Source organism: Bartonella sp. B12(2025) (assembly GCF_053795135.1).
This window is the reverse complement of record NZ_CP200031.1, coordinates 461,371-576,713: the sequence shown is the minus strand read 5'-3', so window position 1 is coordinate 576,713 and position 115,343 is coordinate 461,371. Positions and strand designations below refer to the sequence as shown.

Sequence of the window (115,343 nt, the reverse complement as noted above, 5' to 3'; positions counted from 1 at the left end):
GTTTATGCTGGGAGCCAGCACCCGCATGTTGCACAACAGCCGGAAGCTCTTGACGTTGGTGCTTTAAACCGCAAAAACAAAAGGACTGCTTGATTATGGCTGAAGTTAATTCTCTTTCTGAGCTTAGCATAGTAACAAATGTTGCAGAAGCTAATGAAAATGTCGCCCCTATCCATGTGCAAAAGCTTGATTCACAAGGACGTGCCTATGCAACAGGAAAACGTAAAGATGCTGTTGCTCGTGTATGGATCAAACCAGGCTCTGGAAAAATCACCATTAATAATAAGGAATTCGACAAATATTTTGCTCGTCCTGTTCTTAGAATGATCCTGCGTCAACCAATCGTTGCAACAAATAGGGATACCCAATTTGATGTTATTGCAACTGTTGCAGGTGGCGGTCTTTCCGGACAAGCCGGTGCAGTACGCCATGGCATTTCCAAAGCTTTAACCTATTACGAGCCAGAGCTTCGTACAATCTTGAAAAAGGAGGGCTTTCTTACTCGCGATAGCCGTGTTGTTGAACGTAAAAAATACGGTAAAGCAAAAGCACGTCGTTCTTTTCAATTTTCAAAGCGTTAATTTTAACTTTTGTGCAGTGCATAGAGCCCCATTTTCGGTGGGGCTTTTTTATAATATAACTGCAATTATTTCATTAGCTTTTCAGTGTCTTATTCTACCATCATTTAGAAAATATTCAGTTTCAAAAATTCTTTACTCCAAAAAGTTTTTGACCATTGTGATAAAATGAGGGACAGAAATAGGTTTTGACATATATTCTTCACATCCACTTGCACGAATGCGTTCTTCATCCCCTTTCATAGCAAAGGCCGTTACAGCAACAACAGGGATAGATCTAAGTATTTCATCCTTTTTTAATTGTTTAATAACATCGATCCCCGATACCTCTGGCAACTGTATATCTACAAGGATGAGAGAAGGCATTGATGAACGAGCTAAGTCTAATGCCATAAGACCATTACGTGTTTCAACTGTTTCATAGCCACTCGCCTCTACAAGATCACGGAATAACTTCATATTAAGTTCGTTATCTTCCACGATCATGACTTTTTTTGACATTTAAATAACTCCATCCTTAGCCTTAATAAAATAGATAAATAGAAATTAATACGTATTACCTCTTGGCCAAGATAAAATGATAAAAAAAATTGTAAACAACAAATAAACTCAATCACTCCTGATAAAAGAAATTCTTCGCAACCATTCGTAACGCTAAGTTATGTTTTCATTTTATAAGAATGGAATCCGCAATAACCGTAAAGTTGTACCGTCACATATTTTAAAATTTATTATGCAAAGTTTACGGATACCCAATTTAACTTATACACCTTTTGTCGTATAAAAGATATACAACATAAAATTAGCTCAAATGCCAACTTTTGAATACGAAAAAAAGTAATTCAACAGCTTCCATAAATTATGCGCAGATTGTTTGAGAAACAATAACAATCAGCGCTTTGTATTTCTGTTCTATGTATACATAGATTTTCTATAAAAAAACGCATGTTTAAAGCAGATATTAAAGAATATTTTCTAATATGGATTTCCAAAAACTAAATGTAACTTGTTGGTTATATTTAGTTTTTTATAATTTTTATTATGGGAATATAATATAAAAACTGATACAGTTTTTATAATTCTCAAAAAAACTAATCTGAGAAGAATCTTTGAGGTTAATCGTAGCAATCAACTCTTTGATCTTTTCCTCAATAAAATGAATTTTTGTAGATTCAACTTTTTTCTAAATTAACTTTAAAAACGATAATGCAACCCACCAGAGAAACGAACTCCAGAAAAACCTGCCTTAGTAAGCTTATGTTGATAGATTAGATCACTGTGAAGTGTAATTTTTGACGACAATTGCGAATTGATACCCAAGCCAGCTTCTAAGGCAGAACCAAAGGAACCCAACCGGAAAGAATCTTTAAAATGCACAAATTGTTTTCCTCTAAAACGACTAGCAAGGTGAACCTTACCATAAAAGGAAACAACACGATCCTTTTCAGATGCTGTAAATGTTTTGGTTAAACGCCCACCAACGCGCACCAACCATTGATCAATTTTTTTCATCTCAATATCAAATCCGTCAATATCATAGGCCTTATGAAACTGAAGATGTTGATAAATAAACTGAACTTGTGGATCAAAAACAAGACCTTCATACCTCGTCATAAACAACTTACCAGCAGAAATTGAAATATTTAAGGGATTTCCTTTTAATGTTGCCGTCTTGCCCCGTGCAACAGTGATAACATCACCTTTTAACAGATCATAGGATAAAAGACCATCTACATAAAAACCAGTATTATCCTCCATACTACCATACGCTGTAACTGACCATTTATGGAATGTACTTTTTTGACTTTGTTCAACATCCCGAGGATGCAAAGAAATTTTTCCATAACTTCCCATGACTTCAAAAGACGTTGTGCTGCGCGCGCCCTCAATTCTTTTCAACAAAATACCTGCCTCTATGGCATTATAATCAAGGCTGCCTCCATAACCATATTCAAGTGCAGAAAGATCTGAAATATAACTATATCCTCCACCATAACCGTGAACAAATAAATCAGAGGCTTCATCGTTTTTTAACAATATACCAGAGTTAGTTCGCATAGCTTTTAACTTCTTGTTTTGACTGCTTATATCCATCAATCCAACATGAAACAAAGCATTTGGCAAAAGAAGATAGGTGGGAACTTGCGGAACAACATCCTTCATCCTTAGCTCAAAATTAGGTATAACAGATGTAATCAGAGCAGGCTGAACGTATTTACTCTCGAGGCGAAAATCCCAAAAATCTCCATCGCCTTTTGCCAGTCTTTGAGCAGTACGCGCATTTCCAAGAGAAGAACCTGGACTATACGCATGGAGGTAATATTGATAGGGCAAACCTTCCAATGCAATATAAGAACTACTCAACTGAAAAGAATTTTCAGCCGCTTTTCCAAAAACTTGAATAATCGAAATACTGTGATCATTTTCACCGTTTGCGAGCTCCTCTTGTTTCCCTCCAATAAACTGCACATAGACTGTAGTTTTTCCAGAAACATCACCATGAATCAACAACCGATCAGTCCTTTGATTATTGAATGAACCATCAGCATTGAGATACGTATTGAGATAAAGACGTGCACCATCTTGTGCACTATCAACTTCTTCCCTCCCCTTTCCAATATGAAGTGTCTGATACTTTTGGAACATTGGAGGTTCGAAAGCAATAACACTATCAGAAAGTTTTACGAATGAAATGAACGAAACTGCACGGTCCGAAAATTGCGGATTTATTTCTTTCCTTTTTGTCAAAATCCATTTTGATCCTCCCGTTAAATAAAGTTCAGCAATAGAATTATCAGTAACACGAGTTCCCCCTATAAGTGCAGAAGAATCAGCTAAAATTGTCACAGAGGCCTCATTTTCCGCTGTTAATAATAAATCACCAGAGATTTCTGTGCCTGCTGTTACTGCAATATAACTGGTACTATTATTACTATGAATAGCTGTACCATCTGGAACCTCAAAAGCTGTCTTTTTCAAAAAAACAATTCCTTGTTTGTGTTCACTATTTCCTTTCTCCGTATCAAAGTGCATGCCATATTTGTTACCTGTCAGCATAACTTTCGAATCTTCAATATTAATTCGCGAAACTAAGGTATTTTCTTTTTGGCTCACACTTGACTGTGCGTTAGCATCCAACCCGATCCAAAAACCGCTAACATCTGCGGCAATAACATTGGTACCCTTTAAATCAATAGAAGCGTTCTGGTTCACATTTAAAACTGCATGAACAATATCATCTTCTCTATTTGTATTTTTTTATCCTTCGTTTTTTCACTTTTTGAAATAACGGTAACACCATCTAAAGCTGCACTCCCCCTCCACGTAAACTGCAGCCGCATTCTTAACATCAATGGATCCACCAGTCATCTTAATATCCGCATCAACTCCACTGAAAAGAGCTGCTTCTTTGCTAATACCCTCACCTTCTACTTTAATTTTTGTATTAGTTAAAACAACAGATGTTTTTTGCTTCTCTGCATATACCCGAGCAGCTTCAACTATTCCACGATTTACCTCAATCATTCCACTGTCAGCTCTAAGACCTGTTGACACATCCTTAAAGGTTGAATCGCTCAAAACAATTTTTCCACCTCGCGATGCAACTACACCATAACCGCCTTCTACACCATCAGTGCCTTTAACTTGGACACGCATTACCTGGACAACTGTACCTAGCTCCTGTGCCACTATAACAGCAGACGGTATGAAAGAATTGTCTCTCCCACTTTCTTCTTCAGGGGATTTAAAGAGCTGATATACTTTATCAGTAATTGTATGTTTTGCACCATCACTGCATCTATAAGGTAATTTGCTTTCATCACACAAAACTGACACGGACGAACGAGAACGTGCCTCAACATCTATGCTGGATAAAAAAGGGAAAATAGCTGCTGTTAAAACACATAAATGTAAGTGACTTCTAGATACTCTAATCATCATTTCTCTTCAAACTTTCTTTTTCTCAACAAAAGAAAAAAATGTAGGCATAAAATAAATATAGAGAATCTACCATTTATGTAACTAATCGCATAGCGATTTAATCCGTTTCGGATTTTATGTAAAGCGGGAATACAAAATATGAAAAAGATAAAATGTACAAAAATGGAATAACGTGCGTCTCTCTAATAGCAGCAAAAGTCCAGAAAAAAGCTCCCCAATATACAACAGCCATTATATCAAATTTTGATATAATGGCTGTCAATGCTTAAAGTAAAGGCTTGGATAAACAAACAGAATTTTGAATCAAAGCAAAGACCCTTTTAAGCCCTATCATCAATACTTTACATTAAGGTAATAAAGCACTTCAAAAAATACTCTTTAACGCTGTGATCTTTTCCTCATAAAAAGATGAAAATGTTACACCTAAACAGAACGTAAGATAAAAAACTGTCCAAATAAAAATTATTTGCGTAATAGTGTGGATCTTCAGCTAGAAAGCAAGATACAGTGTGGCATTCACCATCCTGAAATTGAGAATAAGCAAACAAATATCTTACAAAAATTAGTTCTGTTAAAAATAAGCGTCTATGGTAGTAGTAGATATTTGAGAAAAACCATTTTTATATCGAGTAAGTTTCAATAAATAATAACTAACAGTTATACCCACACAGTTCAGAGCGACAATAATATGTCGATTGTTCCTGATAAGCTTCGCCCGTATTTTAGTTAAGTAAACTATTATTTTTTGGCTCCCTTTTCCATTAGCGCTTTTCACTTGGTTACTTCTCTAAGGATATGCGTGCCACTGATGCTATCTTTTCATTCTCAATACGCTTTATAAGTCGTGCTCATCCTTAGCCACATTGGTCACACCAAAGTTATCATTATCCATAAACTGCTGATATCTCGCTATCGTAAGATTTTCTAAAAACGAGTCGCGTCATAATTCTGCTGAAAAATAGATCCCTTTTAAATCCTGTAATTTGTACCTGTAGCTTGCTTTGGTCGACGCAATCATCAATTGATACAAATTCCTTATAAGGGAGGCAATATTGTCAACAAAAGAATAGATTGGTCGCTGATCACATTTTGAGAGTGCTTGTCCAAAAGGGCTACACCGGGCATCCTTCTATCCTGAAATCAACCGCCTTTTATTTTTGGCTTAATCTTTATTTCTACCCTGTATATCATCTTCTTTTTTGAAGAATAGAGTTTAAGTGCATAGAAGCAAATAACAAGTCCTATAATCCAACTCACACCTACGATTAATACCGGTCGCGTATCATCAAAAGACCATAACAAAATAAAAATAAATCCCATAAATAATATAGAGAAAATTGACCCTATTGGCCAAAAAAGAACAGGAAATTTTAAACTACACTGCACTTCTTTAGGAATTTTAAGACGCATACAAACTTGCGAAAATAAAATCATCATCCAAACAAAGACTGTTGCAAATGTTGCCATTGCTGCAATGAGAAAAAAAAGCCGTTCATGATAAAAATAATTGAGAACAACGCCAAGAAGAAAAATACAAAAGATCAATAAAATAACAAAAATTGGTATACCGTTTTTTGATAAATATTGAAACTTTTTCAACGCATAACCTTCTTGCGATAACCCATGTATCATGCGAGCAGCACCATACATTGCACTGTTCATTGCTGAAATAGCTGCTGTAACAATAACAATATTTAGAATATTAGCTGCTGATGAGATCCCAAGACTTTCAAAAATTGAAACGAAAGGACTATCCATAAGGCCAATTTTATTCCAAGGATAAAGTGACATTAAAATGGCTAAGGTCATAATATAAAAGAGCAAAATACGAATCGGAACAGAATTAATTGCCTTTGAAATAGTTTTATGAGGATCTTGTACCTCCATCACTGCCATCCCGATAATTTCTATGCCACCAAAAGCAAAGACAACAACACTAAAGCAGGCTAAAAAACCAAACCAACCATTGGGAAAAACACCACCATTTTTCCACAAATTATGAATACCAATAGCAGAGGAAACTGTATCTGTCCCCCAACTATACAAAATAATTGCTATTCCTAAAACAATCATAGCAATAATAGCAATAACTTTGATAGAGGATAACCAAAACTCTAGCTCACCATATACTTTTACTGCTGCCAAATTAATACCAGTAATAATCAGTGTAATGCTGAGTGCCCATATCCAAGGAGCAACATCAGGATACCAAAAACCCATATAAGTCGCAAAAGCCGTGATATCAGCTAAACCAACAAGAACCATTTCAAAGACATATGTCCATCCTGTTAAAAAACCAGCCAACGGAGATATGTAATTTGCAGCATAACGAGCAAAAGAACCTGGCAGTGGATTATAAATAATCATCTCACCGAGAGCCCGCATAACTATAAAAATAGCTAAACCAGCAATACAATAAGCAATCAAAACACTTGGACCAGCAAGCTTAATCGCTTGAGCAGATCCGTAAAAAAAACCCGTTCCAATAGCAGAGCCAATGGCCAAAAAGATAACCTGGCGCTTGTTCATACCTTGTTTAAGTTCATTTGTTACCATTTCTTTCCTTCTTCAATACAATGTCGACTAAAAACCGTAGCACACACGACGCCGGCTTCATAATGAATAAAACCTCACGTTTTCTCCTGAAGATATATTTTAAAAAGCACAGAACAATAGCCAGTCAGAAACTCTATCCTAGGCAATAAAAAAATACTTTTTGTGATTTATTCAGCTTCTTCACAGTTTGCAACTTTTTTATCATTTTATTTAAGTCAAATGGTAACGTAATTTTTTATAATTGTCATTTAAATCATTTTGACATTCTCTGCTTTTTTGCAGAAAAAATATTGAATTTAATGTAATATGAACATAATGTTTTTTCCACTTGCAAAAGTATAAGCTCAAAATTTTTACAGTGATATTTGAGATAAAATACGTTAAATTTCCTATTGGAGCTCTGAGAAAACCTATATTGCTTTTAACAAATTGTAAAAGGCATCTCACAAATAAACTTTTAACAAGCATGAAGCTAATTGAATGGTTTAAAATCAATGATAAAATGAAGCTCACCAAATTTCAAAGACCTGAGAAAGCGCAGATCCAGTCAACTTTTTAAAGAATCTTTCCACTCTCAATGCGAATTTTCCAAGAAACAGCTTTTGTGTTGGCAATAATAGCCTCTTTAAGTGTTTTCCCAATAATAGATCTATTTTTTAACGCTTTGATCTAAAATGTGAATGACAGCCATCCCTTTCCTTGTTTTTGCACCACTGTTGTAACAACAACAGTATCTTAGGATTTACTTCTCCAAAGATTATAATGAACCTTCACAGTTTGCTAAAAACAAAAAATAGTTATTGTAAAAATAAAGGAAATAAATTTTTAAAATCGCAAAGTGCCTTAAAAACAAGAAAAACACGCGACAAAATTGTCAATTTTACTGGATGCGATACACATAATCCACTGTTAATAAAGATACAATCATACAAAATATATACAAGATCACAAGCTATAATTTATAACTTTATAGAGGATAGGTTAAAATCGATGGTCTAAAGCATCCCTGAAAACAGTTCAAAAATACTATTTTTCATAATCTTGTACTGATAAATCAAACAATCATGAGATATGGTATTAGGAGATAACCGAGAAAGAACATCTAACACATATCATCCTAATAAATTGAGCAATGTTTATTAAATTGCTCAAACACACCATCGAGATCAAAATTCCGTATGAGGTATCTCAAGAATTAAGTGCTTCCTCTTTCTACTTGGTTTCAAAATAAATATCACTTTGAGTTTAGTTGAGGAAAAGTTTTTTCTGGTAAAATAGATAACAAATGCCCTTCACTGATAAGTATATGTCCCTTATGAAGATCTGGAGCCAAATAGCGATCTTCTTTAAGACTATCAATATCTTTGCGTAGATGCTCTATAACAGACTGCAATAAAGGGCTTGTTTTCAAAGGAGCACGATATTCAATTCCTTGTGCTGCAATAAGCGTCTCAATACCAATAATAGTAGAAAGGTTTTCACTCATTACCAATAACCGACGAGCACCATGGCAAGCCATCGAAACATGATCTTCCTGATTTGCTGAAGTTGGTGTTGAATCAACTGAAGCAGGATATGCCATTTGTTTATTTTCAGACATTAAAGCAGCTGCGGTTACTTCAGCAATCATAAAACCCGAATTAAGACCTGCATTTTTTGCTAAAAAAGCTGGAAGTCCATAAGAAGCTGCTGGATCAACCATAAGAGCAATGCGCCTTTGAGAAATCGATCCTATTTCACATAAAGCAAGAGCGATCTGATCAGCAGCAAATGCCACAGGTTCAGCATGAAAATTTCCACCCGATACAACCTCACCATTACTTAAAATCAATGGATTATCTGTGACTGCATTTGCTTCAATAATGAGTGTTTTTGCTGCCGCTGCTAAAATATCAAAACATGCGCCCATAACCTGTGGTTGGCAACGTATACAGTAAGGATCCTGTACACGGACATCATCACGCAAATGTGCAACCCGAATTTTTGAACCTTCTATAAGCTTTTCTAATGTCTTCGATACAACAATCTGCCCATAATGTCCGCGTAAAATATGGATATCAGGATGAAATGGCGCTGTTGAACCCATAACAGCATCCGTTGTCAACGCCCCTGCAAGAAGTCCACCACACAATACCCGATAACTACGGAAAAGACCTGCAAGAGCAAGTGCTGTTGATGTTTGGGTACCATTAATAAGAGCCAGACCTTCTTTGGCCTCTAAAGCAATAGGAGACAACCCAGCTTTCTCTAAAGCATCTGCCCCACTCATGCGAATGTTTTGAAAAAATGCTTCTCCCTCTCCCATCATAACAGCAGCCATATGAGCAAGCGGCGCAAGATCACCTGATGCACCAACAGAGCCTTTTTCAGGAATGACAGGAATAACTCCATTTGCAAGCATATTTTCTAGCAAATGCACCAACTCTAAACGAACACCAGAAGCCCCTTGCCCTAAAGAAAGGAGCTTTAAGGTCATTATCAAACGCACAATATTTTCAGCTAAAGGTTCTCCCACACCACAACAATGTGACAAGATAAGATTTCTTTGTAAAGTGGCTACATCGTTTGCATCAATTTTAATCGAGGCCAATTTACCAAAACCGGTATTGATACCATAAACCGGTTCACTTCCAGCAGCAATTTCAGCAATGCGCTCTGCTCCCTTCCTGATAGCTAGATGCGTATCACTATGAAGTTTACTCACTTCACCATTGAAATAAACAGCTTCAAGTTCGTTAAGTGTTACTTCACCCGGTTTTAGTATAATAGTCATAACTTTCTTTCTTACTTATTTTAAAGTATAATACTTAGCATTGTTGACTTTTCTATAAAATAAAAAGATATGCCTACTTTATAGAAGGATTAAAACTTATCAGACAAATAAATTCTGCTCATTCTTTAACTTATAAACAGCAAGATTGACCATTTGCCTTTTTAAGCGTCGTTTTATGAAAGAGCTCTTTTACACGTCCTTTTCCTCAGCTCGAGGTAGAGTTGGCTTTTTGTCGTTTGAAATATACATAATACAAATAGTACTTCAAGTGTATTAAATATGCTTTGAAATACATCAACAATAAGTATTAAAATCATATTTTCTTTAAATACAAGGTTAAGATGATGAAACTATCGCCTGTGATACTTAGAGCGTTTATAGCTTCTTCTCTGTACCAATGTTATTAAGGTGCACTAGAGTAGATAACTTAGAGCAATACAAAACCTTTATCAAAACTATGAAAATAAAAATTTCTAAGATTCAGAATAACGCCCAAATTTTAAAATAGCAAAGAACTTATAGAATACTTTAAGAAAAAATATACAACCTTTCATCACACATACAGAATATGATAATAGTTAGTTTCGGAGTTATTTAACAACGTTGCGAATAAATTCTCCAGAATTGATATTTTAAAGCATTATAACATATTGCTTATATCTTGTGGAAACTTTGCTGATTTGTGCAAGATAATAAAAGTGTGCTAACGTCAGTGTTTAACAACTTTAAAACTGAACTTAAGAATTTTAAGGCTCATGCAACGCAATATGATACTCCTAATTGGTTTTTTATAGCAAACCTTGAAACAAGCTTTAATGATCCAATTTTTGAGTAAGCAGAAAAGTTTTTGGGTACTCCAACTGACATATTAGCCGAAAAGAGCAAATTACTCATACCGATGAAATGATAGTACGCAATTAAATCACTCATTTTAGCAATACAGCTAGGATTTTCTCTCCCACTACAGATGTATACCGTACGATAATATCTAAAGAAAACATAAGACCACCACGGGATATAGCTATTTTGAAAATGGAAGCAATATTTAAAAAACGCAATACATGTCTTTAACCAATGAAAAAAGCACCCACTGCCCTGTCAATATAAAATCTATACATTGTGTTTTTTGATTCTTATTGTGTACCAAAGGAGACTTTTAGCTAATAAACAATTACATGTTTTCTTAAAAATGTTTCTGGAGAGCATAAAGAAAAACCCGCAAAATGATAAGATATGATAATTTTGATCTTCTATAACCAAATACTATAAAACAGCATAAGGATTTACTATTTATAGAGACGTTATGTTTCTTTTATCTCTTGATAGTGCTCAATTACTGTTTTGAATTCACTGTTTAAAACCGTTTGGATCTGTATTTGTAAGAGCACCATCATAAATAGCACTTGCTAAGCCTTTTACATATAAATAGTCACTTTTTACTGTAATACTGTTGGAGAGCATCATATTGCTCTTGAGCGTGATTACCTTGCAAACAAAGCCATCTGGTATAAGTGCCAAAAAGCCGTTTTTGCCTCTTATACGTTAAAAAAACGCTTTGCACGCCATTTCTATTGTCAACGAACTATTTAATGAGCTTACAAAAATAACAATACGAAGAGTATAGATTTATACCACTTTACAAATAATTTGTATGAAACATTCCCTTAAGCAAATAATAAAAAAATTCTTCACTCTGTTTACAAAGAGAACTGAAGACATTGAGAATAGGCTTTTTAAATTTAAATCCATTACCGAAACAACAAGATAAATTGGTTTTACGTAATAAATTCTTCCATTACGTATCCCTCTCCTTTATCTAAATACTAAAAATACTTAACAGAAAAAATTACATAACCAGCAATAAACTTTACTTCTCTAAAATAATTTAGTTATTCTGTGCATAACTTAACAAGCACCCCCAATAACCATCTTAATAAAAATAGCTTCGTCTCTTCTAGGTAGAATTTTCATAAATGATGCGATATAAAATTAAGAAGTTTGGTGCACCCGACAGAATTCGAATCTGTGACCTCTGCCTTCGGAGGGCAGTGCTCTATCCCGCTGAGCTACGGGTGCTTGCAACTGAACAGTGATCTTTTAACTGATAATACCCTCAGCTTCAATAATGAATTATCATTCTTTAAAAAATACTCGCTTATGATTTATATTTCTATACACTTTTTTTATCCCATTCTGCTATTACACACTATCTTAAACAGATCACTTTTCTTACAAAAACAACTTTCATATACAGCTTCAAAATTTTCAAGAAGTACGCTAAAAAATGAGTTGTGAATATCAGGATAACTCTTAATGATTACATTGCCAAACCGCTTTCATTTTATTTCCGCAGAGACTGAAGAAGCCGTTAAAGCTACCAGTAAACTAATTTCCATTTATGGACATTCTTCTCTTGAAGAAACCGATGTTGTTGTCGCAATTGGTGGCGATGGAACAATGTTACAAGCAGTGCGCGATGTGATGAATACAGGAAAACCTATTTATGGTATGAATCAAGGTTCTATAGGTTTTTTTATGAATGAATTTCATGAACAAAAATTGCCAAACCGTATTGCTATCGCACATAAAAAGGAAATTCATCCTTTGCGCATGATTGCAAAAGTAGAATGTCAAGGGCATATTGAAGCACTTGCAATCAACGAAGTATCTCTATTTCGTCAATCTTATCAAGCAGCTAAGATTCGCATCAGTATTGATGGTGACGTGCGCATGGAACAATTAATTTGCGATGGTATTCTCGTCGCCACACCAGCGGGATCCACTGCATATAATTTGTCAGCACAAGGACCTATTTTGCCTCTCATGGCTCCCCTTATGGCACTCACTCCTGTTAGTCCCTTTCGTCCTCGACGCTGGCATGGAGCATTGCTTCCTAATACAGCAACAGTATGCTTTGATATGCTCGAATCTGAAAAACGTCCTGTAAACGTCGCAGCCGACAATGTTGAAGTTAAATCTGTTCATTCTGTTGCTATTTCAACAGCAACAGAAGCAACAGCCACAATCCTTTTTGACTCTAACCATTCGTGGGATGAACGTATTTTATCAGAACAATTTCGCTATTAATTATTGTATTATACTTTCTATGCGTATATGGTTGTTATAGTTGACTTTTTTGTGAAGGCGCCTTAATCCTCTAGAATAGTATAAAATATTTAATCTCATAAATGATTTGGATAGCGAAATTAAAATCGCAAAGCAATTGATAGAATGATACCACCTTTAAACAGTTTTGATGATCTAGGTCTTTCTGCAAAGGTTATGAAAGCAGTTAAGTCAGCGGGATATACAGTTCCAACGCCTATTCAAAGTGGGACGATTCCGCATGTGCTTCAAAGAAAAGACGTTTTAGGAATCGCTCAAACGGGAACGGGGAAAACAGCCTCTTTCGTTTTGCCTATGCTCACACTGCTTGAAAAAGGCCGTGCAAGAGCACGAATGCCTCGTACTCTCATATTAGAACCAACACGAGAACTTGCAGCCCAAGTTGAAGAAAATTTCGATAAATACGGAATAAATCATCGTTTAAATGTCGCACTCTTGATTGGTGGCGTTTCTTTTGAACACCAAGATCGTAAACTTGAACGGGGAGCTGATGTTCTTATCGCGACGCCAGGACGTCTTCTTGATCATTTCGAACGTGGTAAATTACTCCTAATGGGAGTTGAAATTCTTGTTATTGATGAAGCTGACCGCATGTTAGATATGGGGTTTATTCCTGATATTGAACGTATCTGTAAACTAACCCCCTTTACGCGTCAGACCTTGTTCTTTTCTGCAACAATGGCGCCAGAAATCACAAAACTAACAAAGCAGTTTTTACACTCACCTGTGTCTGTGGAAGTTACAAAAGCATCCTCAACAGCCACTACAATTACACAGCGGCTCGTCAAATCTGGAAATAAATCATGGGATAAAAGGGCTGTTTTGCGAGAACTTATCTACAATGAAGGCAACGAGCTTAAAAATGCTATTATTTTTTGTAATAGAAAAAGAGACATCTCTGAACTTTTTAGATCGCTCGTCAGACATAACTTTAGTGTAGGCGCACTTCATGGAGATATGGATCAATATTCGCGTATGAGCACGCTATCTGACTTTAAAAATAATAAACTCAAACTTCTTGTCGCTTCTGATGTTGCAGCCCGTGGACTCGATATCCCAGATGTAAGCCATGTTTTCAACTATGATGTTCCTACACATGCTGAAGATTATATTCATCGCATTGGTCGTACAGGACGTGCAAATCGTAGCGGAAAAGCTTTTACGATCGTTACAAAAGCGGACAAAAAATACATTAGCGCTATTGAAGAAATCAGCAATGAAAAAATTGCGTGGCTCAATGGGGATCTCTCTACTTTAACGACCGATAATCATGAAGATGACATCGCTTTAAAGAGAAAATCTCCAAAACAGTTAAAGAAAACAGCTCAAAAAGAGCGTATTGTTCAAACCAAAAATAATAAAGCAAAACCATCTGAACGACATCACCCTCAAAAAAATAAGAATTCCACTTCCCCTGGATTTGGCGATGATATCCCAGCGTTTATGCTCATAAAAATCCGTAATTAAAGCAATTAACTAGAATCTTACTATCTTTGATAGTGCAAAAAAATAAACAAAGTGCTCTGAAAATGCTGCTCTTACTCCCCTTGAGTCAACAATCTTTCTATGACTTTCTCTCGCCCTAAGAGCTGCAAAAGTTTCCCCATTTCAGGTCCATGATCCATTCCAGTAAGTGCCTGACGTAACGGCATGAACAAAGCTCTCCCGCTACGACCTGTTTTTTCTTTCAATGTTGTCGTCCAAATTTTCCAACTTTCATCATTCAATACACCTTCAGGCAAAAAGTTGATAGACTGATGCACGAATGCACGATCTTCAAGCGCCACTGTATCAAAGCTCTGTTCATCATAAATAATTTTCCACCACAAGACAGCATCATTCACTTTGTCAATATTGCTTCTTATCGCGTTCCAAAAACACTCCGCCTTTTCTCCATCAATAGAAAAATTTTTAAGCCGCGTTTTAACTTCCGCATAGGTTAACTCATGAACAAGATGACTATTCAAAATAAAAAGATCAGCAGTGTCAAATTTTGCAACTGATTTTGACGTACCTTGCAGACTAAAGTGCTCTAAAAGCGCTGCTTGATTAGGATAGGGATGTACATTTTGCGATGTTCCGATCAAAACAGCAAGGCATTGAACAGCTATAGATTCCAATCCCTCCTCCCGTAAAGAACGAATAGAAAGATCATTGTTACGTTTTGAAAGCCCTTTTCCTAAAGCTGTAGTCAATAAATTTATATGGCCAAAAACTGGTAATTCTGCGCTGAGAGCTTTAAAAAGAGCGATCTGAGCGCCTGTATTTGTAATGTGATCATCCCCACGAATAATATGTGTAATAGCCATATCTATATCATCAACTACAGAAGGCAACGTATAAAGGTAGCTTCCATCTTCACGAATTAGAATAGGATCTGAAAGAGAGGATAAATCAATCGCCTGTTTTCCCTTTACTGCATCATTCCAGCAAATCTCCGTTCGCTTTGTTTGCAAAGGATCATTTTCAAAATTAGGAAGAAGAAAACGCCAATAAGGTTTACGACCTTGCTCTTCAAATGCCTTTTTATTTTCTTGGGTCAATTTCAATGCAGCACGATCATAAATAGGAGGCAATTTGCGAGAAAGTTGGATTTTACGACGCCGTTCTAATTCTTCCACGGTCTCATAACAGGGATAAAGAAGACCACGTTGTTTGAGAATTTCCGCAGCTTCATCATATCGACTAAACCGTTTAGATTGATAATAAATCTCATTCGGTTGAATACCAAGCCACTCAAGATCAATCGCAATAGCATCAATATATTCCTGCTTAGAACGTTCAACGTCTGTATCATCATAGCGCAAAATAAATGCTCCATTATGCGCTTGCGCATAAAGCCAGTTGAACAGAGCAATACGAATATTGCCAATGTGAATATAACCTGTTGGAGAAGGCGCAAAACGAACTTTTACCATAAAAATAATACTCAATTTTTATCGCGAAAATAATTGACAATGGGATAACGACGATCGCGTCCGAAATTTTTACAACTGATTTTTACACCGGGTGCAGATTGTCGTCTTTTGTATTCTGCTACGTAAAGAAGGTGCTCAACTTTTTCAACCGTTTCCCGTAAATACCCACGTTTAACAATATCACAAATACTCATGTCATTTTCGACAAGAAATTGCAAGATATCATCTAGAACAGGATAAGGAGGTAAAGAATCTTCATCTTTTTGATTTTCCCGAAGCTCTGCAGAAGGTGCTTTTTTTATAATGTTGGGTGGGATCACAACTCCTTCTGGCCCCATAAAATTTTGCAAATGGTTTTTATTGCGCCACTCCGCTAATGCATAAACCTGCATTTTATAAATATCTTTAAGAGGGTTAAACCCTCCATTCATATCACCATAAAGTGTTGCATATCCCACAGCCATTTCCGACTTATTCCCTGTTGTTACCACCATTGAGCCAAATTTATTCGAAAGAGCCATTAAAATAGCCCCACGTATACGGCTTTGAAGATTTTCTTCTGTAATATCAGATGGCAGCCCTAAAAAAACAGGTGACATTGTATTTAAAAAATCTTCAACAGTTTGCACAATCGATATTATTTCATAACGACATCCTAAAAGATGTGCACACTCTTTAGCATCTTTCAATGATTCTTGTGAAGTGTAATGATAAGGCATCATTACGGTGCGAACCCTCTCAGCGCCAAGAGCATCCACAGCCATTGCCGTACAAAGAGCTGAATCAATTCCTCCTGAAAGACCAAGGATAACATCCTTAAAGCGGTTTTTATTGACGTAATCTCCCAAACCCAGAACACAAGCTTGATAATCAGCAGCTAATTCATTGAAAAGACTTTCATTTGGACCAGAAACACATTGCCATCCAGTCGTTTTTCGTTTCCAATGACTTAAAGCAATATGGCTTTCAAAATGTTTCATTTGAAACACCATTTTTCCTTGCTCATTTAACGCAAAAGATCCTCCATCAAAAACGAGCTCATCCTGACCACCAACTTGATTAGCATAAATAATCGGTATGCCAGATTGAAGAGCTTGTGCACGAACAACTTCTATACGCTTTAATGTTTTGTTACGATAATATGGAGAGCCATTAAGAATGAGGATAATCTCAGCTCCTTTATTGCCAAGTTCTGCACAAAGAGAAGAGTCATTCCAAATATCCTCACAAATTACTATTCCTAATTTTATCCCGTGATAGACAATCGGCTCAGGGCGTGGACCAGGAGAAAATAATCGCTTTTCATCAAATTCGGCATAATTAGGTAAATCAAACTTCAAGCTTTCAGCAATTACCCGTCCTTCATCAAGAAGCACGACACCATTATAAATATTATTATTACGACTCAGCGGAAGACCAATTACGATTCCTGTCCCCCCTACTGTTGTCTTTGCTAATTTCTTAACAGCATCTTCGCATGTTTTTGTAAAAGCAGGCTTAAGAACAAGATCTTCCGGCGGATAAGCACTTATAAAAAGCTCAGTGAATAAAACAAGATCGGCACCTTCTTCTTTAGCCTTTTGATGCGCCATTACGGCAAGAGAAAAATTTCCTTCAATATCACCAACGATAGGATTTAATTGGGCAACTGCTACCCGAAAATCATTTTTCATAAGCCTTTGTATCATTTCATTAGTTTAGCAACCATAACTCTGTTTTATTTGTTGAATAATATTCCTTTTTCAAAAAGTTTTCTTCTCCCATAAACACTTAAAATAAAAAATGTTATGCAACCTTTTATCTACTCATTTGCAGCAAAAGCTAATGAATCAATACTACGATTTTTTTTAAGAAGTTCTGCAACAAGAAAAGCTAATTCTAACGCTTGATCTGCATTTAATCGCGGATCACACTGCGTATGATAGCGATCAGACAAGTTTTCTACAGAAATAGCATGTGCTCCACCTGTGCATTCTGTTACATCACGACCAGTCATTTCAATGTGAATACCCCCTGGATAAGTTCCTTCCCCACAATGCACTGAAAAAAACCTTTCTACTTCCTTTAAAACATAATCAAAGGGGCGCGTTTTATAGCCATTTATAGTAACCGTATTACCATGCATTGGATCACACGACCATATAACCTTACGCTTCTCGCGCTCAACTGCATGGATCAACTTAGGAAGATAATTTTCAACCTTATCATAACCAAAACGCGTAATGAGCGTTAACCGTCCCAGTTCATTTTCAGGATTTAGAATATCAATCAACCTCAAAAGCTCATCAGGATCAATGGAAGGGCCGCACTTCAACCCAATAGGATTTTTAATACCGCGGCAATATTCAACGTGAGCGTGATCAATCTGACGTGTACGATCACCAATCCACAACATATGGCCAGACGTTGCATACCAATCTCCAGAAGTTGAATCAATCCGCGTCAAAGCCTCTTCATAATCAAGCAAAAGCGCTTCATGACTGGTATACAAAGATGTTTCACGTAATGAAGAATTCGTCTTGGGCGTAATCCCTATGGAACGCATAAAATCAATAGCTTCAGAAATACGCTCTGCCAACAACTCATAACGCTCGCCCTGTGGGCTTTTAGAAACGAAACTCAACGTCCATGCATGGACATTTTCTAAATTGGCATACCCCCCTTGTGAAAAAGCACGTAATAGATTCAATGTTGCTGCGGATTGACGATAAGCCATAGACATTCGTTGTGGATCAGGAGTACGAGAATCTACATCAAACTCAATGCTATTAATAATATCCCCTCGATAAGAAGGAAGTTCAACTCCTTCTTTGCTTTCCGTATCAAAAGAGCGTGGCTTTGCAAACTGGCCAGCAATACGACCGATTTTAACAACTGGTTTAGAACTTCCAAAAGTTAAAACAATTGCCATTTGCAAAAACACACGGAAAAAATCACGGATGTTATCAGCCTTATGCTCTGCAAAACTTTCTGCACAATCTCCACCTTGTAATAAAAAAGCCTTCCTCTGTGCAACAGCCGCCAATTCATCTTTCAAATCACGTGCTTCACCCGCAAAAACCAAAGGAGGGTAGCTACGCAGCTTTCGTTCAATATCTGCTAACGCAGATTTATCCGGATAAGTTGGAACTTGTTTAATTGGCCTTGCTCTCCAAGAGTCAGGCATCCACTCTTTTATCATTGTACTCTCTCCAGAGCTTAAGCCTACAGCTTGTTGTAATAAAAGCTTCGTCGTTCACCATAACATACGCTGTTCAATTTTCTACTTTCTTCCCATTTTCATATACATAACTTGGTTTATACATCGTTACCAACTCTTCTGCCATAGTTGGATGCACTGCCATAGTTTCATCAAAGACATCCTTCGTTAATTTTCCTTTGAGGGATATTCCAATGAGCTGCGCTATCTCACCAGCGTTCTCACCTAAAATATGAGCACCCACAACAATACGGCTTTCACCATCAACAATAAGCTTCATAAACATCTTTTCCGAACTCCCGGAAAAAACATCGCGCATAGGACGAAAAACTGTACGATAAACCTCAAGACGCTTATAACGATGTACAGCATCTTCTTCTGAAAGACCTACTGTTCCAATCTCGGGTTGCGAAAAAACTGCAGTCGTGATTAAATCATAATCAGGTGTTGTGGGCGTATTCTCAAATGCAGTCTTAACAAAACACATTGCATCATGAATCGCAACAGGTGTCAATTGAATATGACCTGTTACATCACCAACAGCCCAAATGTGTGGCACATTTGTTGTCATTCTTTCATCAACAACAACTGCACCAAATTCATCCACTTTAACGCCTGCCCGCTCAAGTCCTAAAGCCGTTGTATTTGGTACACGCCCTGTAGCCAGCATAATTTTATCGGCACTGATCGTTTGCCCAGTTGATAAAACAACATCATAACAATTCCCTATAGCTTGCACGTTGGAAACTGTCGCCCCATAGATAATAGAAATCCCTTTTTCAATCATCGCATCATTAAGCAACTGTCGCAAATCATAATCAAAGTTACGAAGGATTAAATCACCACGATGGAGCAGCGTTGTTTTCACACCCAATTCATGAAAAATGTTAGCAAATTCAACACCAATATACCCACCACCAACAATTACTATTGATTGTGGAAGTTTTTCAAGGTCAAAAATTTGATTAGAAGTAAGGCATAAATCACTGCCTCTTATTGTAGTATTTGGCGCAATTTTTGCCCCCGTCGCGATTAAAATTTTTTCTGCGCTTACCCGCTCGCCTGTTGCTGAGAGCTCTAATGTATGTTCATCCACAAAAACAGCACGACTTTCATAAATATGAACATTATTATTTTGCAGTCCCTTGCGATAAAGCCCTTCTAATCTTGATATCTCTTTATTTTTAGCCGCAACTAATTTTTCCCAGCTAAAAATTGGATCAGCATATTCCCATCCAAAACCAACGCTCTTCCTGAACTCTTTTGCATATTGTGAAGCATAAACATAAAGTTTCTTTGGAACACAACCGCGAATAACACAAGTCCCTCCGATACGGTATTCTTCTGCTATAGCGACACGCTTACCAAGTCCTCCAGCAAGGCGTGCAGCACGCACACCACCAGAACCACTTCCAATAACAAATAAATCAAAGTCAAAAGATCCCACGAACTATTTCCTTCTCATATGTCTGCAAGAATAGGCTATGATCATTTATTATCAAATGAAAGCCTTTTTGTTTTTAAGCGCCACTTTTTCTATAAAGCAACATTCTAAAAAGACCTATTTTACTAAAAACGGCGGGAAAACCGCCGCTTTTAAAAATAAACTAGAAATTGCGTATTATTGTAATAGTATCAATAAAACTATTTTTTATTTTTTGAAGAGCTCGATTTCGCAGGCGTAATTGAGTTGTTCAAATTAAGCGTTCCAGACATCTCTTTTTTCACATTTTTCATAAGATCCTGCATAATAGAAGAACGCCATACATCAAATGTAGAATAAGCATCGCGTGCAATATTTGGAACTTCTGTCAAAAACTTTTTACCAGTATCAGAACTATAGAATGCCGTGATTGCATCAAGTTCTTTTTGAGTAAAATATTTTGCATATACATGAGCAATCTCTTTTTCCAAATCAGAACGCCGTTTAACCAAAGCAAGTACCTGCTTATCAACAATATCAGAAATAGCAGTTGCCAAATTTGGATCCTCGCTGATCAGTTCATTCTTGAGATCATGTGCCGCGTTTGGTAAAAAACTATCAAATTGATCAGTTGCATGAATGGCACTTATAGCCTTTCTAGCTGAATCTAAATGCTGATCGCTCACACCTTGTGCATAAGCCATTCCACTGTTTACAATAAAAACGACAATTGCACTAAAATATACGGCAAAACGCTGAAAAGAAAATATTGTTTTCATTTAATGATTACCCCGATGACTAATTATACTTTATAATTCAAATTCGTTATTTTATCCAAATTTTTCAACACCCTTTTTATCGTGCTAACATACCGTCATGTAAACTGCCTTCTCTAAAAATCAAATGATTCTAAAGCTTTTATTTGACCATCAGCCATAGCTACAATTGCACGCGAAGCCAATCCCAAAAAAAGACCATGCTCAACAACACCAGGAATTGCAAGAAGCGCATCCGATAATGGTTTTGGTTGCAAAATACACCCCCAAAATGCATCAAAAATAAAGTGACCACCATCTGTTTCAAAAGGTTTTTCTCCATTCATCCGTAATACAACTTCTCCAGAAAGCCCTAAATTATCAGCTACTTTTTCAATAGCTCTGCGTGTAGTATGCATGCCAAACGGATTAACTTCAATCGGCAACGCAAAAGCACCAAGCCTTTTCACCAGCTTTGTTTCATCAGCGATAACAAGCATTGCACGAGATGCCGATGCCACAATTTTTTCATGCAACAACGCCCCACCCCCACCTTTAATGAGAGTCATCGCTGGACCAATTTCATCTGCCCCATCAATATCAAGATCTAGTTCAGGTGTTTGTTCTAAAGTAGTGGTAGGCACCCTAAATTTACGACAGAGTTGTTCAGAATATCGTGAGGTGGTAACACCTGTCACACGCAGACCATCCGCAACACGCTCACCAAGAAGGCGAATAAACTCATTTATTGTCGAACCAGACCCGATACCAAGCCGCATATCATCTTCAACAGACTCAAGCGCTTTAATAGCCGCTATTTTTTTTAACTGCTGAATATTCATGGAATGCTTTACCTTTTATCAATAATAAGCAACATTCATTACAACTCGATAATAGAAAAGTAACATATTGCCTCAATTTTCCATAAATTTATTTGTCATCTTTTGGTTGAAAAGTGTTAACTATTATAAAAACATATGATAATAATAAAATAGAATAATTAACAATTTTGTCTCTTTTATAAAGTTTATTGACATTTTCCATATCCAATAAGCGTTTCTAGCTTATCTTTCATTATCAATAAGGTGCACAATATAAAATGCTTCTGCGACATTATAAGTTGTTCAAATATCAAAAAAAATTATTTGTTAAAAAGTATGAACAATTAGTCAACTCTAGTGGAATTTATACCCCTACAACACTGTAAGAAAAACGCCAAAGCATAAAATGCGGTAAGTTGTAGTTTTTTTGTGAATGCTGCCTGTACATATTCCATGGTCTATGAAACCCCATCGAAGACCAAATAATATCTCCATTTTTGGTTATCATAACACTCCCTTGTGATAATGATTGTTGGGGTGTAAATGTTAGTTGCGCCTTCTTGTTGCACGTTTTATTACTCGTTGCAAATGTCTTAATCATGATGTCTGCCTCTACGCATTGATCTGTTTTTCCACGTAAAACAACCACTCTTAATCCATTGTCTAATAAAGATGCACACACATGCTTATCACAAACAAACTGTTCATTAAACGAAGGGCCATATTTCGTTGGTTTGATAATCTCATTCACACGAAACGATTTTTCCCATATGAATGCCGTGAACTTAGAAATATGGTAACGATCAATATATAACTTCTTCTTATTGATAACACCCACGAGCTTCATATTATCTGCTATAATTAATTGCACAGGTGAATGCATCAAGCAAACATAAATACCAGCCAGAATAAAAAGACTAAACAAAAACCTAATAGATGTTTTGCAAAAAGTAAGCCCAACCAAACCTATACTCAATAAAACCAATACAGATAACGGTATAAACCCAGGATTCAAATCAGGAGAAATGGCACTTATAGCGTGAGCAATTTTTATCACAAGACCAACACCAAAACCCATAATTTGAAGCGGTAACCATTCAAGCCCCCAAAACATTGTAAGGACTGCGATTAATCCAAAAGGTATAATAATAATTGATACTATTGGAAAAGCTAAAGTATTGCTGATAATGCCAAGAAATGCAATATTGGAGAAATGATAAGCAGCATAAACTCCACTAGCAGTACCAGCCACAAACGAAGATGCGCTTACTGAAATAATCGATAAGAATGCAAAATAGATCACTCCACCTCTAACATAAGATGGTGTTATTTTTCTTTTACGAAAAAGTGACCTCTTATTCCACCAATCAAAAGACGCAATTAAAGCTCCGGTTGCGGAAAAAGACATTTGGAAGCTGGGACCTAATATTTCATGCGGTGCAATAGCTAAAGTTATCAAGCCAGCAATAACAAAATTATGCATTGTGACAGCAGAACGATTACACAGTATAGCAACCAACATAACAGCAACCATCACAAAACTTCTTTGCGCTGATACAGCTGCACCAGACAGCACCAAATAAAAAGCTGTCATCATTAACGCAGCAATGGCAGAAAATTTTTTAATAGGATAATAAGATGCAAAAACTGGAAAAAGTGCTAAAAAACTACGGCTACTCACAAGAACTATACCACTTAACAAAGCCATATGCAAACCTGATATTGATAAAATGTGTGCTAATCCAGCCGTACGCAATGCTTCATTTGTATCGCTTGAGATACTGCTCCGTTGTCCCGTTATAAGAGCAGCCGCAACGCTCCCCTTTTCTTGGTCAATCGCCATACGGATTCTTTGTGTCACGTTTGTCCGTAAATTTTCAATTTTCTGTAAAACTATACCTAATACGCTATCGGACTGCGAAACTGATATTTTGATTGGTTTTCCCAAGTAAACTCCCTGAGCACCAATTCCTTTAAAATAATTATGAAAACTAAAATCGTAGCTTCCTGGACGTACCGGCCCAGACAATGCACGCATCTTGACTTTTCCATATAGCCCGTCACCAATTGCCAACCCATATGGTAAACGCCTTGCCGACAAACGAACACGATGAGGACCATGGTGTAATACTGGTTTTTCTGTATTTAAAACATCCAGAACTAAACGAAATCCTCCTCTTTGCCTTGACTCAATAGAAACAATTTTTCCTGTTAACGTGGTAACAATATCGCTACTCAACATTGGTGTAGACATACGCCATGTTTCTATTTTTGCAGCCAAAGCACCCAATACAATACAAAACAGAAATCCTGCAATAATCCATACTCTCCGATAAAAGCGCAAAGTATATAGTATTCCAAGGCAGACACTAAGCAATACACAAAACTGCCACCAACTTGGCTCTCGCTCTAAATTAAAATAAAAAATGATGCCTGTGGAAAAAAAGACTAAAATCAACGAAAAAAGAATTCCAAAAGAGATTTCTTTGTTTATGCAATCTACCAACCACTTCCAGAAAAAAAATATCGCTTCTTTTAAAGGTGTAAATAAAATATTCTTTTGTTTGTTACAATTATCGTTATTTGGATCATAAAAGGTAGAAAAAACACCCGGACATATTAGATTCGATTTTTTCTTTCTGAAACACCGCTGATACATAAACCGTCTTTAACTTTATTTTGATTAAACATCCGCAAATCCCCACTTTAACTTGCAATGCGGCTGTTGCATACCCTATAACCTATGCTAACATACCCCTTCCATAAAATTATTATAAATAACATCTTAATTTCAAAGGAAGATATCCGTGCCCGTTATTACCCGCTTTGCACCCTCACCAACAGGCTTCCTTCACATCGGAGGTGCCCGTACTGCCCTCTTTAATTGGCTTTATGCAAAACATACTGGTGGCAAAATGCTTCTGCGAATTGAAGACACAGATCGAGAGCGCTCAACAGAAGCAGCTGTACAAGCTATTATAGATGGCTTGCACTGGATGGGACTTAGCTATGACGGTGCTCCTATTTCGCAATTTGAACGAGCAGAACGTCATCGCCAAGTCGCTGAACAATTGGTAAAAAATGGCAAAGCTTATTATTGCTATGCTTCTCCTGAAGAATTGGCTGAAATGCGTGAAAATGCCCGTCTAGAAGGTCGTCCACCGCGTTATGATGGCCGTTGGCGAGATCGTGATATTTTAAAAGCTCCTAAAGGGATTAAACCTGTTATTCGCATCAAAGCACCACAAGATGGAGAAACAATTGTGCACGATCGCGTTCAAGGTGATGTTCGCTTTCCTAATAAAGATCTTGATGACTTTATTATTTTGCGTTCCGATGGCTCGCCAACCTATATGCATGCTGTCGTCGTTGATGATCATGATATGGGGGTAACACATATCATACGTGGTGACGATCACCTTACAAATGCAGCTCGCCAAACAATCATTTTCAATGCGATGGGATGGGATATTCCTGTTATGGCGCATATTCCACTCATTCATGGTGAAAACGGCGCAAAATTATCAAAACGCCATGGTGCACTAGGTGTTGATGCCTATCGAGCCATGGGGTATCTTCCTGTTGCTTTGCGCAATTACCTAGTACGTCTAGGTTGGAGTCATGGCGATGAAGAATTGATTTCAACTGAGGATATGATTTCTTGGTTTGATATTGATGATATTAATAAAGGTGCAGCTCGTTTTGATTTCAGAAAGCTAGATGCTATTAACGGACATTATATGCGCATGAGCAACGATCAAGACCTTTTTGATGCTGTCCTTAACATTTTGCCAGAAATTGAAGGTGGATTGAAAATAATTGAAAGACTTGATAAACAACGCCGTGCTCAATTTTTAGCAGCCATACCAAATTTAAAAGAACGTTCCAAAACATTGCGCGAACTCATTGACAATGCCTCTTTCATTTTTACGCAACGGCCATTACCTCTTGATGAAAAAGCGCAAACACTCTTAGACAAAAATGGAAAAACCATCTTAGAAGGCATCTACCTTGCCCTAAAAGCCTGCCCCAATTGGGATGCAAAAACGTTGGATGAAACTCTTCGATATTATGCACACACACAGAATCTCAAGTTTGGGGCTGCTGCCCAACCACTTCGGGCAGCTCTCACAGGACGTGCAACATCCCCAGGAATTTTTGATGTTCTTGTTTTATTGGGACAGGACGAATCTTTGAATCGTATTAATGATCAACTTATCACAACCGCAAGCTAATTATATGTACCTAGGTAAATTTAACCGAATGGGCGTTAAAGTAAAAAATGCCTCAATACAAATTGAAAGCTATCTTTTAACTTGAACGATCGAAATATATATTTGATAAAATCGCAATATAAAAAATATTTTTATATTGCATGAGCCAGCTTTTAGAGTAAATCTACCCTCAACATAGATAGGAGCGGTTTTCGTTATATCCCCCTATCTAATGAAGCGGTATCTTGGTTTTTAGTGCGAAAAATCTGAAAGGAATATCTAATGTTTGAGAATAAAGCACACATTACCGTGAATGATAAAAAAATAGAACTTCCAGTGCGTAAAGGCACTGTCGGTCCTGACGTCATTGAAATTTCTTCCCTCTATAAAAAAACAGATACTTTTACTTATGACCCTGGTTTTTCCTCAACCGCTTCTTGTGAATCAAAAATTACTTATATTGATGGTGATAAAGGAATATTGCTTTATCGCGGTTATCCTATCGACCAACTAGCTGAAAAAGGAGACTTTCTCGAAAGCTGTTACCTTTTACTTCATGGTGAACTACCAACAAAAAAAGAAAAAGTCGACTTTGACTGTCGTATTATGCAGCATACGATGGTGCACGAACAGTTTGCACAGTTCTTCCACGGCCTTCCACGTAATTCTCATCCTATGGCTATCATGGTTGCATGCCTTGGAGCTATGTCTGCATTCTATCACGACTCTATTAATATTACAGATCCTCAACAGAGAATGATCGCTTCTATTCGTCTTATTGCAAAAGTTCCAACTCTTGCCGCTATGGTGTATAAATATAGCATTGGGCAGGCATTTATTTATCCACGCAATGATCTTGGTTACGCTGCAAATTTTCTTCGTATGTGCTTTTCCGTTCCTGGTGAAGATTATAAAATAAATCCAGTACTTGCTCGGGCTATAGATCGAATCTTTATCCTTCATGCAGACCATGAACAAAATGCTTCTACGTCCACTGTACGTCTTGCAGGATCATCAGGAGCTAATCCATTTGCATGTATCGCAGCAGGTGTTGCATGCCTTTGGGGACCAGCTCATGGTGGAGCCAATGAAGCATGTCTAAAAATGCTACAAGAAATAGGTTCCGTCAAAAGAATTCCTGAATTCATTGCACGTGCAAAAGATAAAAGTAATCCTTTTCGTCTTATGGGTTTTGGTCATAGAGTGTATAAAAATTATGATCCACGTGCAAAAATCATGCAACAAACCTGTCATGAGGTCTTAAAAGAACTGAACATTCAAAATGACCCGCTTCTTGATATTGCTATAGAACTCGAAAACATTGCACTAAATGATGAATACTTTATTGAAAAAAGACTTTATCCTAATGTCGACTTTTATTCTGGCATTACACTAAAGGCTTTAGGCTTTCCAACTGAAATGTTTACTGTTCTTTTTGCATTAGCACGCAGTGTTGGCTGGATTGCGCAGTGGAAAGAAATGATTGAGGATCCAGCACAAAAAATTGGTCGTCCACGTCAACTCTATACAGGTCATGCCATGCGTGAATACGTTCCCATAGATAAACGTATAAGCTAAAAAATAAAAAAACCGATCAATAAAGTTTCAATTTATTGAAGCTTTATTGTGAATAATCAAATGCTCCAATATAAAAATGTTTTGGAAAGCTTTGATCTCAAAGCTATTTTTATAGCTATAATACTACTACAACAGTCGTGATGAAAATTTTCTAATGGCCTTTAACAATGGGTAATTAGAACCCACAATGCTCTTTTTGCAAAAAATAGAGCATTTTTTCTGGAATATATGAAAAATCCTGACCTATTACTTTACCTAAATTAAATACGTACTCTCCATCATTCTATATACAAACTACTGGTTATTGTTACATAAGAGAAAACTAAACAATCAAGAGAACTTCACTCTCTGCCCCTAAAACAGTATCGCAAAGGCATTACCAAAATATTCTTTTAAACCATACACAAAAACTTCTTATCCCATTTCAGAAAATTATAAAAAAGATGAAAAATACTCTTAAAACTTTCTTACACAAAATGACGCTTTGCCAATGAAGCACCATTGTGTACCTACACATAACTATATGCACAAGCATTCTTCTTAAAATCATCTGTTAGCAATATGCTTTTTATAAGAAAAACATTCATAATTTATCAGAAAAGCGATTGACTTCGATGTTCCTCAATATTTAAACAGCTCACAATACTAGTGATAAAAATGAGAATTTACTTTTATCTTCCTAAGACCTAAACTCTCTTTGTGCTTAAATTGAGTAATCTTTTTTCAAAATAAAGCTCTGTATTTTCTTGAATAAAATGATGAAAATAAATTGCCTTATGATAAATAATAAGGCAGTATAATTAATGAGATATTTATTTTCCTGTATTTATCGTACTAGTACTTCTATAAAATGAGTATTTTTTGATAATGATATTCATCGTAATGATAGCAAAACAAATAGCAATAAAATTTTGCATTGCTCCCAAAAGAACTTACAGATTATAAAAACACATGATGATCTAATATTTTCCGCTTATTCAACAGGAGAACATAATGAAATTATTAGCAGCAGTTCTTATAATAAGCACAACACTGTTCGCCTCGGCCAATGCTAAAACGCTGAAAATTGCAAGTGATGCTTCCTATCCCCCATTTAGTTACATTGACTCAAATAACAAGCTCCAAGGTTTTGATATCGATATATCCCATGCACTTTGTAAAAAAATGAATGTCGAATGTACTATCATCACTCAAGACTTCGAGGGAATGATTCCCGGTCTTCTTGCAAAAAAATACGATGCTATTGTTTCTTCCCTTTCCCCGACACAAGAGCGCTTACAGAAGATCGACTTCACAGATCCTTACTATAATACAGCACTCGCTGTAATTGTTACAAAAGATTCAGAAGTTAAAGAAATCTCTACAGAAGCCTTTAAAGGTAAAAATCTTGGTGTACAATCAAACACAACACAAGCTGCATATGCAGAAGATCATTATGCTTCTAAAGGGGTAAACATAAAACTCTATCCTACAGCAATAGAAGTTAGTCGCGATCTTTTAAGCCGTCGACTTGATGTAGTTATCTTTGATAAACTGCATGCATTAAACTGGCTCAAAAATGAGGGAAAAAATTGCTGCCAGCTTCTAGGAACTCTGGAAAAAACGACGTTTCCTATTGCAATTGCTATACGTCAAAATAATAGCGATCTTAAAAATAAATTCAATGAAGCGATAAAAGAAATTCGTTTGGATGGAACCTATGATAAAATTGTGAAAAAATATTTCACAGTTGATATCTATTAGATATCAATATGAACTAAAATAAAACAAACTGTTTATTTCTAAAATAATATTACCTAATTTTTTGTGAGGAATGCAAAAATCATTGAAAATTTAACATTTTTGCCATTTTTTACAAGAAAAACATTCTTAAATTATCAGAAAAGCAATTGATTTCGGTATTCAGAAATATCTAAGCAACTCATAATACCAGTAATGAAAATGATATTTTACTTTTATCTTCCTAAAGCCTAAACTTTCTTTATGCTTAATTTTAATAATTTTTTTAAAGTGAAGTTTTGTATTTTTTGATAATGATACTTATTCATCGTAATGATAGCAAAACAAATAGCAATAAAATTTTGCATTGCTCCCAAAAGAACTTACAGATTATAAAAACACATGATGATCTAATATTTTCCGCTTATTCAACAGGAGAACATAATGAAATTATTAGCAGCAGTTCTTATAATAAGCACAACACTGTTCGCCTCGGCCAATGCTAAAACACTGAAAATTGCAAGTGAAGGCTCTTATCCCCCATTTAGTTACATTAACTCAAATAACAAGCTCCAAGGTTTTGATATCGATATATCCCATGCACTTTGTAAAAAAATGAATGTCGAATGTACTATCATCACTCAAGACTTTGAGGGAATGATTCCCGGTCTTCTTGCAAAAAAATACGATGCTATCATTGCTTCCCTCTCTCTCACACAAGAGCGTTTACAGAAGATCGACTTCACAGATCCTTACTATAATACAGCACTCGCTGTAATTGTTACAAAAGATTCAGAAGTTAAAGAAATCTCTGCAGAAGCCTTTAAAGGTAAAAATCTTGGTGTACAATCAAACACAACACAAGCTGTATATGCAGAAGATCATTATGCTTCTAAAGGGGTAAACATAAAACTCTATCCTACAGCAATAGAAGTTAATCGCGATCTTTTAAGCCGTCGACTTGATGCAGTTATCTTTGATAAACTGCATGCATTAAACTGGCTCAAAAATGAGGGAAAAAATTGCTGCCAACTTCTAGGAACTCTGGAAAAAACGACGTTTCCTATCGCAATTGCTATACGTCAAAATAATAGCGATCTTAAAAATAAATTCAATGAAGCGATAAAAGAAATTCGTTTGGACGGAACTTATGATAAAATTATAAAAAAATATTTTACAGTTGATATTTATTAGATATCAATATGAATTAAAATAAAACAAACTGTTTATTTCTAAAATAATATTCTCTAACTCTTCATGAGGAGTGCAAAATGATTGAAAGTTTGACATTGCTATCATTTAGCAATGGTGGATGGGGTGGGGTTATACTTTCTAGTGCGGGAATGACATTGTCATTGGCTTTGTGCTGTGGGCTCTTAGGACTTCCTTTAGGCCTTCTAGGTGCTGTGATGATTCGATCCAATATCAAGATAGCTAAAGCTACAGCAACCCTCTTTTCATCAGTGTTCCGTGGCTTACCAGAACTTTTAACCTTATTTTTAGTTTACTATGGCTTACAAAATATTATACAAATTATTCTTGATTATCTTAACATTGAAATAATGTTCAGTATCAACGCTTTTGTTGCTGGTGTTCTTGCACTTAGTATGGTTCTTGCAGCCTTTTCTTGTGAAGTTTGGCTTGGAGCATTCAATATTTTTGATAAAGGTCAATACGAAGCGGCTAAAACTCTCGGACTTTCAAACTCAACTACATTTTTTCGTATTGTCTTTCCTCAGCTCATTCGAAATGCCTTGCCAGGACTTTCTAATAATTGGCTTACTTTGCTTAAAGATACATCCCTCGTATCAACCATTTCACTTGTTGACCTTATGCGACAAACTAATTTAGCAGTCGCAGCCACCGATAAACCTATGCTATTTTATCTTGTGGCGTGCTTACTCTATTTGTTATTTTCAGCGTTTTTTTCTACAATCCTGCGCCATCTTGAAATATGCACTCAAACAGGATATCAAAAGGTGTTGAGCTAATGATTCCTGAGTGGCTTTATTTCCTTTTTAATCCTGCTATTTTGAATCGTTATGGACTAAAGTTTATTGATGGCTTTATTGTTACTTTTGAACTTGTTTCTATTGCTTGCTCTGTTGGTTTTTTTCTTGGTATACTCCTCGCGTTTGCGCGTTTATCAAATAATAAGTTTTTACGATATTTTGCGCATGTTTATGTCTATTTTTTCCGTGGATCTCCTTTATTAGCTCAACTTTTCCTTTTTTACTACGGCCTTGGTTCAATGAATAATTTCTGGCAACAGATTGGTCTGTGGTGGTTCTTTCAAAACGCATGGTATTGTTGTCTTTTCATTTTTTCACTCAATTCTGCTGCCTATCAATCCGAGATCTTTAAAGGAAGCTTTTTATCTGTAAAAATTGGACAGCGTGAAGCATCAAAAGCATTAGGGTTGAGCAGTTCTGTAACATTTTTTAGAATTATTCTTCCGCAAGCAATGATTGTAGCTCTACGCCCCCTAGGAAATGAGTTTATTTTAATGATTAAATCCAGTGCAATTGCCTCACTCATCACTATTTATGATTTAATGGGAATTGCCAAACTAACTTATTCACGTACATTCGATTTTCAAGTTTATATTTGGGCAGCTCTTATCTATCTTCTTATCGTTGAGCTAATTCATCGTTTTATTATTTTTATCGAACATCGTCTAACCCGACATTTACGGTAAATACAATGATCACAAAAAACTTTACCAAATCAAAATGTTAAATTAATTAACTTAGTTATCAATGAAAGAATACAACAAGATGAATTTGGAAAATAATAAATCTATTCATACCGCTAAAAAGCCCGTGATTTCTATTCGAAATTTAAATAAATGGTATGGAGATTTCCAGGTACTCTATGATATTAACTTCGATGTTAAAATTGGCGAACGCATCGTTATCTGTGGCCCTTCCGGATCAGGAAAATCAACTTTAATTCGTTGTATTAATCAATTAGAAAAAGCACAAAAAGGTTCAATTTGCGTCGATAATGTTGATATTCATGCTGCCTCTTTATATCAGCAAAAAAATGTTCTGCGTAAAATAGGAATGGTCTTTCAAAACTTTAATTTATTTCCCCATATGAGCGTTATGCAAAATTGCATTTTAGCACCTATGACAGTTCAAGGACTTTCTAAACAACAAGCAAAAGAAAGGGCAATCCGTTATCTTACAGATGTTGGAATTGAAAAACACTGTAACAAATACCCTTTACAACTTTCTGGTGGGCAACAACAGCGTGTTGCAATTGCCCGTGCACTTTGTATGGAACCTGAAGTGATGCTTTTTGACGAGCCAACGTCAGCTCTTGATCCAGAAAGTGTCGGAGAAGTTTTAGAAGTTATGGTTCAATTAGCAGATACAGGTATAACAATGCTCTGCGTTACCCATGAAATGGGCTTTGCGCGCGAAGTTTCAGAAAGAATACTCTTTCTAGAAAACGGAAAGATTATTGAAGATACAGCATCTGATAAATTTTTTACCAACCCTAAAAGCAAACGTGCTTGTAACTTTCTTGCTAAAATTAAACATTAACCATCAGCATTGTTTTATTTACACAATTTCAGTCCTGTTTTTTAGAAGAGTAATAATCGTTTGTGCACCAACAATCCCCGAAGGTACTTCAGTCTTCATTTTCTGTTCCACCATCTCAAAAGCATCGAGTTGTGCCTGTCGTAACAAAGGATTATACAAAAGTTGTTCTATCTGCCTTGCTAACATGCCAGGGCGTAGGAATTCATTAAAATATTCCGGCACGATAGGCTTATCAGAAATAATATTTGGAAGAGCGGCACTCCATAACATCACTTTGGAAAAAATGAAGAATTTAGATAAATAATCAAGCTTATAGCAAAGAACCATGGGAATTTTTGCTAACGCCAATTCAAGTGAAACCGTCCCAAGTGCCGAAAGTGCAACATCCGCATCCGCAAAAGCACGCCATTTTGCATCTTCACCAACAACAATTTCCACTTTATTTTTCCAGACCTGTACAAAATCACGAACTTTATCCACTAAATGTGGTAAGGTTGGCAGAATAATACGTAAATTAGGAATGCGTTGTGAAAGAATTTCTACTACCTCCCGAAAAATAGGCATTAAGCAACGGATCTCTAAATTTCGTGACCCTGGCAAAATAACCAATGTGGGTGATAATGTTTGTTTAGCACACAAATGTTTTTTTTCTGATTGTCGTCTTTTTTCTGCTTGAACGGCCAAAAGTGGAGGATAAGTTAAAAGACGATGTCCAATATAAGTAGTAGCAGGACCTTCTAAATCCTTCATAACCTTTTCTTCAAAAGGAAAAATTGCCAAAACATGGTCAACAAATTTACGCATAGCTTTAGCGCGCTCTGGACGCCATGCCCAAACGGTTGGTGCAATATATTTAATAATAGGAATAGAAGGCGCTAAAATACGCACCTTTTTCGCAACACGATGGGTAAAATCAGGACTGTCAATAATAATTAAACAATCGGGTTGTTCTTGTGCGATAAATTTGGACAAATTGCGAATACGCACTAGCAACGATGGCAGTTTTTTTAACACTGCACTTAAACCTATTAAAGAAATATCATGAAAATCAAAGACGCTTTTCAAACCCAATGCCTTTAAATGCCTCCCGCCTACACCAATTAAATGAATATCGCATCCTGTCTCCCGCGATAAAAAAGAAATTAAATCCGCTCCAAGAGCATCACCAGATTCCTCGCCTGCAATAACAGCAATTTTTAAGGAATAATTACTCATGATCAGCCTTTTCAAATGTTTCTATAAACAAGGAATATTGATTAGCTTTTTCTATTGTTGTTTTCATTGATAATATCAAACTTCTATTTGCCTCCACCGCAACACCAGACAGCCCACTCTTTGCAATATTCATTATCGTCACGGGTCCAATTGATGGCAAATCAACACGATGCTCTTGTTGTGGTTTTGCGCATTTAACAAGAACACCACCTTTAGGCGGAATTTGTCCTCTTTCTCGCATTTCACAAACCCGCCATAGCATATTATCAGTTCCTTCTGCTCCCTCGACTGCAACCACCCTCCCATTGATAGCCACAGCTGCTTGCCCTATATCTAACTTACCTAAAAGTTTTGCTGCTTTCGCTGCTGAGAAAATATCTTTTTTCTCTTTTTTAGTAGCTCGCCGCAATGTTAAATTAAACTTTATTGGGGCTAAAAGATCTGGTACTATCTCGTGGGCACCAATGACACGAAAACCGTGCGCTTCAATAACCCGTATAAAAGCTTTTAGTAACGCATCATCCCCACCCCTCAAAGCCAAAATCAACTTAGGTAGAGCTGAAAATGTTGTCCAATCAAGTCGCAACTGTGTAAGAAGTGGTCGTTTTTTAACGCCACCTGCCAAAACAATATTACAAATTCCAGCTGTTTTTAAAATTTTAACGAGCCGAGCTAACTCTACAATTGATAATTCGCAATGCTCATAACGATAAAGCACAGTATCTGCTTCATCATGCAAAAGCACAAGAAAAGGATTTTGTCCATATTTTTCAAGCTCCTGAGCAACAGTGATAGGTAGAACACCATTACCGGCTATGATGGCAGTTCGGCCGGAAAGAAAAACTTTGGCATCGGAGATAGACATCTCTTAATCCTTACTTGCTTTTATTTTGTTCCTTTAATATTTTGGTGTGCAATAAAAACGTTTTCCTTCTTCCTTAATAAAATTCACTACATCAAGAACAGATTGAGAAGCGGAATAGAAAGAAGAAACATCACTTACACGTTCTTTAAACGGTTTGCTGCGGTCAAAAAGCATGGCAACCGCATGACGTAATGCATGAATATCTTTACGCTCAAGACCTGCACGCTTCATCCCAATGATATTTAACCCAGCAAGCTTTGCTTGCACACCCACAGCTGTTCCATAGGGAATTAGATCGCCAACCAATGCAGATACACCACCGATAAATGCATGATGCCCAACACGAACAAATTGATGAACGGCAGAGCCACCACCAATAATAACATAATCATCAACAATAACATGACCAGCGATCATCACATTATTTGCAAATGTTACATGATTTCCTACATGGCAATCGTGGGCAATATGCGCATAACAAAAAAATTGGCAATTATCACCAACCACTGTTATTCCCGTACTCGAATCGGAGCCTCTATGCATTGTTACCCCTTCACGAATCGTGCAATTTTTACCAATAGAAAGAGTTGTATGGCCTCCCTTATGTTTATTATTCTGCGGTTCTGCTCCCAAAACTGCATGTGAAAACACTTTACTATTGGCTCCTAACGTTGTCTTCCCCATTATCACAACATGACTCATCAAACTGCATCCATCACCAATAACAGCCTCTGAACTAATATGACAAAACGGCCCGACTTGTACATTCTCACCAAGCTGCGCTCCCTTCTCCACAAGTGCAGTTGGATGGATTCTCGTACTGGACATTCTTAAATTCCTATTATATCGTTTATTTCTCTTTGATGACCATCGCAGCAATTTCCGCTTCAGCAACGCAGACATTCTCTACTTTTGCAACACACGAAAAACGCCTCATGCCAGACCTCTTTTTTAAAAGCCGAACATGAATCTTTAGCTGATCACCAGGCACAACCGGTTTACGAAATTTCGCATTATCAACAGTCATAAGATAAACTAAATTTGTTTGCTTATTACCTAATCCTAAAAGTGAAATTGCTCCCGCTGTTTGTGCCATAGCTTCTAAAATCAAAACTCCAGGCATAACGGGCTTTACGGGAAAATGTCCCGCAAAATATGGTTCATTAATCGTTATATTTTTAATACCAACAGCTTCTTGCTCACCATCAATTTCGACTATGCGATCAATCAATAAAAATGGATAGCGATGCGGTAATATTGATAGTAATTTCTCAATATCTACAACCTCTAAATTTTTAGTTTCTCCGGTGTTGATCATATTAGCGTTTCTCCTTTTTTACTTTGCCAATATTACGCAACGCCGCTACTTCACGGAACCACTGCTTAAATGGCCGCGCCGGACTTCCTCCCCATTTTTCTCCATCTGGAATATCATTCATAACACCACTACCAGCAGCAATCTGAACACATTTACCTATTACGATATGATCCGCTACCCCGACACTTCCGCCAAGTTGAGACATATCACCTATGGATGTACTTCCAGCAACTCCACATTGCGCGGCAATAAGGCAATAGCGACCAATCTTCACATTGTGAGCAATTTGCACTAAATTATCAATTTTGCTCCCTTCACCAATGATAGTGTCTTCAAATGTTCCCCGATCAATAGTTGTATTCGCACCGATTTCTACACCATCCTCAATGATAACACGACCAAGCTGTGGGATTTTTTCAATGCCAGAAACACTACCAACATAACCAAAACCATCTTGCCCAATACAAACACCAGGGTAAAGCTGAACTCTATCACCTATTAAAGAATACTGAACTGTTACCTTGGGGGCAATATAGCAGTCACGCCCAATACGACAATTCTCACCTATAACAGCGGTGGATGAAATAAGAGTCCCTGCACCAATCTCAACATTTCGACCAATAACAGCTCCCGCTTCAATACACACATCATGTGCAAACTTAGCACTTGGATGAATATGCGCATGCGGCGAAATTTCCCTTTTTCCAAACCAAGGCATTGGCTTAACAGAATCAGGAAATAAGATGCGACCAATCTGAGCAAAAGCACGCTGCGGTGTGGATGTTACCAAAATCGCCATAGATTCAGGAACTTTAAAAACAATTTCATTTGTACAAAAAACAGCAACAGCAGAACTACCTAATAGAGCATCAGAAAACTTCCGATGCTCCACAAAAACAAGAGAACCTTCCACAGCACTCTCAAGTGAAGAAAGAGTATTTATAACTGTGTTAGAGAACTCTGGATTAAGAAGTTTTGCACCTGTCAACTCTGCAACATTAGCAACCGTCAATCGCCGGGACGGCATAAAAAAAAATGTATCCGCCATCAAAACACTTTCTCTCCCAGCCTAACCCATTCTCTTCAAATTTCTTCCTTCTAAAGAAAACTCAAATCAGAACTTCGTAGAAATACCAAAGTTGAATTGCTGCAAACGGTCACCTTTCTGCTTTTTTATTGGCCAAGCATAATCAAAACGCAGCGGACCAAACGGTGAATCCCACATCAAACTTACACCTGCAGACGAACGCCATGAATTTTTGATGTGTGTAACAGACGCCTCACCCTGAAAAACAGGATGATAATTATTGCCATAGAGTGTTGCAGCATCTGCAAATAAAGCACCACGGAATCCTAACTCCTCAGGCACAAAGGGTATAGAAAATTGCACCTCAGCACTCGCATTCATATACGTCGTCCCCCCTAAGAAATAAACTTCACCTTTATTGGAAACCTGACGTGGACCTATTCCATTGTATCTGAAGCCCCGGATCATACTAGCATCTGCTTTAAACATATCGAAGATACGAACACCCTCTTGGCTCATTTTATGAATATAACCACCCCCGAAGGAAAGTAAACCAACAAGATCCATCTTCTCAGAAAGCGTCTTGTACATCATTGCTTTACCAGTTGTCTTCAAAAACTTTGCACTCCCACCGAGTCCTGCATACTCCTGAAGAACATGCACGTACCACCCATCATGGGGATTTTTCATATCGTCAATAGTATTATAGGTCAAACCATAACTAATTGATGAACGCTTCCAAGGGCTTTGCTTTGCAGCTTGAACAATTGCACCAGAATATTTTTCATATAACTCTCTTATGTCTGTCTCTTTGTTTAAATCATAATCCCCACCAAAATCGTATTCTTCTTGCACATAAGAATAGGCTAAATTCGCAGACAATTGACTATTAATAGGCACCGAAAAGCGAAGTGCCCCGCCTGTCTGTCGTACATCATATGCTTTATCAGCACGATAAGTACTACGAAAAATATCAACACCAGCAGATAAGCGGTATCCCAAGAAATAAGGAGTAACAAACGACAAATTGTAATTACGAGATTTTTCCTGTCCAGCTCCTAAACCCAAACGAATATACTGACCACGCCCTCCAAGATTACGCTCGGTAACAGATACTTCAAATGACATGCCAGGGTTTGTACCACCCGTTGTATACCCTCCAGAAAAAGAAAGATCTCCTGTTGGAGCTTCAACTACATCTATAACCAAAATAACCTGATCAGACTGATCCGTCGGAACCATTGAAATATTAACTGCTTTGAAAAAGCCCAAACTTTCTAAACGACGTTTTGCCCGCTGCACTAAGGTTTGATTGTAAGCATCTCCTTCATTTAAGTCAATCTCACGGCGAATGACATAATCACGTGTCTTTTCATTGCCACGCACTTCAATACGCTGAACATAAGCCCGCGGACCCGGTTCGATGTTATACAAAATTGAAATTGTATGATTTGCCAAATCACGATTTCCCCGTGGCTCAACTTTAGCAAAAGCGTACCCAGAATTAGTAACCTTATTATTGATAATTGCAACAGACTGTTCAATGTTCTCCGCACTGTAAACATCACCTGACTGAGTTTTAAGCATTCCTTTTACAGATTGAACGTCAATTCCATAAACATCGCTTTCAACCTGAATATCACCAATCTTATAGCGCACGCCCTCATCAAGAACAAAATAAATTTTATATGTACTACTCTCTTCATCAAAAGTTGCTCTAGAGGACACAACACGAAAATCTGCATAACCATGATTATAGTAAAAGCGACGTAGAGCTTCTTCATCAGAAGCTAAACGCTCTTCACTATAAATATCACCTCCCAATAACAACGAAGATAGTCCTGAAGGCTTTGTTGAAATCACATCACGCAAACGATGGCTTCCAAAAGCATGATTTCCCTTAAAAATGATATTGCTAATCTTTGTCTTCCGGCCTTCAGCAACATTAAACACTACATTTACGCGCCCTTTTCCCAAGTTAATGGTCTGCACTGTAACAGCAACATTATTACGACCAACAGTTTTATAAGCTTCACGAATCGTATTAACATCAGCTGAAAGCTTAGAAGAATTGAAAGGTTCATTCGGTTTCAAAGAAATAAACCGTTTAAGATCAGGATCCTTAAAAGATTTATTGCCCTGAAACAACACCTGATTGACTACCTCATATTCTTTGACATGCACAACTAATTTACCGCTAACATGATTTATTTTAACATCATAAAATAAGCCTAATCCAAAAAGACGCTTCACCGCAACATCGATATCACCACTGGAAAAATTATTTCCAGCTTTAATGCCCATATTGTCTCGAATTGCCCGAGCACTTACAAATTTATTCCCACGAACCTCAATAGAACGAACCACAGACGCTTGCACTTCTCCAACCATAGTAATCGACATAAAGATTGTTGTTGGAGCAATCACCCTCATCCCTAACACCAATACAGACACTGCATTTAAAAACTTCGAATTCCTACTCATTGGCTTTTTTACCTTACCCTATTCCCTTGAAACGATGCCTCAAAATCAAAAAGCTAACTGCCATAACAACTTCTTTTATTTACAACAAGACCTTCTTATCCCTTAATTACTTATTACAGCGCGCAACGCCACAACATTCTGTGAACACGGTAAACAACCATTAATTTATATCCCTCTACTATTACCCAATTTGGAAAATGTTTTCCATAATTTAATTAGCTAAACCAACAAAAATAATCATTAAAGAGTGCAAAAATCATAAATAGAAGAACAACAAAAAAACCTAATCGAAAAACAATTTCCTGAACTTTAGTTGATATTGGTTTTCCTACAAAGACCTCAATGACATGAAATAATAAATGCCCACCATCAAGTGGCGGAAGAGGAAAAAGATTAATGAGCCCAATGCCTATCGAAAGAAAAGCCGCAAAATTTAATAAAGGGACAAAACCTGTTTCACTCACTTTCCAAGCAATTTTAATAGTCTTAGAAGGCCCGCTTAGCCGACAATAATCTTCTTTTCCCCCTATTAAACGACTAATAAAAAAAACTGTTTGAGTGACAATTAACATGGCACGTTTTGATGCTTCTCTTACAGATCCAAAAAAACCATAGCGAATATGTTTTATATAAGCTGGATCTAAACGCGCAGGATTATCTGGATCAATAGGAGCACCCACACCTATTATTCCGCCTTGAACCCGATTACCAAATCCATCATCTCGCTCGATCACTTTTGGCGTAATCACCGTTGTAAATACACGCCCCATGCGCTCCATTTTAAATTCTATAGGACCTTCACCATGAAAGGTTACATAGTTAATCAAATCTTCAAAACTTTCAACTCGTTGACCATTCATTTCAACAAAACGATCACCTAATCCCAAACCGGCCTGAACAGCAGGAGAATCTTTAACCAAAGAACCAACAACAGGTTCAATGGCTACACGGCCATAAATAAAGAAAAAAAATGCTAAAATAACAATGGTAAACAAAGCATTGAATAAGGGACCAGCAAAAACCGTTACCGCTCTTTTCCAAGCATGTGCATTGGAAAATGAACCGTCAACTATCGGAGATAATTGGAATGATGGCACATCAGATTCTTTTTCATCCCCAATGAACTTTACATACCCTCCAAAGGGAATAGCTGCCAAACGCCACTGTGTACCATGCTTATCTGTATACCCCACTATTTGTGGTCCAAAGCCTAGCGAAAAAACAGACGCCTTAATACCACACCACCGACCAATGAGATAATGCCCAGCTTCATGCACAAAAATAATAACCATAACGACGAAAAGAATACTCAAACTTCTTAAAAGAACATCTCCTATAGCAGTCATATGATTTAAAGGTTCCAAAGTATCTTCTCCCAATTAAACCATATAAAAGAGATTAAAAGGTGTATCCATACCAAACATTAGCGAACCAATTAAATAAAGAAGAAAAGCAGCCCCAACCAACCCGTCCATACGATCCATAAACCCACCGTGTCCAGGTAATAAAGAACCAGAATCTTTAACAGAAAATCGCCTTTTTAGCCACGATTGACCCAAATCACTTATTTGCGAAAAAATTGATAAAACAAAAGCAAGGAACGGTAGAAAAAAACTTGCTAAATTTATATCAAAAAACCGAAAAGCAATCAATATACCCCCACAAATTCCAACAAACGTACCACCAATCGCCCCAGACCATGTTTTATTGGGAGAAAATTGTGGTGCTAGTTTAGGACCACCAAGCACACGTCCGATAAAATATCCAGCAATGTCTGTTCCCCATACTATCGTAAGTAAGAAGATAACAACCCAAAATCCTAACGCCTCATGCCCCCGTAAAAAGGATAAAGCTACAACCGGAAAAGATGCATATAAAAAACCAAAAAAAACCCAACCACTCTTTCTCACAGCCCCAATAGCCAACAGTGCAGCCAAAGCTATCAAAACACAAAAGATCAATAAAGCAGGTACATTCGATACCAAAAAGAAACCAAAAACCAAATAAAAAATACCCGCTAATATTTTTTGTGAAAGACGCCACTTCTCTTTAGTGATACTTATCCATTCATAAAGAATAAAACCACCAATGCTCCATACAAATAAAAAAAATAAAGTTCCTCCAAACCATGTTAAACACAAAGTAATAATGCCAAATACAAAAGCTGTTAGAATACGATAAACAAGATTAGACAAAACAAGATCCAAACAATAAAAATAGAAAGTATAAGCCTAAAAATTGACGCCAGAAAAACTCTACTGCGCAGTATTTTTATATTCATACTTTTGCAAACTTTTCTCACAATTTATCACAAATGATCCGATATACCAAGATACCGTTTTATAAGACCAATAATCAATGAAAATTAGCTTCAAAAATCTACGCATCAAGATAAACCCTAAAATACGTTTCCAAACATTTTACCAACAGTAAAAAATGAATAAACTTCTGTTTACTGCCTATGTGAATTATGAGACTTAGGTCTAATATTCGCTTCATATAAAAGTATTTTTCTATCAAACTATCAGTCATCTGCTCAAAAACTAAAAGGCTGTTGAAAATAAATTGCACAAAACAACAATCGTTTAACCTACCCCACCACCTCTCTCATAATGGAGAGTAATAGAAAGATTAGGATATCATTCTCTGCGCCATATTCCTCCCCAACATCTGCCGTGGAATATTTGAATAAATATTCAATAGTAAAAACATTTTATTATACAACTCAACAAAAATATGTTGCAAATTTTTTTCATTATCCTGTTAAATAACTTACTCTAACATATGATATTATTTTTCTAGCGATAACATCGCCTTAAACGTGCATAATTTCAGATTCTTTCCCAGCCAAAATTTTATCAATATCAGCAATAGTTTCATCCGTAAGTTTTTGAACTTTGTCAGAAAATCCATGAGCTTCATCTTGACCAATTTCACCTTCTTTTTCTAACTTTTTTAAACTATCCATACCATCACGACGAACATGACGGGTAGCAACACGAGCTTGTTCCGCATATTGATGCGCGATTTTTACGAGTTCTTTACGGCGTTCCTCATTCAACTCAGGTAAAGGAATACGTAAATTCATGCCATCAGTGATAGGATTTAAACCGAGACCGGAATCACGAATAGCACGCTCCACAGCTCCTACCATCGTTTTATCCCACACAGAAACCGAAAGCATCCGTGGTTCCGGCACAGAAATATTTGCTACCTGATTTATATGCACAACAGAACCATAAGCCTCAATTGTCAATGGCTCTAATAAACTGGCTGAAGCTCGCCCAGTCCGCAATCCACCTAATTCGTGTTTAAAAGCCGAAATAGCACCATCCATGCGGCGTTTCAGATCATCCATAATCGATGCAACACTCATTGTTTCCGTCTCCTTTAATTCCGCCTTGACGACTATCTTCATTCCGATACTATTGTAAACCGTCCTGTTCCCTTCAGTACTTTAGCTAAGCCGCCTTTTTCATGAATGGAGTACACAATAATTGGCACATTGTTCTCGCGTGCTAAAGTGACCGCTGTTGTATCCATAACAGACAATCCCCATTGCAAAATCTCTACATGCGTTAATTGGTCAAAGCGTTTAGCAGTAGGATCTACCTTCGGATCTGCAGAATAAATACCATCCACTTGTGTTCCTTTCAAAAGAACATCTGCACCAATTTCTGCTGCACGTAAAGTAGCAGCAGAATCAGTGGTAAAAAATGGATTACCCGTACCGCCTGCAAAAATAACAACTTTTCCTTGATTCATGTAACCTATCGCTTTACGTTGTGAAAAACTCTCACAAATTTGTGGCATAGCAATCGCAGACAATACAACCGCTTCAACACCTAATTTTGTCAATGATGTTCGCAATGCTAAAGAATTAATAGCAGTTGCAAGCATTCCCATATGATCACCCGTCACACGATCCCCACCACGCGAAGCAACAGCAACTCCACGAAAGATATTCCCCCCACCTATAACGACAGCGATCTCTCCCCCCATTGCCCGCACTTCAGCAATATCCGCAGCGATACGATCTACAACGGAAACATCGATTCCAAAGCTCTGCCCCCCCATAAGGGCTTCACCAGAAACCTTTAAAAGAATACGTTTATACTGTAGCGCTAATGTCACTGACAATCTCCCAAAAAGCACACTACTTTTTGCTTTCTACACCACTAAGGGCACCACTTTATCACGTGACGCCCCTCTCAATAACCACACTTATCTATCAATAATTTGTGATAATCAATGTATGATTTCAAGTCTCTGACAATATTAACAGCTACCCTTTTGCAACCGTGGCAACCTCTGCAGCAAAATCAGATTCCTCTTTTTCTATCCCTTCTCCTAGTGCAAAACGAATAAAGCCCGTGATTTTTGCCGGCGCACCAATCAGTTTTTCAGCGTTCTTTAAAGCTGCTTCAACAGTCACTTCAGGATTCATAACAAAAGCCTGAGAAAGCAGAACAACCTCTTCGAAAAACTTACGCATACGCCCTTCCACCATTTTTTCAATGATGTTTTCAGGCTTTCCAGACTGACGAGCCTGATCTGAAAAAATCGCTTTTTCACGCTCAACAGCGCTAGCATCAACACCTTCCGTTGTTAGCGCTAACGGATTAGTTGCAGCAATATGCATCGCAACTTGTCGACCAAAAGCAGCAGCGGCCTCCTTATCTCCTGTAGTTTCAATAGCAACCAAAACACCAAGTTTTCCAAGCCCTTCAGCCACACTATTGTGTACATAAGTAGCAACAACGCCATCTTCAACAGATAACTTAGCAGAACGACGAAATGCCATATTTTCACCAATGGTACCAATTGCATCTCTAATTGTTGCTTCAACAGTCTTTTCAGAACCAGGATAAAAAGATGCGGAAACAGCCTCAAGATTACCCTGCGTACCCAAAGCAGCTGTCGCCACATTGCGTACAATGTCCTGGAATACGCCGTTGCGCGCAACAAAGTCTGTTTCAGAATTGATCTCAACTAAAACCGCACTTGAATCTTTTGATACAACTCCAATTAATCCCTCAGCCGCCGTACGACCAGCTTTTTTATCTGCTTTAGCTATCCCTTTTTTACGAAGCCAATCAACAGCAGCTTCCATGTCGCCATTAGTATCTGCCAAAGCTGCTTTACAATCCATCATACCAGCGCCTGACAATTCACGAAGTTCTTTTACTTGTGCAGCAGTAATACTCATATTTGCCTCTTTGTTCTATAACGGTAAAAGTGTGCAAAAAGAAAGTCCTATGCACACTTATAACTTCTCCTAGAAAATAAATACCCTAATAGGCGTTTTTAAATTATTATTCAGAAACTGGAACCGCATTTTCCAAAACAGACTCCACAGGAGCGTCAGCTTGAGCCCCTACATCGACACCCATCGCACCTTGTTGACGAGCGATCCCATCAAGAGCTGCACGGGCAAAAAGATCACAATAAAGAGAAATTGCACGCGAAGCATCGTCATTACCTGGAATCGGGTAAGTAACGTTATCAGGATCACAGTTGGTATCAATAATAGCAATAACCGGAATACCTAAACGTTTTGCCTCTTGGATAGCGATATTCTCTTTATTTGTATCGATCACAAATATAAGATCTGGAACAGATCCCATATCCTTAATGCCACCCAGCGCACGATTAAGCTTTTCGCGATCACGTTCAAGATTTAAACGTTCTTTTTTGGTAAAACCTTGCGCTTCAGCAGCAAGAATTTTTTCCAGCTTACGCAAACGGTGTATTGAATGGGAAATTGTTTTCCAGTTTGTGAGCATACCACCAAGCCAACGTGCATTAACATAATATTGTGCCGAACGATTTGCCGCATCAGCAATAATGTCAGATGCCTGCCGCTTGGTACCAACAAAGAGAATACGACCACCACGCGCAACCGTATCTGAAACAAGTTTAAGCGCTTGGTGTAAAAGAGGTACAGTCTGAGCAAGATCAATAATATGGATATTATTACGCTGACCATAAATATAGGGAGTCATTTTTGGATTCCAGCGGTGAGTCTGGTGACCAAAGTGTACACCTGCTTCTAAAAGCTGGTGCATGGTAAAATCTGGTAGTGCCATAGCTTATCCTTTCCGGTTCAACCTCCGCGGAAAAAGTAGATAAAACTACTACCGGCGGACGCTTGCCAGATTTTCCTCGCAAACACCCAAACTCCGCGTGTGGAATAACTTAAACATACTAATATTTGATTCTTTTTCAAGTTATTTTCTGCAATCATTTAATACTTACATTTATTAAGATTCTTTTCAACCTCGAGAAATTCAAGACTGTGCAATTTTGCACGCACTGAAAAAGTTCCATAATCTATACGCAGGTCATGCATAACACCATTCTCATATAAGAGAAAACTGGTACGATAAACTGGCAAGCCATCTTTTTTTTCTACATCATCAAAATAAGAAATCGTAACGGGCCAATATTCTTCCTCATCCAATTTTCCTATTTTTTTTGCTTCAGCATTGGATAACTTCGTCTTCTTTTCCCCGATGAATACGCTTTCTTTTACAACTTTGTCTGCTTTATCTGTTCCATCAAATACGGTAACATGGTAAAAGTGATATCCTGCTTTTGCATGGCGAATGATATTTTTTAGTTGCATAATTGGAAACTCAGCCATTGCGAGCTTGTACTCTTTTTCCTTTGGCTTTTTTAGTTTAACTACAATCCCATCTTGAACACGCTCAGCTACCCCTTCAGTACGGTGTGCAGCCTCTTGTCCAACTTGATCTGTAACACTAAAATGAAATGTACGACTATCACCCGTTTCATAACTCGTCGTCTGTTGATCAGTTAAACGCACCGGCATATCTTCAATATGAACACGACTGATAAAACGAAAACGTGTAGTATAGCCCTGACATTCTGAACCTGTGAGCTCGTAAACCATTCGTCCTGACATCCCCGAAATTGCCATTTCATGAGAAACACTATCAAGATAAAAATCATAAATTGCCCGATGAGGTGCAATAAAAATGGATTCTTTAGCTCTCGCTGTACATAAAAAAGAGACATATAAAATTATTATAAATAATGATCTGAACATTCCCAACTTCCAATTCTATCCCCGTTGCATAACAACATACAATAAGGCAAAAAGGTTAAGTTCTCAATTCATCACACATTTCCTTAAATTGAAAAATAGTTTATGCAACAAACGTATTATAATTATAGTACAGCTATGGAGTTTAAATTATGACAAATGTGATTGAAAACCGCCTAAAAAATTTTGGAATTATTCTTCCTGAAGCAGCACAACCTGTTGCCAATTACATAACAACTTCACAAAGTGGCAATCAACTCTTTATCTCTGGGCAACTTCCTCTTTCCGATGGAAAACCAATAGCAATTGGTAAAGTTGGTGCAACCGTTAACGCCGAACAAGCGAAAAAATCAGCAGAAGCTTGCGCTATAAACATACTCGCACAAATCAAAGAAACTCTCGGTGATTTAAATAGAATAAAACGCGTGGTAAAAATTACCGTTTTTGTTGCTGTAGATCCTCATTTTACCGATATTCCTCTTATCGCCAACGGAGCTTCTGATTTACTTGTCAATATCCTTGGTGAAGCTGGGAAACATGCCCGTTCTGCTATTGGCGTTGCCTCTCTTCCTATGGACGTTCCAGTAGAAGTTGAAGCCATCGTAGAAATCTAATCCCTTATCAATACAGCACATCTACATAAAGCGATGATTGAGTGTGAAATCTTCTTTTTTAGCCCTCTACTCAACCTTCGCATCTCAGTTTTGAAATTAAAGTTCTGAATCAAAATTCATAAAAGGAGATATTTGTATGAAACAAGCTTATGACAATAACAATGTTTTTGCTAAATTGATTCGTAATGAAATCCCCTCCGTTCGTGTTTATGAAGATGATGATGTCATTGCATTCATGGATATCATGCCACAAGCACCAGGACATACATTGGTTATTCCCCGAAAAGGCTCTAGAAACCTACTAGACGCAGATACTGAAACACTATTTCCAGTTATTAAAGCAGTTCAAAAAATCGCCAATGCCGTCAAAAAAGCTTTTCAAGCAGACGGTATAACAGTTATGCAATTTAATGAAGCAGCTAGTCAACAAACCGTCTATCATCTCCATTTCCATATTATACCACGTATGGAAGGAGTAGAGCTTGCGCCCCATAATAATGTTATAACGCCTACAGAAATACTTGAAGAGAATGCAAAAAAAATCCGTGCAGCTCTTAAAGCGCTCTTAAGTCGTTGAGCTTTTTTTCCCCACACGTTTTTTTGTAAAGTGCGTTGTTTTGCTATTTTTTGAGCCAATAGACACATCAGAAGATGAAATTTTTAACTGCAACTTCGCTTTTTCCCCGTTTGATTTTTGTGTCAATACACGAACCATGCCACCATTGCGTAACTTTCCAAATAAAATTTCGTCAGCTAACGGCTTCTTAATATGTTCTTGTATAACACGACTCAATGGACGTGCTCCCATTTGAGAATCATATCCTTTACTGGAAAGCCAAACCATTGCAGTAGGACTTAATTCAAAACAAATTCCTCGATCAGCTAATTGTGCTTCAAGCTGAAAAATAAACTTTTGTACGATCTGATTGATAGTTAACTGAGATAAAGGAGCAAACGGAATGATTGCATCTAACCGGTTACGAAACTCTGGTGTAAATAGCCGATTAATTGCTTCAATATCATCACCATCACGACGTACTTTTCCAAATCCGATAGCTGATTTTGCCATATCTGAAGCACCAGCATTGGTTGTCATAATTAAAATGATATTGCGGAAATCAATTTTTTTGCCATTATGATCTGTTAACTTACCATAGTCCATCACCTGTAATAAAATGTTAAATAACTCTGGATGCGCTTTTTCAATCTCATCCAATAATAAAACTGCATGAGGCCTCTGATCAACTGCATCTGTAAGAAGACCTCCTTGATCAAACCCAATGTAACCTGGAGGAACACCAATTAAGCGTGATACTGTATGCCGTTCCATATATTCTGACATATCAAATCGTAACAATTCAACTCCTAAAGAAGATGCAAGCTGTTTTGCAACTTCAGTTTTTCCTACACCTGTTGGTCCTGAAAATAAATAACTTCCTATTGGTTTATCTGATTCGCGCAAACCTGCTCGCGCTAATTTTATTGATGACACTAATGCGGAAATTGCTTGATCTTGTCCATAAACAACATGTTTGAGTTCTCCTTCAAGCTTGCTAAGAGTCTTCTGCTCATCACCAGAAATTGCCTTTGGTGGAATCCTTGCCATAACGGCAACAGTCGCTTCAATTTCTTTAACACCTATACTCTTTTTCCGTTGTTTCTTTGGCAAAAGCTTTTGCGCTGCACCACTTTCATCAACAACATCAATCGCTTTATCAGGTAACCGGCGATCAATCATATAACGTGAAGATAATTCTACAGATGCCTTCATCGCCTGATCAGTATACTTTATCTGATGAAAGTCTTCAAAATAGGGCTTTAGTCCCTGCAAAATCTTAATTGCATCGGCAATAGAAGGCTCATTAACATTAATCTTCTGAAAACGGCGCTCTAAAGCACGATCTTGTTCAAAAATTTTACGATATTCCCTATAAGTCGTCGAACCAATACATCGAATATTTCCGGAAGATAATGCAGGTTTTAAAAGATTTGCCGCATCCATATTCCCTCCTGATGTAGCTCCAGCTCCAATTAAAGTGTGAATTTCATCAATAAATAAAACAGCATCTGGATACTGCTCAAATTCTTTAATAACTTGCTTTAACCGTTCTTCAAAATCACCACGATAACGTGTACCAGCAACAAGTCCTCCCATATCAAGGGAAAATATCGTTGTACTTGATAAAACTTCGGGTACTTGCCCATCAACAATGTGTTTTGCCAATCCTTCAATTATAGCGGTTTTTCCAACGCCAGGATCACCAACCAAAAGCGGATTGTTTTTCGACCGTCGACATAAAACCTGTATCATGCGTGAAATTTCTATTTCACGACCAATTAATAAATCAATTTTTCCATTACGTGCTTTACAATTAAGATCAACACAATAAGTAGTAAGTGCACTTGTTACCTTTTCACTATCATCCAAAATCTGCTGATCCAACTGCTCTTCAAGCCCTTCAAGCAACATGGATAATCCGTCATCCCGTCCATGTGAAATGAAATGCATAGCTTCACAGCGTGTCATCCCCATTTCTTGAAGGAAATACGCTGCATAACTTTCACGCTCAGAAAAAATTGCAACGAGAACGTTTGCTCCTGATACTTCATCTTTTCCAGCTGATTGAGCATGAATCACTGCACGTTGGATAACACGCTGGAAAAATGTTGTTGATTTTGTATCCTCATCATCTCTAATCTGCGCATCCAACTCTGACTGTATATAGTTGGTTAAGCGCTCTCGCAATTCTTCTACATCTACCTGACAAGCCTGAATAACTAAACTTGCATCTGCATCATCTAGCAGAGCAAGCAGAAGATGCTCTAATGTTGCATATTCATGCCGTGCTTGAGCAGCGATTGTTAATGCACGATGCAAAACCTCTTCAAGACTAGGTGTAAAAGATGGCATAACCCCTCACTTCCATTCCATTACACATTGTAATGGATGTTCATTTTGATGTGCACACTCCCTAACTTGTACTACTTTCATTTCAGCCACTTCACAACTATAAGTTCCGCATGCACCTATCCTATCCTATCCTATCCTATCCTATCTTGATAAACATTTTACATAATACGCACTGCTTCTTTGAAACAAAAAGTTTTTCAAAATAAAAATAACACAATCCATAAATGTGTAGTCATTATTAAGTAAAAGAACACGATACAACTTAGGCTTTTGCCACTCTTTAGATATTATAACAGTCTCGTTCCAGCTTTCATCCTAATTTTTGCCCTTTTCATTGTGCAATATGGGTCATAGAGTTCGCTACTAGCTTCTGTATCATCATCCTTCTTCTTGCAGTACATTTTTTATGAATCTTAAATTCCTTCATAACTATTGCAATACCTGCTTATGTAAAGAAGAAAACTTTCTTTTATGTTTAGGTTTAAGTCAAATACAGAAACTCACAAAATAACTTCTGTAAACAAATTAGTAACATCATTCGTCTAAATTGCATCAACAAGCTACAGAAAAAAGAGCTTTACAAGTTTTTCAAAGTAAATGGAGAAATAGGATACTGCAAGTGTATATTAACTGCCAAAAAATTGTGCACTGCTACAAAAAAGTAGCAGTTGCTTTTGTTGTTTTAGCTCTTTCTTACTCTTGGGCATCAGCTACTCCTCAAGAAGCTTATCCTGATAAGTATGCTGCTATCGTTATAGATGCAAATACAGGAAAAACTTTATTTCAAGCCAACGCAACGTTGAAACGTTATCCTGCTTCTTTAACAAAAATGATGACGCTGTACATACTTTTTGAGGCTATACATATACGTCGTGTGACACCAAATACACCTATCCCCGTCTCACGTTATGCAGCAATGCGCCCGCCAACAAAAATTGGATTTAAGGCAGGTCAAACAATTTCTGCAGAAGCAGCGGCTAAAGCGCTCATTACAAGATCAGCAAATGATGTTGCTACGGCTATTGCAGAGTATCTCGGTGGCAGTGAAAAAAATTTCGCTCGTATGATGACAGCTAAAGCCCGTAAACTTGGCATGCTACATACGCATTTTGCAAATGCTTCAGGACTTCCGGATGTGCACAATTATTCTACGGCACGTGATATGGCCACTTTGTCATTAGCCCTACGCAGACATTTTCCACAACAGTATAAGCTATTCAAAATAAAAAGTTTTACTTTCCATGGGCATACAATTAACAGCCACAATAAACTCGTCAAAGTAATGAAAGGCGTCGATGGAATTAAGACAGGCTACACACAAATGTCAGGTTCTAATTTAGCAACTTCAATGCGTCTTGAAGGACGCTCTATCATTGCTGTCGTTATGGGAGGTAAATCATCTACCGCACGTGATGAACATATGGCCAGCTTATTGAAGAAATATCTACCAAAAGCAAGCAGGATGAAAAGTAATGAACACTTAATAGCTTCTGTGCACTATAACTTACCTACTGGCGCAAATACTCCTATACCGATCGTTAAAGCTGAACCAACCAATTTTGATGACAAAATTTCCACTATGTTGACAGCGTTTGCAGAACAACCTAAAAATTCCAATACGGCAATAGCCGCTGTAAACCAAGCAATTATACCAATTCCTAATCCTCAAAGAGCTATACCCGTTGAGACTAATAAGATTGTTACAGCCTCTTTGTCCACAAATGCCGGATGGGCCATCCAAATTGGTTCTCTTCCTAGTAAAGAACAAGCAAAAACTCTGCTTTTAAAAGCAAAAAATATAGCTTACTCAACTTTAAAGCACTCATCTTCACATATGCAACTGTTCGAAAAAAGCGGACATCGCTATTACCGTGCGCGGTTTATAGGCTTTCAATCAAAAAAAGATGCATTCAATGCTTGTTCTACGTTAAAGAAAGCAAATTTTAACTGCTATACTATAGCTTACTAAAAGTTTTTGAATTCTGCGTTAAGGATAGTATCATGACACATAATGCTCTTGCTTCATCTCATGAAAAAGAAAAGTTATTGAAGCAATCATCTCTTCTCTCATTGCGTTCTCTTCACGATGCTATGACAAAACTTTCTGGTTTAAAATATACTCCAGCTACATTAGACACACAGTCCCTCGTCAACCTTCTCATTTGCCAAACAATGCGAAATCGTCGCCTTACAATGCCTCCTGTACGCATTCATTTACGCGTTGCAAGCCAAACTGATAACGTTCCTATTAAAATTCGTCTAGGTGCAACAAATATTTAGTTCTATAGATAATTTCTGCAAGAACTATTTTGTTAATGAGAGCATTCGCACATTGTCTACAGTCTTAAAAAAAAATCCTCTAACAAACGCATTTTTTCTTAGATTTATAAGAATCGCGCTTGCAAGTTTCTGTCCAACTATTTGATCAGCTTTTAAATAAAACCATTCCTTACAATACATAGAAAACACCAAATATTGTTTCACTTTTGTATTTAATATCAAAGATTATCCTTGATATTTTTCATAAGAAAAAAGTAATCTCCATTGGATACAAGCTTTTCTAACTGCTTAGATACTCTCATGAAAAATCTAATGAAGAAGACCCTCTTCTCAACAACACACAAATTCATCCAAGAAATATAAATATTGTACAAAGTTGTCTAAGCTACTTCTTAAATTCAACTTTTTTCAAAACATAAAGAAACTTTAAAATACGAATCTCTTATTGATGAACAACCCATAAAAAGTTTACTAAATGAAATCCGTTGCACGCTTTAACAAGATATAGCATTAACTGCGAGGCCAGCTTTACTTGTCTCTTTGTAGCGTTCACTCATATCGTGTCCAGTTTGACGCATTGTTTCTATACAAGAATCAAGAGAAACAAAATGATCCCCATTACCATGTAATGCAAGAGAAGAAGCTGTCACCGCCTTAACGGCTCCCATTGCGTTACGCTCAATACAAGGAATCTGCACCAGGCCTGCAACCGGATCACACGTCATTCCCAAATGATGCTCAAGCGCAATCTCTGCTGCATTTTCAATTTGAGCTGGTGTACCACCTAAAGCCGCAGTCAATCCTGCAGCCGCCATTGAAGACGCCGTCCCAACTTCACCTTGGCAACCAACTTCTGCACCAGAAATAGAGGCATTATGTTTAATGACACCACCAATAGCTGCTGCCGTCAATAAAAAATTATGTATTCCATCTTGATCTGAATCATCATTGAACTGAAGATAGTAACGTAGAACTGCAGGTACAACACCAGCTGCCCCATTCGTAGGTGCCGTAACAACACGACCACCGGCGGCATTTTCCTCATTCACTGCTATAGCATATACTGAAAGCCAATCGTTTGCACAAAGTGGGTAATTGTGATTTTTCTTTTGATTTTCCAAAAGCATTTCGTGCAACTTTTTAGCGCGCCTTGGAACACGCAGTCCACCTGGCAATTCACCTTCTTGTGAAAGACCTCTATCAATGCAATTTGTCATAGCTGAAAAAATTTTATCAAGCCCCGTATCAAGAGCAGAACGCTCCATCTTCGTCTCTTCGTTTAGGCGCTTCATTTCAGCGATTGAAAGTCCTGACTTTTCCGCCATTGATAACATTTTGCTCGCAGAATCAAAAGGATATGGCACCTCAAACGTTTCTTGTTGTCTATTAACATTACCATTTATATGGTTTAATTCATCTTCGGTCACAACAAAACCGCCACCGATAGAATAATAAATCTGCCGCAAAAGAATATTCCCATCAGCATCAACACCTTCAAACGCAAGTCCATTAGCATGCCCAGGTAGGATTTTCTTTCGTTCAAAAATAAGATCACTTTGCAAATCAAACTGATAAGCGGGATGGCCTTCTGGCTGCACCTTTTTTTCACGTGTAACTTTTTCTAACATGAATTCCATACGATCAGGATCAATAGTGGAGGCTTTTTCTCCCAAAAGTCCTAATATAATAGCTCTATCTGTAGCATGACCAATTCCTGTGAAAGCCAAAGAACCATAAAGATAAACACGTATACGAGAAATTTTAGTATCAGATAGTTGAGAAAAGTTTCGTGCAAAAATCTCTTGCAGAAACATATTAGCAGCCGTCATTGGCCCCATCGTATGTGAGCTGGAAGGACCAATGCCAATTTTAAAAAGCTCAAAGACAGATAAGAACACCTATCACCTCAACACTGCTTACATATTTGAGTACACACTTTTTTATCACGCTTGTTCCATTTAAAATCAAATTGCGAGATAAGCTAAAAAAATGATAGCAATAAATACGAATGTCGCTCGTCTTGCTACCACCCAACACTTTCTTTCTATAGCGCGTTCCATAGCTAACCTTTTTAAAAAAAACAATGATCCTACACGGCTCTAAAAATAACCACTCTCTTACTGCTCAAGACGTAGTAAAATAAGTGTTAACATGCAGCATTAAAATTCAATAAGAATGAGAGCTTCTCATCAAAATATCTTTATAATGCCCAAAGTTCTTAAAATTTATGCTCACTTACATAAAAAATATTCTATAAATATGATTAAACAAAACGTACAAAGTTCTCAATTGGTTCGCGTACAACTTCAACATTGTTTTCTGGAGCGTTCGCATCACGATAGCCAAGCGACATACCACAGATAATGCGTCGGTCAGAAGGCACAGATAAAAGTGTACGAATTTGTTTATGATAATCAGAAAAAGAAGCCTGAGGACATGTATCTAATCCAAATCCGCGCGCCGCTAACATAATAGTCTGCATAAACATGCCTAAATCAAGCCAACTCCCTACTTCCATATCGTAATCCATTGTAAACAAAATTCCTACAGGCGCACCAAAAAACGAAAAATTTCGCACCTTCTGGCGAAGTATTTTTTCCTTCTCATCTATTTTAATTCCAAGGCTCGTATAAAGATCCGAACCCATTTTTTGACGCCTTGAAAGATAAGGTTCACGCCACTCACGTGGATAATAATAGTAATCACGCTCTGTCTCTACACCTGAAAGTACAAGCTGTGAAAGCTCTTGCCCTACTTTTTTCAATGTATCTCCTGTAAGAACAATTGCTTGCCATGGCTGAATATTTGCCCCAGATGGTGCACGTGCTGCAAATTCTAAAATTTCTTTGATTATTTTCTGTGAAACCGGCTGATCGGTAAAAGCTCGAATTGCTCTACGTGATAGAATAGATTGAAAAACATCAATATGAGAATCATTTTCCATTATTTTACTTTCTCTTTGAAAATGAATTTGATACCGTTATCTGCTTATCTACAACTAAAGTGTTGTGGAAACACCTTCAGCAATTCTTTTCATTCAACCTACCCCTCCACAATAGCTCATAGATTCGATATCCCACCGACGCTTGTTATTAGAGGACAAGACAACAGGCCGTCTCCTTTAATGGAAAGTAAATCATTTAAAACGAATGAAATAAACTTTAAAATTAACAATTACCCCCCAACTCAGCTAAACTTTTTAAAAAGCTCTCCCGATGTCTTCTAAACTATATAGCAGATCATTAATATCGATCGCGCCGCATTTTATGTAAACCACCCCGCTTTTTGTCAATCCCTGCAATTGACTCTTTAAATCTCATTTTATTTTTAAGTGATTTTTCAACCATAGTCAACGTATCAAATATTTCAGATAAAGAAAAAATTTAATTATTTTAGCGTGCAGTATTTGTTTTCATTTATGATAATCCGTTTGTGTATAAAGCCCCGTATGCTCCCCAATCGAAACAGCACAAGAAGTTCTTACTCTTCATAATAATGCAAAATCCGAACAGTTATTGAAAATTCGTGTGTTAATTCACCAATTGGATAATACCCGTGCATTTCACCAATCTATTTTCATAGACCACACTGTTATCAAAAACATATCTGTTTTTATAAAACTTTAGTTAGCACTTTATACTCTGCTTTCCTGCATTCTTAAATATAAGAAATACAAAACTTTCTCGTCATGCAGCATTGTACAATAGAAAATAAATTATTTTTGGACTGCGGAAAAAAATTTTAATCATTGATTATGATGTTTTTTTCAATCTTTATAGAAGATATTAATCAAAAAATTCTTCTAAAAACATCCAAAACCAATAGTTACCTCGTTTTTAAATAATCTACTATCTTCTCTCAGCACATGATTACCTATTCCTTAGCACTTTTCGATTTTAAATGTATCTGAAAATAAATTTTTTATCTGGCTGCAAAAATAAGAAACTTTATAAATGAAGCAACAGAAAAAAATGGGTATCATTAAAGAAAATACAACAAGCTGCAAAAATTCTTAAAATAACGATCGCCTTAAAGTTTTTACAGTCATATTGATCAAAAACACGCAACTTTTATTTTTAAATCTAAAAAACGCCAAAACCCTAGACTCTGGCGCTTTTATATCACTTTTTACATACATTGAAGTTATTCAGCAACTGCTTCAGCTGTCATATTTGGCAACACAGCCTTAGCTATCTCGTTATTGCTAGACTTGCGCCGCTCATCTACGATCAAATCATCACGAATTGCAGCGATACGGCGGATTTGAGCAATCGTACCACCTGTACCCGCAGGAATAAGACGACCAACAATAACATTCTCCTTAAGGCCTTGCAAAGTATCAATTTTACCAGAAACTGCTGCCTCAGTAAGTACTCGAGTTGTTTCCTGAAATGATGCTGCCGAAATAAAAGATGGTGTTTGAAGAGATGCTTTCGTAATTCCAAGAAGGATGGGATTACCAGATGCGGGTCTCTTCCCTTCCGCAATCAAATTATCATTGATTTCATCGAGCTCAATACGATCAACATTATCACCTGGAATATAGCCAGAATCTCCAGACTCAGTAATTTCAACTTTTTGCAACATCTGACGAACAATCACTTCAATATGCTTGTCATTAATTAAAACACCTTGCAAACGATAAACTTCCTGAATTTCATTAACCAAATAAGACGCCAAAGCTTCAACACCTTTAATCGCCAAGATATCATGAGGGGCTGGATTTCCATCAAGAATATAATCCCCTTTTTCAATTTGATCGCCTTCTTGGAAGTGAAATAACTTACCCTTTGGAATCAAATATTCTACTGATTCAAGAGTTTCATCATTTGGTTCAATGATAATACGACGTTTATTCTTATAACCACGACCAAATCGAATTGTACCACTGACTTCAGCAATAATAGCGTGATCCTTTGGACGCCGCGCTTCAAAAAGCTCAGCCACACGTGGTAAACCACCTGTAATATCTTTTGTCTTAGCACTTTCCATTGGCAAGCGAGCAATAACATCGCCGGCCTTAACATGAGCACCAGGCTCAACAGAAAGAATGGTTTCCACTGACATCATGTAACGAGCTTCATTTCCTTTATACAATTTGGCGATTGTTTCACCTTTTTTATCTGCATGGATGATAATGGCTGGTTTTAGATCAGCACCACGCGGATTAGCACGCCAATCAATCACCAAACGCTTCGTAATCCCCGTAGATTCATCAGCTGTTTCAGTAACTGATAAACCATCGACCATATCTTCAAAGCCTACATAACCCTCAACTTCAGTTAAAATTGGACGTGTATAAGGATCCCATTCTGCTATACGTTGGCCACATTTAACCACGTCACCATCATCAACAAAAACATGCGCCCCATAGCTAACACGATGCACAACACGTTCTTTTCCGGCCTCATCCTTGATAAGAATAGCCATATTACGTCCCATAACCACCAAATGGCCTTCAGAGTTGCGAACTACATTACGATTACGAATCTCCACCGTACCTTCATAAGAGGCCTCTAAATGAGATGAGTCAACAACCTGCGCTGTTCCACCCAAGTGGAAAGTACGCATAGTAAGTTGTGTTCCCGGTTCACCAATGGACTGAGCAGCAATAACACCAACTGCCTCACCCTGATTAACCGGCGTCCCACGCACCAAATCACGACCATAACATTTGGCACAAACACCAAGGCGCGTTTCACATGTCAAAGCAGAACGGATTTGAACAGACTGAATGCCAGCTTCTTCAATCTTAGAAACATCAGCCTCCTCAATCATCGCTCCACCTTCAAGGATAACCTCTCCAGAAACCGGATGCAAAATGTCAACAAGTGCCGTACGACCAAGAATTCTTTGCCCAAGAGACGCAACAATTTGTCCTGCATCAACAATCGGCTGCATAGTAAGACCCTTTGCAGTACCACAATCAACTGCTGAAATAATAGCATCCTGTGCGACATCAACAAGACGCCGCGTCAGATAACCAGAGTTCGCTGTTTTTAGCGCAGTATCAGCAAGTCCTTTACGTGCACCATGAGTCGAATTGAAATACTCATTAACTGTTAGACCTTCCTTAAAGTTTGAAATGATTGGTGTTTCAATAATTTCACCCGATGGCTTTGCCATTAATCCACGCATACCAGCCAACTGCTTCATCTGATTAGCTGAACCACGCGCACCAGAATGCGACATCATATAGATTGAGTTCATTGGCCGCTGCCGACCTGTTTTAGGATCAAATTCGACAGCCTGAATACGTTTCATCATTTCATCCGCAACACGATCCGTGCATTTACCCCAAGCATCTACGACTTTGTTATATTTTTCACCTTGCGTAATCAGACCATCATTATATTGCTGTTCATATTCTTTAGCCAAAGCTTCTGTTTCTGCAACCAAACGCGACTTGCTATCAGGAATAACCATATCGTCCTTGCCGAATGAAATTCCCGCACGACAAGCATAAGAAAAGCCCAGCTGCATAATACGGTCACAGAAAATAACTGTCTCTTTTTGCCCACAGTGCCGATAAACCTGATCAATCATCTTAGAAATATTCTTTTTAGTCATTTCTTGATTGACAATATCAAATGAGATATTCGGATTTTTTGGCAAAAGCTCCCCAATAATCAAACGACCAGGTGTTGTATCATAAAGTTTAGAAACTTTTTTTCCATCCTTATCCATATTGTTAACACGGCCTTTAATCTTCGTATGAAGAGTTACAACCTTATTTTCCAAGGCATGATGAAGTTCACCTATATCAGAAAAGGCCATCCCCTCACCCGGCTCTTTTTCGGAAACAATCGAAAGATAGTAAAGGCCAAGAACCATATCCTGTGACGGAACAATAATTGGTGCACCATTGGCTGGATGCAGAATATTATTGGTAGACATCATCAAAACACGAGCTTCAAGCTGTGCTTCGAGAGAAAGCGGAACATGAACCGCCATTTGATCACCATCAAAATCCGCATTAAAAGCAGTACATACCAATGGATGAAGCTGAATAGCTTTCCCTTCAATCAAAATAGGTTCAAAAGCTTGAATCCCCAGACGGTGTAATGTTGGAGCACGATTTAGTAAAACAGGATGTTCACGGATAACCTCATCTAAAATATCCCAAACTTCTGGATGCTCTTTTTCAACAAGCTTCTTTGCCTGTTTTACAGTTGATGAATACCCCTTTGCATCAAGCCGCGCATAAATAAACGGCTTAAATAACTCGAGAGCCATTTTTTTTGGAAGACCGCACTGATGCAATTTTAATTCAGGGCCCGTTACAATAACAGAACGCCCAGAGTAATCAACACGCTTCCCAAGTAAGTTTTGACGAAAACGCCCTTGCTTACCCTTTAGCATGTCTGAAAGAGACTTTAACGGACGCTTATTTGCCCCAGTAATTACACGCCCACGCCGTCCATTGTCAAACAATGCATCAACAGCTTCTTGCACCATACGCTTCTCATTACGCACAATAATTCCAGGAGCACGCAATTCAATCAGACGTTTCAAGCGGTTATTACGATTTATAACACGCCGATAAAGATCATTAAGATCTGACGTTGCAAAACGTCCTCCATCAAGCGGAACTAATGGACGTAAATCGGGTGGAATGACTGGAATCGTCTTCATAATCATCCATTCCGGTTTATTACCAGATTCAAGGAAATTCTCAACGATTTTAAGCCGCTTAATCAGCTTTTTCTGCTTTAACTCCGAAGTGGTTTTGGCTAATTCAATGCGCAAATCATTCGCGATTTTCTCTAATTCCATGCCAGCTAGAAGCTCGTAAATAGCCTCAGCACCAATCATAGCTGTAAACTGATCTTCCCCAAACTCATCAATAGCAAGCATATACTCTTCTTCGGAAAGAAGCTGATGGAGCTTAAGGGATGTCAATCCTGGCTCTGTTACAATATAATTCTCAAAATAGAGAACCCGCTCAATATCCTTCAAAGTTAAATCTAAAAGTGTAGAAATACGACCTGGTAACGATTTAAGAAACCAAATATGAGCAACAGGTGCCGCAAGCTCAATATGCCCCATACGCTCACGACGCACACGCGAAAGAGTAACCTCAACACCACACTTCTCACAGATAATGCCCTTATATTTCATGCGCTTATATTTACCGCATAGACATTCATAGTCCTTAATAGGACCAAATATACGTGCACAAAAAAGACCATCACGTTCTGGCTTAAAAGTCCGATAATTAATAGTCTCAGGCTTCTTAATCTCACCATACGACCAGGACAAAATCTTCTCAGGGCTCGCAATAGAAATACGAATAGAGTCAAATGTTTGCGCTGGCGCTTGAGGATTGAAAAGATTCATGACCTCGTGGTTCATGCTGTTCTCCTTCAAAGATTCTTAGAACCTGTTGTAATATCTCACTAATTCTATCACAGATCTCATTTAAAACCTACTTCTACTTTTAAACTGTCTGCGCTACCTTAATGGAAGTTTCTTTATTTAGTCCTTCAAGACAATTAGAGCACACCCTTTCAGTGTGCTCTTTTAATCATTATTCTGCCGTATCAGATAATACCCGCTGTGCAATAAATTCACGCGCATCATCAAGTTCTACATTAAGAGCAAGTGAACGCATTTCTTTCACCAATACATTAAAGCTCTCGGGTATACCAGCCTCAAATGTGTCATCACCGCGCACAATTGCTTCATAGACTTTTGTTCGACCAGCCACATCATCCGATTTAACTGTCAGCATTTCCTGCAAAGTGTATGCAGCACCGTAAGCTTCAAGTGCCCAGACCTCCATTTCACCAAAACGCTGACCACCAAATTGCGCCTTACCACCTAGTGGCTGTTGCGTAACAAGTGAATATGGCCCTATCGAACGCGCGTGAATTTTATCATCAACAAGGTGATGCAATTTCAACATATAAATATATCCCACTGTCACCGGGCGATCAAAAGGCTCTCCAGTACGACCATCATAAAGCGTAACCTGTCCTGAACTATCTAAGCCTGCATCTTCCAACATCATGTTGATATCAGCCTCATGCGCTCCATCAAAAACAGGCGTTGCGATTGAAACGCCTTTTCTCATCTGTAGTGCCAATTTATAAATGCTTTCATTATCATACTGACGTACTGGTTCATTATGATCATTATCAGGCATGAGATTCTCGATACGCTGACGCAAAGGAAGTATATCCCCAGTCTCTTGATATAACTCCACCAAATCGCCAATCTTTCTGCCCATACCAGCACATGCCCAACCAAGATGTGTCTCAAGAATTTGTCCAACATTCATACGACTAGGCACACCAAGCGGATTCAATACGATATCAGCATGAGTTCCATCTTCAAGAAACGGCATATCTTCTACTGGAAGAATACGTGATACAACACCCTTATTACCGTGACGTCCTGCCATTTTGTCACCTGGTTGGATTTTGCGTTTTACAGCCACAAAAACCTTCACCATTTTCATGACACCAGGAGGCATTTCATCGCCTCTTTGAACCTTCTCAACTTTATCCATAAAGCGACGCTGTAAAGCTTCTTTTGATTCATCATATTGCTTGCGCAAAGCCTCAATTTCATTCTGAAGCTTTTCGTCCTCAACGGTAAATTGCCACCATTGTGAGCGCGGATATTGCCCCATTATCGTACTGTCAAGTTCCTTGCCGTTCGAAAAGCCTTTTGAACCTTCTACAACAGTTTTGCCCATCAACATATCAGCAAGACGTGCATAAACATTGCGATCAAGAATCGACTGTTCATCATCACGATCTTTAGCTAAACGCTCAATCTCTTCACGCTCAATTGCCATTGCACGTTCATCTTTTTCCACACCGTGGCGGTTAAAAACACGAACTTCAACAACAGTCCCAAAAGTCCCAGGAGGCATTCGCATAGAAGTATCACGAACATCTGAAGCTTTCTCCCCAAAAATTGCGCGCAGAAGCTTCTCTTCTGGCGTCATGGGACTTTCACCCTTTGGTGTAATTTTACCAACCAAAATATCACCAGGCTGAACTTCAGCACCAATATAGATGATACCAGCTTCATCAAGATTCCTTAACGCTTCCTCCGCAACATTAGGAATATCACGCGTAATCTCTTCAGGACCAAGCTTTGTATCACGCGCAGCTACTTCAAATTCTTCAATATGAATCGAAGTAAATACATCATCAGCAACGATACGCTCGGAAAGCAAAATAGAGTCCTCATAATTATACCCATTCCAAGGCATAAATGCTACAAGCACATTCCGTCCAAGAGCTAAATCACCAAGATCCGTAGATGGACCATCTGCAATGATATCACCCTTCTCTATCCGATCACCAACATGCACAAGGGGGCGTTGATTAATACAAGTGGACTGATTTGAACGCTGAAATTTCTGTAAACGGTAAATATCAACGCCAGATTTTGACGGATCCAAATCTTCTGTCGCACGGATAACAATACGGGTTGCATCAACTTGATCAACAATACCACCACGCTTCGCACTAACAGCAGCACCCGAATCGCGCGCTACTACTGATTCCATACCCGTACCAACAAATGGCGCTTCAGCGCGTACAAGCGGAACTGCCTGACGCTGCATATTCGACCCCATCAGCGCACGATTCGCATCATCATTTTCCAAAAATGGAATAAGAGCTGCTGCCACCGAAACCAACTGTTTTGGTGAAACATCCATCAAATCCACATGATCCCGCGGCGCCATCAAAACTTCACCCGCATGACGACAAACAACAAACTCTTCTGTAAAACGCCCTTCAGCGTCCAGTGAAGAATTGGCCTGAGCCACATAATGCTTTGATTCTTCCATAGCAGACAGATAAATAACTTCTGTTGTCACTTTACCATCAATAATTTTGCGATATGGACTTTCAATAAAACCATATTTATTAACCCGCGCAAATGTCGCTAAGGAATTAATCAAACCAATATTAGGACCTTCCGGAGTTTCAATCGGACAAATACGACCATAATGCGTAGGATGTACGTCACGAACTTCAAAACCTGCACGTTCACGAGTTAAACCACCTGGACCAAGAGCAGAAAGACGGCGCTTATGGGTAATCTCTGACAATGGATTGGTTTGATCCATAAACTGTGACAATTGCGAAGATCCAAAAAACTCACGAACCGCTGCAGCAGCAGGTTTTGCATTTATCAAATCCTGTGGCATAACTGTGTCAATTTCAACCGACGACATACGCTCTTTTATCGCACGCTCCATACGAAGTAGACCGATGCGATACTGATTCTCCATTAATTCCCCGACAGAACGAACGCGACGATTTCCAAGATTATCAATATCATCAATTTCACCACGACCATCGCGCAATTCAACTAACATCTTAACAACAGCAAGAATATCTTCTTGACGCAAAATGCGAATCGTGTCTGGACAATCAAGATCCATACGCAAATTCATCTTAACACGCCCAACTGCTGAAAGATCATACCGCTCTGGATCAAAGAATAACGAATGGAACATAGCTTCTGCTGTATCCATTGTTGGCGGCTCACCTGGACGCATTACCCGATAAATATCAAATAACGCATCTTGCCGGCTTTCATTTTTATCCACTTTTAAAGTATTACGGATATATGCCCCAATATTCATATGATCAATATCAAGAATATTGATTTGATTCACATTAACATCAAACAAAATCTTTAATATTTTTTCGTCAATCTCATCACCAGCTTCAAGGTAAATCTCACCTGTCTGGTAATTAACTATATCTTCCGCAAGATAGCATCCTAATAAATCATCCTCACTGACTTTAACCGCTTTGAGACCTTTTTCGGCTAAAGACTTTGCAGCACGAACCGTTAGCTTTTTCCCAGCCTCAGCAACAACTTCACCACTGTCTGCATCCACAAGGTCAGAAAGGAGCTTCATTCCCTTAAAGCGATCAACAGAATAAGGAATACGCCACCCATCTCCGTCTCGTTCATAACTAACTTTATTATAAAACGTTGACAAAATATCTGATGCATCCATACCCAATGCCATCAAAAGACTCGTAACAGGAATCTTACGCCTCCGATCAATACGGGCATAAATAATGTCCTTAGCATCAAACTCAATATCAAGCCAAGAGCCGCGATAAGGAATAACACGAGCAGCAAAAAGGAACTTTCCCGATGAATGAGACTTTCCTTTATCATGATCAAAAAAAACACCGGGAGAACGATGCATCTGTGAAACAATAACACGTTCCGTACCATTAACGATAAAGGTACCATTCTTCGTCATTAAAGGCATATCGCCCATATAAACGCCCTGCTCTTTAATATCTTTAATATCCTTCGAACCAGTATCCTCATCAACATCAAAAACAATTAAGCGTAATATCACTTTTAATGGTGCAGCATAAGTCAAATCACGCTGACGACATTCTTCAACATCAAATTTTGGTAAATCAAATTCATAACTAACAAACTCAAGCATAGCTGTACCAGAAAAGTCCGAAATAGGAAATACCGACTTAAAAACAGCTTGTAAACCTTCATCTGGTCGTCCACCTTTTGGTTCATCGACCATAAGAAACTGATCGTATGACGCCTTCTGAACCTCAATAAGGTTCGGCATTTCTGCTACTTCAGGAATCTTACCAAAAAACTTGCGTACGCGCTTACGACCATTGAATTGAGACATCATCGCTAGAGTCTGAGCCATCGTCGCTCCTTGATCTTTACTCTTCAAGGTAGACTAAACCTCGAAAGCTTTATATCATTAACCTGCACATGCAGACCAGTTCACTTGATACCCGATAATGAGCACCATCAACTTCCCTCACCAATACAAGTCATCCATTTACTTGACTCTGAGGGAACTAGGAGTAAAACCTGTGCCCTTTTACAGCTACTGGACTGCTAGGAAAAGGTTTCCACTGATCATCTCCCTTCTTTTCAAGAGAAAGGAAATCGGCGAACATAAATGTCCGCCAATAAAATAAAGTTTACTTAAGCTCAACCTTAGCACCAGCAGCTTCAAGTTGAGATTTAATTTTTTCTGCCTCGTCTTTAGAAGCACCCTCTTTAATAGGTTTAGGCGCCCCTTCGACCAGATCTTTGGCTTCTTTAAGACCAAGACCAGTAAGAGCACGAACTTCCTTAATGACATTAATTTTTTGTGCACCACCTTCAACAAGAATAACATCAAATTCTGTTTTTTCTTCAGCAGCTGGAGCAGCAGCACCAGCAACAGCAGCTACAGCTACAGGAGCAGCAGCTGAAACCCCCCATTTTTCTTCAAGCAACTTAGAAAGCTCAGCAGCTTCCAAAAGAGTTAGGTTAGAAAGGTCTTCTACGATCTTCGCTAGATCAGCCATTTTAAAATTCCTTTAATTAAAAGATTTGAACCATTATTTAAAACTTATTCAAAAAAACAGAAAAGCATCAAAGCTCTTCCATAAATGTGAATACAAAACAGCCTCAAGCCGCCTTATCCTCCTGAGCATATGCTCCAATGACACGTGCAATCTGACCAGCAGGCGCATTAACAACCTGTGCGATATGGGTCGCAGGAGTAGAAAGCATACCCACAAGTTTTGCCCGCAACTCGTTCAATGAAGGCAATGAAGCCAATGACTTCACAGCATCCACACTCAAACTTGTTGCACCCATTGAACCACCAAGGATGACAAATTTGTCATTACTTTTCGCAAAATCAACAGCAACTTTCGGTGCTGTAACCGGATCTTCTGAATAAGCGATAAGTGTTTGCCCAGCAAACAAATCCACTATTGATTCAGATTCCGTGCCCTGAAGAGCGATTTTAGCAAGACGGTTTTTAGCGACTTTAACGGCACCGCCAGCTTCACCCATTTTTGAACGAAGATCGTTCATTTGCGAAACTGTCAGACCGGAATAATGTGCAACAACAACAGAACCAGACTTTCGAAAAGCCTCGTTAAGCCATGTAACAAATTCGCGTTTTTCCGCTCTATTCACTGTCTCTCTCCATATAACAGATTTGCTTAAAACAAACCCATTGGTTACCTTTGATAACACAAAATACTTCATGTCACCGATGAGGATCCTGTCCCCTTTTTCACGCATAGCGATCAAAGGCAACCTTGGCTCAAACCCTTTAAGTCTTTAACTCTCAGTTTTTACCCCAGTCTCATGCAGGTTTTCTTTTGATTAAGATACTAAAATAGTATCACCCACAATCTCGGACAGGATATTCCGAAATTTCTTCCGGTATAACCCAAGCTCAACAAAGCTTAGATAGCCGAACACCAACAAAAATCGACGTTCTAAATATAATTTCGATATTCACACACCCCAAAATAAAATTATAAATCTGTTTAAACTTATTCTGAACGAACAGTCGCAGGATCAACTTTAACCCCAATCCCCATCGTCGAAGAAACTGCAACACGTTTAATATATTCACCTTTCGCACCTTGCGGTTTAGCTCTAATAACAGCAACAGCAAAAGCTTTAATATTTTCCACTATCTTCTCAACCCCGAAAGAAGCCTTACCGATACCAGCATGTACAATACCAGCCTTTTCAACACGAAACTCAACGGCACCACCTTTAGAAGCTTTAACAGCACTGGTAATATCAAGCGTCACAGTTCCAACTTTGGGATTTGGCATCAAACTCCGCGGACCAAGAATCTTACCAAGACGACCGACAAGAGGCATCATATCTGGCGTTGCAATACAACGATCAAAATTGATTGTCCCACCATTAACGCTTTCAAACAAATCTTCAGCTCCTACAATATCAGCACCAGCAGCCTTAGCCTCCTCAGCCTTATCACCACGCGCAAAAACAGCAACACGAATATTGCGCCCTGTTCCATTAGGCAAATGAGCAACACCTCGAACCATTTGATCTGCATGGCGAGGATCGACACCCAAATTCATTGAGATCTCAATTGTTTCATCAAACTTAGCAACCGCACGCTCTTTAACCATCAAAACTGCATCTTTTAAAGCGTAAAGTTCATTAAAATCAATATCTTTCCGGATATTTTTTATTCTCTTTGCTATTTTTCCCATAACATTAGCCCACAACTTCCAAGCCCATAGAGCGAGCAGAACCTTCAACCATGCGCATCGCCGACTCAATATCATTTGCATTAAGATCCTTCATCTTTGCTTCCGCAATTGAACGAATCTTATCACGAGAGATGCTGCCTACAGACATCTTACCAGGCTCTTTCGAACCAGATTTTAAACTCGCTTCTTTTTTCAAGAAAAATGATACAGGAGGTGTCTTTAAAGAAAACGTAAAAGACTTATCTTGATAATAAGTGATGATTACTGGAATCGGTGCACCCTTCTCCATTTCTTGCGTAGCCGCGTTAAATGCCTTACAGAATTCCATGATATTAATACCACGCTGACCAAGAGCTGGACCAATAGGTGGAGACGGAGTAGCAGCCCCTGCAGGAACCTGCAACTTGAGCTGACCTATACTTTTTTTTGCCATAACAATCTGCCTTTAATTTCACCGGTATGCTGGCAACTTACCTTACCCGCCACCTGCCGCAGTCGAGTGGTTCGGATCATCAAGCCGACAAAAGCCATAAATCACCTCCCACCAATTACTTAAAGTGATTAAAATCACTTTAAATTTAATCAGAGCTTTTCAACCTGACCAAACTCTAAATCAACAGGCGTAGGACGCCCAAAAATCAGCACCTCCACCTTAAGGCGAGAACGCTCTTCTTCAACCTCTTGAACAATCCCATTAAACGAAACAAAAGGGCCATCAGCAACACGAACCTGCTCTCCAACTTCAAACAATACAGAAGATTTTGGAGACTTAACTCCCTCTTGAACTTGTTTAAGAATCTCCTCAACCTCTCGATCAGAAATGGGAACAGGACGCGCATCCGATCCCAAAAAACCTGTCACTTTAGGAGTATTCTTAATGAGATGATAAACCTCATCTGTCAACTCAGCGCAAACAAGAACGTAACCAGGAAAAAACTTCCGTTCAGCATCAACTTTACGCCCACGACGAACTTCCACAACACGCTCTGTTGGAACAAAAATCCTCTCAAACAGATGATCAAGCCCTTTTTGCTTTGCCTCTCTGTCAATAGCTTCTGCTACCTTCTTTTCAAAATTTGAATACGCTTGAACAATATACCAACGAGCAGCCACAGTCATACTTCCTTGCACCATCAACTAAAAAGATATTTTAGAAGATCAATACCCCGCCAAATACCAAAATGCATAACTTGATCCACAACAAAAAAGAAAGCCGAAGCTAATGTAGTTACCAATAACACCATAGCAGTAGAGATCACCGTCTCACGACGCGTAGGCCACTTCACCTTAACTGTTTCTGCATAAACCTGCTTTAAAAAGGCTATTGGATTGGTTTTAGATGCCATCAGTCACACTACACTCTTTCTATTATTGTGATTTACACAACAAAATAAATACGACAAAAAAATGCGAAAAGCCACCCTCTAGCCTTACGCAACTTTATTCATTTCCTACTCAATACCGCTTCACACACAAAAAAACAAGCCCCATACAAAAAAAAGCGAAGAAGGCAATAAAAAAATCCGCCTCCTCACAACTAGAACCAACCCCCCTTGGCAGGGGCAGCAGGACTTGAACCCGCGACCTGCGGTTTTGGAGACCGCCGCTCTACCAACTGAGCTATACCCCTAACTCTCAAAATTAAAATACCTTTAACACTCCTCAACAAGCATTATTTACTCAATGATCTTAGAGACGATACCTGCACCAACAGTACGACCACCTTCACGAATAGCAAAACGAAGTTTCTCTTCCATCGCAATCGGAACAATCAAAGAAACATCCATAGCAACATTATCACCAGGCATAACCATCTCGGTACCTTCTGGAAGAGTAACAATACCCGTCACATCCGTAGTACGGAAATAAAATTGAGGACGGTAATTCGTGAAAAATGGAGTATGACGACCACCTTCATCTTTCGTCAAAATATAAGCCTCTGCTTTAAATCGGGTATGAGGAGTAACTGAACCAGGCTTTGCCAATACTTGACCACGTTCAATCCCTTCACGATCAACCCCACGAAGCAGTGCACCAATATTATCGCCTGCTTGACCTTGATCCAAGAGCTTGCGAAACATTTCAACCCCTGTAACTGTCGTCTTAGAAGTCGGACGGATACCGATAATCTCAATCTCTTCACCAACTTTAATGACACCACGTTCAACACGACCTGTAACAACAGTTCCACGTCCTGAAATAGAAAAAACATCCTCAATCGGCATCAAAAACGGCTGGTCAACAGGACGCTCAGGTGTTGGTATATAATTATCAACCTCACTCATCAAAAGACGAACCGCATCTTCACCAATGCTTTTATCTTTGTCCTCAAGCGCCGCCAACGCAGAACCCTTAATTATTGGTATATCATCTCCAGGAAAATCATATTTTGATAAAAGCTCCCGCACTTCAAGCTCAACAAGCTCCAAAAGCTCAGCATCATCAACCTGATCAACCTTATTGAGAAAAACAACAATCGCTGGAACACCCACCTGACGCGCCAGCAAAATATGCTCACGTGTCTGAGGCATCGGACCATCAGCAGCAGAAACAACCAAAATCGCTCCATCCATCTGCGCCGCACCCGTAATCATGTTCTTGACATAATCCGCGTGACCAGGGCAATCAACATGCGCATAGTGCCGATTTTCTGTTTCATACTCAACATGCGCTGTAGAAATAGTAATTCCACGTGCACGCTCTTCCGGTGCCGCATCAATTTGGTCATACGCTTTAAATTCACCAAAATATTTCGTAATCGCCGCTGTTAACGAAGTCTTCCCATGATCAACGTGACCAATCGTACCAATATTAACATGCGGCTTCGTACGTTCAAATTTGCTCTTTGCCATCGCTATCAATCTCTTGTTTTGTCTCTTGTTTTGTTAGCACCTGGAAACAGACCTGCAGGACTGAATCAAACTGGATCTCTACATTATCCCAGACATTATACCTCTTAGACGGGAATCCCCGACCAATTTATGATGAAAATATTTTCCACCACGATTATTTGCCCAATCATCAACAACTACTTGGAGCGGGTAGCGGGAATCGAACCCGCATATTCAGCTTGGAAGGCTGCTGCTCTACCATTGAGCTATACCCGCATAACCATCGTATTAATTCTCCTTCGATGAATGGTGGAGGGGGTTGGATTCGAACCAACGTAGCATACGCAACGGATTTACAGTCCGCCCCCTTTAACCACTCGGGCACCCCTCCATTCCATCGGCAAAGTTGCGTGATTGAGGCATCACTACAACCAAACTTATACCCATTCAATTTAAAATGGTTGCGGGGCGGTTATGACGATTACTATCGTATCTGTCAACAGGATAAATGCGATTCTGTACAAATTTCCTTCTAATAATTTTAAATAACAGCTTTTTTTCTATCTATTTCTGATATTAACACGCTATAAAGAAGCTATGAAAGAAAAAATATCGAAAAATGCTCATTATGCTCGTTTACGTCGCCGATATAGTGATACAAAAAGCTTCCCTTCTCGATCTGCCACACACCTGAAAAAGGAAGCTGCTCCTTTGAAACAAGGAACAATCCGTCTTTATGGTATCCATTCGGTTTATGCTGCCTTAAAAAACTCAAAAAGAATTTTTAAATGTATCCATATTACACCAAATGCATTAAAACGATTAAATATACCCGAATCAGATTTACCTTGTCCTGTCACATTATGCTCCCCAAAACAGCTTGATACACTTGTTGGAAATGATGCGGTTCATCAAGGTATTGTTGTGGAAACTGAACCACTCCAGCCATGCCAATTATCTGAACTAGAAAATACAGATCTTGTCATCGTAATGGATCAAATTACCGATCCACATAATGTCGGTGCTATTATGCGCTCTGCAGTTGCGTTTAAAGCTGGGGCACTCATCACTACTTGTCGCCACTCACCACAAGAGAGCGGCGTTCTTGCCAAAGCAGCCTCCGGAGCTTTGGAGCTGATTAATTATATAACTGTACGAAACCTTACCGAAGCACTACAAGAACTTCATAAAGCAGGTTTTATCAGCTTCGGACTCGATTCAGAAGGCGCAGATCCTCTAGAAACAGCATTAACAGGAACAAAAATTGCCCTTATTTTAGGGGCAGAAGGTAAAGGTTTACGCAAAAAAACACGTGAAACCGTTTGCGCATTAACACGCCTTGATATGCCCGGAGATATTAAATCATTAAATGTTTCAAACGCAGCAACAATAGCACTTTATGCAGCTCATAAATATCTTAGGTCGTAGTTTTTAATTTTTTCCGCGAAATATCGAAAAAATCAATCAACAAAAAGCCTGAAAAAAAACCACCAATATGAGCCTCCCATGCTATTGAAACACCATCTCCTTCAAACAGAAAAGAGGAAATAGCTATGATAAAATCAACACTCAGCCATATACTCATATAAACAAGTACCCCTCTTGAGCACAATGCTTTTTTGATAGACAATAAAGAGCCTAAAAATCTTTCATTCTGCGCACTAACACCAAAATAACCCCAAGGAAAACCATAACGTGCAATGGCACCCATCATTCCAGACACTACACCCGATGCACCAACAAGCGATATCGCACTATCTTGGTGAAGTGCAAAATAAGTCAACACAGATATAATTGCTGTTAGTACCCAAAAAACCAAAAAACGTAAACTACCAAGATGTCTGACTAAAAGAGATCCAAAAACTAAAAGCCAAGCCATGTTAATAACAACATGTTTAAAACTACCATGCATAAATGAATAACTAATAATGGTATGACAAAATGCTAACGGTTCAGCCTTAAACAACACTGGTATAAATGAAAAAAGTTCAAGGACTTCAATATAAAGCTGATTAGAAAAAAAATACTGAGGAATAAAATAAGTACAAAAACAAAACGCTATCAAAACAACTATAATAAATGGGACATTCAATAATGGCTCTTTAGGCTGTTTCGGCAAAAACGATACATTATTATATTGTTGATTGACATCTTTCATTGTACAAAGTTCCATGCTTACTGTATAATTGATAGTTCTTTCCACAAAACAGGTATATCAGTTTTGATAATGAGAAATATTTAATATCTATCCGGTTAGTGCTCCTAAACTTCAAATATTTCTACATGAAAATACTTGTATCCTCTACAGAATATTTAAAATACGGATATTAAGAACACCATCCACAAAATTGCCGCACTATATCAGTTAGCTAAAGTCTCTATTGTAGAGACCACATAATCTTAATTATCAAACTAATTAATACCCTTCTCAATAAAAAAAGACCTCTATCACTATGAGAACAAAATCCTATAAACTCATTTGTATCTTCTTTGGAGAATAATCTGTTTAAATACAAAAGAAAAATATACCAATAAGCCCTCACTTTCAGCATATAACCACTCTCGTTTTAAGAGCTGATTTAGCCACTTAGGCTGGAATTATAAGACAAATAAAAACAATGGCTTGTTTTAAATACATTATTTTATACAAAAGGTCATTGAAAGGGCAGATTCCGAGAATCCTGTTTGCAGTCTTTTAACCACACGTCATAGATAGGATGCTCTACAGCATTCAAGCCAGGGCTATCTGCAAACATCCATCCTGTAAAAATACGCCGCACCTTTTTATCTAACGTAATCTCATTAACTTCAATAAAACCGGTTGTGCGGGTTGGCTCATCCTTGGAACTCGTATAACATGCCCGCGGCTTTACCTGTAAAGCACCGTATTGATACACTTCACCAAGAGGAACTTCAAAACGCGTAGTCCTACCAGTAATTTTATCAAGACCAGCGAAAACAGCACTTCCATTACTAATACGTTTAGCCTGTATTCCACAAACTGAGAACAAAACCACTACGGTTCCCATGAAACAAACACAAAAAAAACGCCTCAATCCTAATACTAGAAAAGCTCTCATCACACCCAATCAATCGCATCTAAAAAATTCTATTTATAAAATTTAAATATAGCAAAATAAGAAAAAATACACATACGCATCAAAACATTTTATTTTTTAGGCGACCATGCATCATAATCTTCATGTATACAAGAACGCTCACCGTTATAAGTAATAGCCCCCTTTGGTCGATAAGCGTCACTTGTCCCTGTCATATTCGCAACATGAGGCTTTTCCCATTCATACATACGATAATCCTCCTGCGTTGGAGGGCTATCACAGCGATGATGAATCCAGCCATGCCAACCAGGTGGAATGGTAGAAGCTTCAGAATAATCTTTATAAATCACCCAACGGCGTGGATAACCATCCTTATGATAGCCCCCCTCATAATAAACATTCCCAAACTGATCTTCCCCTATGCGCTTACCTTTACGCCACGTAAAAAAGCGCGTGCTTATGGTATTACCACTCCACCATGTAAAGATTTGTTTAAAAAAAACAGCCATCTTTTAGTCCATTTCTTTAGTATACCTGCAAAATAAATTCTTGGAATAAATTTGTCATGACACCCGAGATTACTAAAAAATTTTACCGGTAAATCAGTCATAACTGCATTTAATAGCCTAATTCGTGTTCCTTAACACAAGAGCTATCATATTTATGGACTTTCCTCTACCCTATAAAACTTAATCTATACCAAGTTTCATCTTAACCAATTCATTAACAGTTTGAGGATTTGCCTTACCACCTGTTGTTTTCATGACTTGTCCGACAAACCAACCAGCTAAAGCAGGTTTTTGTTTTGCTTGAAAAACTTTATCAGAATTATTGGCAACGATTTCATCAACAACTCTCTCTATAGCCTTTATATCTGTTACCTGCTTCATATTGCGTTCTTCTACAATCTGACGTGGATCTCCACCTTCATTCCAAATAATTTCAAAAAGATCTTTGGCAATTTTTCCAGAAATAGTCCCTTCTTTGATAAGATCAATAATGGCTCCCAATTGATTTGGTGATACCGGTGTCTCTTCAATCTCACGATTATTTTTATTTAAGGCGCCTAAAAGATCATTAATCACCCAATTCGCAACTGTTTTCCCATCACGCCCACAAGCTACTTTTTCAAAATAATCAGCAATAGCTTTTTCTGTCACAAGAATGGAAGCATCATACACTGTTAACCCCATCTCATTGACAAAACGTGTTTTTCTTTCATCAGGTAATTCCGGCAATTTTGCCGCCAAAGCGTCCACAAACGCTTGATCAAATTCTAATGGCAAAAGATCAGGATCAGGAAAATAACGATAATCATGCGCCTCTTCCTTTGAACGCATAGACCGTGTTTCACCTTTAGCAGCATCAAAAAGTCGAGTCTCTTGATCTATTACACCACCATCCTCTAAAATCGAGATTTGACGACGTGCCTCATAATCAATCGCTTGACCAATGAATCGAATAGAGTTAACATTTTTGATTTCGCAGCGCGTACCAAACTTTTCACCAGGACGACGAACCGACACATTAACGTCCGCACGCATGGAACCTTCATCCATATTACCATCACAGGTATCCAAATAACGAACAATCGTACGCAATTTTGTCATATAGGCTTTGGCTTCATCTGATGAGCGCATATCCGGTTTGGAAACAATTTCCATAAGAGCCACACCAGAACGATTAAGATCTACAAAAGACATTGTTGGATGCTGATCGTGCATTGATTTTCCAGCATCCTGCTCAAGATGCAATCTCTCAATTCCAACTTCAATATCCTCAAAATGGCCATTCAAATCTGGACCAACAGATATAATTACCTTTCCCTCTCCTACAATCGGATAACGAAATTGGGAAATTTGATATCCTTGCGGTAAATCTGGGTAAAAATAATTCTTACGATCAAAAACAGATTTTAGATTAATATTAGCCTTTAATCCTAAACCAGTTAAAATCGCTTGACGAACACATTCTTGATTAATAACAGGCAACATACCAGGCATAGCTGCATCAATAAGCGATACATGATTGTTCGGCTCAGCACCAAATTTGGTTGACGCACCTGAAAAAAGCTTTGAGTTTGATATAATTTGTGCATGAACCTCCATGCCAATGATGACTTCCCAATCACCTGTAACTCCAGAAATGAAACGTTTAGAATCAGGAGTGCGCGTATCAACGATGTCCATTGCCAATCCACTATCAATATTTTAAGTACACCTGATGGCTAATTCAAAACCATTCTAAACGCAAGCCTAGAATATAAATCGCACAAAAAGCCCGACTTCATCGGACCTATTCTGTTCGTGCAAATATTAACCTTTTTTAGGTGTTCTTTTCTTAGCTGGAACTTTTTCTGTAGCTTTTTCTTTCACTGCAAATTTTTTCTTTGTCGGTTTTTTTTCCGTTAAGTCTGTTTCATCATATTCCTTCATCAGCTCTTCAACTGTCACTTCTTTATCTGTGACTTTTATCCGTGTCAGCAAATAATCAATAACTTTCTCTTCAAAAATCGGAGCACGTAGATTTGCAACAGCTTCCGGAGTATTACGAAAAAAATCCATAATTTCTTTTTCTTGTCCAGGGTACTGGCGAACTTGCTCAAAAACCGCTGCTTTTAGCTCATCCTCACTTACGTTAATACCAACCTTCATTCCAATTTCAGAAAGCACCAAACCAAGACGAACGCGACGTTGCGCAAGCGCACGATATTCCTCCCGTGCCTGCTCCTCTGTGACACCTTCATCTTCAAAACTGCGCTCAGCCTTTTTTAAATCGTTATTAACTTGAGCCCATATATTGTTAAATTCAATTTCTAAAAGTCCTTCAGGAATCTCAAAATTATAATCAGCATCTAAAGCATCAAGAATTTGACGCTTAATTTTCTGACGTGTCATTAAACCATATTGACTTTCAATCTGCCCACGCACAGCTTCACGTAAACGATCTAGAGATTCTAGACCAACTTTTTGTGCTGCTTCATCATCAATCTTGAGCTTATCCGGTTTAGAAACAGCTTTAACAGTGATATCAAATTCTGCATCCTTACCAGCCAAATGTACTGCATTGTAATCATCAGGAAATTTAACAGAAATTGTTTTCATATCACCTGCTTTTACGCCAACCAATTGCTCCTCGAAACCAAGAATAAATTGCTTTGATCCCAGAATCAATTGCGCGTTACTATCTGCTCCACCCTCAAATGGAACACCCTCAAGCTTACCAAGATAATCTATCGTAACGCGATCACCTTCTTCAGAGAGGCCATCTTTTAGTGAATAATTACGCGTCGAAGAAAGGACGCGCTTTACTTGATCATCAATCTCTTGTTCAGGAATAGCTGCAACTTCACGGGTAATTTCAGTATGTTCAAAATCTTTAATTTCAAATTTTGGCAAAACTTCATACTTTAAACTAAAAACCAAATCGGCTTTGCCATCCAGAATCTGTTCATCTTCATTTATATCAATTTGCGGCTGCAACGCCGAGCGTTCATTGCGGTCAGCTAGAATAGAACGAGGTGCATCGCTGACAATTTCATTGAGAATCTCCGCCATAAAAGACTTGCCGTACATTTTTCGTAGGTATCCAGCTGGAACCTTACCAGGACGAAAACCATTAAGCTTGATCTTACCCTTGGTATTATCTAACCGTTCATTCAACTTTTTTTCTAAATCGCTCGCCGGAACCACGATCTTAATTTCGCGCTTCAGTCCTTCATTAAGCGTCTCGGTAACCTGCATTAAACAACCTTCATTCTTCTGAGGAGAGGGGAAAACCCACTCTGATAATAACTACATTCTAACACTTGAGTGTTAAATCACCATGAAGCGGAATTCCAGACACATAGAAATCCGTAGTGTTCAAAAAATTCCTTTGGTGCGGATGGAGGGACTCGAACCCCCACGGTCTCCCGCCAGAACCTAAATCTGGTGCGTCTACCAATTTCGCCACATCCGCTTTCAAACTCACAAGCCAATAAATAACCTTACATAAGCGGCGTTTCTATACCATTAATTAAAGAAAAAAAGCAAACAAATATATTAAAAAATCCAAATATGCCTCATTCTTCATAAATTACAAAAATAAAATCTACGCTTTTCATACAGAGCTACTTCCGCTAAAAGCAGGTTATGTTAAATACATTCAATACTCCAATCCATATCATCGGCGGCGGCCTTGCAGGCAGTGAAGCAAGCTGGCAAATCGCCCAATCAGGAATCCCCGTTATTTTGCATGAAATGCGGCCTCAAAAAAAATCTGAGGCCCATAAAACAGGTGAGCTTGCAGAGCTCATTTGCTCAAACTCATTCCGTTCTGATGATTCATCAGCAAATGCCGTAGGCCTTTTACATGCTGAAATGCGATTGGCAAAATCTTTGATTATGAGTGCTGCAGATGCCAATAAAGTACCAGCCGGAAGCGCACTTGCCGTTGACCGCGATGAATTTTCAAAAACCATTACGCTAGCACTTAAAAATCATCCTCTTATAACGATAGAACATGAGGAGATTCAAGAGATTCCTGAAGACTGGGATCACGTCATCATTGCAACTGGCCCCCTTACTTCACCACCACTTGCTCAAGCAATACAAGCAATAACCGGAACAGAAGCGCTCTCTTTTTTTGATGCTATCGCACCTATCATTCATACCGATAGTATTAATATGGACATTTGTTGGTATCAATCTCGTTATGATAAAATCGGCCCCGAAGGAACAGGAAAGGATTATCTTAATTGTCCCCTTGATAAAGAACAATATGAAGCATTTGTTCAAGCATTGAAAAACGCAGAAAAAATAGAATTCCGCGAATTTGAAAAAATACCCTACTTTGATGGATGTCTACCAATTGAAATTATGGCTGAACGCGGAATTGAAACTCTAAGGCATGGTCCTATGAAACCTAAGGGATTAACCAATGCCCATAATCCCACAATCAAAGCCTACGCCGTCGTTCAATTACGCCAAGACAATAAGCTTGGAACTCTTTACAATATGGTAGGATTCCAAACAAAACTGAAATATGCTGAACAAGTCCGCATTTTTAGAATGATTCCTGGCCTTGAAAAAGCAGAATTCGCACGTCTTGGTGGACTTCATCGCAATACCTATCTCAACTCGCCAATCATTCTTGATCAAACCCTTCGTTTGAAAAAAAGGCCTAGACTGCGTTTTGCTGGGCAAATCACGGGATGTGAAGGTTACGTAGAATCATCGGCAATAGGACTTCTCGCTGGGCGCTTTGCCGCTTCTGAATATAACCATAAATGCCCTTCCACACCACCACAAACCACAGCATTTGGAGCTCTCTTGAACCATATTACTGGCGGACACATCGTAGATGAAAAAGCAGAAAGGCAATCCTTTCAACCAATGAATATCAACTTTGGACTTTTTCCACCTATTGCTGTTGTCAAGCGTTCAGAAAAACACCTACCAAGCAAAGAAAAAAAATTAGCAAAAAAACAATCTATAACTGCTCGAGCCTTAGATGACTGTATTCAATGGTTAAAAAGATAGAGAACAACATAGCTTCTATTTATGAATATATATACTATTCGTTTTCAGCCTATTCAGCAGATCTTAATGATTCTCGCACAAAAATTATCCTAAAATCTTTTTATGAGTCCGACAACTGCAACTAATAAATACTACTCTACATTCTATTATTTATTAAGCAGCATAGGAACTTTAAAAGACTTTTTTAATATAAATAAAAGCCTTCACCACCATAAAAAATCTCAAATATATTTTAATTACTTAAAATGAATAATGGCGTGAAACAATACTACAGCAATAGGAATCGAACATATACAAACTTCCCCATAATATTTTTTTGATCACTGTCATAATCTTGCACTATACAGAATACCCCAGCATTCCAACATAGCAAAACTAAAGTCACCCTTTTTACAATTTATGCGAACATCTACAGCCACACATTTTATTGAAAATGCTGAAATAAAAACATTTTACACATATAACATTTGAAGAAAATATATGCTGCAAATCTCCATGTGAAAAGCACGTACAGAATATTTCTAAAAAACCCGCTCATAAATCAAAGCGGGTTTTTTTTATGCAGCTCAAATTATTTTTTATTAACAGCTTCTTTAAGACTTTTTCCTGCAGAAAATTTAGGCACAGAACGCGCTGGAATATTAATTTCAGCACCAGTTGAAGGATTACGCCCCTTTGTAGCGGCACGATGAGAAACTTCAAAAGAACCAAAACCTGGAAGACGAACATCTCCCCCTGAAGCCAAAGCTTCTGTTACAGAAGCGATAAAAGCATCAACAAAAGAGCCAGCTTGCGCTTTTGAAATACCTGCCTTTTCAGCAACGGAGCTAACCAATTCACTTTTATTCATGGAATATTTCCTTTTCCTATATTACCGGATAACACAAATTAACCGTGTTACCGGTCAGTTTATTGAAAAGTACAGCAAACAGAAGTCTTATTTTTATCCAAAGCATTGTTTTTTAGCAATAATCACAGTTATTCACGGAATTTTTTACTTTTTTTTCAAAATAAACAGAACAACAACCACGAAAACACCTTTTACTGCTTTGAAAATGCAGCTGCAAATTAGATTAATGAATCAGTGCGCAATCTGTATTCCTTCACTATCGTTCTCTTTTCTAATAGGCACAGGGACTGCGGAAGGCTCTGTCCATTCAATAGGATCAGGGAAACGAACCAAAGCATGTTTAAGGACTTCACTCACGTGATTTACTGGAATAATTTCCATATTATTTTTGACATCATCGGGAATATCAATCAAATCTTTTGCATTTTCTTCAGGAATAAGTACTTTTTTTATACCTCCTCGAAGAGCTGCCAGTAGTTTTTCTTTCAATCCACCAATCGGTAAAACACGCCCACGTAAAGTAATTTCGCCAGTCATTGCAATATCTTTATGTACCGCTATCCCTGTTAGTACTGAAACAATCGCCGTCACCATTGCAATCCCAGCTGACGGGCCATCTTTTGGTGTAGCACCTTCTGGAACATGAACATGGATATCGCGTTTATCAAAAAGCGGAGGTTCAATACCAAAATCAACAGCACGAAACCGTACATAAGATGCTGCCGCTGAAATTGATTCTTTCATGATATCGCGCAAATTTCCAGTTACAGTCATCTTTCCCTTACCTGACATCATAACCCCTTCAATGGTCAATAGCTCTCCACCAACCTCTGTCCACGCAAGCCCAGTAACAACACCAATTTGGTTTTCTCCTTCAATCTGGTTATAGTGGTAGCGTTTAACCCCCAGAAAATCATTAATATTATTCTCTGTAATCTTTACGGACTTTTGATGCGTTTTAAGAATTTTTGTAACTGATTTACGTGCTATTTTCATCAATTCACGCTCAAGGTTACGAACGCCTGCCTCACGTGTGTAAAATTGAATAATCGACTTTATAGCACTATCAGAAACGCTGAACTCTTTTTTAGACAAACAGTGATCTTTAAGTGCTTTTGGTAAAAGATGCTGCTTAACAATTTCCATTTTTTCACATTCAGTATAGCCAGCAATACGAATAATTTCCATTCGATCCATTAATGGCCCTGGAATATTAAGCGTATTCGCAGTTGTAATAAACATTACATCGGAAAGATCATATTCAACTTCCAAATAGTGATCAATAAATGTACCATTTTGTTCAGGATCAAGCACTTCTAATAAAGCCGATGAAGGATCTCCGCGGAAATCTTGCCCCATTTTATCAATTTCATCGAGCAAGAAAAGCGGATTAGACTTTTTAGACTTTTTCATAGACTGAATAATTTTTCCGGGCATAGAGCCAATATAAGTTCTGCGATGTCCACGAATTTCTGCCTCATCCCGCACCCCTCCTAATGAAATACGAACATATTCACGCCCCGTCGCTTTTGCAATAGAGCGAGCCAATGATGTTTTCCCTACACCAGGAGGACCTAGCAAACAAATAATGGGACCTTTTATCTTTGAGGCTCGACTTTGTACTGCTAAATATTCAACAATTCGTTCCTTAACTTTTTCAAGACCAAAATGCTCATTATTCATGACTTTTTCAGCAAAGTCCAAATTGTTTTTAATCTTCGACTTTTTGCCCCAAGGCATTGCTAATAACCAATCAAGATAGTTACGCACAACTGTTGCCTCTGCAGACATAGGAGACATATTCCGTAATTTTCTCAATTCCGCCCAAGCTTTTTCGCGTGCTTCCTTCGAAAGTTTTATCTTCTTGATGCGCTCTTCTAACTCAGAGAGCTCATCACGGCTATCATCACCCGCTCCTAATTCCTTCTGAATAGCCTTCATCTGCTCATTGAGGTAATACTCCCGTTGGTTTTTTTCCATTTGCCGTTTAACATGCGAACGAATACGCTTTTCAACCTGCAAAACAGAAATTTCTCCTTCCATGAAAGAAAGAACACGTTCAAGGCGATCGCGTACAGGTAATAGCTCTAATATTTCCTGCTTTTCTGAAAGCTTAATCATCAAATGAGAGGCAATAGTATCGGCAAGCTTAGAAGGATTATCAATCTGTCCAATAGCATTGACAACTTCAGGAGAAATTTTTTTATTAAGTTTTACATAATTTTCAAAATACGCAATCACCGACCTCGAAAGAGCTTCAATCTCAACACCATTCTCTCTAGGTTCCTCTATAATAATTGCACAAGCCTGATGATAGCCTTCATGTGCAGCAAATTGGCTAATTTTCGCACGTGCAATGCCTTCAACCAAAACCTTTACAGTTCCATCAGGAAGCTTTAAAAGTTGAAGAATATTAGCAAACGTACCAATGTCATAAATATCTTCTGATTTTGGATCATCATCAGAAGCATTTTTTTGCGTAACCAACAGTATCTGTTTATCAACCGCCATCGTTTCTTCAAGAGCACGAATTGATTTTTCTCGGCCCACAAAAAGTGGAACAATCATATGTGGGAAGACAACAATATCACGAAGAGGTAAAACAGCGTAAAACTCCTCTCTCACCCCATCTGTCTTTTCATCAATATATTGCATAATTCTCCTTTCTGGAGCCTATGGATCTATCCAGTAGTACACAAGCCCGCGCTTAGAAAACCCTTCAGCTCTCTACAATATATGAAGTGGTAATTGCGAACATATAAATCAAGCACTGTGACTATAATATCCAGAAACGTCCATCCATGAGGTTTATTACTACTTCTCATATCGTACACGTCATGCCGATACATTTTCTTTATCTTCTGCACGTTCTGAGTAAATATAAAGAGGACGCGCTTTCCCATCAACTACGTCGCTCGAAATAACGACTTTTTGAACACCTTCAAGAGCTGGCAGCTCAAACATCGTTTCAAGAAGTATCTTCTCCATAATAGAACGTAAACCACGCGCACCGGTTTTACGCTCAATCGCCTTCTTAGCTATAACCTGTAAAGCATCTTCATGAAATGCTAACTCGACATTTTCCATCTCAAAAAGACGCTGATACTGTTTCACCAACGCATTTTTTGGTTGCGATAAAATTTGAACAAGGGCGTTATCATCTAAATCCTCTAAGGTGGCTACAACAGGAAGACGGCCAATAAATTCTGGTATTAAACCAAACTTTATAAGATCTTCAGGTTCTAAATCACGAAAAATTTCACCAACACAACGTTCATCAGGTGCTTTAACGGTAGCAGAAAAACCAATAGAAGTTTTTTCACCACGTCCTGAAATAATCCGTTCCAAACCGGCAAAAGCACCCCCACAAATGAATAAAATGTTTGTTGTATCAACCTGAAGAAACTCTTGTTGCGGATGCTTACGCCCACCCTGCGGGGGAACAGAAGCTATCGTTCCTTCCATAATTTTCAACAATGCTTGCTGAACACCTTCCCCCGAAACATCTCTTGTAATAGAAGGATTATCAGCTTTACGAGAAATCTTATCAACCTCATCAATATAAACAATGCCACGCTGTGCACGTTCAACATTATAGTCAGCAGCTTGGAGAAGCTTTAGAATAATATTTTCAACATCTTCACCCACATACCCTGCTTCAGTCAAAGTTGTCGCATCTGCCATCGTAAAGGGTACATCAATAATACGCGCCAATGTTTGTGCTAGATAAGTTTTACCACACCCCGTTGGGCCAACAAGGAGAATATTCGATTTTGCCAACTCAATATCATTACTCTTAGACTGATGCGCAAGTCGCTTATAATGATTATGGACAGCAACAGAAAGAACACGCTTTGCATGCTGCTGACCAATGACGTAGTCGTCAAGAACTGTTATAATTTCCTGTGGAGTAGGAACACCATCACGCGCCTTAATCCCAGAAAATTTATTTTCTTCACGAATAATATCCATGCAAAGCTCCACGCATTCATCACAAATGAATACAGTAGGCCCCGCAATGAGCTTACGCACCTCATGCTGACTTTTGCCGCAGAATGAGCAATAGAGAGTATTTTTTGATTCGCTCCCGCTATTGCTAATTTTGCTCATTTTTCTTTCCTTTCACCACGATATATGAATACTTTACCTTGCCACAGGAAGTTTTTCATAAAGAAAACTAAAAGACATATAAAAAACCTGCGTGTCACAATACTCTTAGGCGTTTTTCTCTTATTTTCGCGATATTCTTACAAAATTCTTTATTTAAAGTAGCTATTTTTTCTATAAAAACTCTTAATCTTTTTCGTCTTTTTCAGTTTCTGCGCGATATTGTATAACTTCATCAACTAAGCCAAATTTCTTGGCCTCTTCCGCTGTCATAAAATGATCACGATCAAGGGTTTTCTCAATAACCTCATAATCTTGGCCTGTGTGTTGAACATAAATTTCATTTAAACGCCGTTTCATCTTTATAATATCTTGCGCATGCCGTTCAATATCTGAAGCCTGACCTTGAAAACCGCCAGATGGCTGATGTACCATAATACGTGCATTCGGCAATGTAAAACGGTGACCTTTTGCTCCAGCCGTTAAAAGTAATGATCCCATAGATGCAGCCTGCCCCATACAAAGCGTAGAAACAGGTGGGCGAATAAACTGCATAGTATCATAAATTGCCATACCAGATGTCACGACACCACCAGGCGAATTAATATAAAGACTAATTTCTTTCTTAGGATTTTCAGCTTCCAAGAAGAGCAGTTGTGCACAAACAAGCATAGCCATACCGTCTTCAACAGGACCATTAATAAAAATAATCCGCTCTTTTAAAAGACGAGAAAAAATATCATATGCCCGCTCACCACGATTAGTTTGTTCAATAACCATAGGCACAAGGCTTAATGCTGTTTTCACTGGATTACTCATGTTTTTACTTTCCGTTCATATAACAATCGCTCTTTACGTGTTCAATGCTTTTTCCATAAGCTAACACTACTCTCTTATGCAAGCCACAATCAATGCTCTTTAAAAAAGATTAAAATCTCAGTGGTTAAAATAACGATAATAACCCTGCCTGAATAAATCATGAACATCAGAAATGGCAAAACGCTGCCCAATGGTAAAAGCTTCCTTCCTGAAGTTTTTGAGCGACCTTTGTCTTTCTGTGAATATGAAGTCCTACCAAACGTGGATCTACAACCGGTTTAAAACCAAAAGCGGGATCAAAAATATATTCAGTCTTTCTCACCGTCCAATAATAAAGAGTTTCCTTTTCTTCATGATAAAAACATATCGTTTGGCTAATCGCGAAATACTATCATTGCCAAATATTGTAACTCCAAGGCTTTTCAGTAAAATCGACATTTCCTCCTCTTTAATCAGAATAGTCTCCAAACATGACGTTTAAATCCAAGCCTATCAGAAACATTTTTTTCTACCCAATAATCTTCAAACACTTTTATAATAGGGTTATCAGACGGAAAATAAAGCGCAAAAAAACCCATCTCTACAGCATTTTTTCTTGCAAGCCAAACCTTATCCGCATCTGGATAAAATTATTTAATCAGGTAAACATTTGCATCTCACCAAACATCTTGCTGATATTTCACCAGAATATCATAAAAAAATTTAAAAACTGAACAATTGCATATCTTGATTGATCGTCAGAAAACTGGGATCAAAGCGGCAGATTGCTAAATGTAGTAAAATTGATTCGGCTTTATACAATTCAGCACCAACGGGTAAATTTTCTACTTTCTCGTAGCTAAAGAGCTTAATGCGTCGTCTAATCTTAATTGTTCACTATACAAAAAGTACAAATGTACATAGGCAATATATCAAAAATATTCTAAACTTACACGAAACAGTTGCTCAACATCACGAACACACTCAGAAAGAGCAAAAATCACTATCCGATCGCCAGATAAAATACGTATATCTGCCGAAAGTTGTATTATTGTCTTATTGCGACAAATTGCGCCAATTCTCAATCCATCTGATAAATTGAGCTCTGACAGTGATTTACCAACCAATGAAGACGTCTGCATAACTTCAGCTTCGATAATTTCTGCCCGCCCATTAAAAATTGAGTGAACAGCACGAATACGACCACGACGCATTTGTTGCAAAATTTTTGATATAGTAACACTGTGTGGATTAAGATACGCATCCACACCAACTGCACGGCTGAACTCTTGATAAGCAACATTATTGATCAATACCATATTGGCTTTACATCCCAATCTTTTAGCAATAACAGCACTTAAGAGATTGACCTGATCCTGATTGGTCAATGTAATCATTAAATCAGCCTGATCAATTCCAGCGTCCTGAAGAATCACTGGATCTAGTACATCACCATATAAGACAGTCGTCTTTTCGAGTTGATCAGCAATTGTTAGCGCTCTTTCTCTATGCGATTCTATAATCTTTAACCTTAATTTATGGAGGCGCTTTTCAATAGTCTGAGCAACATAAAGACCAATGTGACCGCCTCCCGCAATAATCATACGATGAGCATCTTGTTCCTTATGACCAAAAAGCCCAACTGCACGACGCATCTGATCACGAGCAGCAACAAGATAGGTCACATCACCAACGCGCAATTGCGTCTCTGAATGCGCAACAAATAGTTCTGAGCCACGCTTAATAGCAGTAACCGTCGTGCGAAGATCTGGAAAAAGCTCCGTTAATTGACGCAAAGGTGTATTAATAACTGGACAATCTTCCATACACTCTAAGGCTAACGCAACAATATCATCATTGCAAAAATAAAGAACATCTATTGCACCAGGCAAAGCAATACGACGCAGAACCATTTCCCCAACTTCAACTTCTGGTGAAATAACCACATCAATGGGAATATTCTCTCTAGAAAAAAGCGTTTTATAACGTGGTTCTAAATAAGATTGTGAACGAATACGTGCTATTTTCGTTGGAACATTAAATAGTGAGTGTGCTACCTGGCAAGCCACCATATTAACTTCATCAAATAAAGTCACTGCAATCAACATATCAGCTTTGTCTGCATCGGCAGCTAAAAGAACCTCAGGCCGTGAACCGTGACCAATAATACCTCTCACATCCAACGTATAGCGAATTTTTTCAATTAATTTCGTTTCAATATCAATAACAGTGACATCATGATTTTCAGCCGCAAGACGCTCTGCTATCCCATAACCGACCTGTCCTGCTCCGCAAATAATAACACGCATAATCTACGAAACTCCAAGCGCCTTAAGCTTACGGTGCAAAGCTGAACGCTCCATACCTATAAATTCAGCTGTACGCGATATATTTCCACCCAAACGCCCAATCTGCGCTACTAAATACTTCTTTTCAAATAACTCCCGCGCTTCACGCAACGGTAAATCCATTATACTCTCATCTGCATCCATTTGAATGCGTGGCAAAGAATCGTTCACTTCACTAGGGAGAAACTCCGCTGTTATTGGGCCATCACCGTCACGCACAAGAATGAGAAGACGCTCAATATTGTTGCGTAATTGCCGTACATTACCCGGCCAAGCGTGCGTTTGTAAAATAGCTATCACATCATCACTGATTTCACGTGGCTTAATACCAACCTGCTGGGATATTGTTTTAACAAAATGACGCACAAGTTCCGGAATGTCTTCACGACGCGCTGAAAGTGGTGGAACAGCAATGGGAACAACCGAAAGACGATGAAAAAGATCCTCCCTAAAACGCCCGTCAGCAATGAGATTTTCAAGATTTTGCGCCGTTGAGGAAATGATACGAACATCCACCTTGACACGTTTTGTTCCGCCAACCCTCTCAAATGTCTGTCCCGTTAACACCCGAAGAATCTTACCTTGAGTCTCAAGTGGCATATCAGCAATTTCATCAAGATATAATATTCCACCATGGGCTTCCTCTAGTGCACCGATCTTGCGTTCTCCCCCTTCCATTTCATTGCCAAACAATTCTATTTCCATTCTTTCCGGGGTGATCGTTGCAGCATTTATTGTAACAAATGGTCCATTCGAACGCGTTGAAAGCGCATGAATAACACGTGCAACCATCTCTTTTCCCGCCCCCGAAGGGCCTGTAATCATGACGCGACTATTGGTCGGTGCTACTTTTTCTATGATTTGGCGCAAATGTTTTATAACTGTCGATTTTCCGAGAAGTTCCAATGTCTCACTTGAGCGCTTTCGTAATTCTAAAAGCTCACGTTTTAAATTTGAGTTTTCAAGAGTCCGTTCTGTAACCAATACAAGACGATCAGCTTTAAAAGGTTTTTCAATGAAATCATATGCCCCTCGTTTTATAGCAGAAACAGCCGTCTCAATATTACCATGACCAGAGATCATAACCACTGGAAGAGTAGGATATCGTGTTTTAATTTCATCTAGAAGAGCTAAACCATCGAGACGACTTCCTTGTAACCAAATATCTAAAAAAATAAGCTTTGGAATACGCTCACTAATTTGCGCTAACGCTTCATCAGCATTACATGCAACACGCGTTTCATAACCTTCATCATCTAAAATACCAGCAACAAGCTCGCGAATATCCGCTTCATCATCAACAATTAAGATATCTGATACCATTCTATTCCCCTAACTTATGACTTGTGGCTTGTATGATACTACCCTGCTTAGTTCCATCCGCTGGAAAAATCAAACGGATCATTGCACCACGACCTTCATAAAAACTCTTCGGCGCATCATGTAACTCCATGGAACCACCGTGATCTTCAATAACTTTGCGCACAATGGCTAAACCGAGCCCTGTTCCTTTTTCCCGCGTTGTTATATAAGGTTCTAATAATTTTTGCCTTTGTTCTTTAGGCAGCCCTCTACCGTTATCAATAACATCCACAACCACATATCCTTCTTGACGATAAGAACGTACAAGAATATGACCGCGGATACTTTCTTCTCGCATGACCGAGTCTATAGATTCGCTCGCGTTTTTGATAACATTGCAAAAAGCTTGCACAATGAGACGATTATCAAACGCACCGATAAGTGGTACACTTCCTAAGTCTTGCTCAAAATAAATATCATGTCTCGTAACTTCTATCAAAAAACATGCTTCACGCAGAAATCCGCGTATATCTAAAACATTCATTTGCGGTTTTGGCATACGTGCAAAAGAAGAAAACTCATCAACCATACGCCCAATATCTCCAACCTGTCGAATAATCGTCTCAATACACCGCTCAAAAACCTCTCGATCCTGTGTAATAACTTTGTTATAACGTCTGCGAATACGTTCAGCCGACAACTGAATAGGTGTAAGCGGATTTTTAATTTCGTGTGCAATACGGCGTGCAATATCTGCCCACGCTGACGTGCGCTGTGCTGCAACAAGGTCTGTAATATCATCAATTGTTAGAACCCAAGATTGCCCCTGTCCATCATCTTCTTCCATTGTAATTTGCACATTACAAACGCGCTCTTGTCCTGCAACACTTAAAGTTACCTGCTCACGATGATTCTTACGATTTAACGAACGCGCAAATTGAAAAACCTGCCAAATTTCAGCACTTAACGATAAAAGACTACACCCAATAACTTGTTCAGAGCGAATATCAAACATCGTTTCAATAGACCGATTGATAATTGTGATATCACCATTATCATCGATACCAGCAACACCCGCTGTTACACCAGACAAAACAGCTTCAGAAAAACGCCGTCTCTCATCAATTTGATCGCGGACTGCAATCAACTCATTGCGCCGACTTTTCAGTTCACTAACCATGTAATTAAAAGTTTTCGATAGCTGTCCAATATCCCCATCCCTCGCGCGTACTGGCACAAAAACCTCCATATTCCCAGAAGCCACATCATCGGCAGCACCAATAAGAAGACGAATAGGACGTACCAAGCGATCAGCAACAGCAATAGCAGCCCAAATAGCTGATAAGAATAAACTAAAAAAAAGGCATAGATAAAGCATACCAAATGCAATTTGCGTTAGCATACGATTTTCATTTAAATCACGATAACGATCTGTATTAATTTCCGTTAAACGCAAAGCAGATAAAACCTCTTTATCAACGTCACGCACCAAATACAAGAATGTGTTCGGGATATTAGTGAATTTTAAAACAATACCAAAATAATCATGAACCCCCGGTTGAAAAGAAAAAGGCCTCGCGCTAGTTGCACGCTCGATAAGATTGGAGGGGGGAATCGGCAGCTTATCCTCATCACCAAGGTCGCTCGATATAAAAACAGTTCCGCTAGAACTTAACAAAAACGCACCACGCAGATTGCGCCCTATAGCGTGCCGCGTCAATTGCATCCTATATTCAGCTGGATTACGCTCTAAAAGCTTTTTATTATCAAGTGCAAATGCCATAGCGTAAGATAAATTTTTTAAATTTTGAAGCATTTCATCCGCATAAGCATTCGCTAAATCGATAGAAGAGCTCACAATTTGCCGTGTTGTTGTATCAAACCATCGATCGAGTCCTAAATTTAGTGCAGGCCCCGATACAAGAGCAACAGCAACAGCCGGCATTGTTGCAACAAGTGCAAACAACGAAATAAGGCGCACATGAAGACGGGAACCTGCACGCCTTGAGCGCCACGCACGAATGATGGGGATCATCTCATAACAAACAATGATCACAAGCCCTAAAACCCAAATACTATTAATCCCTATAAGAATAAGGGTTACAGATCTACTGGGAACAACAGGAGTTAATCCAATGAGAATGATAAACGAAACAGACGCTGTTAGCAAAGCTAACACAATAATTGTGATACCTAAAAAGATGTACACCTTACTTAAGCGATACAATTCCTCATTATAGGTATCTTGATCTATATTTTGAAGATTCATCATAGACAGTGTATTCATGATTAGCTTACATTAACCTCATCCCATTTTTCCCATATAACTGCTTGTGACAAAAATTGACAATATCAATACCATATTTACAATACAGCCAATCTAGCACATGAAGAAAAAACTTCTACATTTTGAAAAATATCTTTAAAATAAAATGCATTCAGCAATAGTTTACAGAGGAGATGAAATGCGCTTAACCAAACAGACAAATTATGCTCTTCGGATGCTCATGTACTGTGCAGATAATCAGGGGTCTTTAAGTCGTGTTCCAGAAATTGCTGAAGCATATGCTATCTCCGAGCTTTTTTTGTTTAAAATCCTTCAACCACTTGTTGAAGCAGGTTTCATACAAACAGTACGGGGACGCAATGGTGGCGTTAAATTAGCTAAACCTGCAACAGAGATTTCGGTAGCTGATGTTGTAAAAGTAACAGAAGATAGCTTTTCCATGGCAGAATGTTTTGATACTGCAGAACCTAATTGCCCATTAATAAATTTTTGTGGCTTAAATGCTGCGCTTCAAAAAGCATTAAATGCTTTTTTTGACGTGTTATCAGTGACATCTCTTGCTGATCTACAACAACTATCCTTTCAAAATAAAGTAAGGATTAATGATCGTAAAATAATCAACTAGCACGAAAGGAAATTAAACATTTCTATTGCAGCGATAATATTAGCCGCTGGACGCGGCGAAAGAGCAGGATCTCCACAACAAGGTCCAAAACAATACCAACTTTTAGGACAAAAGCCGGTTATTTATCACACTGTACATTGTTTTTTGCAGCATCCAGCCATCACAACACTTATCCTCGTTATTCATCCAGAGGACCATGAGGTCTGTGAACAAGCTATAGATGACTTTAAAAAGCACCTTATCATCGTTGAAGGAGGTGATACACGCCAAATGTCTACTTTATGTGGGCTTCGTGCACTTAAAAATATCAAACCCAAATATGTTCATATTCATGATGGCGCACGCCCCTTTATCAAAAAAAAGCTTCTCGAAAAAATCCATTCCACTGTCAACCATCAAGAAGGCGTTCTTCCCGTTCTCGCCATTTCTGATACCCTCAAACGTGCAAATAAGACACACTATGTTGTAGAAACAATTCCACGTACTCATCTTTATAATGCACAAACTCCACAGTGTTTTCCCTTTGAGCGCATCTTAGCTGCCCATGAAAAAGCAAAAAAAACTTGCAAAAAAGAGTTCACTGATGATTCTGAAATTGCCGAATGGTTTGGGATTCCTATGCGTACCGTCCCCGGAGACCCTAACAACATAAAAATTACTTGGCACGAAGATTTTGATACTGCACATTTATATCTCCAGAAAAAAATGCAAATATTTCCTGATATCCGCACCGGCAATGGTTATGATGTTCACCCTTTTGAGGAGGGAACTTCTCTTATATTATGTGGCATAGAAATTCCTTTTCATAAAAAATTAAAGGGACACTCCGATGCTGACGTCGCTCTTCATGCGCTAACAGATGCCATTCTCGCTACACAAGGTGCAGGAGATATCGGTACTCATTTTCCCCCCTCTGACCTTCAATGGAAAAATGCATCATCAGAAATTTTTTTACGTCATGCTGTTAATATTATTAAACAAGCAGGTGGTCGTATTGCCAATGTTGACATCACACTGATTGCCGAAAAGCCTAAAATCACTCCTTATCGACAAAAAATGACAGAAAATCTTATGAAGATCCTCACAATTTCATCCGATCGAATCTCCATTAAAGCTACAACAAATGAAAAACTCGGATTTATTGGTCGTGAAGAAGGCATTGCAGCTCTTGCAACGGCCAGCGTCCTTTATCCAGGAGAAGTTCCAAAATGACATATTTTTGTGAAAAACAAGCACATGCAGTCCTTACAGCTTGTCGCCAAAAAGGTTTGCTTTTAGCAACTGTTGAATCTTGCACAGGAGGGCTCATTGCCGCAAACCTTACACATATTGCAGGATCATCAGATGTGCTCGATTGTGGATTTGTTGTTTACTCAAATGAATCTAAAATGCGCCTCGTTGGTGTATGCGCTGAACTTATAAAAACGTATGGTGCTGTCTCAAAAGAAGTTGCTCTTGCAATGGCCGAGGGCGGATTAAAATATTCACAAGCTGGAATTGCAATTTCTGTAACAGGAATTGCTGGACCGGGAGGAGCATGTCTCGGTAAACCTATAGGGCTTGTGCATTTCGCAATTGCTTACAAGAATCATAAAACCCTGCACACAGAAATGCACTTTGGGAACCTTGATCGTAATGCTATCCGCTATGCAACCGTTGAAAATGCTTTGAAAATGATCTTAGAATTTCTCAACTAATACTCCCCTGCTTCCCATATCCAACTTTCAGATTTCATACTATCAGAATTATAATCCATAATATATGATGCATGCTGTATAACAAATCAACTGAATAAATTATGTTACTGGAGAGCCATAAATCCGATGCGCACGCATTTCAAAAGCATCGGTAAATTTATGAAAAGCAATATCAAACATTGACCCCATCACTAATCCAAGCATTTTGCTTTTAAATTCATAATCAATAAAAAACTCTACATTACATGCATTAGTATTTTCAACGTGATGAAAGGCCCAACGGTTTTCAAGGTATTTAAATGGGCCATCAATATACTTAACCTCTATCAGATTTTTCTTCGGTCGAAGAAGAACTTGGGTTGTGAAAGTTTCTCGAATAACTTTATATCCAACTGTCATGTCAGCAAGAAGCAATATCTTTTCTTCACATTCTTTGCGAGAACGGACTATTAAAGCCTCACACATTGGTAAAAATTCAGGATAACGTTCAATATCTGAAACAAGATCAAACATTTCATTGGCGCTATGGGCAACCTGCCGATGTGTTGTAAAAGTCGGCATAACTATCTCTGTAAGGCAAATTTTTCAGCACGTGCTTTTTGCAAAATTGCGAAATCATCCCCTGCATGATGAGAAGAACGCGTCAAAGGACTAGAAGCCATATGCAAAAAGCCCTTTACTTTACCAATTTTGGAAAAAGATTCAAATTCTTCAGGAGAAACAAAACGAATGACTGGGTGATGTTTTCGCGTAGGCTGCAAATATTGCCCGATTGTCATAAAATCAACATCAGCAGAGCGCAAATCATCCATCAATTGAAGAATTTCATTTCGTTCTTCTCCAAGACCAACCATAATTCCTGATTTTGTGAAGATTGTTGGATCAAGTTCTTTAACGCGTTGTAATAACCGAATCGAATGGAAATAACGCGCTCCCGGACGAACCTTTAAATATTTAGAAGGAACTGTTTCCAAATTATGATTAAAAACATCAGGCTTAGCAGTGACAACAGTTTCTAAAGCGCCATCCTTATGGCGAAAATCAGGTGTGAGGACTTCAATTGTTGTCTTGGGAGCTTTTCGACGAATAGCATAAATAACTTTCGCAAAATGCTCTGCACCACCATCAGCAAGATCATCACGATCAACCGATGTAATTACGACATGTTTTAATCTCATCTGTGCAACGGCATCCGCCACACGTTCAGGTTCGTTATCATCAATGGCAAGTGGAATACCTGTTGCAACATTGCAAAATGCACAAGCCCGCGTACATATTTCACCCAAAATCATAAAACTGGCATGCCGCTGGCTCCAACACTCACCAATATTTGGACAACCTGCTTCCTCACATACAGTCACTAACTTATTGGTGCGTACAATACCATGTGTTTCCTTATATATTTTTGACGTTGGCGCTTTTACACGAATCCAATCTGGTTTTTTCTGAATAATTGTATCTGGACGATGTGCCTTTTCAGGATGACGCAAACGCCTATTCGTAACTCTATCAACAACTGTAACCATTTAAGCCTCTGTCTCGTAGATATGGAGTGCCAATGAACAATCAAAAAATACAAGATTTTTCACAAAATACAGTTACTAAGCATTTAGAACTTGACCATAAGCATCTAATACACTTTCTTTCATCATTTCCGATAATGTCGGATGTGGAAAGACGGTATGCATCAACTCTTCTTCGGTTGTTTCGAGATTCATGGCTATGACAAAACCTTGAATCAGTTCTGTTACTTCTGCCCCTACCATATGTGCACCAAGAAGTTGTCCCGTTTTTTTATCAAAAATGGTTTTAACTAACCCCTGATCTTCCCCCAAAGCAATAGCCTTTCCATTAGCTGAAAAGGAATAACGACCAACACGGATATCATAACCTGCATCTTTTGCAGCCGCTTCTGAAAGTCCTACAGAAGCAACTTGCGGTGTGCAATATGTACATCCTGGAATTTTTTTCTTATCGAGCGGATGAGCACTTTTCAAGCCAGCAAGACGTTCAATACATATCACGCCTTCTTCTTCCGCTTTATGTGCCAACATAGGAGGACCGGCTACATCACCAATAGCGTAAATGCCTTCCACACCTGTCCAACCCCATTCATCAGTTACAATGCACCCGCGATCGGTTTTTATATCTAACGCTTCTAATCCAAGATTTTCAATATTACCCTGAACCCCAACCGCTGAAATTAATCGATCAACTGTAATTTTCTTTGTCTTACCCTTAACATCAATATGCGCAACAACAGAATCAGAAGCTTTTTCAACCTTTGTTACTTTTGCTTCAGTAAAAACGCGGATGCCATTTTTTTCTAGCTGTTTTCGGGCAAATGCTGAAATTTCAGTATCTTCAGCTGGCATAATATGGGGCATCATTTCAACAACTGTTACCTCGGTCCCCATATCATGGTAAAAAGAGGCAAATTCAATACCAATTGCTCCAGAGCCCATTACCAAAAGTGATTTCGGCATTGTACGCGGAATCATAGCCTCAAAATAGGTCAAAATAAGTTTTCCGTCTGGTTCAATGTTGGGGAGAGAACGAGGACGCGCACCCGTTGCAATAATTACGTATTTTGCCTGATAAGTCCCCTCTCCCAATGTTCCCTTAGGTACTGGGTTTTGTGGTTGCATAATCGGTTTTGACGATGGAGAAACCATAATCTCCGTCAGCTGATTTCCTTTAGCCGCCTTAGTGAGCTTTGCCTCTCCCCATATGATATCGATTTCGTTTTTCTTCATTAAAAAACCAACACCAGCATTTAAACGCGCAGAGACTCCGCGCGAACGTGCCACAACATCCTTGATATTTGTCTCAACTGAACCGTTAAGCTTCAAGCCATAATCTTTCGCATGTTCAGCAAAATGCTTCACTTCCGCCGAGCGCAAAAGCGCCTTTGTTGGAATACAACCCCAATTTAAACAAATCCCACCTAAGTGTTCACGTTCAACAATCGCAGTTTTGAAGCCACACTGCACTGCACGAATCGCGGTTACATATCCGCCAGGCCCCGAGCCAATCACAATTACATCATAAAGATTTGCCACAGTCATTCCTCCATGGATATACAAAAAATGGACATGTACTTTCCAAGTTTAAGACCAAGAGCAAATATAATTCCCTTGCGTCCCTCATTCTAAGCCTCACATAAATGCTTTTACCAAATTAGAAGAGGTGATAATGCTATCATTCAAGCTCTTCAAATTCGCTTTTATTACATTAACATACCACTATCACACACAATTATGTGAAACACATTTAAAGTACTCAAATTAACATTGCCAATGGATTTTCAATCATTTTTTTAAAAGTTTGAGCAAGCTCTGCTGCTAATGCACCATCAACGGCACGATGATCCGCTGAAAGTGTGACCGACATAACTGTTGCAATAGTTAATGCACCATCCTTAACAACTGCACGTTGTTCACCCACACCAACCGCAAAAATTGTCGCATGTGGCGGGTTCAGAATAGCAGAAAAGTTTTTTACACCATACATTCCCATATTTGAGACAGCCGTTGTACCCCCCTGATATTCCTCCATTTTTAGCTTACGTTCACGTGCGCGCTTTATAAAATCTTTCATCTCATTTGAGATCATTGACAAAGATTTTTCTTCTGCATGGCGAATAATTGGCGTAATTAACCCATTCGAAACAGAAACAGCAACTCCAATGTCACAATGTTTGTGATGAAGCATTCCTCCTTCAAGCCAAGATACATTGGCATCAGGAATAGCCTTTAAAGAAAGTGCCACAGCTTTAATAACCATATCATTAACTGAAATTTTATAAGCAGGCTTAGACCCCTCCTGCGTCTTAATCATCGGAGCTGCAGCATTTAGTTGCGCACGTAATCCCAATAACGCGTCGAGTTCACAATCTACTGTTACATAAAAATGTGGTACGTTTTGTTTTGATTCAACCAGACGTCTGGCGATTGTTGCACGCATATTATTATGGGGTGCAAAGGTGTATTCATCCTCTTTAAAGAGCTTCAGTATCTGTCTATCAGAAGAATCTGCAGCTACCAGCTGTTCAATTTGTGATGCAGAAGAGTATTCCAAAATACCATCTTTCAAGGCTTTTTCTATATCACGCTTAATAATACGTCCATGCGGACCGCTACCAGAAATAAGCGATAAATCAAGATCCGCCTGAGCTGCTAATCGCCGCGCTAGAGGAGAAGCAAAAAAACGTATGACCTTTTTATCTTGCTGTATTAACTGCTGAGCTGGTGATAAATGGGATACCTGTGTCACTACTTTTGAATCAGCCTGTTTCATATTTTCTGATTCTTTTACAGCAAAAGAAGTAAGTTTTTTTTCTATAACTTTTGCAGCTTCAGCCACGCCTTCACCCTCTTCTGCTAAAACAGCGATTAAAGTATTAACTTTAACTCCCTGTGTTCCAGCAGGAACAACAATCTTAGCAACCGTTCCTTCATCAACGGCCTCTACTTCCATTGTTGCTTTATCCGTCTCAATTTCAGCAATAACATCCCCAGAGGAAACCTTATCTCCCTCTTTAACATTCCATTTCGACAAATTCCCCTCTTCCATTGTAGGAGAAAGCGCAGGCATCGTAATCTTAATGGGCATAATGCTTTCCTCCGTTACGCTTTATAAGTCACAGCCTTAACGGCTTCAAGAATTTCAGCAGTGCTGGGTAAAGTCAATCTTTCAAGATTAGCAGCATAAGGCATAGGGACATCTTTGCTAGAAATTGTAGCAACTGGCGCATCAAGATAATCAAAAGCCTGCTGCATAACCCGCGTTGCTATTTCAGTCCCAACAGATGATTGAGGGTACCCCTCCTCAATTGTCACCAAACGACCTGTCTTTTTGACTGAAGTAAGAATCGTCGGAAGATCCACCGGGCGAATGGTTCGCAAGTCAATTAGCTCTACGTCGATGCCAAGCTTTTCAATTTCCGGCAATGCTTGAATAGCATAATGCATTCCAATCCCGCACGCTACAATTGTAACGTCTTGGCCAGGCTTATGAATACGCGCCTTACCAATAGGCAAAACAAAATCATCTATTTTGGGAACATCAAACTGATGACCATATAAAATTTCGTTTTCAAGAAAAATAACAGGATTATCATCACGAATAGCAGCTTTTAGCAAACCTTTTGCATCTGCAGCACTATATGGCATAACAACTTTAAGGCCTGGCACATGACTGTACCAAGCTGCATAGCATTGAGAATGCTGAGCACCAACACGCGCAGCTGCACCATTAGGACCACGAAAAACCATGGGAGCAGACATTTGTCCACCAGACATATAACGGGTTTTTGCTGCAGAATTTATAATTTGATCGATCGCCTGCATAGCAAAATTAAATGTCATAAATTCAACAATGGGACGTAACCCTCCAAATGCAGCACCAACAGCCAACCCCGCAAAACCGTGTTCTGTAATTGGTGTATCAATAACTCGGCGCGCACCAAACTCTTCCAACAAACCTTGGCTAACTTTATATGCACCCTGATACTCTGCGACTTCTTCCCCCATCAAAAAAACCATTTCATCACGTCGCATCTCCTCAGCCATAGCTTGATTAAGTGCTTCACGAACCGTCATCGTAACCATTTGTGTCCCCGTAGGAATATCAGGATCAGAAATAACATCAAAAGCAGGGGGCGTAGGCATTGACGAAGAAAGAGATGAAAATTCTTCTCCAGATTTTTGATGAAAGTTTACAGAATCGGCAGCCTGTGAAATGTCCTCAGCACTTTCACCTTCTTCTAACAGTACAGCAATGACACTATTAACCTTCACACCTTCAGAGCCTTCAGACACAAAAATTTTACCAATAATACCTTCATCAACAGCTTCTACTTCCATCATTGCTTTATCAGTTTCAATCTCAGCAATCACATCACCAGAGCTAACTTTATCACCTTCTTTTTTGAGCCATTTAGATAACTTACCTTCTTCCATCGTTGGCGAAAGTGCTGGCATCAAAATATTAATAGACATATTCGCTCCTCTCGCATCAAACTAAAACATCAGTATAAAGCTCAGAAGCATCTGGCTCTTGATCACTTTGCGCAAAATCTGCTGCATCAGCTACAACCGCGCGCACCTCTTTATCAATAGACTTCAGGTCGTCTTCGCTTGCCCAACCCTGTTTCAAAATCCGACTTTTTACCTGATCAATAGGATCATGCTCCTCTTTTATTTTTTGGACTTCTTCCTTTGAGCGATATTTTGCTGGATCAGACATGGAATGACCACGATAGCGATAGGTCTGCATATCAAGAATGATCGGCCCTTTACCTGAACGTGCCCAAGAAATTGCTTCATCAGCGGCTCCCTTGACCACGCGAACATCCATACCATCAACAACAATACCTGGAATTTCAAAAGAAAGACCCCGACGAGAAAAATCTGTCTCTGCAGATGCACGCGCAACTGACGTCCCCATAGCATACTGATTATTTTCAATAATATAAACAACAGGAAGTTTCCAAAGCGAAGCCATATTAAAACTTTCGTAAACTTGTCCCTGATTTGCAGCACCATCACCAAAATAGACCAATGTTACTTTATCTTTGCCAAGATATTGATTCGAAAATGCTAAACCTGAACCGATAGGAACCTGTGCACCAACGATACCATGTCCACCATAAAAATTCTTTTCTTTAGAAAACATATGCATCGAGCCCCCTTTCCCCTTCGAAAAACCACCTTGACGTCCTGTTAACTCTGCCATTACACCGCGCGGACTCATGCCCACCGCCAACATATGACCATGATCACGATAAGATGTGATAACCTGATCACCTTCTTTTGTTGCCTTTAATGTTCCAATAACAACAGCTTCCTGCCCTATATAGAGGTGACAAAAACCGCCGATAAGTCCCATTCCGTAAAGTTGCCCCGCTTTTTCTTCAAAACGACGAATCAAAAGCATTTCACGGTAGGCATCAATTTCCTCTTCTTTTGTAAAATTAGCGGCTTGCGCTGTTTTTGTGGTATTTGATAATGCAGGATACACTACCGACGCAGAATTTTTTTTAAGTTGTTCTGCCATATTAAACTCCCTTTTATGATTACTCAGAAATAACCTTTACGGACAAAAGTTACAAGCGTTATCACCAAGCTCAAATGATATCATAGGTAATTATTTCAAAATACTCTTTGAAATTAAACGATCTCTAATCAACTTTTAATATCATTTACAAGGAGTTAAGATTGTCAATTCATTTGGCTTGGAAAAGTTTAAATTTCCCCGAATATACTCATCTAACATATCCTTTTCAATATGCCCGTCGCGTAAAAGAGCAATACGCTTTTCAATGAATATTCGTTCAGATTCTATTTTATGAAGTTCATCTTCTAATTCGACAATATATCGATTAACTTCACTACGTGAATACAACCCGTACTCACCATGATAAATATGATAACTGAAATAACTCAAAACTCCCACTGTCATAAGTGGTAGTATAAAGCGCACTTTGATCGATCTGCGTTTTTGCTTTGTCCACATAAAATAGCACAGCCTTTACAGCACAATCATTTTAATATTTTGCCCGACTATGCACAAGTTTGATTAATACCTTATTACCAAATCCACACACGCAAATAGCTTGTGTTATACACTGAACACACCTACCACAATAAAGCTATGCCATATTACCTACTTTTAACTACAATATCCGGTATTCGTTAATTTGTGTTTCTATTCCCATTTTGTCAGTAAAGTCCCCTGCTAAAATGATTATAAAATCAATAAATGTTCAAAAAACAGTCCCAATTAATCCAACAACTGTTACAGATAGAGTAAACTTAAGATACCTGTCCAAACTCTACCAACCATAAAGCAGTGGACACCCAATATACTCAAAAACTAACAAACAGTCGCTAGCAATACTCCCGATCATTTCTGCTGTCATCCACTCAAGAAAAGAAAACCAGAAATAATAACATCACAATTATGTAAAAAATCAACGGGCTTCACAAGCCCTCGCTAGAGTTTTTCCTAACCAATCCTTAGTTGCGAATTGATAACGCTTACCATCATCCAAAACAAGATAATGTATTGATTAACTTCACTGCGTGAATATACAATCTGCATTCACCGCGATAAATACGATAACTAAGATAGCTTAAAAAACCTCACCACAATAAGTGGTAATGCACATCATGCCTCTATCAATTTGCACTTCTACTTTGCTCAGATAAAACAACACAGTGTTTTAAAATATTTTTATTCTTATTAATATTTTATCATAAAATACATATAAAAGATATTTTTTACCATAAACTTAGTATACTTATCAAAAACAAAATTAAATAATATCATTTACACTTCATTTTATATTATAATAATATTTTATTTATAAGTGTAAATACATAAATTCTACCAATGTGTAATTTGATTCCCGTTTTTGTCAGTAAATTTTCCCGCCACAATAACTACAAAGTCAATAATTGCCCAAATCCCAGTAACCATCAACCCAGCAAGAGATAAAGATAAAATAAGCATTAAAGCACCAGTTCCCACTTTACCAACCATAAAGCGATGAACACCAAATATACCAGCAAACCAACAAATGAGTGCAAACATTATTCTTGAGTGCTCTGAATTTTGTTGCAACAGTGGAAAAACAGAATTGACAACATCACCCTCACACACAAAATCAACAGTTTCCCCTACCCTCGGTGGAATCTTTCCTAACCAATCCCAACTTGCAAACTGATAACGCTTACCATCATCACCTGAAACGAGGTACGTTCCTTGATCCTGACTAATAATTACGCCTCTCATTTTACCACCTATAAAACATTGTCCATCTACTATAAAAATAACAGGTTAAGCTAATAACTCTTTTAACTTGTGATTTTATTCCCACTTTTGTCAAATAATTCTCCAATCGCAATAAGTATAAGATCAATAATTATCCAAAACCAACTAATAGTAAATCTGAAAAATGTTATAGTTTAAATAAACATCAAAATACCCGTTCCAACTTTACCAACCATAAAACGATGAATACCCAATGTCCCAAAAAAGAAAGAAACAAGAAAAAGTACTACTTTTAAGTGCCCCGACTACTTACTACTCGATAACGGAACAACAGAACTAATAACATCATCATTGCACACAAAATCAACAGTACCGCTAATTTTCGGTGGAACTTTTCTTAACCAATTCAAAAGCACAAATCTATAACGCTTATCATGATTACCTGAAACCAAATAAATTCCCTGCTCTTGGTCAATGGCTATCTTTGATTTTTATCCCCTATACAACTTTTTGCTAAAATTATTTATCAGTAAATTAAATAATAATGTAGAAATTAAGCTTTATACTTATAATAATTAATGATGGAAATGACCAACATAACGTGCTTGATCTCCTAGCATTTCTTCAATGCGAATAAGCTGATTATATTTTGCCAATCTATCTGAGCGTGCAAGTGAACCAATTTTAATTTGCCCACAGTTCGTTGCAACTGCAAGATCAGCAATGAAAGTATCCTCTGTTTCACCTGAACGATGAGATATAATAGCACGATAACCTGCTTTATGAGCTGTTTCTACGGCATCAAGCGTCTCACTCAGCGTGCCAATTTGATTAACTTTAATGAGAATAGAATTGGCAACACCCATTTTGATACCATCGCGCAACCGAGCCGAGCTTGTAACAAACAAATCATCGCCAACAAGCTGACATTTTTGGCCAATGGCATCAGTAAGCAACTTCCAGCCTTCCCAATCATCCTCGGCCATTCCATCTTCAATCGTAATAATTGGATAAGTTTTAATAAGTTGTGCCAAATAATCTACCTGCTCTTGAGCATCACGACATTTACCCTCACCTTTATAAAAATACGAACCATTTTTATAAAGCTCTGTTGAAGCACAATCTAAACCAATAGCAATTTGCTCACCTGGCTTATATCCACATGCTATTATAGATTCCATAATACAATCAATTGCTTGATCAGCACTTTTAAATTGAGGCGCAAAACCGCCCTCATCACCAACATTAGTGTTATAACCCGTATCCTTTAAACGTTTTTTTAATGTATGAAAAACCTCAGCGCCATAACGTACGGCTTCTTTCAGTGTAGGTGCTCCCACAGGAATAATCATAAATTCTTGAAAATCAATAGAGTTATCAGCATGGACGCCACCATTAATAATATTCATCATTGGTGTCGGGAGAACATGCGCCTGAATACCACCAATATAACGATACAAAGGAAAACGCAACGATTCTGCTGCCGCTTTTGCAACGGCCAATGAAACACCAAGAATAGCATTAGCACCAAGACGCTCTTTATTTGGTGTTCCATCCAAAGCGATCATCGCTTGATCAATGGCTATTTGATTCCTTGCATCTCGTCCACCAAGTTCCTCAAGGATTTCTCCATTTACCGCAGCAATCGCTTTTTCAACACCCTTACCTTGATAACGCATACCACCATCGCGCAGCTCTACAGCTTCATGCGCACCCGTCGATGCCCCAGAAGGAACAATGGCACGACCAAAAACCCCATTTTCCAAGTGAACGTCAACTTCTACCGTTGGATTACCTCGGCTATCAAGTATTTCACGCCCAATAATATCAACAATGATAGTCATGTAAGTTTCCTTATCCAACAAAACTCTGCTTCATCTTCAATTCCATAATGATGGAATATTCTCTATAATTGTGTATTCAACTTACCTTCTTCGACAAGTAATCAAATTCCATTAAAGTCTCAAGCAATCTCTGCAACTTATCAATTTCAACCATATTAGGCCCATCAGAAGGCGCATTATCTGGATCTTGATGCGTTTCTAAAAAAATACCAGCAACCCCAACAGAAACAGCTGCACGCGCCAAGACTTCAACAAATTGACGCTGCCCACCAGATGAATTTCCTTGAGCACCTGGTTCCTGAACAGAATGCGTTGCATCAAAAATTACAGGAGCCCCAAATGAACGCAAAACAGGCAATGAACGCATATCAGAAATAAGTCGATTATAACCAAATGAAGTGCCCCGCTCACAAAGCATAACGTTAGAATTACCACTTTGAGTAACTTTTTTTAAGACATTCTCCATATCCCATGGAGCTAAAAATTGACCTTTCTTAATATTGATAACACATCCCGTTTTGGCTGCCGCTACCAAAAGATCTGTTTGACGACACAAAAAAGCGGGTATTTGCAAAACATCTACCGTTGAAGCAACAACCTCGCATTGCTCTTCTGTATGCACATCAGTCAATACTGGACAACCAAATTCCTTCTTCAAATCAGAAAAAATAGCCATTGCTTTTTCAATGCCAATACCACGTGCCGCACTCAAGGACGTTCTGTTAGCTTTATCGTAACTAGATTTATAAACAAACCCAATACCAACCCGATCCGTAATTGTCTTAATCTGGCCAGCCATTTCAAAAGCATGGTCCCGACTTTCCATCTGACACGGCCCCGCAATTAATGAAAGAGGTGCTTCATTCGAAAAAACAATATTTCCAACTTTCACAACGGCATTTGGTCCAGACATTTTATCCCTCAAAAAAGAAAATAACCTAAATTATCCACTAAACTAATCGACTTTGTTCTACAGCAGCTTCAATAAAAGAAGAAAAAAGCGGATGTGGATCAAATGGACGTGACTTCAGTTCTGGATGATATTGAACACCAATAAACCATGGATGATCTGCATATTCTATTGTTTCTGGCAAAACACCATCAGGAGACATACCAGAAAAAATCAAACCACACTGTTCTAGCTTGTCTTTATAATCAATATTTACCTCATAACGATGACGATGTCGCTCACAAACCCTTGTCACCCCATAAATTTTTGCAATATGGCTATTTTCTTTTAATTCAGCAACAAAAGCACCAAGACGCATTGTACCACCAAGATTGCCACATTGTGTGCGTTTTTCAAGAACATCTCCTTTGAGCCATTCTGTCATTAAACCTACGACCGGATTTTTTGTTTTGCAAAATTCACTTGATGAAGCATTCTCAATCTGTGCAATATTGCGCGCAGCTTCTATACAAGCCAATTGCATTCCAAAACAAATACCTAAAAATGGAATTTTACGCTCCCGCGCAAATTGAATTGCTCGAATTTTTCCTTCTGCACCACGAGCTCCAAAAGCACCAGGAACCAAAATTCCATGAACTTTTTGTAAATAGGATGTAGGATCTTCTTTTTCAAAAAGCTCCGCATCAATCCATTCAATATTAGCTTGCACTTTATTAGCTAAACCACCATGCGCAATCGCTTCGATAAGAGATTTATAAGCATCCTTTAATCCTGTATATTTCCCAACAACAGCAATTGTAACTTCCCCTTCAGGATGATGAATCCGATGCGTAATACCTTCCCAACGATCCATTTTTGGTTTAGGTGTCGGATCAATTCCAAAAGCGGAAAGAACCTCTGAGTCTAATCCTTCTTTATGATACGCCATGGGAACATCATAAATCGTTGGCATGTCCAATGCCTGAATAACTGCGCTCAGACGAACATTGCAAAAAAGTGATAATTTGCACCGCTCTGTTTCTGGAATAGGTCGATCTGCGCGCACCAATAAAATATCGGGAGAAATACCAATTGATTGTAATTCTTTAACAGAATGTTGTGTTGGTTTGGTTTTTAATTCACCAGCTGAAGAAATATAAGGCATTAATGTAAGATGTATATAAACGGCATTTTGTCTTGGTAATTCATTGTGAAGCTGACGAATCGCTTCCAGAAAAGGCATTGCTTCAATATCACCAACCGTTCCACCTATTTCACACAAGACAAAGTCAAATTCCTCATTTTCTGTAGTAATGAATCTCTTAATTTCATCCGTAACATGAGGAATAACCTGAACTGTTGCCCCCAAATAATCGCCACGTCGTTCTCGTTCAATGATATTGCGATAAATACGCCCTGTTGTAATATTGTCTTGGCTATTCGCAGAACGTCCGGTAAAACGCTCATAATGACCAAGATCAAGATCGGTTTCAGCACCATCATCGGTCACAAACACTTCACCATGTTGATAAGGTGACATTGTACCTGGATCAACGTTCAAATAAGGATCAAGCTTGCGAAGCCGTACACGATACCCACGAGCCTGTAATAACGCAGCTAACGCAGCTGCTGCGATGCCCTTCCCAAGGGAAGAAACCACACCACCAGTAATAAAAACATAACGTGCCATGGGCTTATGGTGATAAGCACTTTATAATGATTTTTCCAGTAAAAAATGCAAAAAGAAACAATTTTCTTCTATAAAGTAAAAAAGGTGAAAAAATCACCTTTTTAAAAAGCTATACTCTATACTTGAAAGAACTACTTTGTACCGTTATCCGGAATTGGATTTTCAAAGATTGGTGGAACTGGAGTTTCAGCTTCAGGATCTGTAGGCTGTTTTTGTCCCTGAGGTGCAACAGGAACACCTCCTAGTTGATCAAGAATAGAAGGTTGAGACTCACCAGGGGATGATGGCGCTGTTCCTGAAATCCCTTTATTTGTAGAGTTTTTCTCTGAATTAACTGGAATACGCTTGAAAATATCAGAACTGGAGTTTGATACACTCCACACTACAGTAAGTCCAATGGACACTACAAAAAAACAACACGCCAAAATAGCGGTCAAACGTGTTAACGGATTTTGGGATCCACGCGTTTTCATCAACCCAGAGCCACTGCTAACACCAAGACCACCGCCTTCCGAAGGCTGAATTAATATAACGACAACCAAAGTAATAACAACTAAAAAATGGATAACAATAAGTACTGTTTGCATAAACTCTGCTCTTCAAATAACTATTTATAGCTATTTACACATAAATAGCGCATAATCCAAGAGGGAACTAAACTTCCTCTTATTATAATTTACGATAAACATCGCAAATAGCTAAAAAATCAATCGCTTTTAAACTTGCTCCACCTATCAGAGCACCATTAACATGATCAATGCTCAAAAGTTCAAATGCATTGGATGGTTTTACTGATCCGCCATAAAGCAAACGCATCTTATTCCCTTCATCACCAAAACGAGAGCGCATCTCATCACGAATAAAATTATGCACTTCTGCAATATCTTCTGAACCAGCCGTATTGCCTGTACCTATAGCCCATACAGGTTCATAAGCAATAATAACATTTCCTGCCGTTGCATCATCTGGCAAAGATCTCTCAAGCTGTCGTGTAAGCACATCCAGCACTTTATTGCTTCTGCGCTCTTCCAATGTTTCACCAATACAAACGAGAGCAACAAGACCTGCTCGCCATACTGCTTGCACTTTAGCACAAACAATTGCATCACTTTCCTGATAGACTATGCGACGTTCTGAATGCCCAATAATGACATGACTTGCTCCTGCTTCTTTAAGCATAAAAGCTGAAATATCTCCAGTATATGGACCATGATCATCAAAATGACAATTTTGTCCTCCTAAAAGAAGGCTTTCACCACCCAACGTATCAGAGGCACGCGATAAAAGTGTTGCGGGAACACAAATAAGCGCTTCAAACAAACGGCCTAAATCAGAGCTAACGCCAGCAGCAATGGCGCGTAACTCTCCAAGCGATTCACTAGTTCCATTCATTTTCCAATTTCCAGCAATAAAAGGCTGAATATTTGGAGACATATTTTTACCTCAAGAGCTATCACAACACATTATTTGTCTTTAGGTATCAGATTATAAAACTAAAGCAAATATTTAAGCTTGCATCTTTCATATCTTTATTGCAAGTTTCATTACCGCTTTGATAATAACTTATGCAAAAAATGGAACTAAACGATGCTTGACATCATAAGAAATACTACAAATTCTTGGATTTTCAGGATTTTCCTCGCTATTTTGCTCTTATGCTTTATCCTTTTATGGGGAATACCACAGTTATACACAAGAAGTGAAAGGGATCTTATTACTTCTGGAAAATCCACAATAACTGTTGATGATTATCGTCTTGCACTCGTCGATCAAAACTTACGTTTAGCGCTCGCATATCGTTTTGGACGAATGTTCACAGAAAATGAAATGCAGCAATACAACATCCCCTCTTTTGTTTTCAGTCAATTACAACAAGATGTGCTATTAGATGAACAAGCACGTAAAATGAAAATTAATCTTTCAAAAGACGTAATAGCCCGTATTCTTTCTACTAATGATATGTTTAAAATAAATGGCGTCTTTGATCAAAATTTGTTTCGTAACTATCTTCAGAATTTACGTACAAGCGAAAGTAATTTTTTAAATTATTACATCCAAAAAGAGAAGCGCAATCAGCTCATTTCGGCTTCGCTATCTGGAATGAAGGCACCAGATCTCTTTTATAAAGCATTAGCTCTTTATCAAGGAGAAACCCGTACCGCTGATTATCTCGTTATTGATCTAAAAGAAAAAAAAACAATTTCCGATCCCGATCAAAAAACATTGCAAAAGTGGTTTGAAACTCATAAAAGTGAATTTCGTGCTCCCGAATACCGCACCGTTTCTTTATTATCTATGACATCAGCTGAGCTTGCAAAACCCAAAGATATCTCAGCAGATGAAATTAAAACTTATTATACACAAAATGCCTCATATTTTATTGCTCCTGAAAAACGCACAATTGAAGAATTGCGCTTTCCTACACGTGAAGCTGCCGATAATGCAGCAAAAAGAATGGCCGATGGATTAAGTTTTGACGAGCTGGTTAAAGCCGAAAACAAGACTCTCAATGAAATAAAAAAAGGGCCTCTAACAGAAAGTGAACTTCCTAATTATCTAGCATCTGAAATTTTTGAACTCAAACAAGGGCAAGTCAGCGCTGTGATCAATGATTTACAAGGTCCTGTTATTATTCGTGTAATACATATTGAACCTTCAGCCTCTATTCCCTTTGAAAAGGTAGAAGAAAAGATTCGCCAAACACTCGCCCAAAATCGTGCTATAGATGATATGCATACCAATTATACAGAAATCGAAAATGCGCGTTTTGAGGGAGTTTCTCTCAAAGAACTTGCTGACCAATACAAATTACCTATACGCACAATCACTATTGATAAAACAGGAAAAACAATCGAAGGTGCGATATTCACGGATTTACCCGAAAAAGATATTTTACTGAACTCTATCTATCAATCAGACGAGGGTATCGATCTTGATCCTCTCTCTCTTCAAAAAGGTGGGTATCTTTGGTATACGGTAGATAAAGTTATCCCTGCCCGCGATAGAACACTTGAAGAAGCCAAGCAAGATGCTATTTCGCAATGGAAAAGTGAAGAAGTCCAACGCCTTCTTGATGAAAAAGCCCAAAATGCTCTCAAACAGCTCACTGAAGGAGAAAGTCTTGTTTCTCTTGCCCGTACGCTTGGTGTCACAAAACAAACAACACAGATCCTACGACGCCAAGACTCATCTGAAATCCTCGGAGCTGAAGGTGTTAAAGCATTATTTTCTGATCCAAAAGGTCATTATGGTATAGTAAAAGGTTCAGTTGCAACAAACCGTATCATTTATCAAATAAAGAGCGTAACAAAGCCTAAAGATATCAGTCCTCATACCCTTTCACCTGATATCCGTACCAATATGAATATGAAGATAAAAGAGGATCTAAAGTTAGAAATACTACAAATTGCTAATAAAGAGCATCCTGTGGAAATTAATAATACTGCTTATGATCAAATCCTCAATACTCTCCAGTAAAAATGTCGTAAATAATTTATGGGTATTTATTTAATAAAATCGCAAACAAAGCTTCTTCTATTAACTAGAAAAGAGGGATAAATTTCTTTTTCGTTATTATCGGGATAAACAACATCTATGCAAATGATAAGATTTTTTCAATTCACAAGTTCGCATAAAAATAATGGATACAATTTGGAGAATCATTTTTTTTGTGCATAAAAATATTATCCGTCCAAGCTAAAACTTGTAGATGTTTTCGTGAAAAACAATCATTAATTATGGCTTCATGGTTTACCCATAGCTAGAAATTTTTCTGTAGCCTGCAAAGATAAGTTCTTTTATAAAAACAGGGAGCACACTTCATCAGAAAACGATTCGTTCCCTACGTGTTTAAGTGCTGAGTATCAAAATCCCAATATGACCAGGAAATAAGCTGATGCACTTCATAAATTTAGTCTTATTTCTTGCGTTCTCTAAATCATCTACCAATCTACAGCGCTAAAAAATGAACAACCAGTAAGAGGAATACACGATATCTTCAACCTCATAATTCCAATGTCTAACTTTTCTAAGACCATACTAATCAACTCGTTAGGAGTATTTCCCGGATGATAAAAGAATTTAGATTATAATACCGCAGTAACTTTAACATGTTTACTGCTTCTCCTATTCCTGACAACATTCTTTTATCCTTATAATAACTTTGGACAACCACCGCTTATTGCTGCCCTTGTTATCAACCAACAACGATGAATCAATGGTAAAGTTGCGCTTTCTTGAAAAAGTGCAGCTCCCAACTGTACCGCTTTTTGAAGAGATGCTGGAATAATTGCCAATGGAAGAAATGCTGGTTTAAGCAATCTAGGCAAAGCACTAGAATGCTCGTAAAATTTTGTATAATGATCCCGCGATAAAGCTACCATAGATTCAACAATGTGACACTTCTGTTTATCATCAACACAATTAGACTCTAAATCCTTCCTATCCACCCCCATAGCCTTTAGCATATCAGCAGGTAAATAATATTGATATCGTGATTGCATAAACGATAAAAGACGTAACACACCACTTAGTCCTTGAGCAATTCCTCCATATTCACAGACATTTGTAAAGTCTTGTGCCGCATCAGGATCCAATATATGGCAAGAAAGCTGTAAAATTATACTCGCTGTCTCGCCACAATAGAACTCGAGATCATGAAGAGTCGCTATCGGATTGTGATAAAGATTTGAAATCTGTGCATCACAGTAACGTAAAAAAGCTATCTTAGGTAAATTAAAAAGAGTCATTGCTGTAAACAAATCACTTAAAATCGGATTATTTTTACTATTTTGCATCTCACCATTAGCAATAGAATCATACCACCAACGTAATCGCATCTCACCAATAAGCGGGTCGTGTACACTTTCGCGAATACGAGCAACCTCTACATTAAAAGCGTAAAGCGCAGCCAATGCTCTGCGCTTTTTTTTAGGCGCAAATAGAACCGATATATAGCGATCACGATCCATAGCACGTAAAATATTAAGACAATAAGGAAGAGAATCTATCATTCTATGACACCTATTTAACTTCCTTTTTTAACAATTAACATTCTATTTTTATTCATATTTAAAATGATGAATGAGCGAACAAAGATAATGGAATAAAATTTTCAAACCTCTATAATGTATTACGAATTAAAACCTCTTTTCTAGGCATTTTTTCACCTGTGCCCAAAACCTAAATTTTTACTTCTCAAAAGTTGACTTAGAACTATAAGGTAGCCACTTTAAAACGCAAATTAATAAATAGAGAAGAGATCACGAAAACTCTTGCTTGCACCCATATTCCTACTGAAGTGGAAAAACAGACAATGATCGCCTTGGAGTGACGATTTAGTTGCATGCTGAACCGCGTTAATAGCTGCCTCATCTGGAGTTGTAAAGATTCCATTAAATGAAACATGGATTTTACCATCAGAACCTACTTGTAAATGTTCCTTTTCCTCAGCCGTTAAATAATGATATTGAAAAAACAACCCCGCACATTCATGCTAAAGCAAAAAGGATGCGAGGAGGTTTGTTCATCACCACATCAAAACTTAAGGCCGGCATTCCGTTGCGTTTTTATATTTTTTACAATAAGAGCTATTCAAGCGCTTCTTGACACTGCGTCTAGGAATCACAGCCCCAGGACGACAAATCGGGAGATTATCCTCTTTATGATTTATACACCAGCTTCCTTGATCTATCGCGGAAACCATCTTGGATCATGCAAGCCTCAATGGATGCCATGTCATTGTAACTGAGTTTTTTCTTTTCTGAATGAAGAGGAAGAAGGGTTGGCCTTCCACATTCTAACGAGGTTTTGCCTACCTCATCCCAATCTGCACCAGGCTTCTTCCATAGAGATATTTCTCCTGGAGGAAGCTTGTTAATATTTTGAATACCGCATCCTGCTATAGTTAATAGAACGAGCACACGCAATAATTTTGAAACTGTTTTCATTTTTTCCTCCTTGAATGATTTGAATAAATTGGTACACGATGAGATGGTCCATAAGCTCGTTGACATTTTTTTCCCGCATGCCCAAGGCAAGCATGGATACTGGGATAGCTTCCCATTATTTTCCATGCCTCTTTCCACCTATTACTGCCAGGAAGCACCTGGTCAAAAGTCGCTTGATTGCCCCCAATCAATCTACCAACAAAGTCATATTTATGGTTTTCCAAACCAACATGATTTTGCTTGCCATCACTCAGTTTTTCTAACGTATTTGCCATAGATTGAGCATTAAAAGCTGGGGCAAAAAAATTGATCTCTGTTTTGTCTGCTATGCCGTAAAAACCCTGTTTGTCTAAGGATTGTAGGGCATTCCCAACGGTCATGCTGCCACAGCTATGCGCACCAATATGCAACCCATCATTGCCATAACGCTGGACAAGAGCCTGGGCCTCTTGTGTTGAATTGGTCAGTCCACCCAAATTCCCCTCCAGAAACTTCTGATATCCCGCAACCATAAGCTCAGATATGGCTGTGTCAGCTTAGGGGAACACAACAAAATAGAGCGGCTCATTCTTATTGTCAGCATGCTGAACTGCATAACCAGCTGCCTCATCTGGTGATGTAAAGATCCCATTAAACGAAACATGGATGTTGCCATCAGAGGCTGCTTGTAAATGTTCCTTTTCCTCAGCCGTTAAATAATGGTATTGAGGTATTGGTTTTCCATGACTGTCTTTTATAGGATTTTCATTTTCATCTGTTGCATAAAGCACCTCACCATTTTTGTCATGCTCCACCACAGCGATGGGGTGCTCTTTGATAAACATGGTTTTAAAGGCTTCATCGCTGTATTTAAAACCTTCGTTCAGCAATTGCGTTGCCATCTCATGGTTCTCACGCGCTATACGCTCTAGCTTGGCTACGTCTATTGGCGATACACCCTGGTGAGCTTCGACTGTGTTATGGTTAAGGGAGGTTAGGGTTTGTTCTGCGCTCCTTGCCCCGTCAACTCCTGCCCAGCTTCATCGCTCAGGATGATCGTGCCAGGGCTGATCGCAGATTTGGTTTCCCCTTCCTCCGAGCCATGCGCTTGCCCATGATCTAAAACATCTTTGATGACGTTTTTCACAACGCCGTATTCCCCTTGTTGCAAGGCACCACCCGCAGCTATGCTCAAGCCATAATTACTGGCTTTGGCTTCAGCACTATTGTTTATATCACTGGTAACGATGGTTGCTGTTGTCAGGCTGTTGTTGTCCGCTGAGGCTGTGCTGTCAATGATGCCTCCGGTCAGTGTTGTATTTCCCTGTAACAGTTATCTCAAAATCTTCCTCACCCGCTTTGATCCCGGATTGCTCCACAACGCTCTCATAATGGCTAGAAGATTGGTCCTTTGCTATAGATATTTTCAGCTGCAATGCCCCCTTCCACGCTTTCAAGATTAACACCACCTTGGGTACCAAGGACAATAAAACCTGCAGCTTCAGTGGCTGCCATATCAACACCACCAGCTAAAAAATGCGCCTGTATATCCCCACCAGCGTGCGCCTCTAGCTTTCCCGCAGCTAAAACAGTACCATCAATCGTAAGCTTGCCCCCTGTTGAAAACGCTAAATCAGAACCCACTCCCAGTTGGGAAACTTTTATGGCATGAAGCGAAGACAACTCTATATCACCACCCGTCGTTGCTGAACCTGTAATAGATAAAAGCCCACTTTGTGCATCTACCATCAAATGACCATCAGCACCCACTATTTCTAATGTGACACCCTCAGAAGCAACAATATCAATATCCTTATTTGATGTGATGCGCTTAGCCAACACGCTCTTGCTTTTCGATTTGATATCAACACCTTTATGCCCAAAAACATTCTTCAATGAAATTTTCCCATCAGAAGAAAGCTGCAACTGCCCAGAATTCGCTGCCATATCATGACGCATTCGGACTCCAACTCCCTTTTCTGTCGCAATCAGCTTGATGCGATCCGCCTGTAAAGCACCAAATGCAGAACCATCTATCGCATATTCCGGTGTGCCGGAAATCTCGGTGAGTTCTTTCATTGCACGAGAAGCGTAATCAAAAGTACCCGCACCAACGGTCACACCAATCTCCCTACCTGCGACAGGCCATTCAAAATAAACCGTCTGGGAAACAATATCCAGGATATCAACAGAACCATTACCAGAAAAAAATTCCCCCCGTTACGACCAAACGTGATATCCCCTCCTCTCACAACAAAACCTTTAAGAAAACCAGAACCATCAATTTCAGGAACTCCTGTGGTTAATGTCGCATGAGGGGTGTTAATAAAACCACAGCCATCACAGGTTTATCCCATTGGGATTGGCAATAATAACATCTGCTTGGCGTCCAAAAACTTCTGCAGGACCGTTAAGAGCACTCCTTTTGCCGCTTGTCACTTCATTTAAAATAACTTTAGCAGAACCAGAAAAATGCAAATGCGGATTGCTACCCATAATGCCTCCCAATTCCGATTGTCCAACCTCACCCGCATAATTGTTTAGAATAATGCCGGAACTTCCAATATTAAAATCGTAATATTGATTGTGGGATAAACCGCTGCTGTTGGGTGTGACGATATCAATCGCGGGAATACCATTGGGTGCAGAAACAATATCAGGGCGATGAGTTGCAATGGCTCCAGGAGCAAAAGAAATTTGTGCTTGTAACTTTGGAGACTGTAACAAAAAAGTAAAACCAATCCCGCTTAACAAAACTTTTTTGAGCATAGTACTGGACACTAAAACTCCAAACCAATCAGTTCTTTTTTCTCTCTTATCATATGTCATACCT

At 38.4% G+C, this 115,343-nt stretch carries 84 protein-coding genes, 5 tRNA genes and 7 pseudogenes (1 of these 96 running past the window's edge); 21 read left to right on the top strand and 75 right to left on the bottom strand.

Features of this window, described 5'->3' with window-relative positions; genetic code table 11:
- Both rplM and rpsI read left to right on the top strand, forming a co-directional pair.
- Positions 1-93: the end of a 50S ribosomal protein L13 gene (gene rplM, locus V3564_RS02420; protein WP_455481244.1), read on the top strand. It extends 372 nt beyond the left edge of the window; only the last 93 of its 465 coding nucleotides appear in the window; the start codon falls outside the window, past its left edge; its stop codon occupies positions 91-93.
- Positions 94-95: 2 nt separating this feature from the next.
- Complete coding sequence (gene rpsI / locus V3564_RS02415) at positions 96-581, top strand: 30S ribosomal protein S9 (RefSeq protein WP_455481243.1); 486 nt, start codon at positions 96-98, stop codon at positions 579-581.
- Between the two features lie 132 nt (positions 582-713).
- On the opposite strand, the gene V3564_RS02410 is transcribed toward rpsI, so the two are convergent.
- The 5 genes and pseudogenes from V3564_RS02410 to V3564_RS02390 all read right to left on the bottom strand — a co-directional run bounded on the left by V3564_RS02410 (position 714) and on the right by V3564_RS02390 (position 11,925).
- A complete protein-coding gene (locus V3564_RS02410) occupies positions 714-1,079 on the bottom strand; it encodes a response regulator (protein WP_455481242.1) in 366 nt (121 codons plus the stop codon).
- 693 nt (positions 1,080-1,772) lie between these two features.
- Positions 1,773-4,517 (bottom strand): annotated as a pseudogene (locus V3564_RS02405) (autotransporter family protein).
- 1,143 nt (positions 4,518-5,660) lie between these two features.
- Positions 5,661-7,076 (bottom strand): amino acid permease, encoded by a 1,416-nt coding sequence (locus tag V3564_RS02400; protein ID WP_455481241.1) that lies wholly within the window; start codon positions 7,074-7,076, stop codon positions 5,661-5,663.
- Positions 7,077-8,310: 1,234 nt separating this feature from the next.
- Positions 8,311-9,849: a histidine ammonia-lyase gene (gene hutH, locus V3564_RS02395; protein ID WP_455481240.1), complete on the bottom strand. Its 1,539-nt coding sequence runs from the start codon at positions 9,847-9,849 to the stop codon at positions 8,311-8,313.
- Positions 9,850-11,848: 1,999 nt separating this feature from the next.
- Positions 11,849-11,925 (bottom strand) — tRNA-Arg (locus V3564_RS02390).
- A gap of 237 nt (positions 11,926-12,162) precedes the next feature.
- Between V3564_RS02390 and V3564_RS02385 the strand changes: the two genes are divergently transcribed.
- Both V3564_RS02385 and V3564_RS02380 read left to right on the top strand, forming a co-directional pair.
- On the top strand, positions 12,163-12,936 hold the full coding sequence (locus V3564_RS02385; RefSeq protein ID WP_455481239.1) for an NAD kinase: 774 nt from the start codon (positions 12,163-12,165) through the stop codon (positions 12,934-12,936).
- Positions 12,937-13,080: 144 nt separating this feature from the next.
- The gene (locus V3564_RS02380) at positions 13,081-14,442 is read left to right on the top strand and encodes a DEAD/DEAH box helicase (RefSeq protein ID WP_455481238.1); all 1,362 of its coding nucleotides are present in this window, start codon (positions 13,081-13,083) and stop codon (positions 14,440-14,442) included.
- A 71-nt stretch (positions 14,443-14,513) separates the two neighbouring features.
- On the opposite strand, the gene gltX (V3564_RS02375) is transcribed toward V3564_RS02380, so the two are convergent.
- From gltX (V3564_RS02375) to V3564_RS02345, 7 genes and pseudogenes are all read right to left on the bottom strand, one after another.
- Complete coding sequence (gltX, locus tag V3564_RS02375) at positions 14,514-15,893, bottom strand: glutamate--tRNA ligase (RefSeq protein ID WP_455481237.1); 1,380 nt, start codon at positions 15,891-15,893, stop codon at positions 14,514-14,516.
- An 11-nt stretch (positions 15,894-15,904) separates the two neighbouring features.
- Positions 15,905-17,566: an NAD+ synthase gene (locus tag V3564_RS02370; RefSeq protein WP_455481236.1), complete on the bottom strand. Its 1,662-nt coding sequence runs from the start codon at positions 17,564-17,566 to the stop codon at positions 15,905-15,907.
- Positions 17,567-17,694: 128 nt separating this feature from the next.
- Entirely contained in the window at positions 17,695-19,074 is a 1,380-nt protein-coding gene (locus tag V3564_RS02365; RefSeq protein WP_455481235.1) for a class II 3-deoxy-7-phosphoheptulonate synthase, read from the bottom strand.
- Between the two features lie 73 nt (positions 19,075-19,147).
- On the bottom strand, positions 19,148-20,539 hold the full coding sequence (gene gor, locus V3564_RS02360; protein WP_455481234.1) for a glutathione-disulfide reductase: 1,392 nt from the start codon (positions 20,537-20,539) through the stop codon (positions 19,148-19,150).
- 197 nt (positions 20,540-20,736) lie between these two features.
- Positions 20,737-21,294, bottom strand: a complete 558-nt coding sequence (locus tag V3564_RS02355) for a DUF2059 domain-containing protein (RefSeq protein ID WP_455481233.1) — start codon at positions 21,292-21,294, stop codon at positions 20,737-20,739.
- Positions 21,295-21,407: 113 nt separating this feature from the next.
- Entirely contained in the window at positions 21,408-22,112 is a 705-nt protein-coding gene (gene rpiA, locus V3564_RS02350) for a ribose-5-phosphate isomerase RpiA (protein WP_455481232.1), read from the bottom strand.
- Positions 22,113-22,455: 343 nt separating this feature from the next.
- Positions 22,456-24,782, bottom strand: a pseudogene (locus V3564_RS02345) (ComEC/Rec2 family competence protein).
- A gap of 116 nt (positions 24,783-24,898) precedes the next feature.
- On the opposite strand from V3564_RS02345, the gene gltX (V3564_RS02340) reads away from it, so the two are divergent.
- The 7 genes from gltX (V3564_RS02340) to V3564_RS02310 all read left to right on the top strand — a co-directional run bounded on the left by gltX (V3564_RS02340) (position 24,899) and on the right by V3564_RS02310 (position 33,153).
- Positions 24,899-26,326, top strand: coding sequence for a glutamate--tRNA ligase (gene gltX / locus V3564_RS02340; protein ID WP_455481231.1), 1,428 nt, complete (start codon positions 24,899-24,901; stop codon positions 26,324-26,326).
- A 261-nt stretch (positions 26,327-26,587) separates the two neighbouring features.
- The gene (gene gltA / locus V3564_RS02335; protein WP_455481230.1) at positions 26,588-27,883 is read left to right on the top strand and encodes a citrate synthase; all 1,296 of its coding nucleotides are present in this window, start codon (positions 26,588-26,590) and stop codon (positions 27,881-27,883) included.
- A gap of 993 nt (positions 27,884-28,876) precedes the next feature.
- Complete coding sequence (locus V3564_RS02330; protein WP_455481229.1) at positions 28,877-29,626, top strand: transporter substrate-binding domain-containing protein; 750 nt, start codon at positions 28,877-28,879, stop codon at positions 29,624-29,626.
- A gap of 420 nt (positions 29,627-30,046) precedes the next feature.
- Entirely contained in the window at positions 30,047-30,796 is a 750-nt protein-coding gene (locus V3564_RS02325) for a transporter substrate-binding domain-containing protein (RefSeq protein WP_455481228.1), read from the top strand.
- 77 nt (positions 30,797-30,873) lie between these two features.
- The gene (locus V3564_RS02320; protein ID WP_455481227.1) at positions 30,874-31,593 is read left to right on the top strand and encodes an ABC transporter permease; all 720 of its coding nucleotides are present in this window, start codon (positions 30,874-30,876) and stop codon (positions 31,591-31,593) included.
- On the top strand, positions 31,593-32,300 hold the full coding sequence (locus V3564_RS02315; protein WP_455481226.1) for an ABC transporter permease: 708 nt from the start codon (positions 31,593-31,595) through the stop codon (positions 32,298-32,300). Before V3564_RS02320 ends, V3564_RS02315 begins: the two co-directional genes overlap by 1 nt.
- A gap of 79 nt (positions 32,301-32,379) precedes the next feature.
- Positions 32,380-33,153, top strand: coding sequence for an amino acid ABC transporter ATP-binding protein (locus tag V3564_RS02310; RefSeq protein ID WP_455481225.1), 774 nt, complete (start codon positions 32,380-32,382; stop codon positions 33,151-33,153).
- A gap of 18 nt (positions 33,154-33,171) precedes the next feature.
- On the opposite strand, the gene lpxB is transcribed toward V3564_RS02310, so the two are convergent.
- The 13 genes from lpxB to V3564_RS02245 form a co-directional block, all read right to left on the bottom strand.
- Complete coding sequence (gene lpxB, locus V3564_RS02305; RefSeq protein ID WP_455481224.1) at positions 33,172-34,368, bottom strand: lipid-A-disaccharide synthase; 1,197 nt, start codon at positions 34,366-34,368, stop codon at positions 33,172-33,174.
- The gene (locus tag V3564_RS02300) at positions 34,361-35,233 is read right to left on the bottom strand and encodes an LpxI family protein (protein WP_455481223.1); all 873 of its coding nucleotides are present in this window, start codon (positions 35,231-35,233) and stop codon (positions 34,361-34,363) included. Before V3564_RS02300 ends, lpxB begins: the two co-directional genes overlap by 8 nt.
- A 33-nt stretch (positions 35,234-35,266) precedes the next feature.
- Entirely contained in the window at positions 35,267-36,061 is a 795-nt protein-coding gene (gene lpxA, locus V3564_RS02295) for an acyl-ACP--UDP-N-acetylglucosamine O-acyltransferase (protein WP_455481222.1), read from the bottom strand.
- A gap of 22 nt (positions 36,062-36,083) precedes the next feature.
- A complete protein-coding gene (gene fabZ, locus V3564_RS02290) occupies positions 36,084-36,551 on the bottom strand; it encodes a 3-hydroxyacyl-ACP dehydratase FabZ (RefSeq protein WP_455481221.1) in 468 nt (155 codons plus the stop codon).
- A gap of 1 nt (position 36,552) precedes the next feature.
- On the bottom strand, positions 36,553-37,599 hold the full coding sequence (gene lpxD, locus V3564_RS02285; protein WP_455481220.1) for a UDP-3-O-(3-hydroxymyristoyl)glucosamine N-acyltransferase: 1,047 nt from the start codon (positions 37,597-37,599) through the stop codon (positions 36,553-36,555).
- 66 nt (positions 37,600-37,665) lie between these two features.
- Positions 37,666-40,062, bottom strand: coding sequence for an outer membrane protein assembly factor BamA (gene bamA / locus V3564_RS02280; RefSeq protein ID WP_455481219.1), 2,397 nt, complete (start codon positions 40,060-40,062; stop codon positions 37,666-37,668).
- Between the two features lie 215 nt (positions 40,063-40,277).
- Entirely contained in the window at positions 40,278-41,426 is a 1,149-nt protein-coding gene (rseP, locus tag V3564_RS02275) for an RIP metalloprotease RseP (RefSeq protein ID WP_455481218.1), read from the bottom strand.
- A gap of 15 nt (positions 41,427-41,441) precedes the next feature.
- Complete coding sequence (locus V3564_RS02270) at positions 41,442-42,257, bottom strand: phosphatidate cytidylyltransferase (RefSeq protein WP_455481217.1); 816 nt, start codon at positions 42,255-42,257, stop codon at positions 41,442-41,444.
- A gap of 620 nt (positions 42,258-42,877) precedes the next feature.
- Positions 42,878-43,438: a ribosome recycling factor gene (gene frr / locus V3564_RS02265; protein WP_455481216.1), complete on the bottom strand. Its 561-nt coding sequence runs from the start codon at positions 43,436-43,438 to the stop codon at positions 42,878-42,880.
- A gap of 38 nt (positions 43,439-43,476) precedes the next feature.
- Positions 43,477-44,196, bottom strand: a complete 720-nt coding sequence (gene pyrH / locus V3564_RS02260; protein WP_455481215.1) for a UMP kinase — start codon at positions 44,194-44,196, stop codon at positions 43,477-43,479.
- A gap of 151 nt (positions 44,197-44,347) precedes the next feature.
- Positions 44,348-45,271 (bottom strand): translation elongation factor Ts, encoded by a 924-nt coding sequence (gene tsf / locus V3564_RS02255; protein ID WP_455481214.1) that lies wholly within the window; start codon positions 45,269-45,271, stop codon positions 44,348-44,350.
- A 106-nt stretch (positions 45,272-45,377) separates the two neighbouring features.
- Positions 45,378-46,151 carry a 30S ribosomal protein S2 gene (gene rpsB / locus V3564_RS02250; RefSeq protein WP_455481213.1) on the bottom strand — a complete coding sequence of 258 codons (774 nt, stop codon included), beginning with the start codon at positions 46,149-46,151 and terminating at the stop codon, positions 45,378-45,380.
- A 158-nt stretch (positions 46,152-46,309) separates the two neighbouring features.
- Complete coding sequence (locus V3564_RS02245) at positions 46,310-47,134, bottom strand: cell envelope integrity EipB family protein (protein WP_455481212.1); 825 nt, start codon at positions 47,132-47,134, stop codon at positions 46,310-46,312.
- A gap of 149 nt (positions 47,135-47,283) precedes the next feature.
- Between V3564_RS02245 and V3564_RS02240 the strand changes: the two genes are divergently transcribed.
- The gene (locus tag V3564_RS02240) at positions 47,284-47,745 is read left to right on the top strand and encodes a RidA family protein (RefSeq protein ID WP_455481211.1); all 462 of its coding nucleotides are present in this window, start codon (positions 47,284-47,286) and stop codon (positions 47,743-47,745) included.
- A 136-nt stretch (positions 47,746-47,881) separates the two neighbouring features.
- Positions 47,882-48,322 (top strand): HIT family protein, encoded by a 441-nt coding sequence (locus tag V3564_RS02235; protein WP_455481210.1) that lies wholly within the window; start codon positions 47,882-47,884, stop codon positions 48,320-48,322.
- Here V3564_RS02235 and clpA read toward each other — a convergent pair.
- Together clpA and V3564_RS02225 are read right to left on the bottom strand one after the other, a co-directional pair.
- Positions 48,311-50,656 (bottom strand): ATP-dependent Clp protease ATP-binding subunit ClpA, encoded by a 2,346-nt coding sequence (gene clpA / locus V3564_RS02230; RefSeq protein ID WP_455481209.1) that lies wholly within the window; start codon positions 50,654-50,656, stop codon positions 48,311-48,313. The genes V3564_RS02235 and clpA overlap by 12 nt on opposite strands.
- Before the next feature lie 6 nt (positions 50,657-50,662).
- Positions 50,663-51,035, bottom strand: a pseudogene (locus V3564_RS02225) (ATP-dependent Clp protease adaptor ClpS).
- Positions 51,036-51,275: 240 nt separating this feature from the next.
- Between V3564_RS02225 and V3564_RS02220 the strand changes: the two are divergent.
- Both V3564_RS02220 and V3564_RS02215 read left to right on the top strand, forming a co-directional pair.
- On the top strand, positions 51,276-52,625 hold the full coding sequence (locus V3564_RS02220) for a serine hydrolase (RefSeq protein ID WP_455481208.1): 1,350 nt from the start codon (positions 51,276-51,278) through the stop codon (positions 52,623-52,625).
- A gap of 32 nt (positions 52,626-52,657) precedes the next feature.
- Positions 52,658-52,936 carry a hypothetical protein gene (locus V3564_RS02215; RefSeq protein WP_455481207.1) on the top strand — a complete coding sequence of 93 codons (279 nt, stop codon included), beginning with the start codon at positions 52,658-52,660 and terminating at the stop codon, positions 52,934-52,936.
- Between the two features lie 494 nt (positions 52,937-53,430).
- Here V3564_RS02215 and V3564_RS02210 read toward each other — a convergent pair whose 3' ends face one another.
- The 14 genes from V3564_RS02210 to V3564_RS02145 all read right to left on the bottom strand — a co-directional run bounded on the left by V3564_RS02210 (position 53,431) and on the right by V3564_RS02145 (position 71,178).
- The gene (locus V3564_RS02210) at positions 53,431-54,834 is read right to left on the bottom strand and encodes an L-serine ammonia-lyase (RefSeq protein ID WP_455481206.1); all 1,404 of its coding nucleotides are present in this window, start codon (positions 54,832-54,834) and stop codon (positions 53,431-53,433) included.
- 365 nt (positions 54,835-55,199) lie between these two features.
- Positions 55,200-55,880, bottom strand: a complete 681-nt coding sequence (locus V3564_RS02205; protein ID WP_455481205.1) for a nitroreductase — start codon at positions 55,878-55,880, stop codon at positions 55,200-55,202.
- Between the two features lie 1,199 nt (positions 55,881-57,079).
- Positions 57,080-61,291, bottom strand: a complete 4,212-nt coding sequence (rpoC, locus tag V3564_RS02200; RefSeq protein ID WP_455481204.1) for a DNA-directed RNA polymerase subunit beta' — start codon at positions 61,289-61,291, stop codon at positions 57,080-57,082.
- Between the two features lie 175 nt (positions 61,292-61,466).
- The gene (gene rpoB, locus V3564_RS02195; RefSeq protein WP_455481203.1) at positions 61,467-65,615 is read right to left on the bottom strand and encodes a DNA-directed RNA polymerase subunit beta; all 4,149 of its coding nucleotides are present in this window, start codon (positions 65,613-65,615) and stop codon (positions 61,467-61,469) included.
- Positions 65,616-65,898: 283 nt separating this feature from the next.
- Positions 65,899-66,270 carry a 50S ribosomal protein L7/L12 gene (gene rplL / locus V3564_RS02190; protein WP_004860149.1) on the bottom strand — a complete coding sequence of 124 codons (372 nt, stop codon included), beginning with the start codon at positions 66,268-66,270 and terminating at the stop codon, positions 65,899-65,901.
- A gap of 103 nt (positions 66,271-66,373) precedes the next feature.
- Positions 66,374-66,892 carry a 50S ribosomal protein L10 gene (gene rplJ / locus V3564_RS02185; RefSeq protein WP_455481439.1) on the bottom strand — a complete coding sequence of 173 codons (519 nt, stop codon included), beginning with the start codon at positions 66,890-66,892 and terminating at the stop codon, positions 66,374-66,376.
- A 365-nt stretch (positions 66,893-67,257) separates the two neighbouring features.
- Positions 67,258-67,956: a 50S ribosomal protein L1 gene (gene rplA / locus V3564_RS02180; RefSeq protein ID WP_455481438.1), complete on the bottom strand. Its 699-nt coding sequence runs from the start codon at positions 67,954-67,956 to the stop codon at positions 67,258-67,260.
- 4 nt (positions 67,957-67,960) lie between these two features.
- Positions 67,961-68,389, bottom strand: a complete 429-nt coding sequence (gene rplK, locus V3564_RS02175) for a 50S ribosomal protein L11 (RefSeq protein WP_455481202.1) — start codon at positions 68,387-68,389, stop codon at positions 67,961-67,963.
- Between the two features lie 149 nt (positions 68,390-68,538).
- Positions 68,539-69,069: a transcription termination/antitermination protein NusG gene (gene nusG / locus V3564_RS02170; RefSeq protein WP_455481437.1), complete on the bottom strand. Its 531-nt coding sequence runs from the start codon at positions 69,067-69,069 to the stop codon at positions 68,539-68,541.
- A gap of 20 nt (positions 69,070-69,089) precedes the next feature.
- Positions 69,090-69,302, bottom strand: coding sequence for a preprotein translocase subunit SecE (gene secE / locus V3564_RS02165; protein ID WP_455481201.1), 213 nt, complete (start codon positions 69,300-69,302; stop codon positions 69,090-69,092).
- 208 nt (positions 69,303-69,510) lie between these two features.
- Positions 69,511-69,586: transfer RNA gene (locus tag V3564_RS02160), tRNA-Trp, on the bottom strand.
- A 46-nt stretch (positions 69,587-69,632) separates the two neighbouring features.
- The gene (tuf, locus tag V3564_RS02155) at positions 69,633-70,808 is read right to left on the bottom strand and encodes an elongation factor Tu (protein WP_336294861.1); all 1,176 of its coding nucleotides are present in this window, start codon (positions 70,806-70,808) and stop codon (positions 69,633-69,635) included.
- Between the two features lie 181 nt (positions 70,809-70,989).
- Positions 70,990-71,063, bottom strand: a tRNA-Gly gene (locus V3564_RS02150).
- Positions 71,064-71,094: 31 nt separating this feature from the next.
- Positions 71,095-71,178: transfer RNA gene (locus V3564_RS02145), tRNA-Tyr, on the bottom strand.
- 206 nt (positions 71,179-71,384) lie between these two features.
- Here V3564_RS02145 and V3564_RS02140 point away from each other — a divergent pair.
- Positions 71,385-72,215, top strand: coding sequence for a TrmH family RNA methyltransferase (locus tag V3564_RS02140; RefSeq protein ID WP_455481200.1), 831 nt, complete (start codon positions 71,385-71,387; stop codon positions 72,213-72,215).
- On the opposite strand, the gene V3564_RS02135 is transcribed toward V3564_RS02140, so the two are convergent.
- The 6 genes from V3564_RS02135 to V3564_RS02110 form a co-directional block, all read right to left on the bottom strand.
- Complete coding sequence (locus tag V3564_RS02135; RefSeq protein ID WP_455481199.1) at positions 72,205-72,945, bottom strand: rhomboid family intramembrane serine protease; 741 nt, start codon at positions 72,943-72,945, stop codon at positions 72,205-72,207. The genes V3564_RS02140 and V3564_RS02135 overlap by 11 nt on opposite strands.
- Positions 72,946-73,441: 496 nt before the next feature.
- Positions 73,442-73,867 carry a DUF2155 domain-containing protein gene (locus V3564_RS02130; RefSeq protein ID WP_455481198.1) on the bottom strand — a complete coding sequence of 142 codons (426 nt, stop codon included), beginning with the start codon at positions 73,865-73,867 and terminating at the stop codon, positions 73,442-73,444.
- Between the two features lie 89 nt (positions 73,868-73,956).
- A complete protein-coding gene (locus tag V3564_RS02125) occupies positions 73,957-74,355 on the bottom strand; it encodes an NADH:ubiquinone oxidoreductase subunit NDUFA12 (protein WP_455481197.1) in 399 nt (132 codons plus the stop codon).
- Positions 74,356-74,535: 180 nt separating this feature from the next.
- Positions 74,536-76,035 carry an Asp-tRNA(Asn)/Glu-tRNA(Gln) amidotransferase subunit GatB gene (gene gatB / locus V3564_RS02120; RefSeq protein WP_455481196.1) on the bottom strand — a complete coding sequence of 500 codons (1,500 nt, stop codon included), beginning with the start codon at positions 76,033-76,035 and terminating at the stop codon, positions 74,536-74,538.
- 126 nt (positions 76,036-76,161) lie between these two features.
- Positions 76,162-77,589 (bottom strand): trigger factor, encoded by a 1,428-nt coding sequence (gene tig / locus V3564_RS02115; RefSeq protein WP_455481195.1) that lies wholly within the window; start codon positions 77,587-77,589, stop codon positions 76,162-76,164.
- A gap of 134 nt (positions 77,590-77,723) precedes the next feature.
- A tRNA-Leu gene (locus V3564_RS02110) sits at positions 77,724-77,806 on the bottom strand.
- A gap of 173 nt (positions 77,807-77,979) precedes the next feature.
- On the opposite strand from V3564_RS02110, the gene trmFO reads away from it, so the two are divergent.
- Entirely contained in the window at positions 77,980-79,368 is a 1,389-nt protein-coding gene (trmFO, locus tag V3564_RS02105; protein WP_455481194.1) for a methylenetetrahydrofolate--tRNA-(uracil(54)-C(5))-methyltransferase (FADH(2)-oxidizing) TrmFO, read from the top strand.
- A gap of 571 nt (positions 79,369-79,939) precedes the next feature.
- On the opposite strand, the gene V3564_RS02100 is transcribed toward trmFO, so the two are convergent.
- The 8 genes and pseudogenes from V3564_RS02100 to V3564_RS02065 form a co-directional block, all read right to left on the bottom strand.
- Positions 79,940-80,218, bottom strand: coding sequence for an HU family DNA-binding protein (locus tag V3564_RS02100; RefSeq protein WP_455481193.1), 279 nt, complete (start codon positions 80,216-80,218; stop codon positions 79,940-79,942).
- Between the two features lie 231 nt (positions 80,219-80,449).
- Positions 80,450-82,873 carry an endopeptidase La gene (gene lon, locus V3564_RS02095; protein ID WP_455481192.1) on the bottom strand — a complete coding sequence of 808 codons (2,424 nt, stop codon included), beginning with the start codon at positions 82,871-82,873 and terminating at the stop codon, positions 80,450-80,452.
- A gap of 180 nt (positions 82,874-83,053) precedes the next feature.
- On the bottom strand, positions 83,054-84,328 hold the full coding sequence (gene clpX / locus V3564_RS02090; protein WP_455481191.1) for an ATP-dependent Clp protease ATP-binding subunit ClpX: 1,275 nt from the start codon (positions 84,326-84,328) through the stop codon (positions 83,054-83,056).
- A gap of 183 nt (positions 84,329-84,511) precedes the next feature.
- Complete coding sequence (clpP, locus tag V3564_RS02085) at positions 84,512-85,144, bottom strand: ATP-dependent Clp endopeptidase proteolytic subunit ClpP (RefSeq protein ID WP_455481190.1); 633 nt, start codon at positions 85,142-85,144, stop codon at positions 84,512-84,514.
- Positions 85,145-85,261: 117 nt separating this feature from the next.
- A pseudogene (locus V3564_RS02080) lies at positions 85,262-86,014 on the bottom strand (hypothetical protein).
- A gap of 41 nt (positions 86,015-86,055) precedes the next feature.
- On the bottom strand, positions 86,056-87,432 hold the full coding sequence (gene trkA / locus V3564_RS02075; RefSeq protein ID WP_455481189.1) for a Trk system potassium transporter TrkA: 1,377 nt from the start codon (positions 87,430-87,432) through the stop codon (positions 86,056-86,058).
- A gap of 3 nt (positions 87,433-87,435) precedes the next feature.
- The gene (gene ntrX, locus V3564_RS02070) at positions 87,436-88,794 is read right to left on the bottom strand and encodes a nitrogen assimilation response regulator NtrX (protein WP_455481188.1); all 1,359 of its coding nucleotides are present in this window, start codon (positions 88,792-88,794) and stop codon (positions 87,436-87,438) included.
- Position 88,795: 1 nt separating this feature from the next.
- Positions 88,796-91,060: an ATP-binding protein gene (locus V3564_RS02065; RefSeq protein WP_455481187.1), complete on the bottom strand. Its 2,265-nt coding sequence runs from the start codon at positions 91,058-91,060 to the stop codon at positions 88,796-88,798.
- A 178-nt stretch (positions 91,061-91,238) separates the two neighbouring features.
- Here V3564_RS02065 and rirA point away from each other — a divergent pair, with 178 nt between their 5' ends.
- From rirA to V3564_RS02050, 3 genes are read left to right on the top strand one after another with little or no spacing between them, the layout of a single operon-like run.
- Positions 91,239-91,685 (top strand): iron-responsive transcriptional regulator RirA, encoded by a 447-nt coding sequence (gene rirA / locus V3564_RS02060; RefSeq protein WP_455481186.1) that lies wholly within the window; start codon positions 91,239-91,241, stop codon positions 91,683-91,685.
- Between the two features lie 18 nt (positions 91,686-91,703).
- Complete coding sequence (locus tag V3564_RS02055) at positions 91,704-92,897, top strand: bifunctional 2-C-methyl-D-erythritol 4-phosphate cytidylyltransferase/2-C-methyl-D-erythritol 2,4-cyclodiphosphate synthase (RefSeq protein WP_455481436.1); 1,194 nt, start codon at positions 91,704-91,706, stop codon at positions 92,895-92,897.
- Complete coding sequence (locus V3564_RS02050; RefSeq protein WP_455481185.1) at positions 92,894-93,382, top strand: CinA family protein; 489 nt, start codon at positions 92,894-92,896, stop codon at positions 93,380-93,382. Before V3564_RS02055 ends, V3564_RS02050 begins: the two co-directional genes overlap by 4 nt.
- A 99-nt stretch (positions 93,383-93,481) precedes the next feature.
- Here the strand turns inward: V3564_RS02050 and V3564_RS02045 are convergent, their stop codons facing one another.
- The 14 genes and pseudogenes from V3564_RS02045 to tpiA all read right to left on the bottom strand — a co-directional run bounded on the left by V3564_RS02045 (position 93,482) and on the right by tpiA (position 108,017).
- Positions 93,482-93,943, bottom strand: a complete 462-nt coding sequence (locus tag V3564_RS02045) for a type II toxin-antitoxin system RatA family toxin (RefSeq protein WP_455481184.1) — start codon at positions 93,941-93,943, stop codon at positions 93,482-93,484.
- A 2-nt stretch (positions 93,944-93,945) separates the two neighbouring features.
- Positions 93,946-94,908 carry a lipoyl synthase gene (gene lipA / locus V3564_RS02040; RefSeq protein WP_455481183.1) on the bottom strand — a complete coding sequence of 321 codons (963 nt, stop codon included), beginning with the start codon at positions 94,906-94,908 and terminating at the stop codon, positions 93,946-93,948.
- A 75-nt stretch (positions 94,909-94,983) separates the two neighbouring features.
- On the bottom strand, positions 94,984-96,444 hold the full coding sequence (lpdA, locus tag V3564_RS02035; RefSeq protein ID WP_455481182.1) for a dihydrolipoyl dehydrogenase: 1,461 nt from the start codon (positions 96,442-96,444) through the stop codon (positions 94,984-94,986).
- Between the two features lie 220 nt (positions 96,445-96,664).
- Positions 96,665-97,996 carry a pyruvate dehydrogenase complex dihydrolipoamide acetyltransferase gene (locus tag V3564_RS02030; protein WP_455481181.1) on the bottom strand — a complete coding sequence of 444 codons (1,332 nt, stop codon included), beginning with the start codon at positions 97,994-97,996 and terminating at the stop codon, positions 96,665-96,667.
- Positions 97,997-98,010: 14 nt separating this feature from the next.
- Positions 98,011-99,384, bottom strand: coding sequence for a pyruvate dehydrogenase complex E1 component subunit beta (locus V3564_RS02025; protein ID WP_455481180.1), 1,374 nt, complete (start codon positions 99,382-99,384; stop codon positions 98,011-98,013).
- Positions 99,385-99,400: 16 nt separating this feature from the next.
- Entirely contained in the window at positions 99,401-100,441 is a 1,041-nt protein-coding gene (gene pdhA / locus V3564_RS02020) for a pyruvate dehydrogenase (acetyl-transferring) E1 component subunit alpha (RefSeq protein WP_455481179.1), read from the bottom strand.
- A 141-nt stretch (positions 100,442-100,582) separates the two neighbouring features.
- Complete coding sequence (locus V3564_RS02015) at positions 100,583-100,900, bottom strand: FtsB family cell division protein (RefSeq protein ID WP_455481178.1); 318 nt, start codon at positions 100,898-100,900, stop codon at positions 100,583-100,585.
- A gap of 873 nt (positions 100,901-101,773) precedes the next feature.
- Positions 101,774-102,181, bottom strand: coding sequence for a TM2 domain-containing protein (locus tag V3564_RS02010; RefSeq protein ID WP_455481177.1), 408 nt, complete (start codon positions 102,179-102,181; stop codon positions 101,774-101,776).
- A 173-nt stretch (positions 102,182-102,354) separates the two neighbouring features.
- A pseudogene (locus V3564_RS02005) lies at positions 102,355-102,450 on the bottom strand (NINE protein); the annotation flags it as partial.
- A 285-nt stretch (positions 102,451-102,735) separates the two neighbouring features.
- Positions 102,736-104,004, bottom strand: a complete 1,269-nt coding sequence (gene eno, locus V3564_RS02000; protein WP_455481176.1) for a phosphopyruvate hydratase — start codon at positions 104,002-104,004, stop codon at positions 102,736-102,738.
- Between the two features lie 76 nt (positions 104,005-104,080).
- Positions 104,081-104,917, bottom strand: coding sequence for a 3-deoxy-8-phosphooctulonate synthase (kdsA, locus tag V3564_RS01995; protein WP_455481175.1), 837 nt, complete (start codon positions 104,915-104,917; stop codon positions 104,081-104,083).
- Positions 104,918-104,954: 37 nt separating this feature from the next.
- On the bottom strand, positions 104,955-106,583 hold the full coding sequence (locus V3564_RS01990) for a CTP synthase (RefSeq protein ID WP_455481174.1): 1,629 nt from the start codon (positions 106,581-106,583) through the stop codon (positions 104,955-104,957).
- A gap of 131 nt (positions 106,584-106,714) precedes the next feature.
- Entirely contained in the window at positions 106,715-107,170 is a 456-nt protein-coding gene (gene secG / locus V3564_RS01985; protein ID WP_455481173.1) for a preprotein translocase subunit SecG, read from the bottom strand.
- 82 nt (positions 107,171-107,252) lie between these two features.
- Entirely contained in the window at positions 107,253-108,017 is a 765-nt protein-coding gene (gene tpiA, locus V3564_RS01980) for a triose-phosphate isomerase (protein WP_455481172.1), read from the bottom strand.
- 153 nt (positions 108,018-108,170) lie between these two features.
- Here tpiA and V3564_RS01975 point away from each other — a divergent pair, with 153 nt between their 5' ends.
- Positions 108,171-110,060: a peptidyl-prolyl cis-trans isomerase gene (locus tag V3564_RS01975; protein ID WP_455481171.1), complete on the top strand. Its 1,890-nt coding sequence runs from the start codon at positions 108,171-108,173 to the stop codon at positions 110,058-110,060.
- A 674-nt stretch (positions 110,061-110,734) separates the two neighbouring features.
- Here V3564_RS01975 and V3564_RS01970 read toward each other — a convergent pair.
- The 6 genes and pseudogenes from V3564_RS01970 to V3564_RS01945 form a co-directional block, all read right to left on the bottom strand.
- Positions 110,735-111,595 (bottom strand): phytoene/squalene synthase family protein, encoded by an 861-nt coding sequence (locus tag V3564_RS01970; RefSeq protein WP_455481170.1) that lies wholly within the window; start codon positions 111,593-111,595, stop codon positions 110,735-110,737.
- Positions 111,596-112,125: 530 nt separating this feature from the next.
- Positions 112,126-112,531, bottom strand: a pseudogene (locus V3564_RS01965) (hypothetical protein).
- Complete coding sequence (locus tag V3564_RS01960; protein WP_455481169.1) at positions 112,528-113,007, bottom strand: hypothetical protein; 480 nt, start codon at positions 113,005-113,007, stop codon at positions 112,528-112,530. Before V3564_RS01960 ends, V3564_RS01965 begins: the two are co-directional and overlap by 4 nt.
- A gap of 60 nt (positions 113,008-113,067) precedes the next feature.
- On the bottom strand, positions 113,068-113,412 hold the full coding sequence (locus V3564_RS01955) for a hypothetical protein (protein ID WP_455481168.1): 345 nt from the start codon (positions 113,410-113,412) through the stop codon (positions 113,068-113,070).
- 92 nt (positions 113,413-113,504) lie between these two features.
- Positions 113,505-113,681 carry a hypothetical protein gene (locus V3564_RS01950; RefSeq protein ID WP_455481167.1) on the bottom strand — a complete coding sequence of 59 codons (177 nt, stop codon included), beginning with the start codon at positions 113,679-113,681 and terminating at the stop codon, positions 113,505-113,507.
- Positions 113,682-113,911: 230 nt separating this feature from the next.
- Positions 113,912-115,339 (bottom strand): annotated as a pseudogene (locus V3564_RS01945) (filamentous hemagglutinin N-terminal domain-containing protein); the annotation flags it as partial.
- Positions 115,340-115,343: the final 4 nt, after the last annotated feature.

Excerpts from the sequence above, each read along its gene's own strand:
- rpsI (WP_455481243.1), top strand. The coding sequence starts at position 96 with ATGGCTGAAGTTAATTCTCTTTCTGAGCTTAGCATAGTAACAAATGTT.
- V3564_RS02410 (WP_455481242.1), bottom strand. The coding sequence starts at position 1,079 with ATGTCAAAAAAAGTCATGATCGTGGAAGATAACGAACTTAATATGAAG.
- V3564_RS02400 (WP_455481241.1), bottom strand. The coding sequence starts at position 7,076 with ATGGTAACAAATGAACTTAAACAAGGTATGAACAAGCGCCAGGTTATC.
- hutH (WP_455481240.1), bottom strand. The coding sequence starts at position 9,849 with ATGACTATTATACTAAAACCGGGTGAAGTAACACTTAACGAACTTGAA.
- V3564_RS02385 (WP_455481239.1), top strand. The coding sequence starts at position 12,163 with ATGATTACATTGCCAAACCGCTTTCATTTTATTTCCGCAGAGACTGAA.
- V3564_RS02380 (WP_455481238.1), top strand. The coding sequence starts at position 13,081 with ATGATACCACCTTTAAACAGTTTTGATGATCTAGGTCTTTCTGCAAAG.
- gltX (WP_455481237.1), bottom strand. The coding sequence starts at position 15,893 with ATGGTAAAAGTTCGTTTTGCGCCTTCTCCAACAGGTTATATTCACATT.
- V3564_RS02370 (WP_455481236.1), bottom strand. The coding sequence starts at position 17,566 with ATGAAAAATGATTTTCGGGTAGCAGTTGCCCAATTAAATCCTATCGTT.
- V3564_RS02365 (WP_455481235.1), bottom strand. The coding sequence starts at position 19,074 with ATGATAAAAGAGTGGATGCCTGACTCTTGGAGAGCAAGGCCAATTAAA.
- V3564_RS02355 (WP_455481233.1), bottom strand. The coding sequence starts at position 21,294 with ATGAAAACAATATTTTCTTTTCAGCGTTTTGCCGTATATTTTAGTGCA.
- rpiA (WP_455481232.1), bottom strand. The coding sequence starts at position 22,112 with ATGAATATTCAGCAGTTAAAAAAAATAGCGGCTATTAAAGCGCTTGAG.
- gltA (WP_455481230.1), top strand. The coding sequence starts at position 26,588 with ATGTTTGAGAATAAAGCACACATTACCGTGAATGATAAAAAAATAGAA.
- V3564_RS02330 (WP_455481229.1), top strand. The coding sequence starts at position 28,877 with ATGAAATTATTAGCAGCAGTTCTTATAATAAGCACAACACTGTTCGCC.
- V3564_RS02325 (WP_455481228.1), top strand. The coding sequence starts at position 30,047 with ATGAAATTATTAGCAGCAGTTCTTATAATAAGCACAACACTGTTCGCC.
- V3564_RS02320 (WP_455481227.1), top strand. The coding sequence starts at position 30,874 with ATGATTGAAAGTTTGACATTGCTATCATTTAGCAATGGTGGATGGGGT.
- V3564_RS02315 (WP_455481226.1), top strand. The coding sequence starts at position 31,593 with ATGATTCCTGAGTGGCTTTATTTCCTTTTTAATCCTGCTATTTTGAAT.
- V3564_RS02310 (WP_455481225.1), top strand. The coding sequence starts at position 32,380 with ATGAATTTGGAAAATAATAAATCTATTCATACCGCTAAAAAGCCCGTG.
- lpxB (WP_455481224.1), bottom strand. The coding sequence starts at position 34,368 with ATGAGTAATTATTCCTTAAAAATTGCTGTTATTGCAGGCGAGGAATCT.
- V3564_RS02300 (WP_455481223.1), bottom strand. The coding sequence starts at position 35,233 with ATGTCTATCTCCGATGCCAAAGTTTTTCTTTCCGGCCGAACTGCCATC.
- lpxA (WP_455481222.1), bottom strand. The coding sequence starts at position 36,061 with ATGTCCAGTACGAGAATCCATCCAACTGCACTTGTGGAGAAGGGAGCG.
- fabZ (WP_455481221.1), bottom strand. The coding sequence starts at position 36,551 with ATGATCAACACCGGAGAAACTAAAAATTTAGAGGTTGTAGATATTGAG.
- lpxD (WP_455481220.1), bottom strand. The coding sequence starts at position 37,599 with ATGGCGGATACATTTTTTTTTATGCCGTCCCGGCGATTGACGGTTGCT.
- bamA (WP_455481219.1), bottom strand. The coding sequence starts at position 40,062 with ATGAGTAGGAATTCGAAGTTTTTAAATGCAGTGTCTGTATTGGTGTTA.
- frr (WP_455481216.1), bottom strand. The coding sequence starts at position 43,438 with ATGAGTGTTGCATCGATTATGGATGATCTGAAACGCCGCATGGATGGT.
- tsf (WP_455481214.1), bottom strand. The coding sequence starts at position 45,271 with ATGAGTATTACTGCTGCACAAGTAAAAGAACTTCGTGAATTGTCAGGC.
- rpsB (WP_455481213.1), bottom strand. The coding sequence starts at position 46,151 with ATGGCACTACCAGATTTTACCATGCACCAGCTTTTAGAAGCAGGTGTA.
- V3564_RS02245 (WP_455481212.1), bottom strand. The coding sequence starts at position 47,134 with ATGTTCAGATCATTATTTATAATAATTTTATATGTCTCTTTTTTATGT.
- V3564_RS02240 (WP_455481211.1), top strand. The coding sequence starts at position 47,284 with ATGACAAATGTGATTGAAAACCGCCTAAAAAATTTTGGAATTATTCTT.
- V3564_RS02235 (WP_455481210.1), top strand. The coding sequence starts at position 47,882 with ATGAAACAAGCTTATGACAATAACAATGTTTTTGCTAAATTGATTCGT.
- clpA (WP_455481209.1), bottom strand. The coding sequence starts at position 50,656 with ATGCCATCTTTTACACCTAGTCTTGAAGAGGTTTTGCATCGTGCATTA.
- V3564_RS02215 (WP_455481207.1), top strand. The coding sequence starts at position 52,658 with ATGACACATAATGCTCTTGCTTCATCTCATGAAAAAGAAAAGTTATTG.
- V3564_RS02205 (WP_455481205.1), bottom strand. The coding sequence starts at position 55,880 with ATGGAAAATGATTCTCATATTGATGTTTTTCAATCTATTCTATCACGT.
- rpoC (WP_455481204.1), bottom strand. The coding sequence starts at position 61,291 with ATGAACCACGAGGTCATGAATCTTTTCAATCCTCAAGCGCCAGCGCAA.
- rpoB (WP_455481203.1), bottom strand. The coding sequence starts at position 65,615 with ATGGCTCAGACTCTAGCGATGATGTCTCAATTCAATGGTCGTAAGCGC.
- rplL (WP_004860149.1), bottom strand. The coding sequence starts at position 66,270 with ATGGCTGATCTAGCGAAGATCGTAGAAGACCTTTCTAACCTAACTCTT.
- rplA (WP_455481438.1), bottom strand. The coding sequence starts at position 67,956 with ATGGGAAAAATAGCAAAGAGAATAAAAAATATCCGGAAAGATATTGAT.
- rplK (WP_455481202.1), bottom strand. The coding sequence starts at position 68,389 with ATGGCAAAAAAAAGTATAGGTCAGCTCAAGTTGCAGGTTCCTGCAGGG.
- secE (WP_455481201.1), bottom strand. The coding sequence starts at position 69,302 with ATGGCATCTAAAACCAATCCAATAGCCTTTTTAAAGCAGGTTTATGCA.
- tuf (WP_336294861.1), bottom strand. The coding sequence starts at position 70,808 with ATGGCAAAGAGCAAATTTGAACGTACGAAGCCGCATGTTAATATTGGT.
- V3564_RS02140 (WP_455481200.1), top strand. The coding sequence starts at position 71,385 with ATGAAAGAAAAAATATCGAAAAATGCTCATTATGCTCGTTTACGTCGC.
- V3564_RS02135 (WP_455481199.1), bottom strand. The coding sequence starts at position 72,945 with ATGAAAGATGTCAATCAACAATATAATAATGTATCGTTTTTGCCGAAA.
- V3564_RS02130 (WP_455481198.1), bottom strand. The coding sequence starts at position 73,867 with ATGAGAGCTTTTCTAGTATTAGGATTGAGGCGTTTTTTTTGTGTTTGT.
- V3564_RS02125 (WP_455481197.1), bottom strand. The coding sequence starts at position 74,355 with ATGGCTGTTTTTTTTAAACAAATCTTTACATGGTGGAGTGGTAATACC.
- gatB (WP_455481196.1), bottom strand. The coding sequence starts at position 76,035 with ATGGACATCGTTGATACGCGCACTCCTGATTCTAAACGTTTCATTTCT.
- tig (WP_455481195.1), bottom strand. The coding sequence starts at position 77,589 with ATGCAGGTTACCGAGACGCTTAATGAAGGACTGAAGCGCGAAATTAAG.
- trmFO (WP_455481194.1), top strand. The coding sequence starts at position 77,980 with ATGTTAAATACATTCAATACTCCAATCCATATCATCGGCGGCGGCCTT.
- V3564_RS02100 (WP_455481193.1), bottom strand. The coding sequence starts at position 80,218 with ATGAATAAAAGTGAATTGGTTAGCTCCGTTGCTGAAAAGGCAGGTATT.
- lon (WP_455481192.1), bottom strand. The coding sequence starts at position 82,873 with ATGCAATATATTGATGAAAAGACAGATGGGGTGAGAGAGGAGTTTTAC.
- clpX (WP_455481191.1), bottom strand. The coding sequence starts at position 84,328 with ATGAGCAAAATTAGCAATAGCGGGAGCGAATCAAAAAATACTCTCTAT.
- clpP (WP_455481190.1), bottom strand. The coding sequence starts at position 85,144 with ATGAGTAATCCAGTGAAAACAGCATTAAGCCTTGTGCCTATGGTTATT.
- trkA (WP_455481189.1), bottom strand. The coding sequence starts at position 87,432 with ATGCGTGTTATTATTTGCGGAGCAGGACAGGTCGGTTATGGGATAGCA.
- ntrX (WP_455481188.1), bottom strand. The coding sequence starts at position 88,794 with ATGGTATCAGATATCTTAATTGTTGATGATGAAGCGGATATTCGCGAG.
- V3564_RS02065 (WP_455481187.1), bottom strand. The coding sequence starts at position 91,060 with ATGAATACACTGTCTATGATGAATCTTCAAAATATAGATCAAGATACC.
- rirA (WP_455481186.1), top strand. The coding sequence starts at position 91,239 with ATGCGCTTAACCAAACAGACAAATTATGCTCTTCGGATGCTCATGTAC.
- V3564_RS02050 (WP_455481185.1), top strand. The coding sequence starts at position 92,894 with ATGACATATTTTTGTGAAAAACAAGCACATGCAGTCCTTACAGCTTGT.
- V3564_RS02045 (WP_455481184.1), bottom strand. The coding sequence starts at position 93,943 with ATGCCGACTTTTACAACACATCGGCAGGTTGCCCATAGCGCCAATGAA.
- lipA (WP_455481183.1), bottom strand. The coding sequence starts at position 94,908 with ATGGTTACAGTTGTTGATAGAGTTACGAATAGGCGTTTGCGTCATCCT.
- V3564_RS02030 (WP_455481181.1), bottom strand. The coding sequence starts at position 97,996 with ATGCCCATTAAGATTACGATGCCTGCGCTTTCTCCTACAATGGAAGAG.
- V3564_RS02025 (WP_455481180.1), bottom strand. The coding sequence starts at position 99,384 with ATGTCTATTAATATTTTGATGCCAGCACTTTCGCCAACGATGGAAGAA.
- pdhA (WP_455481179.1), bottom strand. The coding sequence starts at position 100,441 with ATGGCAGAACAACTTAAAAAAAATTCTGCGTCGGTAGTGTATCCTGCA.
- V3564_RS02015 (WP_455481178.1), bottom strand. The coding sequence starts at position 100,900 with ATGTGGACAAAGCAAAAACGCAGATCGATCAAAGTGCGCTTTATACTA.
- V3564_RS02010 (WP_455481177.1), bottom strand. The coding sequence starts at position 102,181 with ATGAGAGGCGTAATTATTAGTCAGGATCAAGGAACGTACCTCGTTTCA.
- eno (WP_455481176.1), bottom strand. The coding sequence starts at position 104,004 with ATGACTATCATTGTTGATATTATTGGGCGTGAAATACTTGATAGCCGA.
- kdsA (WP_455481175.1), bottom strand. The coding sequence starts at position 104,917 with ATGTCTGGACCAAATGCCGTTGTGAAAGTTGGAAATATTGTTTTTTCG.
- V3564_RS01990 (WP_455481174.1), bottom strand. The coding sequence starts at position 106,583 with ATGGCACGTTATGTTTTTATTACTGGTGGTGTGGTTTCTTCCCTTGGG.
- secG (WP_455481173.1), bottom strand. The coding sequence starts at position 107,170 with ATGCAAACAGTACTTATTGTTATCCATTTTTTAGTTGTTATTACTTTG.
- tpiA (WP_455481172.1), bottom strand. The coding sequence starts at position 108,017 with ATGTCTCCAAATATTCAGCCTTTTATTGCTGGAAATTGGAAAATGAAT.
- V3564_RS01975 (WP_455481171.1), top strand. The coding sequence starts at position 108,171 with ATGCTTGACATCATAAGAAATACTACAAATTCTTGGATTTTCAGGATT.
- V3564_RS01970 (WP_455481170.1), bottom strand. The coding sequence starts at position 111,595 with ATGATAGATTCTCTTCCTTATTGTCTTAATATTTTACGTGCTATGGAT.
- V3564_RS01955 (WP_455481168.1), bottom strand. The coding sequence starts at position 113,412 with ATGGCAACGCAATTGCTGAACGAAGGTTTTAAATACAGCGATGAAGCC.